This is a genomic window from Streptomyces sp. NBC_01116 (assembly GCF_041435495.1).
Classification (GTDB): domain Bacteria; phylum Actinomycetota; class Actinomycetes; order Streptomycetales; family Streptomycetaceae; genus Streptomyces.
The window spans coordinates 3036908-3145000 of the sequence record NZ_CP108644.1 but is presented as its reverse complement, the minus strand read 5'-3'; the positions used below and the strand labels follow the sequence as shown (position 1 = coordinate 3145000).

Annotated in this window: 76 protein-coding genes, 1 tRNA gene, 2 rRNA genes, 1 other RNA gene and 2 pseudogenes (2 of these 82 only partly in view); 56 read left to right on the top strand and 26 right to left on the bottom strand. The window is 71.8% G+C overall.

From position 1 onward, the window contains the following. Together OG245_RS13645 and rrf are read left to right on the top strand one after the other, a co-directional pair. Positions 1 to 2256 (top strand): 23S ribosomal RNA (locus OG245_RS13645) (it extends 869 nt beyond the left edge of the window). A 77-nt stretch (positions 2257 to 2333) separates the two neighbouring features. Next, positions 2334 to 2450, top strand: a 5S ribosomal RNA gene (rrf, locus tag OG245_RS13640). 175 nt (positions 2451 to 2625) lie between these two features. Here rrf and OG245_RS13635 read toward each other — a convergent pair. The 5 genes from OG245_RS13635 to OG245_RS13615 are packed head-to-tail and all read right to left on the bottom strand — an operon-like array spanning position 2626 to position 8127. After that, positions 2626 to 3939 (bottom strand): DUF58 domain-containing protein, encoded by a 1314-nt coding sequence (locus OG245_RS13635; protein WP_371623785.1) that lies wholly within the window; start codon positions 3937 to 3939, stop codon positions 2626 to 2628. A gap of 10 nt (positions 3940 to 3949) precedes the next feature. Further along, positions 3950 to 4978: an AAA family ATPase gene (locus OG245_RS13630; protein ID WP_371623784.1), complete on the bottom strand. Its 1029-nt coding sequence runs from the start codon at positions 4976 to 4978 to the stop codon at positions 3950 to 3952. After that, complete coding sequence (locus tag OG245_RS13625; RefSeq protein WP_371623783.1) at positions 4975 to 6225, bottom strand: DUF4350 domain-containing protein; 1251 nt, start codon at positions 6223 to 6225, stop codon at positions 4975 to 4977. The genes OG245_RS13630 and OG245_RS13625 overlap by 4 nt, the downstream gene beginning before the upstream one ends. Then, entirely contained in the window at positions 6222 to 6911 is a 690-nt protein-coding gene (locus OG245_RS13620) for a DUF4129 domain-containing protein (RefSeq protein WP_371623782.1), read from the bottom strand. Before OG245_RS13620 ends, OG245_RS13625 begins: the two co-directional genes overlap by 4 nt. A gap of 4 nt (positions 6912 to 6915) precedes the next feature. Beyond that, the gene (locus OG245_RS13615) at positions 6916 to 8127 is read right to left on the bottom strand and encodes a glycerophosphoryl diester phosphodiesterase membrane domain-containing protein (RefSeq protein WP_371623781.1); all 1212 of its coding nucleotides are present in this window, start codon (positions 8125 to 8127) and stop codon (positions 6916 to 6918) included. A gap of 140 nt (positions 8128 to 8267) precedes the next feature. Between OG245_RS13615 and mtnA the strand changes: the two genes are divergently transcribed. The 7 genes from mtnA to OG245_RS13580 all read left to right on the top strand — a co-directional run bounded on the left by mtnA (position 8268) and on the right by OG245_RS13580 (position 16806). Then, a complete protein-coding gene (gene mtnA, locus OG245_RS13610) occupies positions 8268 to 9410 on the top strand; it encodes an S-methyl-5-thioribose-1-phosphate isomerase (protein WP_371623780.1) in 1143 nt (380 codons plus the stop codon). Positions 9411 to 9414: 4 nt separating this feature from the next. Beyond that, a complete protein-coding gene (mtrA, locus tag OG245_RS13605; protein ID WP_007448372.1) occupies positions 9415 to 10104 on the top strand; it encodes a two-component system response regulator MtrA in 690 nt (229 codons plus the stop codon). Position 10105: 1 nt separating this feature from the next. Continuing rightward, positions 10106 to 12145, top strand: a complete 2040-nt coding sequence (mtrB, locus tag OG245_RS13600; protein ID WP_371623779.1) for an MtrAB system histidine kinase MtrB — start codon at positions 10106 to 10108, stop codon at positions 12143 to 12145. 28 nt (positions 12146 to 12173) lie between these two features. Beyond that, complete coding sequence (locus tag OG245_RS13595) at positions 12174 to 14009, top strand: LpqB family beta-propeller domain-containing protein (RefSeq protein ID WP_371627878.1); 1836 nt, start codon at positions 12174 to 12176, stop codon at positions 14007 to 14009. A gap of 83 nt (positions 14010 to 14092) precedes the next feature. Then, a complete protein-coding gene (locus OG245_RS13590) occupies positions 14093 to 14851 on the top strand; it encodes a ComF family protein (protein ID WP_371623778.1) in 759 nt (252 codons plus the stop codon). A 326-nt stretch (positions 14852 to 15177) separates the two neighbouring features. Beyond that, positions 15178 to 15867 (top strand): ribosome hibernation-promoting factor, HPF/YfiA family, encoded by a 690-nt coding sequence (gene hpf / locus OG245_RS13585; RefSeq protein WP_371623777.1) that lies wholly within the window; start codon positions 15178 to 15180, stop codon positions 15865 to 15867. Positions 15868 to 16050: 183 nt separating this feature from the next. Beyond that, the gene (locus tag OG245_RS13580; protein WP_371623776.1) at positions 16051 to 16806 is read left to right on the top strand and encodes a response regulator; all 756 of its coding nucleotides are present in this window, start codon (positions 16051 to 16053) and stop codon (positions 16804 to 16806) included. Between the two features lie 47 nt (positions 16807 to 16853). Here OG245_RS13580 and OG245_RS13575 read toward each other — a convergent pair whose 3' ends face one another. Together OG245_RS13575 and OG245_RS13570 are read right to left on the bottom strand one after the other, a co-directional pair. After that, entirely contained in the window at positions 16854 to 18041 is a 1188-nt protein-coding gene (locus tag OG245_RS13575) for a winged helix-turn-helix domain-containing protein (RefSeq protein ID WP_371623775.1), read from the bottom strand. 51 nt (positions 18042 to 18092) lie between these two features. Continuing rightward, positions 18093 to 18704, bottom strand: a complete 612-nt coding sequence (locus tag OG245_RS13570; RefSeq protein WP_371623774.1) for a GNAT family N-acetyltransferase — start codon at positions 18702 to 18704, stop codon at positions 18093 to 18095. Positions 18705 to 18944: 240 nt separating this feature from the next. Between OG245_RS13570 and secA the strand changes: the two genes are divergently transcribed. Beyond that, on the top strand, positions 18945 to 21764 hold the full coding sequence (secA, locus tag OG245_RS13565) for a preprotein translocase subunit SecA (RefSeq protein ID WP_371623773.1): 2820 nt from the start codon (positions 18945 to 18947) through the stop codon (positions 21762 to 21764). 68 nt (positions 21765 to 21832) lie between these two features. On the opposite strand, the gene OG245_RS13560 is transcribed toward secA, so the two are convergent. Then, positions 21833 to 22279: an Rv3235 family protein gene (locus OG245_RS13560; RefSeq protein WP_371623772.1), complete on the bottom strand. Its 447-nt coding sequence runs from the start codon at positions 22277 to 22279 to the stop codon at positions 21833 to 21835. A gap of 274 nt (positions 22280 to 22553) precedes the next feature. On the opposite strand from OG245_RS13560, the gene OG245_RS13555 reads away from it, so the two are divergent. Both OG245_RS13555 and OG245_RS13550 read left to right on the top strand, forming a co-directional pair. Beyond that, positions 22554 to 23060, top strand: coding sequence for a hypothetical protein (locus OG245_RS13555; protein WP_371623771.1), 507 nt, complete (start codon positions 22554 to 22556; stop codon positions 23058 to 23060). A 38-nt stretch (positions 23061 to 23098) separates the two neighbouring features. After that, positions 23099 to 23776 carry an HAD family hydrolase gene (locus tag OG245_RS13550; protein WP_371623770.1) on the top strand — a complete coding sequence of 226 codons (678 nt, stop codon included), beginning with the start codon at positions 23099 to 23101 and terminating at the stop codon, positions 23774 to 23776. A 369-nt stretch (positions 23777 to 24145) separates the two neighbouring features. On the opposite strand, the gene OG245_RS13545 is transcribed toward OG245_RS13550, so the two are convergent. Further along, entirely contained in the window at positions 24146 to 24724 is a 579-nt protein-coding gene (locus OG245_RS13545; RefSeq protein ID WP_371623769.1) for a DJ-1/PfpI family protein, read from the bottom strand. Positions 24725 to 25156: 432 nt separating this feature from the next. Here OG245_RS13545 and OG245_RS13540 point away from each other — a divergent pair, with 432 nt between their 5' ends. Further along, positions 25157 to 30163, top strand: coding sequence for an NAD-glutamate dehydrogenase (locus tag OG245_RS13540; protein ID WP_371623768.1), 5007 nt, complete (start codon positions 25157 to 25159; stop codon positions 30161 to 30163). Positions 30164 to 30355: 192 nt separating this feature from the next. On the opposite strand, the gene OG245_RS13535 is transcribed toward OG245_RS13540, so the two are convergent. Together OG245_RS13535 and OG245_RS13530 are read right to left on the bottom strand one after the other, a co-directional pair. Continuing rightward, complete coding sequence (locus tag OG245_RS13535; RefSeq protein ID WP_371623767.1) at positions 30356 to 31147, bottom strand: ABC transporter ATP-binding protein; 792 nt, start codon at positions 31145 to 31147, stop codon at positions 30356 to 30358. Next, entirely contained in the window at positions 31140 to 32045 is a 906-nt protein-coding gene (locus OG245_RS13530) for an ABC transporter permease (RefSeq protein WP_371623766.1), read from the bottom strand. The genes OG245_RS13535 and OG245_RS13530 overlap by 8 nt, the downstream gene beginning before the upstream one ends. Before the next feature lie 246 nt (positions 32046 to 32291). Between OG245_RS13530 and OG245_RS13525 the strand changes: the two genes are divergently transcribed. Further along, entirely contained in the window at positions 32292 to 32900 is a 609-nt protein-coding gene (locus tag OG245_RS13525; RefSeq protein ID WP_371623765.1) for a TetR/AcrR family transcriptional regulator, read from the top strand. A 6-nt stretch (positions 32901 to 32906) separates the two neighbouring features. On the opposite strand, the gene OG245_RS13520 is transcribed toward OG245_RS13525, so the two are convergent. Next, positions 32907 to 34142 (bottom strand): hypothetical protein, encoded by a 1236-nt coding sequence (locus OG245_RS13520; RefSeq protein ID WP_371623764.1) that lies wholly within the window; start codon positions 34140 to 34142, stop codon positions 32907 to 32909. Between the two features lie 82 nt (positions 34143 to 34224). Beyond that, complete coding sequence (locus OG245_RS13515) at positions 34225 to 37860, bottom strand: CDP-glycerol glycerophosphotransferase family protein (RefSeq protein WP_371623763.1); 3636 nt, start codon at positions 37858 to 37860, stop codon at positions 34225 to 34227. A gap of 101 nt (positions 37861 to 37961) precedes the next feature. Here OG245_RS13515 and OG245_RS13510 point away from each other — a divergent pair, with 101 nt between their 5' ends. The 6 genes from OG245_RS13510 to OG245_RS13485 all read left to right on the top strand — a co-directional run bounded on the left by OG245_RS13510 (position 37962) and on the right by OG245_RS13485 (position 48672). Further along, the gene (locus OG245_RS13510) at positions 37962 to 39134 is read left to right on the top strand and encodes a CDP-glycerol glycerophosphotransferase family protein (protein WP_371623762.1); all 1173 of its coding nucleotides are present in this window, start codon (positions 37962 to 37964) and stop codon (positions 39132 to 39134) included. A gap of 135 nt (positions 39135 to 39269) precedes the next feature. Then, positions 39270 to 40082, top strand: a complete 813-nt coding sequence (locus OG245_RS13505; RefSeq protein WP_371623761.1) for a methyltransferase domain-containing protein — start codon at positions 39270 to 39272, stop codon at positions 40080 to 40082. 11 nt (positions 40083 to 40093) lie between these two features. Further along, positions 40094 to 40960 carry a TylF/MycF/NovP-related O-methyltransferase gene (locus tag OG245_RS13500; RefSeq protein WP_371623760.1) on the top strand — a complete coding sequence of 289 codons (867 nt, stop codon included), beginning with the start codon at positions 40094 to 40096 and terminating at the stop codon, positions 40958 to 40960. A gap of 250 nt (positions 40961 to 41210) precedes the next feature. Further along, the gene (locus OG245_RS13495; RefSeq protein WP_371623759.1) at positions 41211 to 44654 is read left to right on the top strand and encodes a CDP-glycerol glycerophosphotransferase family protein; all 3444 of its coding nucleotides are present in this window, start codon (positions 41211 to 41213) and stop codon (positions 44652 to 44654) included. Further along, a complete protein-coding gene (locus tag OG245_RS13490; RefSeq protein ID WP_371623758.1) occupies positions 44651 to 47533 on the top strand; it encodes a CDP-glycerol glycerophosphotransferase family protein in 2883 nt (960 codons plus the stop codon). The genes OG245_RS13495 and OG245_RS13490 overlap by 4 nt, the downstream gene beginning before the upstream one ends. Continuing rightward, positions 47530 to 48672: a glycosyltransferase gene (locus OG245_RS13485; protein ID WP_371623757.1), complete on the top strand. Its 1143-nt coding sequence runs from the start codon at positions 47530 to 47532 to the stop codon at positions 48670 to 48672. The genes OG245_RS13490 and OG245_RS13485 overlap by 4 nt, the downstream gene beginning before the upstream one ends. 58 nt (positions 48673 to 48730) lie before the next feature. Here the strand turns inward: OG245_RS13485 and OG245_RS13480 are convergent, their stop codons facing one another. The 5 genes from OG245_RS13480 to OG245_RS13460 all read right to left on the bottom strand — a co-directional run bounded on the left by OG245_RS13480 (position 48731) and on the right by OG245_RS13460 (position 58834). Then, positions 48731 to 50959 carry a CDP-glycerol glycerophosphotransferase family protein gene (locus OG245_RS13480; RefSeq protein WP_371623756.1) on the bottom strand — a complete coding sequence of 743 codons (2229 nt, stop codon included), beginning with the start codon at positions 50957 to 50959 and terminating at the stop codon, positions 48731 to 48733. Between the two features lie 205 nt (positions 50960 to 51164). Then, positions 51165 to 52046 carry a carbohydrate ABC transporter permease gene (locus tag OG245_RS13475; RefSeq protein ID WP_371623755.1) on the bottom strand — a complete coding sequence of 294 codons (882 nt, stop codon included), beginning with the start codon at positions 52044 to 52046 and terminating at the stop codon, positions 51165 to 51167. A gap of 100 nt (positions 52047 to 52146) precedes the next feature. Continuing rightward, positions 52147 to 53433, bottom strand: coding sequence for a carbohydrate ABC transporter permease (locus OG245_RS13470; protein ID WP_371623754.1), 1287 nt, complete (start codon positions 53431 to 53433; stop codon positions 52147 to 52149). Positions 53434 to 53539: 106 nt separating this feature from the next. Then, the gene (locus OG245_RS13465) at positions 53540 to 54913 is read right to left on the bottom strand and encodes an ABC transporter substrate-binding protein (RefSeq protein ID WP_371623753.1); all 1374 of its coding nucleotides are present in this window, start codon (positions 54911 to 54913) and stop codon (positions 53540 to 53542) included. A 312-nt stretch (positions 54914 to 55225) separates the two neighbouring features. Beyond that, positions 55226 to 58834 (bottom strand): FHA domain-containing protein, encoded by a 3609-nt coding sequence (locus OG245_RS13460; RefSeq protein ID WP_371623752.1) that lies wholly within the window; start codon positions 58832 to 58834, stop codon positions 55226 to 55228. A gap of 492 nt (positions 58835 to 59326) precedes the next feature. On the opposite strand from OG245_RS13460, the gene OG245_RS13455 reads away from it, so the two are divergent. From OG245_RS13455 to prfB, 3 genes are all read left to right on the top strand, one after another. Beyond that, the gene (locus tag OG245_RS13455; protein ID WP_371623751.1) at positions 59327 to 61012 is read left to right on the top strand and encodes a serine/threonine-protein kinase; all 1686 of its coding nucleotides are present in this window, start codon (positions 59327 to 59329) and stop codon (positions 61010 to 61012) included. A 266-nt stretch (positions 61013 to 61278) separates the two neighbouring features. Next, positions 61279 to 62526 carry a serine/threonine-protein kinase gene (locus tag OG245_RS13450; protein WP_371623750.1) on the top strand — a complete coding sequence of 416 codons (1248 nt, stop codon included), beginning with the start codon at positions 61279 to 61281 and terminating at the stop codon, positions 62524 to 62526. Positions 62527 to 62640: 114 nt separating this feature from the next. Continuing rightward, entirely contained in the window at positions 62641 to 63747 is a 1107-nt protein-coding gene (gene prfB / locus OG245_RS13445; protein WP_217228945.1) for a peptide chain release factor 2, read from the top strand. Between the two features lie 126 nt (positions 63748 to 63873). Here prfB and OG245_RS13440 read toward each other — a convergent pair whose 3' ends face one another. After that, entirely contained in the window at positions 63874 to 64827 is a 954-nt protein-coding gene (locus OG245_RS13440; RefSeq protein ID WP_371623749.1) for an IS481 family transposase, read from the bottom strand. Positions 64828 to 65155: 328 nt separating this feature from the next. Here OG245_RS13440 and OG245_RS13435 point away from each other — a divergent pair, with 328 nt between their 5' ends. Beyond that, a complete protein-coding gene (locus tag OG245_RS13435) occupies positions 65156 to 66169 on the top strand; it encodes an LPXTG cell wall anchor domain-containing protein (RefSeq protein WP_371623748.1) in 1014 nt (337 codons plus the stop codon). A 219-nt stretch (positions 66170 to 66388) separates the two neighbouring features. On the opposite strand, the gene OG245_RS13430 is transcribed toward OG245_RS13435, so the two are convergent. Continuing rightward, positions 66389 to 66589, bottom strand: coding sequence for a hypothetical protein (locus OG245_RS13430; RefSeq protein ID WP_003968786.1), 201 nt, complete (start codon positions 66587 to 66589; stop codon positions 66389 to 66391). 259 nt (positions 66590 to 66848) lie between these two features. Here OG245_RS13430 and ftsE point away from each other — a divergent pair, with 259 nt between their 5' ends. From ftsE to ssrA, 5 genes are all read left to right on the top strand, one after another. Continuing rightward, the gene (gene ftsE / locus OG245_RS13425; protein WP_003968787.1) at positions 66849 to 67538 is read left to right on the top strand and encodes a cell division ATP-binding protein FtsE; all 690 of its coding nucleotides are present in this window, start codon (positions 66849 to 66851) and stop codon (positions 67536 to 67538) included. Positions 67539 to 67592: 54 nt separating this feature from the next. After that, positions 67593 to 68513 (top strand): permease-like cell division protein FtsX, encoded by a 921-nt coding sequence (gene ftsX, locus OG245_RS13420; protein ID WP_371623747.1) that lies wholly within the window; start codon positions 67593 to 67595, stop codon positions 68511 to 68513. 68 nt (positions 68514 to 68581) lie between these two features. After that, a complete protein-coding gene (locus tag OG245_RS13415) occupies positions 68582 to 69769 on the top strand; it encodes a S41 family peptidase (RefSeq protein ID WP_371623746.1) in 1188 nt (395 codons plus the stop codon). An 18-nt stretch (positions 69770 to 69787) separates the two neighbouring features. Then, positions 69788 to 70276, top strand: a complete 489-nt coding sequence (smpB, locus tag OG245_RS13410; RefSeq protein ID WP_030802453.1) for an SsrA-binding protein SmpB — start codon at positions 69788 to 69790, stop codon at positions 70274 to 70276. A gap of 119 nt (positions 70277 to 70395) precedes the next feature. Then, positions 70396 to 70783: a transfer-messenger RNA gene (gene ssrA, locus OG245_RS13405) on the top strand. 69 nt (positions 70784 to 70852) lie between these two features. On the opposite strand, the pseudogene OG245_RS13400 reads toward ssrA, so the two are convergent. Continuing rightward, positions 70853 to 71008 (bottom strand): annotated as a pseudogene (locus OG245_RS13400) (hypothetical protein); the annotation flags it as partial. Positions 71009 to 71013: 5 nt separating this feature from the next. Between OG245_RS13400 and OG245_RS13395 the strand changes: the two are divergent. Next, a pseudogene (locus OG245_RS13395) lies at positions 71014 to 71784 on the top strand (ABC transporter ATP-binding protein); the annotation flags it as partial. Here the strand turns inward: OG245_RS13395 and OG245_RS13390 are convergent. Then, the gene (locus tag OG245_RS13390; RefSeq protein ID WP_371623745.1) at positions 71735 to 73198 is read right to left on the bottom strand and encodes an MFS transporter; all 1464 of its coding nucleotides are present in this window, start codon (positions 73196 to 73198) and stop codon (positions 71735 to 71737) included. The pseudogene OG245_RS13395 and the gene OG245_RS13390 overlap by 50 nt on opposite strands. Positions 73199 to 73300: 102 nt before the next feature. On the opposite strand from OG245_RS13390, the gene OG245_RS13385 reads away from it, so the two are divergent. The 7 genes from OG245_RS13385 to OG245_RS13355 all read left to right on the top strand — a co-directional run bounded on the left by OG245_RS13385 (position 73301) and on the right by OG245_RS13355 (position 81981). Beyond that, positions 73301 to 74272, top strand: coding sequence for a LysR family transcriptional regulator (locus OG245_RS13385; RefSeq protein ID WP_371623744.1), 972 nt, complete (start codon positions 73301 to 73303; stop codon positions 74270 to 74272). Positions 74273 to 74432: 160 nt separating this feature from the next. After that, positions 74433 to 75122: a hypothetical protein gene (locus OG245_RS13380; RefSeq protein ID WP_371623743.1), complete on the top strand. Its 690-nt coding sequence runs from the start codon at positions 74433 to 74435 to the stop codon at positions 75120 to 75122. Positions 75123 to 75124: 2 nt separating this feature from the next. Beyond that, positions 75125 to 77353: a glycosyltransferase gene (locus OG245_RS13375; protein WP_371623742.1), complete on the top strand. Its 2229-nt coding sequence runs from the start codon at positions 75125 to 75127 to the stop codon at positions 77351 to 77353. Beyond that, positions 77350 to 78519 (top strand): acyltransferase family protein, encoded by a 1170-nt coding sequence (locus tag OG245_RS13370; protein ID WP_371623741.1) that lies wholly within the window; start codon positions 77350 to 77352, stop codon positions 78517 to 78519. Before OG245_RS13375 ends, OG245_RS13370 begins: the two co-directional genes overlap by 4 nt. A gap of 156 nt (positions 78520 to 78675) precedes the next feature. Continuing rightward, positions 78676 to 80007: a nitrate/nitrite transporter gene (locus tag OG245_RS13365; protein ID WP_371623740.1), complete on the top strand. Its 1332-nt coding sequence runs from the start codon at positions 78676 to 78678 to the stop codon at positions 80005 to 80007. 173 nt (positions 80008 to 80180) lie between these two features. Next, positions 80181 to 81323: a uroporphyrinogen-III synthase gene (locus OG245_RS13360; protein WP_371623739.1), complete on the top strand. Its 1143-nt coding sequence runs from the start codon at positions 80181 to 80183 to the stop codon at positions 81321 to 81323. A 94-nt stretch (positions 81324 to 81417) separates the two neighbouring features. After that, positions 81418 to 81981 (top strand): GNAT family N-acetyltransferase, encoded by a 564-nt coding sequence (locus OG245_RS13355; RefSeq protein ID WP_371623738.1) that lies wholly within the window; start codon positions 81418 to 81420, stop codon positions 81979 to 81981. Here OG245_RS13355 and OG245_RS13350 read toward each other — a convergent pair. Further along, positions 81914 to 82558 (bottom strand): GNAT family N-acetyltransferase, encoded by a 645-nt coding sequence (locus OG245_RS13350; protein WP_371627877.1) that lies wholly within the window; start codon positions 82556 to 82558, stop codon positions 81914 to 81916. The two genes, OG245_RS13355 and OG245_RS13350, sit on opposite strands and share 68 nt — an antisense overlap. Before the next feature lie 145 nt (positions 82559 to 82703). On the opposite strand from OG245_RS13350, the gene OG245_RS13345 reads away from it, so the two are divergent. The 4 genes from OG245_RS13345 to OG245_RS13330 all read left to right on the top strand — a co-directional run bounded on the left by OG245_RS13345 (position 82704) and on the right by OG245_RS13330 (position 88371). Further along, on the top strand, positions 82704 to 83354 hold the full coding sequence (locus OG245_RS13345) for an ABATE domain-containing protein (RefSeq protein ID WP_371623737.1): 651 nt from the start codon (positions 82704 to 82706) through the stop codon (positions 83352 to 83354). A gap of 111 nt (positions 83355 to 83465) precedes the next feature. Continuing rightward, positions 83466 to 85847, top strand: coding sequence for a UvrD-helicase domain-containing protein (locus OG245_RS13340; RefSeq protein WP_371623736.1), 2382 nt, complete (start codon positions 83466 to 83468; stop codon positions 85845 to 85847). Positions 85848 to 86282: 435 nt separating this feature from the next. Beyond that, positions 86283 to 87713, top strand: a complete 1431-nt coding sequence (locus tag OG245_RS13335; protein ID WP_371623735.1) for an NAD-dependent malic enzyme — start codon at positions 86283 to 86285, stop codon at positions 87711 to 87713. Positions 87714 to 88089: 376 nt separating this feature from the next. Further along, positions 88090 to 88371, top strand: coding sequence for an HU family DNA-binding protein (locus tag OG245_RS13330; RefSeq protein ID WP_003968811.1), 282 nt, complete (start codon positions 88090 to 88092; stop codon positions 88369 to 88371). Between the two features lie 216 nt (positions 88372 to 88587). On the opposite strand, the gene OG245_RS13325 is transcribed toward OG245_RS13330, so the two are convergent. Next, positions 88588 to 89106, bottom strand: coding sequence for a DUF2000 family protein (locus tag OG245_RS13325; protein WP_371623734.1), 519 nt, complete (start codon positions 89104 to 89106; stop codon positions 88588 to 88590). 49 nt (positions 89107 to 89155) lie between these two features. Here OG245_RS13325 and OG245_RS13320 point away from each other — a divergent pair, with 49 nt between their 5' ends. Next, positions 89156 to 89989: an AraC family transcriptional regulator gene (locus tag OG245_RS13320; RefSeq protein WP_371623733.1), complete on the top strand. Its 834-nt coding sequence runs from the start codon at positions 89156 to 89158 to the stop codon at positions 89987 to 89989. A 127-nt stretch (positions 89990 to 90116) separates the two neighbouring features. Here OG245_RS13320 and murA read toward each other — a convergent pair whose 3' ends face one another. Beyond that, positions 90117 to 91457, bottom strand: a complete 1341-nt coding sequence (gene murA, locus OG245_RS13315) for a UDP-N-acetylglucosamine 1-carboxyvinyltransferase (RefSeq protein WP_030589197.1) — start codon at positions 91455 to 91457, stop codon at positions 90117 to 90119. Positions 91458 to 91744: 287 nt separating this feature from the next. On the opposite strand from murA, the gene OG245_RS13310 reads away from it, so the two are divergent. The 14 genes from OG245_RS13310 (at position 91745) to OG245_RS13245 (ending at position 107987) form a co-directional block, all read left to right on the top strand. Beyond that, complete coding sequence (locus OG245_RS13310; RefSeq protein WP_371623732.1) at positions 91745 to 92305, top strand: YqgE/AlgH family protein; 561 nt, start codon at positions 91745 to 91747, stop codon at positions 92303 to 92305. A gap of 121 nt (positions 92306 to 92426) precedes the next feature. Then, entirely contained in the window at positions 92427 to 92723 is a 297-nt protein-coding gene (locus OG245_RS13305; RefSeq protein WP_006124925.1) for a DUF3039 domain-containing protein, read from the top strand. Positions 92724 to 92963: 240 nt separating this feature from the next. Beyond that, the gene (locus tag OG245_RS13300) at positions 92964 to 94268 is read left to right on the top strand and encodes an extracellular solute-binding protein (RefSeq protein ID WP_371623731.1); all 1305 of its coding nucleotides are present in this window, start codon (positions 92964 to 92966) and stop codon (positions 94266 to 94268) included. 2 nt (positions 94269 to 94270) lie between these two features. Then, positions 94271 to 95251, top strand: a complete 981-nt coding sequence (locus OG245_RS13295; protein ID WP_371623730.1) for a carbohydrate ABC transporter permease — start codon at positions 94271 to 94273, stop codon at positions 95249 to 95251. Next, the gene (locus OG245_RS13290; protein WP_371623729.1) at positions 95248 to 96168 is read left to right on the top strand and encodes a carbohydrate ABC transporter permease; all 921 of its coding nucleotides are present in this window, start codon (positions 95248 to 95250) and stop codon (positions 96166 to 96168) included. The genes OG245_RS13295 and OG245_RS13290 overlap by 4 nt, the downstream gene beginning before the upstream one ends. Before the next feature lie 4 nt (positions 96169 to 96172). Continuing rightward, positions 96173 to 97849: a beta-N-acetylhexosaminidase gene (locus tag OG245_RS13285; RefSeq protein ID WP_371623728.1), complete on the top strand. Its 1677-nt coding sequence runs from the start codon at positions 96173 to 96175 to the stop codon at positions 97847 to 97849. Positions 97850 to 98201: 352 nt separating this feature from the next. Next, positions 98202 to 99098, top strand: coding sequence for a xanthine dehydrogenase family protein subunit M (locus tag OG245_RS13280; RefSeq protein WP_371623727.1), 897 nt, complete (start codon positions 98202 to 98204; stop codon positions 99096 to 99098). After that, positions 99095 to 100741, top strand: coding sequence for a 2Fe-2S iron-sulfur cluster-binding protein (locus tag OG245_RS13275; protein WP_371623726.1), 1647 nt, complete (start codon positions 99095 to 99097; stop codon positions 100739 to 100741). Before OG245_RS13280 ends, OG245_RS13275 begins: the two co-directional genes overlap by 4 nt. A gap of 73 nt (positions 100742 to 100814) precedes the next feature. After that, the gene (locus OG245_RS13270) at positions 100815 to 103157 is read left to right on the top strand and encodes a xanthine dehydrogenase family protein molybdopterin-binding subunit (protein WP_371623725.1); all 2343 of its coding nucleotides are present in this window, start codon (positions 100815 to 100817) and stop codon (positions 103155 to 103157) included. Between the two features lie 112 nt (positions 103158 to 103269). After that, entirely contained in the window at positions 103270 to 103692 is a 423-nt protein-coding gene (locus OG245_RS13265; RefSeq protein WP_371623724.1) for a hypothetical protein, read from the top strand. A 20-nt stretch (positions 103693 to 103712) separates the two neighbouring features. Further along, entirely contained in the window at positions 103713 to 106055 is a 2343-nt protein-coding gene (locus OG245_RS13260; protein WP_371623723.1) for a hypothetical protein, read from the top strand. Beyond that, positions 106033 to 106764 carry a hypothetical protein gene (locus OG245_RS13255; RefSeq protein WP_371623722.1) on the top strand — a complete coding sequence of 244 codons (732 nt, stop codon included), beginning with the start codon at positions 106033 to 106035 and terminating at the stop codon, positions 106762 to 106764. Before OG245_RS13260 ends, OG245_RS13255 begins: the two co-directional genes overlap by 23 nt. A gap of 129 nt (positions 106765 to 106893) precedes the next feature. Further along, positions 106894 to 107052 (top strand): hypothetical protein, encoded by a 159-nt coding sequence (locus tag OG245_RS13250; RefSeq protein ID WP_371628103.1) that lies wholly within the window; start codon positions 106894 to 106896, stop codon positions 107050 to 107052. Positions 107053 to 107213: 161 nt separating this feature from the next. Then, a complete protein-coding gene (locus OG245_RS13245) occupies positions 107214 to 107987 on the top strand; it encodes a hypothetical protein (protein WP_371623721.1) in 774 nt (257 codons plus the stop codon). A gap of 81 nt (positions 107988 to 108068) precedes the next feature. Here the strand turns inward: OG245_RS13245 and OG245_RS13240 are convergent. Then, positions 108069 to 108093: transfer RNA gene (locus tag OG245_RS13240), tRNA-Cys, on the bottom strand; it runs 50 nt beyond the window's last position.

The window sequence follows — 108093 nt, the reverse complement described above, 5'->3', positions numbered from 1 at the left end:
CCTGTGGTTAGGGGTGAAAGGCCAATCAAACTCCGTGATAGCTGGTTCTCCCCGAAATGCATTTAGGTGCAGCGTCGTGTGTTTCTTGCCGGAGGTAGAGCACTGGATAGGCGATGGGCCCTACCGGGTTACTGACCTTAGCCAAACTCCGAATGCCGGTAAGTGAGAGCGCGGCAGTGAGACTGTGGGGGATAAGCTCCATGGTCGAGAGGGAAACAGCCCAGAGCATCGACTAAGGCCCCTAAGCGTACGCTAAGTGGGAAAGGATGTGGAGTCGCAGAGACAACCAGGAGGTTGGCTTAGAAGCAGCCACCCTTGAAAGAGTGCGTAATAGCTCACTGGTCAAGTGATTCCGCGCCGACAATGTAGCGGGGCTCAAGCGTACCGCCGAAGTCGTGTCATTCGTACATATATCCCCAACGGGAGTACGGATGGGTAGGGGAGCGTCGTGTGCCGGGTGAAGCAGCCGCGGAAGCGAGTTGTGGACGGTTCACGAGTGAGAATGCAGGCATGAGTAGCGATACACACGTGAGAAACGTGTGCGCCGATTGACTAAGGGTTCCTGGGTCAAGCTGATCTGCCCAGGGTAAGTCGGGACCTAAGGCGAGGCCGACAGGCGTAGTCGATGGACAACCGGTTGATATTCCGGTACCCGCTTTGAAACGCCCAGTACTGAATCAGGCGATGCTAAGTCCGTGAAGCCGGCCCGATCTCTTCGGAGTTGAGGGTAGTGGTGGAGCCGATGAACCAGACTTGTAGTAGGTAAGCGATGGGGTGACGCAGGAAGGTAGTCCAGCCCGGGCGGTGGTTGTCCCGGGGTAAGGGTGTAGCCCGTGTGGTAGGCAAATCCGTCACACGTTAAGGGTGAGACCTGATGCCGAGCCGATTGTGGTGAAGTGGATGATCCTATGCTGTCGAGAAAAGCCTCTAGCGAGTTTCATGGCGGCCCGTACCCTAAACCGACTCAGGTGGTCAGGTAGAGAATACCGAGGCGTTCGGGTGAACTATGGTTAAGGAACTCGGCAAAATGCCCCCGTAACTTCGGGAGAAGGGGGGCCATCACTGGTGATAGCACTTGCTGCTTGAGCTGGGGGTGGCCGCAGAGACCAGCGAGAAGCGACTGTTTACTAAAAACACAGGTCCGTGCGAAGCCGTAAGGCGATGTATACGGACTGACGCCTGCCCGGTGCTGGAACGTTAAGGGGACCGGTTAGCTGCCTTTCGGGGTGGCGAAGCTGAGAACTTAAGCGCCAGTAAACGGCGGTGGTAACTATAACCATCCTAAGGTAGCGAAATTCCTTGTCGGGTAAGTTCCGACCTGCACGAATGGCGTAACGACTTCTCGACTGTCTCAACCATAGGCCCGGTGAAATTGCACTACGAGTAAAGATGCTCGTTTCGCGCAGCAGGACGGAAAGACCCCGGGACCTTTACTATAGTTTGATATTGGTGTTCGGTTCGGCTTGTGTAGGATAGGTGGGAGACTTTGAAGCGGCCACGCCAGTGGTTGTGGAGTCGTCGTTGAAATACCACTCTGGTCGTGCTGGATGTCTAACCTGGGTCCGTGATCCGGATCAGGGACAGTGTCTGATGGGTAGTTTAACTGGGGCGGTTGCCTCCTAAAGAGTAACGGAGGCGCCCAAAGGTTCCCTCAGCCTGGTTGGCAATCAGGTGTTGAGTGTAAGTGCACAAGGGAGCTTGACTGTGAGACCGACGGGTCGAGCAGGGACGAAAGTCGGGACTAGTGATCCGGCAGTGGCTTGTGGAAGCGCTGTCGCTCAACGGATAAAAGGTACCCCGGGGATAACAGGCTGATCTTCCCCAAGAGTCCATATCGACGGGATGGTTTGGCACCTCGATGTCGGCTCGTCGCATCCTGGGGCTGGAGTCGGTCCCAAGGGTTGGGCTGTTCGCCCATTAAAGCGGTACGCGAGCTGGGTTTAGAACGTCGTGAGACAGTTCGGTCCCTATCCGCTGTGCGCGTAGGAATATTGAGAAGGGCTGTCCCTAGTACGAGAGGACCGGGACGGACGAACCTCTGGTGTGCCAGTTGTCCTGCCAAGGGCATGGCTGGTTGGCTACGTTCGGAAAGGATAACCGCTGAAAGCATCTAAGCGGGAAGCCTGCTTCGAGATGAGTATTCCCACCCTCTTGAAGGGTTAAGGCTCCCAGTAGACGACTGGGTTGATAGGCCAGATGTGGAAGCCCTGTAAGGGGTGGAGCTGACTGGTACTAATAGGCCGAGGGCTTGTCCTCAGTTGCTCGCGTCCACTGTGTTAGTTCTGAAATAACGAACGGCCGTGTTTTTCCGGTGTTGGTTAATTTCATAGTGTTTCGGTGGTCATTGCGTTAGGGAAACGCCCGGTTACATTCCGAACCCGGAAGCTAAGCCTTTCAGCGCCGATGGTACTGCAGGGGGGACCCTGTGGGAGAGTAGGACGCCGCCGAACAATTTTTCCGGGAAAGCCCCGCACCAAAAGGTGCGGGGCTTTTCTGCGTTCACGACTCGACCGGCACCGACGCTGGGGAGAATCAGGAGAAGAACGCGAGCTGGAGCAGTCAGTTCTCCGGATACTCCTCGGCCTCGGAGCCGGCAGAGCAGGGCGCAAGGCGCTGGGCTCTGAATCAGAGACGGCCTGCGGCCTTCAGAGCCAAGTACGTATCGGCAAGCGCGGGAGCCAAAATCTCCGGAGTGGCGTCCACGACGACAACGCCGTGGCGGCGGAGCTTGTCGGCCGTGCGGCGACGGTCGGCCTGGGCCTGACCGGCAGCTGCCGCGTCGTACACCGAGTCGACGGTTCCCCGGGCCTTGGCCATCTCCTCGATCCGAGAGTCGGAGACCGCGGCCAGCAGAACGGTGTGGCGCTGGGTGAGCTGAGGCAGCACCGGGAGGAGACCCTCCTCGATGGGAGCGGCCTCCAACGTCGTGAGGAGGACGATCAGCGAGCCTCGGGGGGCGTCGGAGAGGGCGGCGTTGCTCAGACCGCGGGCATCCGTCTCGATCAGCTCCGGTTCCAGCGGGGCCAGGGCGTTGACGACGGAGGCCAGCACATCGCCCGTGGCCGTCCTGCCGTGGACCCGGGCTCGGACCTGGCGGTCGTAGGCGAGGAGGCTTACGCGGTCGCCCGCCCGCGCGGCGAGCGCGGTGAGAAGGAGGGTGGCGTCCATCGAGGCGTCCAGGCGGGGGACATCACCCACCCGGCCCGCCGACGTGCGGCCGGTATCGAGGACGATCAGGATGTGCCGGTCACGCTCGGGGCGCCACGTTCGGACCGCTACGGCGGACTGTCGTGCGGTGGCCCGCCAGTCGATGGAGCGGGTGTCGTCCCCGGGCACGTAGGCCCGCAGACTGTCGAACTCCGTGCCTTCACCGCGTGTCAGGACGCTGGTGCGGCCGTCGAGTTCTCGGAGCCGGGCGAGCCGGGAAGGCAGGTGCTTGCGGCTGGTGAACGGTGGCAGGACCCGTACGGTCCACGGTGCCCGGTGCTGTCCCTGGCGAGCGGCGAGGCCCAGCGGTCCGTACGAGCGGATGGTGATCCGTTCGGCCTGCCGCTCGCCGCGACGGGTCGGGCGCAGAACGGTGACCAGACGTCGCCGTTCCCCGGCGGGAATCGCGAGCGTGTGGCGGGAAGCGCGGCGTTCGGAGCCCGAGGCCCAGCTGCTGGGGGGCCAGGCATCGCGCAGTTGGGCGCGCAGGCGCCGACGCGAGGTGTTGGTCACGGTGAGTTGCACTTCGGCGGTGTCGCCGAGTCGAACGGATGTGTCACCGGATCGAGTGAATCGAAGCGTGCGCACTGGCGCGGCCAGGGCATAGTCACACAGAATTGCCAGGGAAAGCGGTGCGTTGACCGCAAGCATCCCGGTCCAGCTGGGAGCGAGGATGCCTACGGGGAGTGACCCCAGGGCGGCCAATAGCGCGGTACGTCCGGTGAGGGCCATGGTCACCGCCTCATCGGGGTACGGGCACGTGGGCGAGCACTGAGGCGATGACGGAGTCCGGGGTGACTCCTTCCATTTCCGCCTCGGGCCGCAGGTGGATGCGATGACGGAGCGTGGGGAGCGCCAGGGCCTTCACATCGTCCGGGATGACGTAGTCCCGGCCGGTCAGCCAGGCCCAGGCGCGGGCGGTCGACAGCAGCGCGGTGGCGCCTCGGGGGGAGACGCCGAGGGCGAGCGAGGGGGATTCGCGCGTGGCACGGCAGATATCCACTACATAGCCGGCGATCTCGGGAGAGACGGTGGTCTTCGCGACGGCTTCGCGTGCTGCTTCCAGATCGGCGGGTCCCGCGACGGGACGTATCCCCGCGGCCGTCAGGTCGCGCGGGTTGAAACCGTCGGCGTGACGGGTGAGGACGTCGATCTCGTCCTGCCGCGAAGGAAGAGGAACCGTCAGTTTGAGCAGGAAGCGGTCCAGTTGGGCTTCGGGGAGGGGATAAGTGCCTTCGTACTCGACGGGGTTCTGGGTCGCGGCGACGAGGAAGGGGTCGGGCAGCGGGCGCGCCGTCCCGTCGACGGTGACCTGCCTTTCCTCCATCGCTTCGAGGAGGGAGGACTGGGTCTTGGGAGGGGTGCGGTTGATCTCGTCGGCGATCAGCAGGTTGGTGAAGACAGGGCCGGGCTGGAAGGAGAACTCTGCGGTACGTGCGTCGTAGACCAGTGAACCCGTGACGTCGCTGGGCATCAGATCGGGGGTGAACTGGACGCGCTTCGTGTCGAGTTTGAGCGATGCGGCAAGCGCGCGCACCAACAGGGTCTTGGCCACACCCGGTACGCCTTCGAGGAGTACGTGTCCCCGGCAGAGCAGCGCGACGACGAGCCCGGTGACGGCGGGGTCCTGGCCGACGACGGCCTTGGCGATCTCGGAGCGCAGAGCCTCCAAGGAGGCGCGGGCGCTGTCGGACGGCTCCGGTTCCGCGGGCCTCACGGGAGCCGCTGCGGGCATCGTGGGCTCGGCCGGCTCAGGGGTCGGGGCGCTCATGAAGTGCGTACCTCTCTTTCGAGGGCGTCGAGTTGATCGGCGAGGAGGACCAGGGCGGCGTCGGTGGAGGGAGCCGTACCGAAGAGCAGGGTGCCGAGGTCGTGGTCCGGGGCGGTGACGCGTGCGGACACGGCGGCGAGGAGGACGTCGGGGGTGTGCGCGTCACGGGCGGGCACGCCGGTGAGGGGGGCGATGCGTGTGCGGGTGGCGGCTCGGAGGGCATCGGCGGCCCGGTCGCGGGCGTTGGCCTTGCGGTAGAGGAGGGAACGGCCTTCGGCCGATTCGGACGCGCGGATGGCCACCGGCAGCCGTTCTGTCACCAGGGGGCCGAGTCGACGGGCCCGCCAGACGGCGGCGAGGACTGCGGCGAGGGCGAGCTGAAGCGTCCCCCACAGCCAGCCGGAGGGGACAAGATCGAGGAAGCTGCTCTCGTCGGCCGCCTCGTCCCCCGCCCCGTTCTCCGGCTCTTCTTCGGTCTCGTCGCCGGGGGAGTTGTCATCGGTGGTTGCGGATGGATCTGTGAGCGAGGGGAGGTACCAGACGAGATGAGGACGGGAGCCGAGGAGCTGCAGGGCGAGCGAGGCGTTGCCCTGCTTGTCGAGACGCTCGTTGTGGAGGAAGTCGGGGGAGCCGAGGACGACGGTGTCGCCGCCCGCGCCGGCCGGGAGGACGACCAGGCTGGGGATGCCCGCGGTCGGGTAGCAGGTGATGGCGGTGGTGTCCTGCGGCGTGTAGCGGATGCCGCCCATGTCCGCCGTGCCTGCCCGACGGGCGGCGGGGAGGTCGCACGACGGGGCCAGAGCGCTGACGGCCTGCTGCGGCTCGGCGCGGACACCAGGCGCGAGTCGGGTCGTTGCCCCCGGTCCCGGGGCGATCAGGAGGGTGCGTCCTGCGGACGCAGAGGCCGCCGCGTCCAGCCGCAGCTGCTGCGACCGCGTCAGGAGATTGGGCCCGGCGACGAGGAGTGTGGTGTCGGGTCCGGTCGCGGCGGTGGCTTCGTCGAGAGTGGTGGCGACGGTGACGGATATGCCGCGGGCCTTGAGGAGTTCGGCCACGGCGCGGCTGCCTCTGGGGTCCGTGGAGCGCGGGTCGAGCTGTCCGTGGTTCGTTCCGGAACGTACGGCGGCGAACGTGATGCCGGCGACGACGAGGATGAGGACCACGGCCAGGAAGCCTCGCGCGCGGGTCCAGACCTGGCCGGGGGTGGGTGCGGTCGAGGTGGGGGAAGCTGTGGTCGACGCGGTCATCCGGTGGCTCCTCGGGAGGTTCCGGGCAGCAGCGGCTTTGCCTCGTCGAGTTCGAGGTCGAGGGTGCGCAGGGACAGGTATGCCGACTGGTGCGCGGTGCGGCCCCCGTACGTCACGTCGTCGAAGCTCCGGGCGGCGGTGCGCAGCCGGGTGGCGTGCTCGGGGAGGGTGCGGCCCGCTTCGGCTGCGGCCTCGTCCGCTGTGCGGCCGGGGCGGGGATCGAGCAGGGCTCTTTCCTCCAGGGACCGGACGATGGCACGCATGCGTTCCTGGACGGCCTCGGTCCAGCGCAGGGCCGAGGCGTGCGCCTCGGCGGCGGTACGGTGCTGGGCCGCGCTGCGGGGACCGTCACTGTCGAAGAGAGCGTCCGCGCTCCGGGAGGAGCGTTTCGGGGTGCCGAGCCGCCACCAGAGGGCGGCGGCAAGGCCGATGACGACGACGACCAGGACGGCGAGTCCGGCCGGGCCGCCGGGGGCGGCGCCCGCGGCGGCGTCGAATACTCCGGCGACCCAGTCCCAGAACTGGTTCAGGGCGCGCTGGAGGAAGTTCGGGTCGTTCTCGTGGTACATCGGCCTGGACAGCTCGCTCTCGGCCGCCTCCCGTGCGGGGAGACGCGGAGTGTCCACGGGTATGTCGCCCGCCGCCGTGTCCGACCGTGCTGTGGCTGTGCCCCCCGCCCCCGACACCGCATCAGCTCCTGGGGGTGTCGGCGTCGTAGCCGGGCAGACCCGCGGCCCGTGCGAGGTCGAGGTCCAGCGCTTCGCGGCGGATGCGCCGGTCCACGTAGAGGAGGGCCATCACGCCGGCGACGAAGGGGTAGATCAGCGTCGAGACGATCACTTCGCCGATGCCGGTGATGATCAGGAACGGCCAGCCGAAGGAAGGGGCGGTGCCGTTGAGGAATTCGCCGGCGTCGGTTCCGTCCGCGATCACCGCGATGATGCCGAACGGGATGGAGACGAGGAACGTCAGCAGGAAGGTCAGCAGCCAGGTCAGGGCGAGGATCCCGAAGGTGCGCCACCAGGCGCCGCGGACCAGCTTCGCCGACCTGCGCAGCGCGGCCACGATGCTCTGTCGCTCCAGCATCAGCGCGGGGGCGGCGAGTGCGAAGCTGACGTTCAGCCAGAGCACCGCGACGCAGGCGGCGAGGAAGCCGAGGAGGGCGAGTGCCGCTCCCGCCTCGGAGCCCAGCAGCAGGCCGGGGCCGACGCCCACGGTCATGATCGCGGCCATGATCAGGGTCACCAGCACGGTCAGCCCGAGCAGCGGGAGGACCCGGGGGCGGGCCTCTGCCCAGGCGTCGGAGAGCGTGGTGGGACGGCCCAGCACCGAGCGGCTGATGACCACGGTGATGATCGACGCGGTGAAGAGCGTGGCGATCATCATGACGAGGGAGGCCGGGGCCAGGGAGATCAGCGTCGTCCGGGCGGAGTCGGTGGCCTGGCGGAGGGCCTCGGCGCCGGTGGCGTTCGGGTCGACGGAGGTCGGCTCCGGCAGCAGATAGCGCTGCATGAGGGTGACCGCGATCTGGGTGACCACCGAGACCGCGAGGCTGAAGCCGAGTGCGGTACGCCAGTGGGCGCGCAGCGCGGATACGGAGCCGTCGAGAATCTCGCCGAGGCTCAGGGGGCGCAGCGGGATGACACCGGGCTTCGCGGCCGGCGGCGGCCCTGCCCAGCCCTGTCGCTGCGGGCCACCGCCCCAGCCGGGTGCGGGCGGCCGTGTTCCGGGGCCGCTGCCGGGGTTGCTCGGTGGGGACCACTGCCCGGGAGGCGGCTGCTCGGGGGACCACTGTCCCGTCGGGCCGCTTCCGTCCTGGGGTTCGGAGGGGCGGGGAATCGCCGTCTCCTTGCCGTCGGAGGGGGCAGATCCGGGCGACGCCCAGCCCGGAGAGTCGTTCATTCTCGCTCCTTCACCGTCCTGACCGCTCATCGGGGCGGCAGGTTGGCAGCCATCGTGCCACGCGTGGGTCCGGGGCGGACCAGCCGCTCTGCCTCCCCGGTGTCTTCATGTGCGGGCGGCTCACCGGGCAGACTGGACGGATGGCTGATCAGGACGCGCAATCGACGACGGGCTTCGAGCCTCCGGCGCTCTCCGTACTTCGCTGGGACGAGCCTCCGGAAGGTCCCGTGCTGGTGCTTCTCGACCAGACGCGGCTGCCCGCCGACGAGGTCGAGCTGGTGTGCACCGACGTGCCCGCGCTCGTGCGGGCGATCCGGACGCTGGCGGTGCGAGGGGCGCCGCTGCTCGGGATCGCCGGGGGCTACGGGGTGGCGCTCGCCGCTGCGCGGGGCTTCGACGTCGCGGAGGCGGCCGGTCTCCTGGAAGGGGCGCGGCCCACCGCGGTGAACCTCGGTTACGGGGTGCGACGGGTGGCGGCGGCCTACTGGGAGGCCTCCGGCAAGGGGCAGGGGGACGAGGCGGCCGCGGCGGCGGCGCTGGCCGAGGCGCGGGCGCTGCACCGCGAGGACGCCCTGGCCAGCAGGCGTATGGCGGAGCACGGCGAGGCGTTGCTCGAGGAGCTGCTGCCGGGCCGCGCCTACCGGCTGCTGACCCACTGCAACACCGGGGCGCTGGTCTCCGGGGGCGAGGGGACGGCGTTCGCCGTGGCGTTGCGGGTGCACCGGCAGGGGCGGCTGCGCCGGCTGTGGGTGGACGAGACGAGGCCGCTGCTCCAGGGGGCCCGGCTGACCGCGTACGAGGCGGCGCGCAACGGTCTGGCGTACAACCTGCTCACGGACAACGCGGCGGGGTCCCTGTTCGCGGCCGGGGAGGTCGACGCGGTGCTGATAGGGGCGGACCGCATCGCCGCGGACGGCTCGGTGGCCAACAAGGTGGGGAGCTATCCGCTGGCCGTGCTCGCGAAGTATCACCACGTGCCCTTCATCGTGGTGGCGCCGACGACGACCCTGGATCTGGAGACCGCGGACGGCACATCGATCATCGTCGAGCAGCGTTCCGGCAGAGAAGTGACGGAGCTCACATCGCCGCAGGGTGCATCGGACGGGAGCGGAGGCGGGATGGTCGTCGCACCCCTCGGCGCCCCGGCGTACAACCCGGCCTTCGACGTCACACCGCCGGAATTGATCACGGCGATCGTCACCGAGGAGGGCGCTGTTTCCCCGGTTACGGGGGTCGGACTGGCAGAGCTGTGTGCCAGGTCATCGCAGGTAACGATTAGCTAATGGGATGATGTCGATTATGAAGGGACGCGTCCTTGTCGTCGACGACGACACCGCACTGGCCGAGATGCTCGGGATTGTGCTGCGTGGAGAAGGTTTCGAGCCGTCGTTCGTAGCGGACGGCGACAAGGCACTGGCCGCATTTCGTGAGGCCAAGCCGGACCTGGTGCTGCTCGACCTCATGCTGCCCGGAAGGGACGGCATCGAGGTGTGCAGGCTGATCAGGGCCGAGTCCGGTGTGCCGATCGTCATGCTCACTGCCAAGAGCGACACCGTCGATGTCGTGGTCGGCCTGGAGTCAGGGGCCGACGACTACATCGTCAAGCCGTTCAAACCTAAGGAGTTGGTTGCCCGGATCAGGGCACGTCTGCGGCGGTCCGAAGAGCCCGCGCCGGAACAGCTGACCATCGGTGACCTGGTCATCGACGTGGCCGGCCACTCCGTGAAGCGTGAGGGGCAGTCCATCGCCCTGACTCCGCTGGAGTTCGACCTGCTGGTCGCGCTCGCCCGTAAGCCGTGGCAGGTCTTCACCCGTGAGGTCCTGCTGGAACAGGTGTGGGGTTACCGCCACGCGGCCGACACCCGCCTGGTGAACGTGCATGTCCAGCGTCTGCGTTCCAAGGTCGAGAAGGACCCGGAACGGCCGGAGATCGTCGTGACGGTCCGAGGTGTCGGCTACAAGGCCGGACCGAGCTGAGATGCCCCGAGGCAGCGCTGCTCCGGGGCCCGGCGAGCCGGGAGTCCGTACGGAGCGGGCTGCCGGCCCGGGACGGAAGGCGTCACGTATGAGCCGTTTCCTGCAGGGCGGCCGGCTGTTCGAGGACCGGACGCCCGGCGGGCCCGTGCCGCGGTTGCTGATGCGGTGGGTGCGCCGTCCGTTGCTGCCCGCCGTCCGGTTGTGGCGGCGCAATCTGCAGCTCCGCGTCGTCGCCGGCACTCTGCTGATGTCGATCGTCGTCGTGCTGCTGCTCGGCTTCGTCGTCATCGGCCAGGTGCGCAACGGCTTGCTCGAAGCGAAGGGCACGGCTGCCCAGACCCAGGCCGCGGGCGGGTTCGCCGCGGCCCAGGAGAAGGCCAACGCCCCCCTCGCCCCCGACGGGCGGGGGAGCGAGCGCACGGGCGACATGACCGGCAGCACCTCTTGGCGCACCGAGCTCGTCGACCAGCTCGCCAGCGGCGGGAAGAACGCCTTCAACGTGGTGGCGCTCAGCGTCGACTCGGTGACCGAGGGCGCGGGCAGCCGTGCCGCACGTGGTTCGGGCAGTGTCGAGGCGGCCAGTGTGCCCGAGCGCCTGCGGCAGAACGTGAGCGAGGGGCAGGGCGCGTTCCAGACGTACTCCGAGATCCGGTATTCCTACGGCAACGAGGCGCAACCGGGGCTCGTCGTCGGCAAGCGGCTCTACGACATCGATCAGCAGCCCTACGAGCTCTACTACCTCTTCCCGCTCACGCAGGAGGAGAAGTCTCTGACCCTGGTCAAGACGACCCTGGCGACCGCCGGACTGTTCGTCGTCGTGCTGCTCGGGGCCATCGCCTGGTTCGTGGTGCGGCAGGTCGTCACACCGGTGCGGATGGCCGCCGGCATCGCCGAGCGGCTCTCCGCCGGCAAGCTCCAGGAACGGATGAAGGTCACCGGTGAGGACGACATCGCCCGGCTCGGCGAGGCCTTCAACAAGATGGCCCAGAACCTCCAGCTGAAGATCCAGCAGCTGGAGGAGCTCTCCCGGATGCAGCGGCGCTTCGTCTCCGACGTCTCGCACGAGCTGCGGACCCCCCTCACGACCGTCAGGATGGCCGCCGACGTCATCCACGAGGCGCGTGCCGACTTCGACCCCGTCACCGCTCGCTCCGCCGAGCTGCTGGGCGACCAGCTCGACCGGTTCGAGTCGCTGCTCGCCGATCTGCTGGAGATCAGCCGGTTCGACGCGGGCGCCGCCGCCCTGGAGGCCGAGCCGATAGACCTGCGGACCGTGGTGCACCGGGTGATCGGCGGCGCCGAGCCGCTCGCCGAGCGCAAGGGCAGCCGGATCCTGGTCGTCGGCGACGACCAGCCGGTGATAGCCGAGGCCGACGCCCGCCGCGTCGAACGCGTCCTGCGCAACCTCGTGGTCAACGCCGTCGAGCACGGTGAGGGCCGGGACGTCGTGGTGCGGATGGACGTGGCGCAGGGCGCGGTCGCCGTGGCCGTCCGGGACTACGGCGTCGGGCTCAAGCCCGGCGAGGCGACCCGGGTCTTCAACCGGTTCTGGCGCGCCGACCCGGCGCGGGCCCGGACGACCGGTGGGACCGGTCTCGGCCTGTCGATCGCCGTGGAGGACGCGCGGCTGCACGGCGGCTGGCTCCAGGCCTGGGGCGAGCCGGGCGGCGGCTCACAGTTCAGGCTGACCCTGCCGCGTACGGCGGACGAGCCCCTGCGCGGTTCGCCGATACCGCTGGAGCCCGAGGACTCGCGGCGCAACCGGGGCAACCGGGAACGCGGGGAGGCCGGGGCCGGTGCTTCGGACGACCACCGGCTGATGTCCGTGCCGGCCCAGCCCGGGGCCGGTGGGCGTTCGCCGCTGCCCGGGCCCGGTCGCGGCCCCGCCGTCCGCAACGGAGCCGCCTCGTCGGTGCACCCCGCAGCGCTGCCCGGCAACGGGGCACGAGTCGTGGCGCGCCCGGCCCAGGAGCGCCCCGGTGGGCGTCCGGGCAATGGCCTGCCGCATTCCGACCAGGAGGACACCACCCGTGGGTACTGACCGCCGTCCGGGCGGCCGAGGACGGGCGGTGCGGACGTCCGCGCTGCTGGGCTGCATCGTCGTGCTGGCCGGGTGCGGCTCGATGCCGGTGACCGGGGACGTCAAGGCGGTCGACGCCTCGCAGCCCGGGGACTCCCAGGTGCAGGTGTACGCGGTGGCGCCCCGGGAAGGCGCGCCGCCCAGCGAGATCGTCGACGGCTTCCTGGAGTCGATGACCAGTGATGACCCCGCGTTCGCGACCACCCGGAAGTACCTGAGCGCCGATGCCCGGCGTACCTGGCAGCCCGGCGGGGGGACCACGGTGCTCGCCCAGGCCCCCAACCGCAGTGGCCCCCTCCTCCACGACGAGGCCAACCGGGCGAGCCGGGACAAGGAGACGACCTACACGCTGACCGGCGAGAAGGTGGCGGAGGTCGACGCCCAGAGCTCCTACCGTCCGCTCGCGCCCACCGACTACGCCCAGGCCCTGCACCTGGTGCTGGAGAAGGGGGTGGACGGGAAGCAGGAGTGGCGCATCGACGTCGTTCCGGACGGCCTGGTCCTCGGGCAGTCCGACTTCAAGCGGCTCTACCGCTCCGTGAACAAGTACTACTTCGCCACCGGTCGTCCGAACGGCCGGTCGACGCTCGTCGCGGACCCCGTCTACGTACGCAACCGTACGGATCCGGTCACGCGCATGGACACCGTCACGCAGACCGTCAGGACGCTGCTCGCCGGGCCGACGAACTGGCTGCGGCCCGTGGCCGACTCCCGCTTCCCGCAGGGCACGGCCCTGCGCAGGGGCACCATCGCGCTGCCCCAGGACGACCAGAACGTCCTGAGGGTGCCGCTCAACGACAAGGCCGACGAGGCGAGCCCCCGTGCCTGCCGGATGATGGCCGCACAGGTGCTGTTCACACTCCGGGACCTGACCTCGGCGCGGGTCGAGCGGGTGGAGCTGGAGGGCGGCGGGGGCGGAGAGCTCTGCGCGTTGGACGCCGACGACGCGCCGGAATTCTCCGGCGACCGCGGCTCCGACGGGGACGACAGCCAGTACTTCATCAACGACAAGGGCCAGGTGGAGCGGCTCTCCGGTGCCATCGACGGCACCGGCACGCCCGAGCCCGTGACCGGCCCGCTCGGCACGGGCGCCGTCCCGATGGGCGCCGTCGGGGTGGCCCGGGACGAGGAACGGGCCGCCGCGATCTCCTCCGACGGGCAGCACCTCTACGTGTCCTCCCTGGAGACGGACGGCGAACTGGCCGACCCTCTCGTCACCAGCAAGGCGAAGAAGACCGCCGACCGGCTGTCCTCTCCGAGCTGGGACGGCCTCGGCGACCTGTGGGTGGCCGACCGTGATCCGGCCGGTCCCAGGCTCCTGCGGCTGACCGAGGGCACGGGGGAGCCGCAGGAGGTCCGGGTGCCGGGTCTCGACGGCGCCCGGATCGAGGAGCTGCGGATGTCCGCGGACGGGGTGCGGATCGCTCTGCTGCTGAGGAAGGACGGCCGGACGACGCTGAACATCGGCCGGGTCGAGCGCCGGGGCTCCTCCGTGGCGCCCGAGATCTCGGTCGAGGACCTGCGCCAGGCCGCGCCGCAGCTCACGGACGTGACGGCCATCTCCTGGTCCGGACGCAGCCGGCTGGTGGTGGTCGGCAAGGAGGAGGGCGGTGTCCAGCAGGTGCGTTACGTGCAGGCGGACGGCTCCACATCGGCCTCGGGGTCGTTGCCCGGGGTGAACCAGGTCCAGTCGGTCGCCGCGGCGGACGACGAACTGCTACCGCTGATGGCGGAGACCGTCGGCGACGGCATAGTGAAGCTCTCGCCGGGGGACAACTGGCAGACGGTTCTCAAGCAGGGCGCGTCCTTGGTCTACCCCGGCTGATCCGGCAGCGGGCCGGGATCCGCCGGGTACCCGGGTTTTCCACAGGGGTGGTCCGCCCGGGGCGGCCCCGGCACAGTGAGGCCATGCGGAACGCGTGGCAGGAGCTGGCCGGTCTGCTTCTGCCGGTCGCCTGCGCCGGCTGCGGCAGGGCGCGCACCGAGCTGTGCACGGCCTGCGGGGCCGCGCTGCACGGTGCGCCCGTCCGCCCGGTCCGGCCCTCGCCCCGGCCTCCGGGGCTCCCGTCGGTGTACGCGGCCGCGCCGTACGAGAACGCCGTACGCGCGGTTCTGCTGGCCCACAAGGAGCGAGGGGCACTGGGGCTGGCCGGGGCGCTCGGACGGGCCCTGGCGGGTTGTGTACGGGCCTGGGCGGGGCGGCCGGGCGGAGCGGGTTCCCTGCTGCTCGTCCCCGTGCCCTCCGCGCGATCCTCGACGGCGGCGCGTGGTCACGACCCGGTGCGCAGGATCGCCGCCGCGGCCGCGCGGGAGCTGCGGCGCGAGGGGCTGCCGACCGAGGTGCTTCCGCTGCTGCGGCAGCGGCGCGCGGTCGCCGACCAGTCGGGTCTCGGGGCGCGGGCGCGGCGGGCGAATCTGGCCGGCGCGCTGGAGCTCACGGCGGAGGGAGGGCGACTCCTCCGGGACGGGCTCCTCGGGCGCGGACCTCTCCGGTTCGGCAGGGTGATCCTGGTCGACGATCTGTTGACGACGGGATCGACGCTGGCGGAGGCTGCACGGGCCGTCGGCGAGGCGAGCGGTGCCGGTCGGGAGCCCTCCGTGCGCGGAGTGTGCCGGGCGGCGGTCGTCGCCGCGTCCCCCTCCGCCTTCGAAATAAACCGGAACTGACCGGGAACCCGCATCGTTGCAGGTAATGAGAGGGCAATACCCCCTGAACGGAGGTACGTGCCAGTAGCGGGTGCCGAGACCCTGCTGTGCAGGCTATGTTCGGTTGTGAGGAACGGTGAATGCCGAACCTCGATGAATGCACCATCAGGTTTCGGGCAGGTAACTCACCGGTAGAGGAAGCACGCACGTCGGTGGGGTTGCGACCTCTCCGACGGGGGAGGAGGAGGCGAAAGCCACCGAGTCCGAGGCCCTGGTGATCTCCGGGGCCTGGTGCAAAAGGGAGATGCTCCGCCGCTGAGCGGGGCGATCCGGGAACGGAGTTCTGCGTGGACATCGTCGTCAAGGGCCGCAAGACCGAGGTGCCCGAGCGGTTCCGCAAGCACGTGGCCGAGAAGCTGAAGCTGGACAAGATCCAGAAGTTCGACGGCAAGGTGATCAGCCTCGACGTCGAGGTGTCCAAGGAGCCGAATCCCCGTCAGGCCGACCGTTCCGACCGGGTGGAGATCACGCTCCGCTCCCGGGGACCGGTCATCCGGGCGGAAGCGGCGGCGGGCGACCCCTACGCAGCGCTCGACCTGGCCACCGGAAAGCTGGAGGCCCGGCTGCGCAAGCAGCACGACAAGCGCTACAGCCGCCGCGGCAACGGCCGTCTGTCGGCTGCCGAGGTCGGGGACGTGGTCCCCGGCGTCGCTTCGTTCGACGAGGACGGTGAACTGGTCGGCGAGCAGCCGTCCGAGCCCGTCCCCACCACGAAGATCGGTTCGCTCGAAGTGCAGGGCGAAGGGCCGCTCGTGATGCGCGAGAAGACCCACACCGCCGCACCGATGTCGCTCGACCAGGCGCTCTACGAGATGGAACTGGTCGGCCACGACTTCTACTTGTTCGTCGACTCCGAGACGAAGGAGCCCAGCGTCGTCTACCGGCGACACGCTTACGACTACGGCGTCATCCACCTGAGGACCGACCCGCTCGCCGCGGACGAAGCGGGCGGCGCGGGCGGTGCGCTCGGCGGCTGAGGCCACCGCGTCGAGGTGCCCCCGGGGTGTTTTCGCGCCACCGGGGGCACCCGCGCACGGGCACAGGGCGACCGTGCCGGGGGTCGGGCATGGAATCATGGCGACCCGAGCCAATCGGTGTTCTGTGAAGTGCCGTTGGCGAACGACCGACACTTCAGGCCGTGGCCTTCAGGGGGAGGAACGATGGCGGACACCTTCGGGCCCGTGCGCGATGCGAATGACTCCGACGACGACACCGGTGCTTACGCCGGCACCGACGCGGACGGCGCTTCACGCAAGGAGCCCATCAGGGTCCTCGTGGTCGATGACCACGCGCTCTTCCGCAGGGGCCTGGAGATCGTCCTCGCGCAGGAGGAGGACATCCAGGTCATCGGCGAGGCCGGGGACGGCTCCGAGGCCGTGGACAAGGCAGCCGACCTGCTGCCCGACATCGTTCTGATGGATGTCCGGATGCCCAAGCGCGGTGGCATCGAGGCCTGTACCGCCATCAAGGAGGTGGCCCCCAGCGCGAAGATCATCATGTTGACGATCAGCGATGAGGAAGCCGATCTCTACGAGGCGATCAAGGCGGGCGCGACCGGATATCTCCTCAAGGAGATCTCCACCGACGAGGTCGCCACGGCCATTCGCGCGGTCGCCGACGGGCAGTCCCAGATCAGCCCCTCCATGGCCTCCAAGCTGCTCACCGAGTTCAAATCGATGATCCAGCGCACCGACGAGCGACGGCTCGTTCCGGCGCCCCGCCTCACCGAACGCGAGCTGGAAGTGCTGAAACTCGTGGCGACCGGCATGAACAACCGGGATATCGCCAAGGAGTTGTTCATTTCCGAGAACACGGTGAAGAACCACGTCCGCAATATCCTGGAGAAACTCCAGCTGCACTCCCGGATGGAAGCCGTGGTCTACGCCATGCGCGAGAAGATCCTGGAGATCAGGTAGCGGACGGCCCCGGCCCGGCCCCGCTCGGGCCCGGGCGACGGGGCCGGTCAGCGGTGGGCGCGCCGGAGCGCGTGGCCGATCTCTGCCCTGAGCGGCTCGTGCAGCTCCGGCGAGTCCACCCGGTCCACCCGGATGTCCGTGCAGCCCACCCAGGCCGCCGCCTCCACCAAGGCCTCGGCCATCGGAGCCACGGCCTTCGGGCCGGCCAGTGACGCCTGTCGGGCGACCAGCGTGGTGCCCTCGCGCGCCGGGTCGACCCGGCCCTGGAGCTTCCCGCCCGCCAGCAACGGCATCGCGAAGTACCCGTGGATCCGCTTCTGCTTGGGCACGTAGGCCTCCAGCCGATGCGTGAAGTCGAAGATCCGCTCCGTGCGGGCCCGCTCCCAGATCAGGGAGTCGAACGGCGACAGCAGCGTCGTGCGGTGGCGTCCGCGAACCTCCTTGGCCAGGGCCTCCGGGTCCGCCCAGGCCGGCTTCGCCCAGCCCTCCACCACGACCGGGACCAGCCCCGAGTCCGCCACCACGGCGTCGAACTCCTCGCCCTTCAGCCGGTGGTAGTCCGCGATGTCGCCGCGGGTGCCGACGCCCAGGGACTTGCCCGCCAGGGCCACCAGCCGCCGCCGGCACTCGGCGTCGCTCAGGTCGTCGTGGAGCAGCGCATCCGGAATGGCTCGCTCGGCCAGGTCGTAGACCCGCTTCCAGCCGCGCCGCTCGGTGCACACCACCTCGCCGTACATCAGGGCCCGCTCGACGGCGACCTTGGACGCCGACCAGTCCCACCACTCGCCGCCGTTCTTCGCGCCGCCCAGCTCGGTCGCCGTCAGCGGGCCCTCGTCGCGAAGCTGCTTGATCACGGTGTCGTAGGAGCCGTCGGGCAGATCGTGGCCCCAGTGCGGGCGGGAGCGGTAGGCGCGGCGGCGGAACGCGAAGTGCGGCCACTCCTCGACCGGCAGGATGCACGCCGCGTGCGACCAGTACTCGAAGGTCCGGCCGCCCGCCCAGTAGGCGTCCTCCACCGTCCGGCGGCTCACCGGGCCCAGCCGGGCGTAGGGGATCAGCTCGTGCGAGCGGGCCAGCACCGAGATCGTGTCCAGCTGCACCGCGCCGAGGTGCCGCAGCACTCCCGGCACCCCTGCCCGGCGGTCCGGAGCCCCCAGGAAGCCCTGGGCGCGCAGCGCTATGCGGCGGGCCTGGTCGGCGGAGAGTTCGACTGCGGGAGGAGGCACAGGCGTCATACGGGGAACCCTAGTCGGCGCCACTGACAGTCCAGGCCCGGATCCCGTAGGTCACCGCCCGGGATCCGGGGCCCCGCCCGGCCGCGGTGCACGGCGCTCGGGAAGGTACGGGTGGGCGCCCGCGAGTCCCAGGTCGGACGGGAGCAGGGCCGCCGTCCAGGTGTCGCGGCGCACCCCCTTGTTGAGCAGCCCGGACCGCTGGTCGCCCTCCAGCCGGAACCCCGCCCGCAGGACGACGGCCCGCGAGGCCAGGTTGCCGATCTCGGCCCGCCACTCCAGCCGGTCCGCCCCGAGGGAGGAGAAGGCCCAGCGGGCGGAGCCGAGCACCGCCTCGGTGACGTATCCGTGGCCGCGGTGCTCCTTGGCGGACCAGTAGCCGACCTCGTACGTCCCCGGCAGGCTGCGGCGGTCGATGCCGAGCGCGCCGACGAGCGCCCCGGTCTCCCGCAGGACGAGGGCGAAGCCGTAGGCGGAGTCGTCCTGCCAGCCCGCCGGGCAGAGCTTCGTGGTGAACAGCTCCGCGTCGGTGAGGCGGTACGGAGAGGGGATCACCGTCCAGCGCTGGATGTCCGGGTCCTGGCAGGCGGTGTGCACGGGGTGGGTGTCCTGCGGACCGAAGGGCCGCAGGAGCAGACGTTCCGTGGTGAGAGTGATCGGCTCCATGGACCGATTCTCGTGAGCCCGCTTCCTCGATGCGAGCACTTTTGGGGCTTCCCGGCACCTTCCGCGCGTTTGGAGCGTTGTCCTGTGAGGGTGCGGTGAGGTCCACGCGACGGCAGCCCTCCCGACGCGGTGGTGTCCTCGCTTACGATGGCCGTTGCGGTGGGGCCCACCTGCCGTGCCCGCGCCAGAGTCCATTACACGACCCAGTGCCAGGCCCGACCGGCAAGGAGACCAGCCTCAGTGTCCGTCTTCAACAAGCTCATGCGTGCAGGCGAAGGCAAGATCCTGCGCAAACTGCACCGCATCGCGGACCAGGTCAGCTCCATCGAAGAGGACTTCGTCAACCTCTCCGACGCCGAGCTGCGGGCGCTCACCGACGAGTACAAGGAACGGTACGCGGACGGCGAGAGCCTGGACGACCTGCTTCCCGAGGCGTTCGCCACGGTGCGCGAGGCCGCGAAGCGCGTCCTCGGACAGCGCCACTACGACGTACAGATGATGGGCGGAGCCGCCCTGCACCTCGGTTATGTGGCCGAGATGAAGACCGGTGAGGGCAAGACCCTCGTCGGCACCCTGCCCGCGTATCTGAACGCGCTCTCCGGCAAGGGCGTGCACCTGATCACGGTCAACGACTATCTCGCCGAGCGTGACTCCGAGATGATGGGCCGGGTCCACAAGTTCCTCGGCCTGGACGTCGGCTGCATCGTCTCCAACATGACGCCGGCCCAGCGCCGCGAGCAGTACGCCTGTGACATCACGTACGGCACGAACAACGAGTTCGGGTTCGACTACCTCCGCGACAACATGGCGTGGTCCAAGGACGAGCTCGTCCAGCGCGGCCACAACTTCGCGGTGGTCGACGAGGTCGACTCGATTCTCGTCGACGAGGCCCGTACGCCGCTGATCATCTCCGGCCCGGCCGACCAGGCCACCAAGTGGTACGGCGACTTCGCCAAGCTGGTCAGGCGCCTCACCAAGGGTGAGGCGGGCAACCAGCTCAAGGGCATCGAGGAGACCGGCGACTACGAGGTCGACGAGAAGAAGCGGACCGTGGCCATCCACGAGGCCGGTGTCGCCAAGGTCGAGGACTGGCTCGGCATCGACAACCTCTACGAGTCGGTGAACACCCCGCTCGTCGGTTATCTCAACAACGCCATCAAGGCCAAGGAACTGTTCAAGAAGGACAAGGACTACGTCGTCATCGACGGCGAGGTCATGATCGTCGACGAGCACACCGGCCGTATCCTCGCCGGCCGCCGCTACAACGAGGGCATGCACCAGGCGATCGAGGCGAAGGAAGGGGTGGACATCAAGGACGAGAACCAGACGCTCGCCACGATCACCCTGCAGAACTTCTTCCGCCTCTACGGCAAGCTCTCCGGCATGACCGGTACGGCGATGACCGAGGCCGCCGAGTTCCACCAGATCTACAAGCTCGGCGTGGTGCCGATCCCGACGAACCGGCCGATGGTCCGTGCCGACCAGTCGGACCTGATCTACCGCACCGAGGTCGCCAAGTTCGCCGCGGTCGTCGACGACATCGCCGAGAAGCACGAGAAGGGCCAGCCGATCCTGGTCGGCACCACCTCGGTCGAGAAGTCGGAGTACCTCTCGCAGCAGCTCTCCAAGCGCGGCGTCCAGCACGAGGTCCTCAACGCCAAGCAGCACGACCGGGAGGCGACGATCGTCGCCCAGGCGGGCCGCAAGGGCGCCGTCACCGTCGCGACGAACATGGCCGGCCGAGGCACCGACATCAAGCTCGGCGGCAACCCGGACGACCTCGCCGAGGCGGAGCTGCGCCAGCGCGGCCTCGACCCGGTGGAGAACGTCGAGGAGTGGGCGGCCGCGCTGCCCGCCGCGCTGGAGCAGGCCGAGCAGGCCGTGAAGGCGGAGTTCGAAGAGGTCAAGGACCTCGGCGGGCTCTACGTGCTCGGCACCGAGCGCCATGAGTCGCGCCGTATCGACAACCAGCTGCGCGGTCGTTCCGGCCGTCAGGGCGACCCGGGCGAGTCCCGTTTCTACCTGTCGCTGGGCGACGACCTGATGCGCCTGTTCAAGGCCCAGATGGTCGAGCGCGTCATGTCGATGGCGAACGTTCCGGACGACGTCCCGATCGAGAACAAGATGGTCACCCGCGCCATCGCCTCCGCCCAGTCGCAGGTCGAGCAGCAGAACTTCGAGACGCGTAAGAACGTTCTGAAGTACGACGAGGTGCTCAACCGGCAGCGCGAGGTCATCTACGGCGAGCGCCGCCGCGTTCTGGAGGGCGAGAACCTCCAGGACCAGATCCGGCACTTCATGGACGACACGATCGACGACTACATCCGGCAGGAGACCGCCGAGGGCTTCGCCGAGGAGTGGGACCTGGACCGGCTGTGGGGCGCCTTCAAGCAGCTCTACCCGGTGAAGGTCACCGTCGAGGAGCTGGAGGAGGCGGCCGGTGACCTGGCGGGCGTCACCGCCGAGTTCATCGCCGAGTCGGTCAAGAACGACATCCACGAGCAGTACGAGGAGCGCGAGGGCACCCTCGGTTCCGACATCATGCGTGAGCTGGAGCGGCGCGTCGTCCTCTCGGTGCTCGACCGCAAGTGGCGCGAGCACCTCTACGAGATGGACTACCTCCAGGAGGGCATCGGCCTGCGGGCCATGGCGCAGAAGGACCCGCTGGTCGAGTACCAGCGCGAGGGCTTCGACATGTTCAACGCCATGATGGAGGGCATCAAGGAGGAGTCCGTCGGCTACCTGTTCAACCTGGAGGTCCAGGTCGAGCAGCAGGTCGAGGAGGTTCCGGTGCGGGACGGCGCCGAGCGTCCCTCGCTGGAGAAGGAGGCCGCGGCCCCGCAGATCCGGGCCAAGGGCCTGGAGGCCCCGCAGCGGCCGGACCGGCTCCACTTCTCCGCTCCCACGGTGGACGGGGAGGGCGGCGTCGTCGAGGGTGACTTCGCCAACGACGACGCCACCGGCGACACGCGGTCCGGTTCTGCCGACGGCATGACGCGTGCGGAGCGCCGCAAGGCGCAGAAGAGCGGTGGCGGCGGCGGTCGCCGTCGCAAGAAGTAGCACCGGCGGCAGTGCCGCGGCAGGGGCCGGACACCACGAGGTGCCCGGCCCCTGCCATGTTCGCCGGGTCACCGGGGGCCCGGAGCGCCGACGTTCAGGCGTTCGCCGCCCAGCTCCACCGCCGCGCAGCGCCAGCGCTGGTCGGGGCCCTGTTCCAGCCGGAAGGCCATCGCCCGGACCCGGTCGCCCGCGGCGATGCTGGCGAACGCCTCGACCACGCCGGTGGCGGGCTGGGCCCCGCGGCAGTGGCGAAGGACGGGGCGGCTGCCCCGGGTGGCCCCCAGCGGGGTGCTCGGGGCCAGTTCGGCGAGCTGGTCGTAGGCCTCGCCGATGGTGTGGCCGAGCATCCAGTGCACCGGCCGCTGGCCGCTGAGGACCGCGAGCAGGCGCTCGGCGAACCACTGGTGCGGACGCTGCGGCCGATGGGGCTGCTGCCTGCGTGACCGCTGCGGAGGTACCGACCGGGGACCACTCTGGTCGCGTCGGCCGGCGGGCCTCGTCCTGTCCGTGCTCATGATCATCGCCCCCGTTGACCGGGCCCGGTTTCTACCGGACGGTAACTTCTGTTGGGGATCTTCTACGGGGGCCGCCGTCAGCGACGCAAGGGGCCTTCGGGCGCCGATCGGGCGCGGGTGGAATCACCTATCCGTGGCTCAGCCCATGCGGGACAAGGGCGACAGCGGGGGTGACGGGGCGTCGGCCGTGGACGGACGACCCCGGTTGCCGAAACCCGAAAGGGGACGTTCCCACGTATCCTGAGGACGTTTCCCTCTACGAAAGCGACCTGCCATGCGCGTGTACGTCCCCCTGACCCTCTCCGGTCTCGCAGCGGCGCACGGTGCGGGCGAGGTCGGTCCCGGGCCGCTGACCGCCTACGCGGTGACCCCGGGGCTGCGCGAGTGGTACGTCTCCGACGACATCGAGGAGCTGGAGTACGCGGCGCTCAACCGGGCCGCCGCCGCCTCGCTCCGGATGATCGCGGGCAAGCCGGACGAGGTGCGCCGCCGGGTCGTCGTGGCCGTCGACGTACCGGACGGGTCCGCCGTCGCCGACCCCGATCACGGGCTGAGCGCGGCTTCGCTCGGCGAGGTGCGGATCGCTGCCGCGCTGCCGCTGGCCAAGGCGGCGGCGGTGCACGTGGACGCCGACGACGCGGAGAAGGACGTGGCCGCCGCGGCGGCGGCGCTGGGAGCCGCGGACCTCGGCGACGACGACGCGCAGTTCACGGTGGACGGGGCCGAGGACCACGAGCTGCTCTGGTTCGGCGTCCAGGAGATTCCGCAGCTCATCGGCTGAGGGGCGGCGTTGTCGGACCCGGCGGGTATTTTCTCTGTATGACTTCGGGGACGACACGCACGCATCTGGTCTGGGACTGGAACGGCACGCTGCTGGATGACACCCATGCCGTCATCCAGGCGACCAACGCCGCGTTCGCGGAGGTCGAGCTGGCGCCGATCACGCTGGAGCAGTACCGGGAGATGTACACCATCCCCATACCTCGGTTCTACGAGCGGTTCCTGGGCCGGCTGCCCACCGAGGCCGAGTGGGAGCGGATGGACGTCATCTTCCACCGCTACTACGCGGAGCAGCGGGTGGCCTGTGGGCTCACCGCCGGGGTGGAGGAGCTGCTGCACCAGTGGCAGCGGGCCGGGCGCAGTCAGTCGCTGCTGAGCATGTACGGGCACGAGCAGCTGGTGCCGGTGGTGCGGGGGTACGGGATCGAGCCGCGGTTCGTCCGCGTCGAGGGGCGTACGGGGCCGTCCGGCGGGAGCAAGGCGCTCCACATGGAGCGGCACTTCGAGGCGCTGGCCGGGGTGGGCGGGATCGCGCCGGAGAATTCGGTGGTCATCGGGGACGCGGTGGACGACGCGGTGGCGGCGGCGCATGTGGGGGCTCGGGCCGTGCTGTACACCGGGGGGTCGCACAGCCGGAGCAGTCTGGAGGGGGCGGGGGTGCCGGTGGTGGACAGCCTGGGGGAGGCGGTGGCGTTGGCGGAGACGTTTGCCGCGTAGGGGGGTGCCTGTGGGGTGTGCGGGTGCTCCGCGGGGTGCGGGGTGCCCGGGTGCGGGTTTTCGGGGCGCTGCCCCGGGCCCCGGTCCTCAAGCGCCGGACGGGCTGGAAGGACGTCCTCAAGCGCCGGACGGGCTGGAAGGACGTCCTCAAGCGCCGGACGGGCTGGAAGGCGCGGCCGGGCGGGCTGGAAGGACGTCCTCAAACGCCGGACGGGCTGGAAGGCGCGGCGGGACGAGCTGAAAAGGCGTCCTCAAGCGCCGGACGGGCTGGAAGGTGCGACCGGGTGGGCTGGAAGGTGCGGCGGGGCGGGAGTAGGGGTGTGGTCGGGGGGCTCGGGTCAGGTGCCGGACGGGACTAGCGGGCTCGGGTCAGGTGGCGGGCAGGTCTGACGGGTGGGTCGACTTGAGTACCTTCAGGAACTCCCGCATCCAGGCCGGGTGGTCCGGCCAGGCTCGGGAGGAGACCACGGTGCCGTCCACGACCGCCTCCGTGTCCTGGAAGGTCGCGCCCGCGCTCTGCATGTCCGGTTCCAGCGCCGGGTAGGCCGTGACGTTGCGGCCGCTGAGGCTGCCGGTGGCGGCGGTGATCAGGGGGCCGTGGCAGATCTGCGCGACCGGGCGGTCCGCGGAGAAGAAGGCGCCGACGATCTTCCGCAGCTCGGCGTTGTTGCGGAGGTACTCGGGGGCGCGACCGCCCGGGATCACCAGCGCGATGTAGGCCCCGGGATCGACCTCGGAGAAGGACAGGTCGGCGGGCCAGGTGTAGCCGGGCTTCTCCGTGTACGTGTCGAAGCCGGGTTCGAAGTCGTGGACCACGAACCGCAGCGTCTTGCGCTCGGGGGCCGCGATGTCGACCTCGTACCCCTCCTCCAGCAGCCGTTGGTACGGGTAGAGGACTTCGAGCGACTCGGCGGCGTCGCCGGTGACGATGAGGATCTTCTGCGGCATGGCGGGGCTCCTCGGGGCCGGTGGCCCCGATGGTGTGCCAGGGCCGGGATCCGTGCGGTACGGACAGACTGCCCCGGTTTCGGGAGTTCGCCAAGACGGCACGGCGCACTGTCCAGAGTGTCAAAGTTCGGGGGGATCTTTTGTACACAAGCAGCTCATGACGCAACAGGGTGCGAGGGAGATAGCCTGGTGCCGTGATCAGCGCGATACGCCTCGGGGGCAGCGAAGCCCCCGGCCGCCGCCCGGAGTGCTACAGCACCCGGGCGATCCGCGATCTTCCGACTCCGGACCGGCTGCCGAAAATGGCCAATATGGTCCCGGGTATCTCTCCGAGCGGCATAGCGTCGACCCAGACCGGAAACCCCGCGTCGTGGCGGTACGCCGCTTTTCTCACCTACGTCACGCAACGGCGCGCGACAGGAGCCAGAGGACATGCAGACCAAGCTGGACGAAGCCAAGGCCGAGCTGCTCGCAGGGGCCGCCAAGGTAGCTGACAACGGTCCGGGCGGTGGTGTCGGTGGCCCGGGAGGTGCCCCCCGGGCGCGGGTTTCCGCTGCCGGGGCCGACGAGGGCGCCCGTCCCGGTCAGGACACGGTGCTCGCCTACCTCCAGCGCTACTACCTGCATACGGCTCCGGAGGACCTCAGCGGCCGTGACCCGGTCGACGTCTTCGGCGCCGCCGCCTCGCACTACCGGCTCGCCGAGAACCGTCCGCAGGGCACCGCGAACGTCCGGGTGCACACCCCGACCGTCGAGGAGAACGGCTGGACCTGCAGCCACTCCGTCGTCGAGGTCGTCACCGACGACATGCCCTTCCTGGTGGACTCCGTCACCAACGAGCTGTCCCGGCAGGGGCGTGGCATCCACGTCGTGATCCACCCGCAGGTCACCGTCCGCCGCGACGTCACCGGCAAGCTCATCGAGGTCCTCTCCGGCGGCCCCGGCCTCCCGAAGGCCACCCAGGGCCGGAAGAAGTCCAAGGACGCCACGGCCGAGCTGCCCCACGACGCGCTCGTCGAGTCCTGGATCCACGTCGAGATCGACCGCGAGACCGACCGCGCCGACCTCCAGCAGATCACCGCCGACCTGCTGCGCGTCCTGTCCGACGTGCGGGAGACCGTCGAGGACTGGGGGAAGATGCGCGAAGCCGCCCTCCGGATCGCCGACGACCTGCCCGGCGAACCGCTCGACGACCTCGCCGACGAGGAGGTCGACGAGGCCCGCGAGCTGCTGCGCTGGCTGGCCGCCGACCACTTCACCTTCCTCGGCTACCGCGAGTACGAGCTGAAGGACAGCGACGCGCTGGCCGCCGTGCCCGGCACCGGGCTCGGCATCCTGCGCTCCGACCCGCACCACAACGAGGACGAGGCCCACCCGGTCAGCCCGTCCTTCGACCGGCTGCCCGCCGACGCCCGCGCCAAGGCCCGCGAGCACAAGCTCCTCGTCCTGACGAAGGCCAACAGCCGGGCCACCGTGCACCGCCCCAGCTACCTCGACTACGTCGGCGTGAAGAAGTTCGACGCCAAGGGCAACGTCGTCGGCGAGCGGCGCTTCCTCGGGCTCTTCTCCTCCGCCGCCTACACCGAGTCGGTGCGCCGGGTGCCCGTCATCCGCCGCAAGGTCGCCGAGGTCGTCGAGGGCGCGGGCTTCTCGTACAACAGCCACGACGGCCGCGACCTGCTCCAGATCCTGGAGACCTACCCCCGCGACGAGCTGTTCCAGACACCCGTCGACCAGCTCCGCTCCATCGTGACCTCCGTCCTCTACCTCCAGGAGCGCCGCCGGCTGCGGCTCTACCTGCGCCAGGACGAGTACGGGCGCTACTACTCCGCGATCGTCTACCTGCCGCGCGACCGGTACACCACCGGCGTACGCCTGCGGCTGATCGACATCCTCAAGGAGGAGCTCGGCGGCAACAGCGTCGACTTCACCGCCTGGAACACCGAATCGATCCTCTCCCGGCTGCACTTCGTCATCCGCGTCCCGGCCGGCACCGAGCTGCCGCACCTGACGGACGCCGACGCCGACCGCATCGAGGCCCGCCTCGTCGAGGCCGCCCGCTCCTGGGCCGACGGCTTCCAGGAGGCGCTCACCGCCGAGCTGGGCGAGGAGCGCGGCGCGGAACTCCAGCGCCAGTACGGCCACTCGTTCCCCGAGGGCTACAAGGCCGACCACTCGCCGCGCGCCGCCGTCGCCGACCTGGTCCATCTGGAGACCCTCAAGCAGGGCGAGAAGGACTTCGCCCTCAGCCTGTACGAGCCGGTCGGCGCGGGCCCCGACGAGCGCCGCTTCAAGATCTACCGGACCGGCGAGCAGGTCTCCCTCTCCGCCGTCCTCCCGGCGCTCCAGCAGCTCGGCGTCGAGGTCGTCGACGAGCGGCCGTACGAGCTGCGCTGCGCGGACCGCACCCACGCCTGGATCTACGACTTCGGGCTGCGGATGCCGCTGGCCAACGGCAACGGCGGCTATCTCGCCGACGACGCCCGCGCCCGCTTCCAGGAGGCGTTCGCCGCGGTCTGGAAGGGCGAGGCGGAGAACGACGGCTTCAACGCCCTGATCCTCGGCGCCGGACTCAACTGGCGGCAGGCCATGGTGCTGCGCGCCTACGCGAAGTACCTGCGGCAGGCGGGTTCGACCTTCAGCCAGGACTACATGGAGTCCACGCTCCGCAACAACGTCCACACCACCCGACTGCTCGTCTCGCTCTTCGAGGCCCGCATGTCGCCCGGCCGCCAGAGCGCCGGCACCGAGCTGACCGACGGGCTCCTGGAGGAGCTGGACGGGGCCCTGGACCAGGTCGCCTCGCTCGACGAGGACCGGATCCTGCGGTCCTTCCTCACCGTCATCAAGGCCACCCTGCGGACCAACTTCTTCCAGCACACGGAGGACGGCACCCCGCATTCGTACGTCTCGATGAAGTTCGACCCGCAGGCCATCCCGGACCTGCCCGCACCTCGGCCGGCGTACGAGATCTGGGTCTACTCGCCGCGCGTGGAGGGCGTCCACCTGCGCTTCGGCAAGGTCGCCCGGGGCGGGCTGCGCTGGTCGGACCGGCGTGAGGACTTCCGTACGGAGATCCTCGGCCTGGTCAAGGCGCAGATGGTGAAGAACACCGTCATCGTGCCCGTCGGCGCCAAGGGCGGCTTCGTCGCCAAGCAGCTCCCGGACCCGTCCGTGGACCGCGACGCCTGGTTCGCGGAGGGCATCGCCGCGTACCGCACGTTCATCTCCGCGCTGCTCGACATCACCGACAACATGGTGGCCGGCGAGGTCGTGCCGCCCGCCGACGTCGTCCGGCACGACGAGGACGACACCTACCTCGTCGTCGCCGCGGACAAGGGCACGGCGAGCTTCTCCGACATCGCCAACGAGGTCGCCGTCGCGTACGGCTTCTGGCTCGGCGACGCGTTCGCCTCCGGCGGCTCGGCCGGCTATGACCACAAGGGCATGGGCATCACCGCCCGGGGCGCCTGGGAGTCCGTCAAGCGGCACTTCCGGGAGCTGGGCCACGACACCCAGACCGAGGACTTCACCGTCGTCGGCGTCGGTGACATGTCCGGCGACGTGTTCGGCAACGGGATGCTGCTCTCCGAGCACATCCGCCTCGTCGCCGCCTTCGACCACCGGCACATCTTCATCGACCCGAACCCGGACGCCGCCACCTCGTACGCCGAGCGGCGCCGGCTCTTCGATCTGCCCCGCAGCTCCTGGGCCGACTACGAAACGGCCCTGCTCTCGGCGGGCGGCGGGATCCACCCGCGCAGCGCCAAGTCGATCCCGCTCAACTCGCACGTCCGCGAGGCGCTCGGCATCGACCCCTCGGTGAGCAAGATGACGCCCGCCGACCTGATGCAGACCATCCTCAAGGCCCCCGTCGACCTGGTGTGGAACGGCGGGATCGGCACGTACATCAAGGCCGTCCCCGAGTCGAACGCGGACGTCGGCGACAAGGCCAACGACGCGATCCGCGTCAACGGCGAGGACCTGCGGGCCAAGGTCGTCGGCGAGGGCGGCAACCTCGGGGCCACCCAGCTCGGCCGCATCGAGTTCGCCCGCAGCGGCGGCCGGATCAACACCGACGCGATCGACAACAGCGCCGGTGTGGACACCTCCGACCACGAGGTGAACATCAAGATCCTGCTCAACGGTCTGGTGCGGGACGGCGACATGACCGTCAAGCAGCGCAACAAGCTGCTCGCCGACATGACCGACGAGGTCGGCAAGCTCGTCCTGCGCAACAACTACGCGCAGAACGTCGCGCTCTCCAACGCCTCCGCCCAGGCCCCGTCCCTGCTCCACGCCCAGCAGCGCTTCATGCGCCGCCTGGAGCGCGACGGCGCCCTCGACCGGGCGCTGGAGTTCCTGCCCGCCGACCGGCACATCCGGGAGCTGCTCAGCAACGAGAAGGGGCTGAGCCAGCCCGAGCTGGCCGTGCTGATCGCCTACACCAAGATCACGACGGCGGACGAGCTGATCTCCACGGCCCTGCCGGACGACCCGCACCTGCAGAAGCTCGTGCACGCCTACTTCCCGAGCGAGCTGCGCGAGCGGTTCCCCGAGGCGGTCGACGGGCACGCGCTGCGGCGCGAGATCATCACGACGGTCCTGGTCAACGACACGGTGAACACCGCTGGTTCGACCTTCCTGCACCGGCTGCGCGAGGAGACCGGGGCGTCGATCGAGGAGATCGTCCGGGCCCAGTTCACGGCCCGTGAGATCTTCGGCCTGTCGGAGGTGTGGGACGCGGTCGAGGCGCTCGACAACAAGGTCGCCGCCGAGGTCCAGACCCGGATCCGGCTGCACTCGCGGCGGCTGGTCGAGCGCGGTTCGCGCTGGCTGCTGGGCAACCGGCCGCAGCCCGTTGCCATCGCGGAGACGATCCGGAGCTTCCGGGACGGCGTCGCCCGGGTCTGGGACGAGCTGCCCAAGCTGGTCAAGGGCGCGGACCTGGACTGGTACCACTCGATCCTGGACGAGCTGACGGCCGCCGGTGTGCCGGACGGGCTGGCGGTCCGGGTGGCCGGGTTCTCCTCCGCCTTCCCGGCGCTGGACATCGTGGCCATCGCCGACCGTACGGGCCAGGATCCGCTGGAGGTCGCCGAGGTCTACTACGACCTCGCGGACCGGCTGCGGATCACCCAGCTGATGGACCGGATCATCGAGCTGCCGCGGGCCGACCGCTGGCAGTCCATGGCCCGCGCCTCCATCCGCGAGGACCTGTACGCGGCGCACGCGGCGCTCACGTCGGACGTGCTGAGCGTGGGGAACGGGTCGTCCACGCCGGAGGAGCGGTTCACGGCGTGGGAGTCGAAGAACGCGGCGATTCTTGCCCGGTCGCGGTCGACGCTGGAGGAGATCCAGGGGTCGGACGCGTTCGACCTGGCGAATCTGTCCGTGGCCATGCGGACGATGCGGACGTTGTTGCGTACGCACGTGTAGGCGTTGCCGTACGGGGGTGAGGGGGCCGGTGCCTGTGAGGGGCGCCGGCCCCCTCGGCGTCGGGCGGGCTGGAAAAGATGTCCTCAAGCGCCGGGCGGGCTGGGCGTGACCGGGCCGGCTGGAGGTGGCGCGTGGGCTGGAGGTGGCCGTGGGGGTTGAGGGGGGTCGGGCTGGTGGGCTGGGCGTGGTCGGTTACTTGCGCTTGGTGAAGGTCTCGTACGCTGCCACTACTTCCTTCGCCGGGCCGTCCATCCTCAGCGTGCCCGCCTCCAGCCACAGGGCCCTGTCGCAGGTCTCGGTGATCGATTTGTTGCTGTGGCTGACCAGGAAGACCGTGCCCGCCTCGGCGCGCAGTTCCTTGATGCGGTCCTTGCTGCGGCGCTGGAACTTCGCGTCGCCCGTGGACAGCGCCTCGTCGATCAGGAGCACGTCGTGGCTCTTGGCCGCCGCGATGGAGAAGCGGAGCCGGGCGCCCATGCCCGAGGAGTACGTGCGCATCGGCAGCGTGATGAAGTCGCCCTTCTCGTTGATGCCGGAGAAGTCGACGATCCCGTCGTAGCGTTCCCGGATCTGCTCGCGGGTCATGCCCATCGCGAGTCCGCCCAGCACCACGTTGCGCTCGCCGGTCAGGTCGCCCATCAGCGCCGCGTTCACCCCGAGCAGCGACGGCTGGCCCTGGGTGTGGACCCTGCCCCGGGTCGGCGGGAGCAGGCCCGCGACCGCCTTGAGCAGCGTCGACTTGCCCGAACCGTTGGAGCCGATCAGGCCGATCGCCTCGCCCTTGTACGCGGCGAAGCTGACGCCCTTCACGGCGTGCACCTGGCGTGCGCCGGGGGTGCGGCGGCGGGTGGTGAGCCGGCTGAGCGCCGAGGTCGCGCTGCCCCTGCCCGTACGGGCGCCGTTGACCGTGTACGTGATGTGGACGTCGTCGACGACGACCGTCGGGACACGGTCGTCCCCGGGGGAGTTCTTGAGGTCAGCCACGTCCGTACGTCTCCTCGGCCTTCCAGAAGTACACGAATCCGGCCACACCGCACAGCAGCGCCCAGCCCGCCGCGACCGCCCACGCGAACGGCGGCAACTGCGCCCAGGTGTAGCTGTCGATGAGGGCGTACCGCATGAGGTTGATGAAGAGCGCCGCCGGGTTGTACTCCAGCGCCACCATCACCGCGTGCGGCACCCGGTCGCCCTTGAGCAGGTGGTCCAGGCTCCACATCACGCCGGAGGAGTACATCCAGGTCCGCAGCACGAACGGTGTCAGCTGCGCGATGTCCGGGGTCTTCGCCGTCAGCCGGGCCACGGCCATCGACACCCCGGTGTTGAACAGCGCCTGGAGCGCGAGCGCGGGGACGGCCAGCAGCCAGGACGGGCGCGGGTACTGGCCGAACACCAGCAGGATCACGGTCAGCGCGCCGAGGGAGAACAGCAGCTGCTGCAGCTGCTGGAGGGCGAGGGCCACCGGCAGCGAGGCGCGCGGGAAGTGCAGGGCCCGCACCAGGCCGATGTTGCCGCTGATCGCCCGCGTGCCCGCGGTGATCGAGCTGGCGGTGAAGGTCCAGATGAAGACCCCGGTGACCAGGAACGGGACGAAGTCCTCCACCCCGTGCTTGGTGTTCATCAGGACGCCGAAGATGAAGTAGTAGACCGTCGCGTTCAGCAGCGGCGTCATGATCTGCCAGATCTGGCCGAGCTTCGCCTGGCTGTACTGGGCGGTCAGCTTGGCCGTCGCGAACGCGGCGATGAAGTGCCGCCGCCCCCACAGCTGCCGGATGTAGGCGGGCAGCGAGGGCCGGGCGCCGCTGACCGTCAGGCCGTGCCGGGCGGCCAGGGCGGCCAGCTCACCGGGTGCGTAGGCGGGGACGTTCTGGGCGGGGGTGCTCACCGGGGACGGCGGAGCTGCTGTCTGGCTCACCACGAACGGTCGCTTTCGATGGAAGCGGGAGGGGGGACGACGCCCGAACGCCCGGAACGGTCGGGCGGTGGCGCGGTGGGGCGGTACGGCGACGGAACGATACGGTCCCGTGGGGACGCCCTCGTTGGGACGGGACCGTATCGTCGTAACGCTGAGAGTAGGGCGCTTCTACGTCGCAACGCAACCGTTTCGTCGCGGCCGACTATCATGCGGGCCATGACCACCGAACGGGGAACCCGCCGCCGCGCCCCAGCGGGCGCCGCCGTCCTGCGTGAGGACGTGACGGACGCCATCCGCGCCGCCGTCTTCGAGGAACTCGCCGCGGTGGGGTTCGCCCGGATGTCCATCGAGGGCATCGCCCGGCGCGCGGGCGTCGGCAAGACCGCCGTCTACCGTCGCTGGAAGTCCAAGCTGGCGCTCGTCCTCGACCTGGTCGCGGCCGTCGCCGCCCAGGGGATGCCCGCCCCGGCCACCGGTTCGCTGTACGGGGACGTGCGCGCCGTCCTGGAACTGGCCGCGTACGCCCTGCGCCACCCGGTCGCCTCCCAGGTCATCCCGGACCTGCTGGTCGAGGCGGCCCGGAATCCGGACATCTCCGAGGCGATCAAGGCCGCGCTCCTGGACCAGCAGCAGGGCGTCGCCGCCGTGGTGGTGAGGGAGGCGGTGGCCCGGGGGGAGCTGCCCGAGGGCAGCGATCCGGACCGGGCGCTCGACCTGATCGTCGGGCCGTTGTACTGGCGGCTCGTCGTGGTCCGCGGCGAACTGCCGAAGGGCTACCTGGACGATCTGGCCGCCTCGGCGGTCGCGGCCCTCCAGCACGTCTGAAGACGCTCAGCCCGCCGGTACCCGCGCCAGCACCTCGCCCGTCGCCGGGCTGAACGCCAGCATCGTCGCGTTCTCGGGCAGGCGCTGGAAACGGGTCAGCAGCAGCCACCGCACCCCGTACCGGGCGGTGATCCCGTCCCGCCGGGCCTGCGGGGTCGACACGTCGAGGTAGGCGGCCACCGCCCGGCTCCGCTCCCGCCGCTCCGTGCGCGCGAGCCCCGCGTCGGGCAGCGCGTCGGCCAGTACGTACGCCCCGTGCCCGGCCAGCGCGTACATCGCCGGGCGGCTGTCCGTCAGGACCACCTCGCCCGGCGGCACGTGCGCGGTCGCCCAGGCGTACGGCTCCCCGGCCGCCCGCACCCCCTTGGTCGCCGGCGGGCCCGTGGTCCGGCCGTCGGCGGGGGTGCGCGGGGCGGTGAGCCCGTTGTAGTAGGGCCACAGCGACGCCACGGCCACCGCGCACACGACGGCGAACGTCCACCGCCACAGGGTCGGCCGGATCCGGGTCCGCGTCCGGACGGCGATCAGGGCGACGCACCCGATCGCCGCGCCGATCGCCGTCGGCGGGTGGACCAGCAGGACGAGCCCGAGGAGCACGCCGATGCCGGCCGCCTCCGCCCACCGGGGCGTCCGGCCGGGCTTCGGGTCACCGGGGCGGGCGGTCCGGGCGGTCGCCCGGCCGGTCCACGCCCACAGGTGCAGGGTGACCGCGACCGCGAAGGTGCTCGGCGCGCTCCAACGGGCCGGGTCCGCCCAGTGGATCAGGGCCAGCGGCACCAGCACGAGGACCGGAACCCAGCGGTTCGGGGTCAGCAGCCGGGTGAGCCGGCCGATCCCGGTGAGCAGGAGCAGCAGGTTCACCGACGCGGCCACCGCCACGACGGACGGGCCCGAGAGCCGGCTCGCCCGGGCGGCCAGCCCCTGGAGCAGCGCGTACGGGGAGTAGTGCGCGCTCGCCACGGCGGGCAGGTCGGTCATCGGGAACGCCGGGTGCAGCAGATTCACCCGCAGCCGTTCGACGACCGCCGCCTGGAGTCCGGCCTCGCAGCACAGCGGGGCCTGCCAGGCCGCGGCCGACAGCACCGCCCACAGCAGGCCGCCCAGCACGAGGTACGGCGACGGCAGCCACAGGGGAGGCCGGACCGCCCCGTCGGCCCCGTCGCCTCCGGTCGAGGCGGGCGGGCGGCCGGAGGGCGGGGCACCGGAGGACGGGGCGGAGGAGGCAGCGGAGAAGAGGGGCACGCCTCATGGGTTCCGTGCGGCGGGCCCGCTCTCCCCGCCGCCACCCGTCCGAGGGATTCCGGGCCCCGGATTCCCGGATTCCTCAGGGCGTCTCCGCCAGCAGCCGGTCCGCGACCCGGGCCGCCGCGCCGCCGTCGTCCAGATCGCAGTAGTCGCGGCGGAAGCTCTCGTACGCGTCGGCGTGCCGGGCCGTCAGCGACCCGGTGTCGCGCAGCGCCTGCGCCACCTCGTCCGTCGTGACCAGCAGCGGCCCCGGCGCCCGGGTCTCGAAGTCCAGGCAGAAGCCGCGCACGGTGTCGCGGTAGTGCTCCAGGTCGTACGTGTGGAAGAGCATCGGGCGGCCCGTCAGCGCGAAGTCGAACATCAGCCCCGCGTAGTCCGTCACCAGGACGTCGGCGATCAGGAGCAGCCCCGCGGCCCCCGGGTGGTGCGAGACGTCGAGCACGCCGGGCCCGGCCGGGACGCTGCCCGTGACCCGGGGGTGGCGGCGCACCAGCACCGTGTGGCCGGGGCCGAGGGCCCGGGCCAGGGCTCCCGGGTCGAGTGCCGGGTCCCAGCGGTACGGGCCGGGGGCCGTGCGGTCGGCGGACGCCGCCGGGGGATGGGCCAGGTGGTCGCGGTAGGTCGGGGCGTACAGCACGACGCGGTGGTCCTCCGGGACGCCCAGCGCGCGCCGGACCTCCTCGGCGGCCTTGTCCCGGTCGGGCGGGAACAGCACGTCGTTGGCGGGCGACCCGGCCTCCAGCACCTCGCCCTCGTACCCCAGCGACCGGCGCAGCCACGGGGTGGCGAAGCGGCTCGGGGAGACCAGCACCGACCACTGGGCCGACCGCCGCGGCAGGGTGGCGAGGTACTGGTGGTCGGCGTAGAGGGTGTCCGTCAGGCTGCCGCCGAACCGGCCGAGCGGGGTCCCGTGCCAGGTCTGGACGACCGTCTGGCCCGGCCGCCGCTCGAACCACCCGGGCAGCTGCTCGTCCGTGACGATCCGGCGGGACCGGGCCAGCGCCTCGTACCAGGCGGCGCTGTGCACGGGGACGGCCCGCGCGGCGGGCGGGACGTGGGTGGTGCGGCCGGGGGCGGTACCGGTGACCCACAGGTGCTCGGTCTCCGTGCCCCGGCGCACGAGCTCGGCGTGTACGGCGCGCGGGGAGTCGCCGCCCGCGTAGAGCACGGTGTCGCGGAGCGGGAGGCGCGTGCGCCCGTCGCGGTAGTGCGCGGCGCGCAGGAGTCGCCTGCCGTACGCGCTCCGCCCGGCGGCCTCCGCCTGCGACTCCGGCCCCGCGACGACGGACAGCCGGTCGCCGTGCCGCCGCTCCGGACGCAGGGCGCTGTCGGCTCCGCCGCCGCGGGGGAGCCGCGCGGCGGCGGAGCCGAGGACGCGTACGGGGCGGCCGTCCAGGCGGATCTCCCAGCGGCCTTCCGGGAGCGGCGGGGCGATCAGCGCGGAGAAGCGGTGCGGCGGCGCGGGGGCGGGGGGCCGGTGTGCGCTCCCGCCCGAGCCCACGCCCGTGCTCGAAGCCCCGTTCACGGCGGCCTTCGCGGTGGTCCCCGTACCGCCTTCCGCGATGTTCCCGGTACCGGCTTCCACGAAGTCGACCGCGACCGGAACCGTCTCGTGCAGCGTCTCGTGGCGCAGGACGAGTCGGTCCCCGGACGCGGCCGTCGCCCCCGGAGCGGGCGGACCGTACGTCCCCGAGACGCGCAGGGCTCCCTCCGGCGTGTGCTCCACCCGGTCCGCGTACGGCGGCCCCGACAGGTCCAGCACCAGGTTGCCCGCCGGGTCCGCGCACGCGGGCGGCGGCAGGTCCGGGGCGGCGGGCAGCGGGACGCGGGCGCCGTCGGCGAGCAGCAGCCGGACCCGCCAGCGCGCCCCGCCCGCCGCCTCGACCTCGCGGGGGGCCCGGTGCGGGGAGGGCGGGGCGGCGGCGAGACCGGCGAGCGGCACCCGCACCGTGAACCCGACCCCGTCCGGCCCGCGCCCCCCGTCGCCGGCGGTCTCCGCGTACTCCACCGGACAGGAGCGCTCCTCGCTCCCCGCGCGCTCCTCGCTCCCCTCTTCGCTCTCGCGTGTCAGCACCAGCGCCGTCGGTCTGCTCCCGCTCCCGCCGAGGAGCCGGCCCGTGAGTTCCAGCGGGGCCCCCTGCGCCCCGGCGGTCCGGTGCCCCTCGGCCCGTGCCCGCAGGCGCGTCACGGTCAGCCGGAGCCGGCCGCCCCGGTAGTCGAGCACCGCCCGCCGCCCGTCGCCCAGGTCGTGGACGAGCGGCTGGTCCGCGCCCGCGTCCGGGGCGCGCACCGCCACCCGGCGTACCGTCCCGGGGACGGCGAGGACCAGGCCGACGAGCCAGCCGCGGCCGTCCGCCGTCGCGGGCAGCCGGTCCGGGTCCAGGACCATCTCGAAGCCCGCGTGGTCGTAGCCGTGCAGCTCCTGGCCGGAGTTCACCGTCGCCTCGGGCGCGGACACGGACCGCACCGGCACCGGTCGCACCTGATGTCCGCGCTCCGCCCGGACCATCCCCACCGTGAGCCGCTGCCGGGCGGAGGCGGCGGGCAGGTTGCGCAGATACGCGTACCCGCGCAGCCGCAGCCTCCCGTCCGCGCCCCAGCGCGCCTCCAGCAACCGCGCCACGGCGGGGATGTCCGTGCGCGCGAGCCGGGCGCTCGCGCCGCGCACGCCGGGGTAGACCGCCCGCCGCCGCCCCGGCAGTCCCTCGACCGCGAACGTGCCCGCCCCGTTGGCCCGTTCGAAGGCGAGGACTTCCAGCAGGTCGTCCAGACGCCGCTCCCGCACCAGCGACCACTTGACGCGCAGCTCCACCGGCAGTCCCTCCAGCGCCCCGGGCCCCGCCCGGTCGACGAAGGCCCCGGCGCCTTCCAGGAACGCCGTCCGGTAGGCCTCGCCGCCCAACGGCAGGCCGTCCAGGAAGTACCCGAAGTCGTCCCGCAGGCAGGACGCGTCGTACGCCCGCCGCTGTCCCGCGTCCCGGCCCCCCAGGAACGCGCTGACCTGCTCGCACGCGGCGATCCGGTCCCGTACGCCCGTGACGTCCGTACGCCGCCGGGTGATCGAGCCCTCCCGCACCCGCCAGTGGTAGACGTGCTCGTGCAGGACGTCGACGGACCCGGCGAGATGGTGCGCGGGGATCATCACCGGGGTGTCCTCGTACAGCTTGCCCACGGGGAAGGCGAAGCCGTGCGCGTCCCAGAAGGAGCGCCGGAACACCTTGTTCCACGCCACCCGGTCCGCCAGCAGGCGCGGGTCCCGGGTGATGTGGGTGCGGGTGCGGGTGGCCGTCAGCCAGCGGTACTGCCACGCCTGCTGCCGCCCCTGCGCGGTCAGCCGCCACACGTTTCCGGTCGCCAGATCGGAGCCGGTCGACTCCAGCGAGGCCGTCATCCGCTCGTACGCGTCGTGCACGACGATGTCGTCGCTGTCGGCGAACGCCAGGTAGGGGACGGTGGAGGTGGTGTGCCGGACGCCGGTGTTGCGGGCGGCGCTCAGGCCCGCGTTCCGCTGCCGCACCAGCCGGAAGCGGCTGTCCCGGGCGGCGAACTCCGCCGCGATCCGGGCGCTGCCGTCCGTCGAACCGTCGTCGACCATGACCACCTCGATCGCTTCGAGGGTCTGGTCCGCCACCGACCGCAGGCAGTCATCGAGGTAGGCCTCGACGTTGTGGACGGGGACGACGACGCTGAGGAGCGGTGGCAGCGGTGGCTTCATGTCCTGGTCAACAGGGGGCGGGTCCCGGGGTCACCGGCGCTGACCCGAACGGGTGAACGCGGCTCCTCGGCCGTCCCGGTCCGCGATTACGCTCGGCTGCCATGCCCACCCGAGCTTCCGTGAAGCGGTTCGTGCGTCGCCAGGCCATGCGGGCCGCCTACCGCACCGACCTGCACCGCCCGCTCGACCCGGACCTCGCCGTCTACGGGGCCTACTGGAACCGGGGCGTCGCCTGCAATCCCGCCGCGATCCACGCCAAGGCCCGTGAGCTGGCCCCGCGGGTCAAGGGCGTGTGGGTCGTCTCGTCCCGGCACCGCGACCGGATGGAGCCGGGCGTGCCGTACGTCATCGAGGGCTCGCGCCCCTACTGGCGGGCCATGGCCACCGCCACCTACCTGGTCAACAACTCCAGTTTTCCCGGCGGCTTCACCAAACGGCCCGGTCAGCGCTATCTCCAGACCCACCACGGGACTCCGCTCAAGACCATGGGGCTGGACCAGCGCGCGTACCCCGCCCTCGCCCGGAAGACCGACTTCGCCAAGATCCTCGCCCATGTCGGCCAGTGGGACTTCAGCCTCTCCGCCAACCCGCACAGCACCGAGGTCTGGGACCGCGTCTACCCGGGCGGGTACGAACGGCTGGAGACCGGCTACCCCCGCAACGACGCCTACTCCACCGCCACCGCCGAGGAGATCGCGAGCATCCGCGCCGGACTGGGCATCGCCCGGGGGCAGACCGTCCTGCTCCACGCACCGACCCACCGCGACTACCGCGACGGCTTCGTGCCCGATCTCGACCCCGAGCGGTTGGCCCGCGAACTGGGTCCGCAGTACGTCCTGTTGGTGCGGGCCCACTACTTCTACGGGCGGTCCGCCGGGCTCGGCCGGACAGGGGCGGCGCGGGTCGTCGACGTCACCGGGCATCCCCGGGTCGAGGAACTGTGCCTGGCCGCCGACGCGTTGATCGCCGACTACTCCTCCCTGGTCTTCGACTACGCCTGCCTGGACCGCCCGATCGTCGTCCACGCCCCCGACTGGGCCGCCTACCGGGCCGCACGCGGGACCTACTTCGACCTGCTCTCCGGGCGGCCCGGCGACACCCCCGGCATCGTCACCACCACCCCCGACCGGCTGGCCGACGTGTTCCGGACGGGGGAGTGGCGGTCACCGGAGGCGGCCGCGCTGCGCGCCGCGTTCCGGGAGCGGTTCTGCCCGTACGACGACGGGCGCGCGGCGGAACGCGTCGTCCGGCGGTTCTTCGCCCCGTCCCTGTGACGGGCCCCGCCCCTCCGGCCGGTCGCGCGTCCCGCCACCCGAATGGCTCACGGCGGACCCTCCGTGCCGATTCCTCCGCGCCGCGCGGTCGTTGAGCCCAACAGCCCGCTCACCCCGCCATGTTGGGAGACGTCCATGCACCGGTCCGCCTACGAGCAGATGGAACTCTGCATCAGGGAGTATCTGCCCGTCGAAGGGCCCGGCAAAGGGGCAGCCGAAGGGCCCGGCGGGAGGTCTCGCGGAAGGGCCGCGTCCGGCGCGGGCACCGGCGCCTACCGCGTCGTCGACCTCGGATCGCGTATCTCCGGCAAGCAGACCCGCACCCACCGGGCGCTGCTCGCCGACCACCCTGTCGACTACTTCGGGGTCGACGTGCAGGACGGCCCCAACGTCGACGCCGTGATGAAGAAGCCGTACCGCATCCCCGCCCGCTCCAACAGCGCCGATGTGGTGCTGTCCGGGCAGGCGTTCGAGCACATCCCGTTCTTCTGGGCGTCGATGCTGGAGATCGCCCGGATCCTGAAGCCGGGCGGACACGCGTTCATCACCGCACCCTCGCGCGGCCACGTCCACGACGCGCAGGACTGCTGGCGCTACTACCCCGACGGGTTCCGCGCGCTCGCCGCCCACTCGCGGCTCGAACTGCGCGAGGCCTACACCGACTTCCCGCCGCGCAAGGGCATCTGGCACGACTACCGCGCCATCGACGGGAAGGCCGCCTACTGGGGCGACTCCGTCGGCGTCTTCCGCAAGCCGGCCCGCTACCCGCGCCTCACCATGTTCGCCGTACGGGAGCTGGCGGTGTGGTGGGCGAACCGGGTCGGCGGCGTGGACGGCGTCCCGCTGCCCCGGCCGCTGGACGGCCGTGAGGCGTGCGGCCGCCCGGGGACCGTGCCCGCGCAGGAGCCCTCACTCGAACAGGACCCGCCCCGATCAATGGCAGGTTGACGAAAGATGACATGCGGCGCAAACCGCGCGTACTGTCCCGGGGCATGGCTTGGCGCAACGCCGTCAACGGCGTCCTTCAGCAGCTCACCGGATACCAGCTCAGGCGCGTCACGGTGCCCGCCGCCCGCACCGCCCCCGCACCGGATCCGGCCGCCGCACCCGCCCCCGTAGCGGCTCCGAAGCCCCGGGAGAAGCCCGCGCTCGCGTTCCCGGCGGACTACGACGACGAGGCGAAGGAGATCATCCGCGCGGTCAAGCCGTACTCCATGACCTCGCCGGAGCGGCTCAACGCCTTCATCCTCGCCACCCGCCACATCGCCCGCCACGAGATCCCCGGTGACATCGTCGAGTGCGGCGTCTGGCGCGGCGGTTCCATGCAGGCCTGCGCCCGGACCCTGCTCTCCGTCGGCGAGACCGAGCGCGACCTGTATCTCTTCGACACGTACGAGGGCATGACCCCGCCCACCGCCGAGGACCTGCGGCGCGACGGGCGGCCCGCCCAGGAGCTGCTGGACGCCCAGGGCAAGGACCGGCCGATCTGGGCGGTCGCCTCGCTGGAGGACGTGAAGGCGGGCTTCGACAGCGTCCCGTACCCGAAGGAGCGCGTCCACTACGTCCAGGGGCGGGTCGAGGACACCGTTCCCGCGCAGGCCCCCGAGCAGATCTCCATCCTGCGCCTGGACACCGACTGGTACGCCTCCACGAAGCACGAACTGGAGCACCTGTACTCCCGGTTGGTATCCGGCGGGGTGCTCCTCATCGACGACTACGGCTACTGGCAGGGATCGCGGCAGGCGGTCGACGAATTCCTCGACAAGACCGGTGAGCGGCTGCTGCTGCTGCGGATGGACGAGGGCCGGATCGCCGTGAAGCCCTGACGCGAGCCCCTGCGGCAGCGCCGAGCACCGAGCCCCGTGCCCTGACGGTACGGGGCTCGAACGTGCTCCCGGCACGCCCCCGGGGTGCGTGACTCCGCCCTCCGCGTCACTCGAACGGACCCCCTCGGGTGACCCGTCCTTCCGGCGCGGGTTGTACCCGATGGCCCCCGACGGGCCCCACGCCCCGAAGCTCAAGTCCCCGACGCTCATTGCCCCTGATGTCGTCCGCCCGGAAGGATCGTGCGCCGCGATGGCACCCCGTCTCACCGTCGTCGTCCCCCTCTACAACGTCGAGGAGTACCTCGGTGCCTGCCTGTCCTCGCTCGCCGAGCAGACCATGCCGGACCTGGAGGTCGTCCTCGTCGACGACGGCTCCACCGACAACGGCCCCGCCCTGGCACAGGAGTTCGCGGACCGCGATCCACGCTTCCGGCTGCTGCGGCAGGAGAACGCCGGGCTCGGCGCGGCCCGCAACGCCGGGGTGCGCGAGGCCCGTCCCGGGGCGGAGTTCCTGACGTTCGTCGACAGCGACGACGTCGTGCCGCCCGGCGCGTACGCCCGGATGCTCGCGGAACTCGACCGCTCCGGCTCCGACTTCGCCACCGGCAACGTGCTCCGGCTGCGGGCCGGCGGGGATCTCGAACAGTCCCCGATGTTCCGCAAGCCGATGGAGAAGGCCCGGCGGGCCACCCACGTCACCAGGGACTGGATCCTGCTCGGCGACCGCATCGCCTGCAACAAGGTCTTCCGCCGCGCCTTCTGGGACGAGCACGCCTTCGCCTTCCCCACCGGGGTGCTGTACGAGGACATCGCCGTCGTCCTGCCCGCCCACTTCCTGGCCCGCTCCGTCGACGTCGTCGAGGAGCCCGTCTACCACTGGCGCGACCGCGACGGCTCGATCACCACCCGGCGGGCCGTGCCCCGGGGCATCCGCGACCGGGTCACCGCCGTCACCACCGTCAGCCGCTTCCTCGCCGCCCGGCCCGGACTGGCCGAGGCCAGGCGCCGCTACGACGCCCACGCGCTCTCCGGCGACCTGTGGCTGTTCATCGAGGCGCTCGGGGGCGGCGACGCGGAGTTCCACGAGGCGTTCCTGAAGCACGCCGGCGCGTTCGCCGCCACCGTCGAGCCCGCCGTCCTCGCCGGACTGCCCCTGCACCTGCGGGTCAAGTGGCAGCTCATCCGCGAACGCCGGCTGCCCGAACTCCTCGCCCTCCTCGCCGACGAGAAGAAGGACCGGGACACCTTCCACGTCACCGGACTGCTCCGCCCCCGCGCCCACCACCCCGCCGTCCGCGACCCGCTGCCGCCCGCCACGACCGCGCTGACCTCCGCCGACCTGCCCGTCCACGCCCACCTCACCGAGGCCGTCTGGCGGGACGGGCTGCTCCACCTGACTGGCCACGCCTACGTACGGAACGCCCCGGGCGGCCCGGTCCGGCTCGGCTGGCTGCGCTCGGGGAAGCGGCTGATCCCCCTGCGGGTCCGTCCGGTCCCGGGCGACGAGGCCACCGCCCTCTCCGGCCGCTCCCTGCACCGCTACGACCGCGCCGGGTTCACCGCCGTCGTCGACCCGCGCAGACTCGCCGGGAAGGCGAGCGGCGTGCGGACGACCTGGAAGCTGGAGGCCGTCGTCGTCGGCGCGGGCCGGCCCCGCCGGGGCCCCATGCGGCTCGTCGGCACCCCGGCCCCGCCCGCCGTGACGTACACCGACGAGCGGACCCGTATCGTCCCCGTCCTCTCCGGCAACAAGCTGGAGCTGCGCACCGAGCGCGTCGCGGCCGTCCTGACCGGGCAGTCGGCGGTCGAGGACACCGTGCGGCTGGAGGTGAAGATCCTCGGCGACGCCGGGCCGGTCGCCCTCCGGCTCACCGAATGGCGCACCAAGGAGACGCGGGAGTTCGCCCTGCGCGGCTCGCTCGGCTCCCGGGCGGCGGACATCCCGCTCAGCGCCTTCCGGGGCCAGGACGACATCTGGGGCGTCCAACTCGTGGGCGAGGGTGCGCCGTTGACCGTGGCCGCCCGGGCCGCCGGCCCGGACGGACGCTACGCACTGCCCGACGGCCGTGAACTGCACACGGCCCCCAACCCCTCGGGCGACCTCGTGCTCACCGACCGGCCCGTCCAGCCCGTCGTCACCTCCGCCGCCTGGGAGGAGCCGGGCGCCCTGATCCTCGAAGGCGCCTTCCCCGAGCCCACGGGCGCCTTCCGGGAACTCGTCCTGCGGCACAGCGGCCACCGGGAGGAGGTGGTCGTCGGCCTGGAGCGGGGAGACGGTGACGGCTTCCGGGCCGTGATCGCGCCCGCCGCCGTCGAGGGACCCGGCGGGGCGCTGCCCCTCGCCGAGGGACGCTGGTACCTCTTCCTGCGCGAGCCGGGGGAGCGGGACCCGGAGGCCTACCGACCGCTCCGGGCGAGCACCCCGCTGCACCCCGCCCTGCCGACCCAACGGCAGGTCGACGGCCGGGACTTCCTCCTCCAGCGACGCCACCACGACCGGCTCGTCCTGGAGTCGGTCTCCGCCCTGCCCGTGGATGAGCGGGGCGCGTACGGACAGCGGATCCAGCGCGAGCGGTACGCCGGGCTGCGCGCCGCCACGGTCGACGAGCTGCGCCCGGCCGTCCTCTACTCCAGCTTCGACGGCCGTCAGTACTCCGATTCGCCCCGCGCCGTCCACCGCGAACTCGCTTCCCGGGGCCGGGACATCGAGCACCTGTGGGTGGTGCGCGACCAGCAGGCGGCGGTGCCCGAAGGCGTCCGCCCCGTCGCCCTGCACAGTGCCGACTGGTACGACGCGCTGGCCCGCAGCCGCTGGATCGTCACCAACACCCACCTGCCCGAGTGGTTCGAGCGTGCCGAGGGCCAGACCGTCGTCCAGACCTGGCACGGCACCCCGCTCAAACGCATCGGCCGCGACCTCGCGGGCGCCCCGCACGCCGACGCCGCCTACATGGCGTCCATGGAACACCGCTCCGCCCAGTGGAGCGTGCTCGTCTCCCCGAACAGCTTCTCCACCCCCGTGCTGCGCCGCGCCTTCGGCTACTCGGGCGAGGTCCTGGAGTGCGGCTACCCGCGCAACGACCTGCTCCACGCCCCCGACCGGGACGGGACCGCCGCCGCCGTACGCGAACGGCTCGCGCTCCCCGAGGGGCGGCGCGTAATCCTGTACGCCCCCACCTGGCGCGAGGACCGCCCGCGGCAGGGCGGGCGCCACGGGTTCGACCTCCGACTCGACCTGGAGCGGGCCCGGGAGAGCCTCGGTGAGGACCACGTCCTGCTGGTGCGCCGCCACTACCTCGTCGGCGGCAGCGTCCCCGACACCGCCTTCGTCCGGGACGTCTCCCGCCACCCGGACGTCGCCGACCTGCTGCTGATCAGCGACGTCCTGGTCACCGACTACTCCTCGATCATGTTCGACTTCGCGCAGACCGGCCGCCCGATGCTCTTCCACACCCACGACCTGGCCCACTACCGGGACACCCTGCGCGGATTCTGCTTCGACTTCGAGCAGCGCGCCCCCGGACCCCTCGTCCCCGACTCCGCCGGGATCGTGGCGGCACTGCGCGACCCGGAGACCGCCACCGCCGGGCACCGGGAGGCGTACGAGCGGTTCCGGGAGACGTTCTGCGACCTCGACGACGGGACCGCCGCCGCCGCGGTCGTCGACCGGATGCTCAAGGGGGAGCAGGCATGAGCGACTTCAGCTGTGTGATCACCGGCAGCGGGGACGGCGAGGGACCCGGAGGCGCCGACGCCCTGCGCGCCTCCGTGGAGTCCGTCCTCGGCCAGTCGCTGCGCGGGGCCGAGGCCGTCGTGGTCCTCGCCTCCACCGCCGCCCCGGCCGTCCGCACCGCCGCCCGGACCCTCGCCGACCGGGCCCCCGGGCGGGTCCGCCTCCTCCACGCCGACCCGGCCGTCCGCACCACCGGAGCCCTCCGCAACGCGGGCCTGGACGCGGCGGACGGCCGGTACGTCCTGGTCCTCGCCACCGGCGAACGCCTCCAGAAGCACGCCTGCCGCAACCTCTGGCAGGCGGGCGAGCGAAGCCGCGCCGACCTGATCGCCGGCCGCTGGAGCCGGACCGCGGACGAGGGCGGCAAGGAACGGGAGCCGTCCTGGCAGGGCGGGCTGTACGCCCGCTCCCGCACCCTCGCCCGCTTCACCGACGCCCCCGAACTCGTCGTCAGGGACGCCCTCGTGACCGGATTCTGCCTGCGCCGCGAGGCCGCCAGACGGCACGGGCTCCGGTACGAGGAGGACCTGACGCACGGCGAGATCCTCTTCGGCCCGCTCGCCGCCGCCGCGGTCGGCCGGATCGCCCTGGTCCGCCGGCTGATCGTGACCGGCCGGGCCGTTCCCGACCGGGCCCGCGACCTCGCCGCCCTCGTCGAGGCCCATCGCCGGGTCGCCAACACCCTCCTCGCGCAAGGGCTGTCCGAGCTGCGCGAGGAACGGGAGACGGCGTTCGCCCGCGACCACCTGGTGCCGCTCGCCCGGTCCTTCCCCCGCCTGCCCGCCGCCCGCCGCGCCCGGGTCGCCGCGGCCGCCGTCCGTGCGCTGACCGGCCCCTTCCGGGACGGCCTGCCGGGCCTGCCGCCGCTGGAGCGGGTCGCCGTGAGCCTGCTGGCCCGGGGCGACGCCGAAGGGCTCCTCGCGGCGGCGTACGCGCTGAGCCGGCCCGCCACCGTGTGCGCGCCGCTGACGACGGGCGCCGACGGCCGGGTGTTCTGGGGCGACGAGGCGCCGGAGGGGCCCGGTGCCGAGGTCACCGAACTCGGCCACCAGTACCGCACGTTCGGCGACGCGCGGCTGATGAACCGGCTCACCCGCGCCACCGCCGAGCGGGGCCGCCTGCTGCTGGAAGGCCGCCTCGTGCTGCCCGGCCACGGCGGCCCGGCCCCCGATGCCCCTCTCACCGCGACCCTGGAGTTCCGGGCCCGGGGCGGGGCGCGCGCCGTCGCGTTCCCGGTCGACGAGGTCCGGCACGACGGCAACGGGATCACGTGGCGCGCGCGGGCCGACGTCGCGCGCCGCCTGCGCCCCGTCGGCGCCCGGGACACGGCGTGGGACGCGCGGCTGACGGTGACCGCGGGGGGACCCGACGGGCCCCGGTCCGTCAGCGACCTGTTCGCCCCGCAGGACCAGGTGGACGAGGCCCTGCGGTTCGCCGCCCGGCCCCGGCTCGGGCGGCTCGCCGGGGACACCTGGGAGCCCTACATCACGCTCAAGGACCACTTCGCGCTCCGGCTGACCGCCCGCCGCCGCCCGGCCCGCACCGCCCACCGCCTGGTCCGCTACGCCACCCGCTTCCGGCCCGCCCGCAAGGCGAAGCTCCTCGCCCGGTCCCTGCGGGGGCGCCTGGACCGCTACCGCTCCCGGGGCTTCAAGGCCCCCGTCTACAACACCTGGCTCACCCGGCTCCCCGTGCGCCGGGGCTCCGTCGTCCTCGAAAGCCACATGGGCACCAACTACGGCGACAGCCCGCGCGCCCTGTACGAGGAGATCCGCCGCCAGGGCCTGAAACTCCACGCCACCTGGTCCTACGACCCCTCACCGGCCGGCTTCCCGGCCGACGCCCGCCTCGTACGCCGGTGGTCCTGGCGCTATCTGTGGGCGCTGGCCCGCGCCGAGTACTGGGTCGACAACCAGGGCTTCCCGCAGCAGCTGCACAAGCCCCGGCACACCACGTACCTCCAGACCTGGCACGGCTCCGCGTACAAACGGATGGGCTTCGACGAGACCCGCGTACGGCTCCAGAACGCCCCCCTGCGCGAACGTCTCCAGCGGGCCGTGGACCGCTTCGACCACTTCCTCGTCCGTTCCGAGCACGACGTGAACACCCTCGCCCGCGCCTACCGGCTGCCCGAGGAACGGCTCCTGCGCACCGGCTACCCGCGCAACGACGCCCTGATCGCCGAGCGCGACCGGGCCGAGACCGAGGGACGGCTGCCGCGCCCGCCGCTCGCCGGGGCGCTCGGCCTGGACGACCACAAGAAGACCGTGCTGTACGCCCCCACGTTCCGGGGCGGCCCCGGAAAGCAGCGCAGGACCCGACTCCTCCTGGACGTGCGGGAGTTCGCGGAGCGCTTCGGCGACACCCACACCCTGCTCGTACGCGCCCACTACCTGGAGTCCGCCCGGCTGCCGGTCTGTCCGCCCGGGACCGTCGTCGACGTCTCGCGCCACCACGACGTCAGCGAACTCCTCGCCCTCACCGATGTGCTGATCACCGACTACTCCTCCATCATGTTCGACTTCGCCCTCCTCGACCGGCCCGTCGTGCTGTTCGCTCCCGACCTGGAGGCGTACGCGGCCGAGCGCGGCAGCTACTTCGACCTGCGGGAGGAGGCCCCGGGGCCGGTGGCCGGAACGCAGGAGGAACTGTTCGCGGCCCTCGCGGAACTGAAGAGGTCCGACACCGGTTACGCCGACCGACGCCGGGCGTTCACCCGGCGGTTCGGGGCCTACGACCGGGGCGACGCCGCCCGCCGGACCGTCGCCGCCGTCTTCGCCCCCGGATCCTCCCGGGGCGCCCGCCACACCATCGACCACGACCGGGGGGCCGGCCGATGAGCCGCGACATCTTCATCGTCTCCAACAGCACCGACGAACTCGGCGGCGTCACCGCCTGGATGCACCAGACCGCCCGCCTCTTCGCCGCCCAGGGGCACCGGGTCCACACCATCGGCATCCACGCCTCCGACCTCACGATGGCGCTGCCCGCGGAGCCCGCCCACCCCGTCACCGCCCTCTATCCCGCCCACCCCCCGACCCCCTGGACGCCCCACGGCGTCCGTGACCGCTTCCGCCTCCCGACCCGGCGCAGGGAGGCGGCCCGGGTCGCCGCCAAGAAGCGGGCGGTCGCCCGGCTCTCGGAGACCTTCGCGACCGCCCGCCCCGGCGCGGTCGTCATCGTCACCCAGGTCTGGGCGATGGAATGGGTCGGGGAGGCCGACACCAGCGGGCTGCGGGTCATCGGCATGAGCCACGAGTCCTACGGCTACTCCCGCGCGAGCCACCGCTACCGCTGGATCAAGAACCACTACAAGGACCTCGACCACTGGCTCGTCCTCACTGAGGAGGACGCCGACCAGTGGGCCGGGGACGGCATGAACAACGTCGGCTTCCTGCCGAACGCCCTCTCCCGCCTCCCCGCCGTGCCCTCCCCGCGCACCGCGAGGACCGTCGCCAGCATCGGCCGGCTCAGCGACCAGAAGGGCATCGACCTGCTGCTGGACGCCTGGGCCCTGGTCGCCCCCGCCCGCCCCGACTGGCGGCTGCGCGTCTACGGGGCCGGCGAGGACGAGGCCGCGCTGAAGGCGCGGTGCACCGGCCTCGGCCTCGACGGATCCGTGGAGTGGATGGGCCGCACCGACGACGTCGAGCGGGCCCTCGCCGGGGCCTCCGTCTTCGTCCAGTCCTCCCGGGGCGAGGGCTTCCCGCTGGCCCTGCTGGAGGCGATGGCGAGCGGTGTGCCCTGCGCCGCCTTCGACTGCGCGCCCGGGGTGCGGGAGATCGTCCGCGACGGCGAGGACGGGCTCCTGGCCCCCGCCGGGGACGTCGCCGCCCTCGCCGACCGGCTGCTGCGGCTCACCGGCAACCCCCGGCTGCGCGACGCGATGGGCGCGCGGGCCCGGTCCGGCGTCCAGCGGTTCTCCGAGCCGGAGACGCTGCGCCGCTGGGAGGAGCTGTTCGCGTTCCTGGAGCGCTGAGCAGGCCCGGAGCAGGCCCGGAGCGCACCCGGAGGACGCGTCGGGCGACGGGCCGGGGTCAGCCCTTGACGCCCGCTCCGGCCCCGTCCTGCGCCGGAAGGGCCGCGGGCGTCCGGCGCGCGGCGGACGGCACCGGCAGCGGCAGCCCGTCCGTCTCCCCGAGGAAGACCCGCCGCACCACCCGCTCGGCGGCGTACCCGTCGTCGTACGGACAGAACCGGGCCCGGAACGCGGCCCGCAACTGCGCCGAGCGGGAGCCCCGCCAGTGGTCCGTTGCGAAGATGTCGAACAGCTCGTCCTGGCCCCGGGCCACGATGCCGGGCGGGAACGCCGTGATGTCGAAGTAGGTGCCCCGGGCCGCCTCGTACGCCTCGATGTCGGCGAGGTGCAGCACCACCGGGCGGTCCAGGTTGACGTAGTCGAACATCAGCGAGGCGTAGTCCGTGATCAGCGCGTCCGAGGCGAGCGCCAGCGTCTCCACGGACCGGTGCCCGTGGACGTCGATGATCCGCGGATGCCGCGCCCGCCGACCGCCGGGGCCCGCGGGGTGCGGCGCCCGGGACAGGACCACGAACTGCGGGCCCAGCACCCGGACCAGCCGCTCCAGGTCCAGGGCGGGCCGCTGGACCCGCCGGTAGTCGCGGTGCGTCGGGGCGTACAGCAGGGCCGTGCTGCCCGCCGGGATCCCCAGCGTCTCGCGCAGCCGCGCCACGTCGGCCGGAGCGGTGCGGTGGTACACGTCGTTGCGCGGCGATCCGTACTCCAGCGTCGTGTACGCGGACGGATAGGCCCTCTCCCGTACGAGGGTGGAGTGCGGGTTCGCCGAGAGGGAGAAGTCCCAGGTGTCCACCGAGCGCAGCAGCTGCTCGAAGTCGGTGCCCCGGGCGGCGGCGGGCCGGTCCAGCAGATCGGTGCCCACGGTCCGCAGCGGTGTGCCCTCGTGCGTCTGGAGCAGGATCTGGCCCCGGCGCTTGACCAGCCCCCGGTCGAAGGCGGAGTCGTTCACCAGGTACGCCGAGCGGGCCAGTGCCGTCCAGTGGGCGAAGGTGCCGGGCGCGAGGTGCCGGGTGCCGGTCGGCACGGTGTGGGCGTCGACGGGCCGGCAGATCCAGGCCGTCCGCACCTGCGGGACCAGCTCGCGGACCTTCGCCTCGATCGCCGCCGGGCTGCCCGTGTACCCGCCCCCGCCCCGGGCGGCGAACACCGCGTCCCGGGAGCGCAGCGGCAGCCGCGACTGGATCCGGTAGTGCGCCCGCAGCGCCGCGCCCCGCACCGCCCGGCGCACGGCCGCCGACCCCCGGCGCAGCCGGCCGCCGAGGCGCTGGGCCCCCGACAGCGCCTGGTAGGTGCGCCGCGCGCCGAGCCGCAACAGGCCGTGCCGCAGCAGCGCCCGCCGGGGGACCGGGGCGCCGGGGGTGCGGTAGCGGCGGCAGGACGCGGCCGCCCGGCGGAAGAACGCGGCGCGGCTGTGGTGCGGCAGCCGGTCCTTGGAGGCGAACAGCGCCGAGAAGTGGTCCAGCATCCGGCGGAACATCACCGGCCGCCACAGGGCGAGTTCGGGGCGCGCGTCGATGAACGCGAACACCCGGTCGTACTGGTCGAAGACGTCGAAGTGCCTCTCGCTGGTGGTGGAGAGGATGTTGCCGCGCCGCCGCTGCCGGTAGGAGACGCAGACCGCGTCCAGCACCGCGATCGACCCGGCCGACATCAGCACCGGGTAGGTCCAGGGGGTGTCCTCGTAGTAGCCGGGCGGGAAGGTGAACTCCTCGGCCTCGATGAAGGCGCGGCGGTACGCCTTGTTCCAGACGACCATGAGGAGCTGCAGCAGCTCGGGGCGGTCGGTCAGCCGGAAGCGGTCGGGCCCGCCCTCGTCGAGGTGGGCGGCCAGGACGTTGCGCACGCTGCGGCCCGTCCAGTACGTGCGGGCGTAGTCGTACATCAGGACGTCGGGCCCGCCGGTCGCGTCGATCCGGTCGGCGATGGTCTGGAGTGCGTCCGGCAGCAGCGTGTCGTCGCCGTCGAGGAAGATCAGGTAGTCGCCGGACGCCCGGCCCATCCCGGCGTTGCGGGCCGGTCCCAGGCCGGTGTTGCGGGGGAGGTGGAGTGCGGTGACACGAGGGTCCCGGCGGGCGTACTCGTCGGCGATCGGCCCACAGGCGTCGGGGGAGCAGTCGTCGACCACGACGATCTCGTAGTCCTTGAAGGACTGGGCCAGCACGGAATCCAGACACGCGTGCAGATACGCCTGGACCCGGAATGCGGGCACGATGACGGAGAACCGGGGCACTACACATCCATGGGTCGATCGTTCGCGGGAACCAGGCAGAGCGCAAACGTCGGATGGAATGACAGGGTTACGCCGGACGCGGCAATCGGGGGACGGAGACGGCGAAGCGGCCCGGTTCCGGGGAACCGGGCCGCTTCGGGTTGACGTACAGCCGTACGTCTTCGACGACCTACGCCTTCGAGGGCGTACGGCCGTGTGGCGAGGGCTACTTGACGGCGCCCGCCATCACGCCGGACACGAACTGCCGCTGGAAGGCGAAGAACACCGCCAGCGGGATCACCATCGACACGAACGCGCCGGGCGCCAGTACGTCGATGTTGTTGCCGAACTGGCGGACCTGCTGCTGGAGCGCCACGGTGATCGGCGGCGACTCGGAGTCCGCGAAGATCAGCGCGACCAGCATGTCGTTCCACACCCACAGGAACTGGAAGATCCCGAGCGAGGCGATCGCCGGACCGCCCAGCGGCATGACGACGCGGGTGAACAGCCGGATCTCGCCCGCCCCGTCGAGCCGAGCGGCCTCCAGCAGCTCACGGGGGATCTCCGCGAAGAAGTTCCGCAGCAGGAAGATCGCGAACGGCAGGCCGAACGCCGTGTGGAACAGCACGACCCCGAGCGTCGTCTCGAAGATCCCGATGGTGCCGAACAGCTCGGAGACCGGGATCAGCGCGACCTGCACCGGCACCACCAGCAACCCGACGACCAGCAGGAACCACCAGTCGCGGCCGGGGAACTCCATCCACGCGAAGGCGTATCCGGCCAGTGAGCCGATGACCACCACCAGCACCGTGGAGGGCACCGTGATCATGATCGTGCTGACGAGCGAGCCGGTGATCGTCGAATTGTCCAGCAGCCGCTGGTAGTTGTCGAAGGTCATCTCCGACGGGGCGGTGAAGACCTTCCACCAGCCGGTGGCCGCGATGTCCTGCGGCCCGCGCAGCGAGGACAGCAGCAGGCCGATCGTGGGCATCAGCCAGAACAGGGCGACCAGGATCAGGAAGACCCGCATCACCCCGCCCCCGGCACGGGCGGCGATCCGGGCGCCGAGGGACCGCTTGGCCTTGATCGATGCGTCGGGTGCGCTCATCGGCGTCCCTCCTTCCGGATCCGTCGGATGTTGCTGCGTTCTCCCGGGGGGCGACCCCCGGGCCCCCGGCCGGGAGGCGGCACGGGGCGGGCGTGGCCCGTCATCGGCGTCCCTCCTTCCGGATCCGGCGGATGTTGAACAGCATCACCGGGATCACCAGCAGCAGCAGGAGCACCGCGATCGCGCTCCCGATCCCCAGGTCCGCGTCCGTGCCGAACGAGGACCTGTACAGCTGGAGCGCCAGCACGTTCGCGTCGTCCTGCGAGGAGCCCGGCGCGATGATGAACACCAGGTCGAAGACCTTCAGCACGTTGATCATCAGCGTCACCAGGACCACCGCGAGCACCGGCGCCAGCATCGGCACCGTGATGCGGCGGAACACCTGCCACTCGTTGGCGCCGTCCACCCGCGCGGCCTCCAGGAGCTCACGCGGCAGACCGGCCAGCCCCGCCGCGATCAGCACCATCGCGAAGCCGGCCCACATCCAGACGTAACTGCCGATGATCCCGGGCGTCACGAGGGACGGTCCGAGCCAGTCGACGCCGTTGTACGGTTCGCGGAAGTTGTCCGCCGGCAGGCGTAGTTGGGCCCCGTCCGCCGAAGCGGGCAGCGTGAACACCCCGTCCGCTCCGGCCGTGGCCGTGGCGACGACCTTCCCGTCCTTCACGGCCTCGACCTTCAGGCCCTTCAGGCCCAGCTCCTCCGGGTCGACGACATTCGGCTTCCCGCCGCCGCCCCGCGTGAAGTCCAGCCAGGCCGTGCCCGCGATTTCGTCCCCGGACGCCGCCGGGGCCGCCTTCGCCGGCCGCGCGTCGCCCGGCATCTTCGCCGGGGCCACGCCGACCAGCGGCACCCGCAGCGGCTGGCCCGCCCGGACCGGCTCCTTGGACAGATACGCCCCGCCGTCACCCTTCTCCAGCGGGTGCACGGGCAGCGGGCGCGCCTTCGGGAAGCCGGAGGACTGGTTGAACGTGTCGTGCACGCCCACCGCCACCGCGTTGGCCACACCCCGCTCGGGAGCCTGGTCGTACACCAGCCGGAAGATGATGCCCGCCGCCAGCATCGAGATCGCCATCGGCATGAAGACGATCAGCTTGAACGCGGTGCCCCAGCGGATCCGCTCGGTCAGCACCGCGAAGATCAGCCCGAGCGCGGTGGCGACCGTCGGGGCGAAGACCACCCAGATCGCGTTGTTCTTCACCGCCGTGACGATGGTGGCGTCGGTGAACAGCGCCGTGTAGTTGTCGAACCCGGCGAAGCCCGTGCCGGCCTGGTCGAAGAACGACCGGTAGACCGAGTACCCGATCGGATAGAGCACCAGCGCGCCGAGCAGCACCAGCGCGGGCAGCAGGAACGCCGCCGCGATGACCCTGCGGGTGCCGGTCACGCTCCGGCGGGACCTCTTCGGGTCCGGGGACGGGGACGGACGGGGATGCGTGTCGTCGGCGGGGGGCACCGAACCGGCGCCCCCCGCGGTCGCTGTCGTCACGGCGTCAGCTCTTGTACGCCTTGACCGCTTCGGACTCCAGCTGTTTCTGGGTCCCCACGATGTCCTTCGGGTTCTTCAGGAAGTCCTGGAGGATCTTCCACTCGCCCTTCCCCGGCGTTCCGCCGAACGACTGCGGGGCCTGGTCGGACATGTCGAAGCGGACGTCGTCACCGGCGTCGATCAGCGCCTGGGCCATCGTGCGCTGCACGTCGTTCGGGTACGCCTTCAGGTCCAGGCCCTTGTTCGGGGAGATGAACCCGCCCGCCTCGGCCCAGATCTTCGCCGCGTCGGAGGAGGCCAGCCAGGTCAGCAGCGCCTGCGCGCCCTTGGTGTCCTTCAGCGCCACCGCCGCGTCGCCGCCGGTCACCACGGGGGAGTCCGCGCCGACCGCCGGGAACGGGAAGACCTTGGCGTCCGTGCCGATCTTCGCCTCGGTCTGCGCGATGTTGATGGAGACGAAGTCGCCCTCGAAGACCATCGCGCCCTTGGGCTGGTCGCCCCCGGTGAACGTCTGGGTCACCGAGGCCGGGAACTCCGTCTGGAGCGCCCCGTCCGCGCCGCCCGCGATCAGCTCCGGCTTCCCCCACAGCCCGGCCAGCGTGGTCAGCGCGTCCTTGACGGACGGGTCGGTCCACGGGATCTCGTGCTTCGCCAGCTGGTCGTACTTCTCCGGCCCCGCCTGGGAGAGGTAGACGTTCTCGAACCAGTCGGTCAGGGTCCAGCCGTCCGCGCCGCCCACCGAGACCGGCGTGACGCCGGAGGCGGAGACGGTCTCCGCGGTCGTCAGGAAGTCCTTCCAGGTCTTCGGCTCGCTCGCCCCCGCGTTGTCGAACGCGGCGGCGTTGTACCAGATCAGGGACTTGTTGGCCGCCTTGAAGTACACGCCGTACTGGGTGCCGTCCACCGCGCCGAGGTCCTGCCAGACCTTCGCGTAGTTCTTGTCGAGCTGCGCCTTCGCCTCGGCGCCGACCGGCTTGGCCCACTTCTTCGCCGCCGCCTGCTGGATGGCGCCGACCTGCGGGATCATCGCCACGTCCGGCGGCTGCTTGCCCGCGATCTTGGTGCCCAGGAAGTTGATGATCGGGTCCTGCGCCGGGACGAAGGTGACGCTCGCGCCCGTACGTTTCTCGAACTCGTCCAGCACCTTGGTGAAGTTCTCCTGCTCGGGTCCGGTCCAGACCGCGGCGACGGAGATGTCCTCACCGTCCAGCTTCGGCAGGGTCACCGTGGACGCGCTGTCCGTGCCCTTGTCCGAGCCGTCGTCCGTCGTCTTCTTGCCGTCTCCGCCGTCTCCGCCGCCTCCGCAGCCGGTGAGCGCCAGAGCGCCGACCGCCGCGAACACGACTGCGGCCCTGCGTATCGAGAAGGTTGTGCGCATTCCTGCCCCGTCTCTTCTGTACGCGTCCGGCCACGTCCGCATGCCCGGACCACGTCGTCCGTGCGCACAGTCCTACGCCCGGTGCACGGGCCCCGCAATACCGCCATGGGGCCCAACGGGCTTATCGTGATCGCCTCGTGACGTCATGTCAGGGCATGTCGGAAGCCTTCCCGGGGCAGGGGTAGGAGCGCGTCGAGACGGTGGCCGGGCCAGGGGCGGGCGCGGGTCGCGCCGATGGGGCTCCAGGCCGCGACACGCACCGGTGCCGGTGGCCACGTCAGGCTGGGAAACGCACCGATGCCGAAAGCCGGGTCAGGCCGGGAACGGCACCAGCGCCGGCAGCCGCTCGGCGTTCACCGAACGGGCCGCGCGCTCCAGCGCACTGGCGAGCAGCGCCAGGTCGGTCGGCCCGTTTCCCAGCTCCCGGACCGGGCGCCGGGTCGGCGGATCGCCCATCCGCTCCCACTCCAGCGGGACGACGGTGGGCCGCAGCGTCGCCGTACGCGGGATGCGGCCGGTGACCCGGCCGCCCTGGAACGGCGTCACCCGGCCGTCCGGATGCCCCAGCCTGCCCCGGCCGGGGGCCGGCTCGTCCGGGGACGGCGGCTGCACCGGGGCGTCCAGCACGATGCGCAGCCGGGCGCCACGGGCCAGCTCGGTGTCCTCGGTGCGGTCCGGGCGCGCGGAGGTGGCGACCAGGTGCACCCCGAGCCGCCCGCCGTCCCGGGCCACGGCCTCCAGCGCCCGCACCACCGAACCGGCGGCGGGCCGGCCGGGACTGCCGAGCGCCGGGGCGACCAGCGCGTCGAAGTCGTCGGCGAGGACGACGAGGCGGGGCAGCGGGGAGGGGCCGGGGTCCCCGGACCGGGCGGCGGGGCGCAGCCGCAGGGTGCCGCTGGCCGGGGAGTCCAGATCGCCGCGCCGCTCGGCCCCGCTCGGCGGCCGCTGGCCCACGATGCGGGGCGGTGCCTGCCGCTGGGCGTGCCGCTCGTGCCAGGCGGCGAAGTCCAGGTCGCCGAGCAGCTCGGCGCGCCGCTTCAGCTCGCCGCCCAGGGCCTGCGCGAACTCCCGCATCCGGACCGGGTCGCACGCCACGAGGTGGGTGAAGACATGCGGCAGCTCCGTACAGGGGAGCAGACCTTCGCCGCGCTCCCCGTGCTCGCCGCCGGATCCGTCGACGAGCAGGATGCCGAGCCGGTCGGGCCGGGCCGCGGAGGCGAGCGAGGCGGCGACGGCCCGGAGCAGCTCGGTGCGGCCGCTGCCCGGCGGCCCCTCGATCAGCAGATGCGGCCCCTCGTCGGCGAGATCGACGCTCAGGGGGCCCCGGGGGCCCGCCCCGAGCACGAGGACCGGGCGGCCGGTGCGGGTGGCCCCGGCCGGGGGCGCGGCGGCGTCGGCCCGCTCCCCGGACCCGGCCCCGGACGCCTGCCCCGGTCCGGAACGCTGGGAGCCCGGATACGGCGTGCGCCCGGAGTCGCGGGCGTCCAGCGGCGGGTACGGCGTGCGCTCCGGGTCGGGGGCGCCCGCCGCCGGGTACGGCGTGCGGCCGGAGTCCCGGTCGGAGGAGGCGGCGGCGGTGCGCTGCGGGCCGACGCGCGGGCCCGCGCTGAGGGTGCGCCCGGAATTGGGGCTGTCCGGCTCCGAGCGGGCCGGGGCGGCGGGCCGGGGTGCCGAGGCGCCGGGCTGGGCCTCCGCCGTGGACGCCCAGCGGGCCATCAGCGAGGCCGGCGTGGCCCGGGCCAGGCCCAGCTCGTCCAGCAGGCGGGCGGACGGCGGCAGCGCCGCGGTCGTCGGGCGGCCCGCCAGCGCGGCCGAGCCCTCCTCGCGCAGGGGTGCCAGGGCCCGCCCGAACCGCTCGGCCCAGGCCGCCGACACCGCGTCCACCGCGGCCACCGTCCCGTGCCCCGCGGCCTGCCCGCCCGCCGTGCGCAACAGGCGCAGCGCCGTGGCGACGTCCCCGCTCAGCATCGCGACGGCCCCGCACTCCCGGAAGGCGATGGAGGCCCGGCAGGCCGCCTCGTACGTCGCGGCCACCGGGGAGGTGGGGGAGGAGGACGGGGTCTCGGCCAGGCAGATCAGATGGATCCCGGCCGCCGCGCCCGCCCCGGCCAGCCGCGCCGTGGTCTCGCGCAGCATCGCCGTACCGGGGTCGCCGTCCAGGACGACCACCGTGTGCGGGCCCGTGTGGGCGCGGGCCGCCTCGGCCACGGAGGCCCGGTCCAGGTGCGGCCAGCCGGGTCCGAGGGGGCCCTCGTCCAGGCGGCGCACCAGCTCGGCCGTACGGGCCTCCGCCTGCTCACGCTCGTAGGCGAGGAGCAGCCGGCAGTCCTGTCCGTGCGTCGGGCGCAGATGCGGCAGCCACCCCAGCCAGGACCACTCCCGCCGCCGCTCCTCCAGCGGCCGGGAGCGGTCGGTGCTGATGAGGACGATCTCCAGGTCGAACGGAGAGTGCAGCGCGGCGAGCTGCGCCACCGTCGCGCGGGCCAGACCCGCCAGCCGGGCGCGCGGACCGGCGAGCCCCAGCGAACCGGCCTCCCGCAGCCCCACGGTCACCGGCACGGCGGGCACCTCGGCCCGGTCGGTCGTGCCGAGCCGCACCACCAGCGCCTCCGGGTGCTCCGGGTGGCGCTCCCAGAGCCGGGGACCCGGGCCCAGCGCGGTCAGCAGCACGGCCGCCGGATCCGGCCAGGTGCCCTCGGGGGCGGTGGGCAGCGCGGAGAAGGGCGAGCCGGGGGATGCCGGGGAGGCGAGGTGCCCGGCGCCCGACGGGCCGCCGGACGGATCGGGGGAGCCGCCCGTGAAGTCGTGGGACGCCGAGCCGGAGCCGTACGTGCCCGAGCCGTGCGCGCCTGATCCGGACGTCGCTGATCCGTGGGCTGTCGGGCCGCCCGGACCGTCCGGGGCGGGGGAGGCGCCGTACGCCTCGCCACGCCGCCCGGCGCCGGTCTCCGGGCCCGGAGCCTGTTCGGCCTTCGCGCCGCCCTTGAGCCGCCTCGCCCATGCTCCTATGCCGCGTCGGGGCGTCGGGGCGTCGGCGAACTCCTCGCCGCGGGCGTGGGGGCCGTGTTTCTGATACGCGCCGGGTCCGGCCCCGGCGTGCTCCGGCCAGGAGGCCGCGTCGGGGGAGGAACCCGGGGCTCCGGAGCCGCCGTGGGGCCCGGAGGGCGCCGTGGAGGCGGAGGCGGGGGACGGGGAGGCCGGCGCGCCGTAGCCGTGGGCGTGCGCGGGAAGAGGCCCGCCGGAGCCGTGGCCCGCGGCGGGAGAGCCCGTCTCGGCGCGGGCCACCCGCAGGTGTCCCTCGCCGTCCGGGGCGGTCGGCAGCTTCGTCGGACGGGAGCCCGCCGTGAGGCGGAGGGCGGACTCGCCGAGCCGCAGCAGCGCGCCGGGGGCGAGGCGGACCGGCCGCTCGCGCACCTCGACGCCGTCCAGCGAGGTGCCGTTCGTCGAACCGAGGTCGGCGACCGAGACCCGGCCGTCGTCGGCGACCGTCACCGCGCAGTGCAGCCGGGAGACGTCCGGGTCGTCGAGCGGGACGTCCGCGTCGGCGGAGCGGCCGATCCGGATCTGCCCGCCGTGCAGCAGGTGGACGCCGCCCGCGTCGGGGCCCGCCACCACGTGGAGCTGGGCCGGAACGGGGTCGTCCGTCGCCTCGTCGTCGCCGGGGACCTGGAGCGAGAGCACCGCGCCGTCCACCAGGGGCGGTTCGCCCAGCGCGACGCGGTGACCGTCCAGCCGCTCCCGTCCGGCGAAGAGCACGACGGCCCCGCCGCCCTGGGAGCTCTCGGGCCCCGACACGGCGGCGGCCAGCTGGGAGGCGACGGCGGCCAGCGCTGTCCCGGCGGGCGCGGTGACGAGCACGTCGCAGGTGCGCGCCGAGGTCTGGCCGCTGCGCGGCGCGAGGACGGTCAGCCGGATCTGCATCGCCGTCGGCGGTCCCTTCTGCGCGGGGGTGCCCGGCAGGGGAAACGCCCTGTGATTCCCCCCACCCGGCACGGACACGTCGTCCGTACAGGTCGTCACGCACCGCGAGACTCCGACCTCGCAGATCCGTGCTGGAGGCATCCTCGCACCTGCCGCTGACAACACGCCCGGCGGTCACCTTTAAATGATCTTGAATGGTCGGCTGTGGGCGCAAAAGTGCCTGCTTGCGTCCGGATCCCGCCGCTCGGAGGGGTTTCCCGGCAGCTGCCCGCCGGATGCCGGACGGAAATCCACCCCCGTGACCGAACGTCCGACCGGTCTGTGGCCAGCCGTGCGGCAACCTTCCACGCGGCCCGCGCGTCTTCCCTCGAAACGCGGGCACCCGGTGCCCCGTTCGGCGGCACTACAGTGGGCCGGAACATTCGGGCGGGCCCGGGCGGCAAGACACCCCTGGGGGACCGCAAGCACCACGATCAGCAGGGAGCGCATGACGTGCGGCCGGTAGGCAGCAAGTACCTGCTCGAGGAGCCGCTCGGACGCGGCGCCACGGGCACCGTCTGGCGAGCCCGCCAGCGGGAGACCGCGGGCGCCGAGGCAGCCGTCGCGGGTCAGCCCGGCGAGACCGTGGCCATCAAGGTCCTCAAGGAGGAGCTGGCCAACGACGCCGATGTCGTGATGCGGTTCCTGCGGGAGCGCTCCGTCCTGCTGCGGCTCACGCACCCCAACATCGTGCGCACCCGGGACCTCGTCGTCGAGGGCGATCTCCTCGCCCTGGTGATGGATCTGATCGACGGCCCCGACCTGCACCGCTACCTCCGCGAGAACGGCCCGCTCACCCCGGTCGCCGCTTCCCTGCTCACCGCGCAGATCGCGGACGCGCTCGCCGCCAGCCACGCCGACGGCGTCGTCCACCGCGACCTCAAGCCGGCCAACGTGCTCGTCGACGAGCGCGACGGCCAGATGCACCCGATGCTCACCGACTTCGGCATCGCGCGCCTGGCCGACTCCCCGGGCCTGACCCGGACCCACGAGTTCGTCGGCACGCCCGCCTACGTGGCGCCGGAGTCCGCCGAGGGCCGCCCGCAGACCTCTGCCGTCGACATCTACGGCGCGGGCATCCTGCTGTACGAGCTGGTCACCGGCCGCCCGCCGTTCGCCGGGGGCACCGCCCTCGAAGTCCTGCACCGGCACCTCAGCGAGGAGCCCCGCCGTCCCTCCAACGTCCCGGCCCCGCTGTGGACGGTCATAGAGCGCTGCCTGAGCAAGGACCCGGACCGGCGGCCCAGCGCCGAGAACCTGGCCCGCGGTCTGCGTACGGTCGCCTCGGGCATCGGCGTCCACGCGAACTCCGCCCAGATCGCCGCCGCCGACGGGGTGGGCGCCCTGCTCGCCCCCGACCCGGCGCCCACCGCGGTCCCGGAGACCCCGGGCGCCGCCGACCCCACACAGGTGCTGCCGAGCAACGCGGGCTCCTTCGACCCCGCCGCCACCAGCGTGCTCCCGCAGTCCGGACCCGGGGGCCAGGGCGGTCCCGGCGGCCATGCCGATCCGACGTCCGTCATGCCGCCCGTGCCGCAGCGCCCCGACGGGCCGCCGCAGCCGGACGGCCCGCACCCCTGGCAGTCGCAGCTCCAGGCGGCCCGCGACCGCAACGAACAGACCCAGGTCCAGTACCTCGACCCGAGCCAGGACCCCCTGCGGCGCCGCCCGCAGCGCCAGCAGCAGCCGCCGCAGCATCAGCAGCACCAGCAGCAGTCGCCCCAGCGCCGCCAGCCGCCTCCGCAGCACCAGCAGTACCCGCCGCAGCAACAGCAACACCAGCAGCAGCATCAGCCTCAGCGCTACCAGCCGCCGCAGCAGCCCCAGCGGCAGCAGTACGCGCCTCCGCAGCCGCAACAGCCCCAGCAGCCGGCCGCGCGCCCACCGCGCGAGCCGCGTCCGCCGAGGCAGCGCGGCGCCAACCCGATGCGCATCCCCGGACTCGGCTGCCTCAAGGGCTGCCTGTTCACCGTGGTGCTCCTGATCGTCGCCGGCTGGCTCATCTGGGAGCTGACCCCGCTCCAGGAATGGGTCGCCCAGGGCAAGGGCTACTGGGAGGCGATCGGCGACGCGATCGGCACGGTCACCGGCTGGATCTCCGAGCTCGGCGAGAGCACGGGCAGCTCGGGCGGGGCCTGACCCGAAACGACCGGACGCCGCCCGACCCGCGACGGTCGGGCGGTGCTCGCCGGGCACGGTCGGGCGGACCCGACCCGCACCGGCCGGGCCGGCCCGACCTCTGCCGGCCGGGCGGGTCCGACCCGTAACTCTGTCCCTTTGTCGACTTCCCAGGGCCTATTTGGCCCCGAGAAGTGAAGGTCGGCGCCATCCAGGGCGCGTGACACCCCGGACGCCGCGTAGCTTTGTCGATCGGGGGTCCACCGCCAGCCGCTGAGGGAGCAGTCTTGGCACGGAATATCGGCAGCCGGTACACGGCCCACCAGATCCTGGGGCGCGGCAGCGCCGGCACGGTATGGCTCGGCGAAGGGCCCGAGGGCCCGGTCGCCATCAAGCTGCTCCGTGAGGACCTCGCGTCCGACCAGGAGCTCGTGGGCCGCTTCGTGCAGGAGCGCACCGCCCTGCTCGGGCTCGACCACCCGCACGTGGTCGCCGTCCGGGACCTCGTCGTGGACGGCAACGACCTGGCCCTGGTCATGACACTCGTGCGCGGCACCGACCTGCGCACCCGCCTGGACCGCGAACGCCGTCTCGCCCCCGAGGCCGCCGTCGCGATCATCGCGGACGTCGCCGACGGGCTCGCCGCCGCGCACAAGGCCCAGATCGTCCACCGGGACGTCAAGCCGGAGAACATCCTGCTCGACATGGAGGGCCCGCTCGGCCCCGGCGGCGCGCACCCGGCCCTGCTCACCGACTTCGGCGTCGCCAAGCTGATCGACACCCCGCGCCGCACCAAGGCCACGAAGATCATCGGTACGCCGGACTACCTGGCCCCCGAGATCGTCGAAGGCCTCCCGCCGCGCGCCGCCGTCGACATCTACGCCCTGGCGACCGTGCTCTACGAGCTGCTCGCCGGATTCACGCCCTTCGGCGGCGGCCACCCCGGCGCGGTCCTGCGCCGCCACGTCACCGAGACCGTCGTCCCGCTCCCCGGCATCCCCGAGGAGCTCTGGCAGCTCCTGGTCCAGTGCCTGGCCAAGGCGCCCGCCTCCCGGCTGCGCGCCTCGGAGCTCGCCGTACGGCTGCGCGACCTGCTGCCCCTGCTGGCGGGGATACCGCCGCTGGAAGTGGACGAGCCGGGCCCGGAGGAGAACGACCAGCAGCCCGCCGCCTACGACGAGCAGCAGTACACCCCGGCCGCCGAGGAGCCCCGCCGTCGCGGCGCGGTCCCGCTGGTGCCAGGCTCCGCTCCCGACTCCAACCGGGACACCCACACGAGCATGCGCGTCCCCGCGCCGGACGAGCTGGCGGGCGGCCCCCTCGGGACGGCCCGCGCGCCCCGCGCCCCGGGCAGGCCCCGGCCCGGCTCGGCCCGCAACAAGGCGGCGGCCGTCCGCAAGCGCCGCATCACCCTCGGTGTCGCCGCCCTCGCCCTCTGCGCGGCCGTCGTGGTCGGCGGCCTGCTGGCCGGCGGCGACGGCGACGGGGGCCCGGCGCCCCAGGACAGCGAGAACTCGGCCCCGGCGACCCCGTAAGGACACGTCGGACGCCCCCTGGCAGAGCCTCCGGGAGCCCTCGCCCCGGTCGGGACCCGCAACCGGTTTCCGGGCGAGGGCAAGCTTCATCCGCCCAGCCGTTACGCTGGACCCGTGGCAGTCGTCGATATTTCCGAAGAGCTGAAGTCCCTCTCCTCGACCATGGGGTCGATCGAGGCCGTCCTGGACCTGGATGCGCTGAGGGCGGACATCGCCGCGCTCGAGGAGCAGGCTGCGGCGCCGTCCCTGTGGGACGACCCGGAGGCGGCCCAGAAGATCACCAGCAAGCTTTCCCACCTCCAGGCCGAGGTCCGCAAGGCGGAGACCCTGCGCGGCCGCATCGACGACCTCGAAGTCCTCTTCGAGCTCGCCGCGGACGAGGGCGACGCCGACGCCCAGGCGGAGGCCGAGGCCGAGCTGGAGTCGGTGCGGAAGGCGCTGGACGAGATGGAGGTCCGCACGCTCCTCTCCGGCGAATACGACGCGCGCGAGGCCCTGGTGACCATCCGGGCCGAGGCGGGCGGCGTGGACGCCGCCGACTTCGCCGAGAAGCTCCAGCGCATGTACATCCGCTGGGCGGAGCGGCACAACTACAAGACCGAGGTCTACGAGACCGCGTACGCGGAAGAGGCCGGCATCAAGTCGACCACCTTCGCCGTCCAGGTCCCGTACGCCTACGGCACGCTCTCCGTCGAGCAGGGCACCCACCGCCTGGTCCGCATCTCGCCCTTCGACAACCAGGGCCGCCGTCAGACGTCCTTCGCGGGCGTCGAGGTGCTCCCGGTCGTCGAGCAGACCGACCACATCGAGATCGACGAGTCCGAGCTGCGCGTGGACGTGTACCGCTCCTCGGGCCCCGGCGGACAGGGCGTCAACACCACGGACTCCGCGGTCCGGCTGACCCACCTGCCCACCGGCATCGTCGTCTCCTGCCAGAACGAGCGCTCGCAGATCCAGAACAAGGCGTCCGCGATGAACGTCCTCCAGGCGAAGCTCCTTGAGCGCCGCCGCCAGGAGGAGCAGGCGAAGATGAACGCGCTCAAGGGCGACGGCGGCAACTCCTGGGGCAACCAGATGCGTTCGTACGTCCTGCACCCGTACCAGATGGTCAAGGACCTGCGTACGGAGTTCGAGATGGGCAACCCCGAAGCGGTCTTCAACGGCGAGATCGACGGTTTCGTCGAAGCGGGCATCCGCTGGCGCAAGCAGAGCGAGAAGTAGCCTCGGCGGTACGGAGGTCGGGCCCGGACAGGCGACTGTCCGGGCCTTCACGCGTTGCGGAGGACCTGTGCCCGATGCGTCACAGTCCGGCTTCCGAATAGCCGTCATGAACCCCCATACCGGTGCCTAGTTGTATTGCCCAGTGAGGTTGGGGACGCGGCTGGCGGGTGGTTTGCCTGCGAGTGCGGTGTGTCCGCGGTGGTGATTGTAGGTGTGCAGCCAGGCAGGGTAGGCGTCGCGTCGTTCCTGTTCTGACCGGTAGGCGCGGGCGTAGGCCCACTCGTCCAGGAGCGTGCGGTTGAGGCGTTCGACCTTGCCGTTGGTCTGGGGCCGGTAGGGCCGGGTTCGCTTGTGGGTGATCCCGGCCGCCGCCAGCACATCGCGCCAGGCGTGGGACTTGTAGCAGGCGCCGTTATCGGTCAGGACCCGCTCGACGGTGATCCCGACGCTGGTGAAGTAGGCGTGTGCACGTGTCCAGAAGGCGGTGGCGGTCTCCTTCTTCTCGTCGGCGTGGATCTCGCTGTAGGCGAGGCGGGAGTGGTCGTCGACGGCGGTGTGGATGTAGCTGTAGCCGGCGTTCTTGCGATTCTTGCGGCCGGCCTGGCGGCCGAGGGTCTTGTGGCCGCCGCCGTCGGGGATGTTTCCCAGCTTCTTGATGTCGACGTGGACGAGTTCGCCGGGCCGGTCGCGTTCGTAGCGGCGTATGACGGTCCCGGTGACCCGGTCGAGGTGTGCGAGGCGGGCCAGGCCGAAGCGGGTCAGCACGCGATGGACGGTGGAGGCGGGCAGGTTCAGCAGGCCCGCGATGCGAGCCGGCCCCCAGCGGCGGGTAATGCGGACCTTGATGATCCGGCGTTCGGTGCGGGTCGGGGTGCGGCGGGGGCTGCGGTGCGGACGGCAGGAACGGTCGCTCATGCCGGCCTGGCCCATGGCCCGGTAGCGGGCGGCCCACCGCTGGGCAGTGGTGGGCGAGACCTGGAAGCGTTCGGCGGCCCGGCGCAGAGGCCAGCCGTCCTCGACCACGCAGCGGGCCAGACGCAGGCGTCCGGTCTCGGTCAAGGGTGCATTACGGTGGGGCATGAGGGCCTTCTGATCGTTTGGTGGAGATGTCGCAATCCACACCGAACCCGGAAGGTCCTCACCCGTTCAAGACCCCTCAGCCGAGACCTGCCTCACCCGTCCACAACCTCCCTGGACAGAACACCTAGTGCACGGAACGGCCTTGACGTAGTCCTTAACTCTGGCCAGGGTGCTAGAGCAGCATGCGTATATCTGGGACGGCTGTGAACCGGGGGGCTGGCGGGGTGACCACGACACGACGTGGCCTTGCCGAGAGCGATTCCCCGCAGGGCCGCGACCCGCATATGGCTGCTCCACTGACGAGATCGGCTACTGGGGGTAGCAACACATGACGAAGAAGACGCGTATGCGCGTCGCGCGGATCGCCGCTGGTGCGGTCATCGCCGCGGGTGCCTCGCTGACCGCGGCCGGTGCCGCGCAGGCGATCGGCATCGGCGTCGACACCGGCGTCGCCGACGTCGAGGTCCAGACGGGCGTGCTGGAGGGCGCCACCGAGGGTGGTGACCCGGGCGGCGTCGACGCGGGCGCCGACGGCGGTGCTGCCGAGGGCGCTGTCGAGGGTGGCAACCAGGGCGGCGTCGAGGGCGCTGTCGAGGGTGGCAACCAGGGCGGCGTCGAGGGCGCTGTCGAGGGTGGCAACCAGGGCGGCGTCGAGGGCGCTGTCGAGGGTGGCAACCAGGGCGGCGTCGAGGGCGCTGTCGAGGGTGGCAACCAGGGCGGCGTCGAGGGCGCCGTTGAGGGTGGCAACCAGGGCGGCGTCGAGGGCGCCGTTGAGGGTGGCAACCAGGGCGGCGTCGAGGGCGCTGTCGAGGGTGGCAACCAGGGCGGCGTCGAGGGCGCCGTTGAGGGTGGCAACCAGGGCGGCACCAGCAACAACGGTGGCACCAGCAACAACGGTGGCACCAGCAACAACGGTGGCACCAGCAACAACGGTGGCACCAGCAACAACGGTGGCACCAGCAACAACGGTGGCACCAGCAACAACGGTGGCACCAGCACCTCCGGTGGCACCAGCACCTCCGGTGGCACCAGCACCTCCGGCGGCTCCACCGATGGTGGCTCGACGACCGGCGGCGGTTCTGCGACCGGCGGCGATTCCACCACCGGTGGCGACGACGCCGGCTGCACCGTGGACCTCGACGGCGCCGAGTGCACCGACAATACGGACACCGACAGCGTCGGCAACAAGCCGGTCGAGCAGAGCAAGGGCAAGGAAGAGCTCGCCGAGACCGGTGCGGCCGAGACGACCTTCCTGGTCATCGGCGCCGCGACGATGATCGCGGGCGGCATCGGCTTCCGCATCCTGCCGCGCCTCGTCGGCGGCGGTCGCACGGTCGCCTAGGGCGTGTTTCGCCCCAGGTCCGCGGCGGACCCTGCCGGCGCGTAGAGGGCGCGGGTCGGGCCCGTACACGGCACGGCACGGCATGAGGAAGGGCCCGGGAGGCTTACGACGCCTCCTGGGCCCTTCTGCGCGTCCGAACCGCTCAGGCGGCCGTACGCATACGTCTGTCGGCCCCGAAGGGGCGATGAGCGGCGGCACCGGAGGCCGCTGCGGGCCTGATCAGGCCGCTTGGTGCGCCAGCAGCGCGAGCGCGGTGAGCAGCACCACCATCAGGGCGATCAGCATGGCCGGGCTCATTCCGGCGAGCGGGCCCTGGCCCTGCTCCTCCAGCATCTGCTGCCGCACGGCACGGCAGACACGGCAGCGGCCCTCGCTGACGGGGGACGCGCAGTTCGCGCACACCAGTCGGTCATAGGTCATGCGCATTCCTCCTCCCGCGCGGCGGAGCCGCTTGCTGCTTCCACTCCGCACAACGCTCACGGCAACGCAACCGTTCCCCCTACCACTGTGCCAGCTCGCGGCGATTTCGGCGCGGCCCGCCGGACAAGGTCCGGCACGACCCGTTTCGTTCCAGGTGCGGATCCGCCATAAAACGCCCATTGCCGGACGCCGCCTGCACGCGTGAGCCCGGTTCGCGTATGGTCACGCTCACCTACTCCCGGCCGACCGTGGTGCATCCGTGATCCGATTCGACAACGTCTCCAAGACCTACCCGAAGCAGACCCGACCGGCTCTGCGCGATGTCTCGTTGGACATCGAGAAGGGTGAGTTCGTCTTCCTGGTGGGGTCCTCCGGCTCCGGCAAGTCGACCTTCATGCGACTGATCCTGCGCGAGGAGCGCGCCAGCACGGGCATGGTCCACGTGCTCGGCAAGGATCTCGCGCGGCTGTCCAACTGGAAGGTGCCGCAGATGCGCCGCCAGCTGGGGACGGTCTTCCAGGACTTCCGCCTGCTGCCCAACAAGACGGTCGCGGAGAACGTGGCCTTCGCCCAGGAGGTCATCGGCAAGCCCCGCGGCGAGATCCGCAAGGCCGTGCCCCAGGTCCTCGACCTCGTCGGCCTCGGCGGCAAGGAGGAGCGGATGCCCGGTGAGCTCTCCGGTGGTGAGCAGCAGCGCGTGGCCATCGCCCGTGCCTTCGTGAACCGCCCCATGCTGCTGATCGCGGACGAGCCGACCGGCAACCTCGACCCGCAGACCTCGGTGGGCATCATGAAGCTGCTGGACCGGATCAACCGGACCGGCACCACCGTGATCATGGCGACCCACGACCAGAACATCGTCGACCAGATGCGCAAGCGCGTCATCGAGCTCGAGCAGGGCCGTCTCGTACGCGACCAGGCACGCGGCGTCTACGGCTACCAGCACTGACCGAAGGGCTCCGGCCCTTCGTGCATTTCGAGCATCGAGTACTGAAAGGACGCCATGCGCGCCCAGTTCGTCCTGTCGGAGATCGGCGTCGGTCTTCGCCGCAACCTCACGATGACCTTCGCGGTCGTGGTCTCCGTCGCCCTCTCGCTCGCCCTGTTCGGCGGTGCGCTGCTGATGCGCGAGCAGGTCAGCACGATGAAGGACTACTGGTACGACAAGGTCAACGTCTCGATCTTCCTCTGCAACAAGAACGACGCCAAGGACATGCCCAAGTGTGCCAAGGGGGCTGTCACCAAGGAGCAGAAGGACCAGATCAAGTCCGACCTGGAGAAGATGGACGCCGTCGAGAAGCCGGTCCACTTCGAGACGGTCGACGAGGCGTACAAGCACTACCAGGAGCAGTTCGGCGACTCCCCGATGGCGGGCAACATCACGCCCGACCAGATGCAGGAGTCCTTCCGGGTCAAACTCAAGGACCCGCAGAAGTACAAGGTCGTCGCGACGGCCTTCGCCGGGCGGGACGGGGTGCAGTCCGTCCAGGACCAACGGTCCATCCTGGACAACCTCTTCGAGCTGATGAACGGCATGAACGTCGTCGCGATCTACGTGATGATCCTGATGCTGGTCATCGCGCTGATCCTGATCGTCAACACCGTGCGCGTCTCCGCGTTCAGCCGGAGACGTGAGACGGGCATCATGCGCCTGGTCGGGGCCTCCGGCTTCTACATCCAGGCCCCCTTCATCATGGAGGCGGCCGTCGCCGGCCTGATCGGCGGCGTGCTGGCCTGCGCCATGCTGCTCGGCGGACGGTACTTCCTGATCGACGGCGGCCTCGCGCTCCAGGAGAAGCTGAACCTGATCAACTTCATCGGCTGGGACGCGGTCCTCACCAAGCTCCCGCTGGTGCTCGCGATCGGCCTGCTGATGCCCGCCGTCGCCGCTCTGTTCGCGCTGCGCAAGTACCTGAAGGTGTGACATGTGCCCCCTGGGGCGCACGGGTGATCGCCCGTGCGCCCCAGGGGGCCTGTCCTAGACTCGGCGTCATGTCGGGTTGTTCGCACCGCTTCCGGCCCCGCGGCCTCTGCCGCGGGGCGGCCCTGACCTTGGTCTTCGGGTGTGCTCTCGCCACCGCCGCCGCGACCGGTTCGCTGCCGCGGGAACCCGGCCCCGGGGCCGGGCCGCAGACCCGTGCCGTCTCCTCCACCGTCGCCCCGGTCGACCGCGACGAGATCGAGGACGCCGCCGCCGAGGCCGAGGCGGACGGGAAGTCCGCGAAGGACGCCGCGGAGGAAGTGGTCAGCCGGAGCGGGGACCGCTGGGGCGCGGTCTACGACCAGCGGGAGTACGAGGAGTTCGAGCAGGCGCTGGACGGCTCCTACACCGGCGTCGGGCTCTCCGCCCGGCGCACGGCCCACGGCGACGTCACCGTGTCCCGCGTGCAGGCCGGGGGCCCCGCCGACCGGGCCGGCATCCGCGCCGGCGACGTGCTGCGCACCCTGGACGGCCGCGCGGTCGGCAAGCGTCCCGTCGCTGAGGTCGTCGCGTTGCTGCGCGGCGACGGTACGGGCGCGGCCGCGGGCAGCCCGGTGGAGCTGGGCCTGGTCCGGGAGGGCCGGAGCTGGACGGAGACCCTTCGGCGGGCCCGGCTGACCGCCGAGGCGGTCACCGTGCGGCGGCTGGGGGCGGAGCCGTCGTCGGCGGTCCTGGTCAAGGTCGCGGCCTTCACCAAGGGCGCCGGGGCCGAAGTCCGGGAAGCGGTCCGCGGGGCTCCCGACGGCGCGGGGATACTGCTCGACCTGCGCGCCAACTCCGGCGGGCTCGTCACCGAGGCCGTCGTCGCCGCCTCCGCCTTCCTGGACGGCGGCCTGGTCGCCACCTACGACGTGCGCGGGGAGCAGCAGGCCCTGTACGCCGAGCCGGGCGGTGACACGGACCGGCCGGTCGTCGTCCTGGTCGACGGCGGCACGATGAGCGCCGCCGAGCTGCTGACCGGTGCGCTCCAGGACCGGGGCCGCGCGGTCACCGTCGGCTCGCCCACCTTCGGCAAGGGCTCCGTGCAGATGCCCAGCGAGCTGCCGGGAGGTTCGGTGGCCGAGCTGACCGTCGGCCACTACCGCACGCCGGGCGGCCGGAACGTCGACGGCCGGGGCATCACACCCGACCTCGTGGTGGGGGAGAGGGCCCAGCAGCGGGCCGAGACGGTATTGAGTGGCCTCGGGGGTGGGTCGTAGTGCGAAAATGACCGCACTATGGCGAAGGAAAAAGACACCGGGCGCAAGATGATCGCGCAGAACAAGAAGGCGCGGCACGACTACACGATCCTCGACACCTACGAGTGCGGCCTCGTCCTCATGGGTACGGAGGTCAAGTCCCTGCGCATGGGACGGGCCTCCCTGGTCGACGGCTTCGTCCAGATCGACGACCACGAGGCCTGGCTCCACAACATCCACGTACCCGAGTACGTCCAGGGCACCTGGACCAACCACGCGGCCAAGCGGAAGCGCAAGCTGCTGCTGCACCGGGCCGAGATCGACAAGCTGGAGTCGAAGTCGCAGGAGACGGGCCACACGATCGTGCCGCTCGCGCTGTACTTCAAGGACGGCCGGGTCAAGGTCGAGATCGCGCTCGCGAAGGGCAAGAAGGAGTACGACAAGCGGCAGACGCTCCGCGAGAAGCAGGACACGCGGGAGACGAACCGCGCCATCTCGGCGGCCCGCCGGCGGCAGCGCAGCGCCTGAGCGGGGCCTGTCCGGGCGGGGCCGGCGGCCGGGCAGGAATACGGTGGCATCGTCCGGCGTTGGTCACGTACGATGGGCCGTGCACCTCAGCGAAGGTGCGCGTTTTGAAAAATCAACATGGGGATGATCGGTTTCGACAGCGGATGTCGAAGCAGGGGAAGCGAGTCGAGGAAGCGGCAATGATCTCGTAAACCATATGTCGCAAACAATAATCGCCAATTCCAAGCGCGATTCCTCCGCCTTCGCCCTCGCTGCCTAATTAGCAGCTAAGCGAAGACTCTGCGGAGTGTCAGCCCGGGGGTGATCCCGACCCGGATCCTGGCATCAACTAGGGATCTAAACTTCTCGGCCCGGCCACGGGGCCGAGAAGGAAATCAAACAGTGGCTGGGCCTGTCGGAGGCTTGTTCGCGTGACCTCCGGGGCCGAGAAAAGCGCAGCGAACTGCACTCGGAGAAGCCCTGGTTCCGCACCGTTGGACGCGGGTTCGATTCCCGCCATCTCCACCACCCCATGTAAGCCTCCGCCCCGCGAGTCCACTCGCGGGGCGGAGGCTTTTTCCGTGTCCGACGGCCCTGTCACCGCGCGTGGTTCCACGCCTCCCAGAGCCGGGCGTACGGGCCTTCGGCCGCCGCGAGTTCCGTGTGCGTACCGGATGCGACGATCCGTCCGGCGTCCATGACCACGATCCGGTCGGCGCGGGCGGCCTGGCTCAGGCGGTGGGCGATGACCACGCCCGTACGGCCCGCGAGGGCGGCCGCCGAACCTCTCCGTGGAGATCCCGGACGGTTCCTTCACCGTGATCGTCGGCCCGAACGCCTGCGGCAAGTCGACGCTCCTGCGCGGCCTGTCGAAGCTGCTGCGCCCCAGCACCGGTCAGGTGATCCTGGACGGCCGGGCGATCACCTCGTACAAGTCCAGGGAAGTGGCCCGCAGGCTGGGGCTCCTGCCGCAGACCTCGCTCGCCCCCGACGGCATCACCGTCGCCGACCTGATCGCGCGCGGCCGTCATCCGCACCAGAAGCTGATCAAGCAGTGGTCGAGGGAGGACGAGGAGGCGGTCGTCCGGGCGATGGAGGAGACCAGCGTCGCCGAACTCTCCGGGTGGCCGGTCGACGAGCTGTCCGGCGGGCAGCGCCAGCGGGTCTGGGTGGCGATGGTGCTGGCCCAGGAGACCCCGCTGCTGCTGCTCGACGAACCGACGACCTTCCTCGACATCGCCCACCAGATCGAGCTGCTGGAGCTGTTCCAGCGGCTCAACCGGGAGGGCCGCACGCTCGTCGCCGTCCTGCACGACCTGAACCAGGCCGCCCGCTACGGCACCCACGTCATCGCGATGAAGGACGGGGCCGTCGTCGCGGAGGGGCCGCCCGCCGACCTGATCACCGAGGAGCTGGTCGAGGACGTCTTCGCGCTGCCCTGCCGGGTCATCGAGGACCCGGTCTCGCACAGCCCCCTCGTCATCCCGCTCGGCTCGCTCGCCGCACCGCCGTCCCCGCGCCCGCGATGACCAGGGCGAGCGCCGCCGCGGACATCGGGGCCGCGTAGCCGGTGACCGTGCCCGCGTGCTCCACCAGCCAGCCGCCGGCCGCCGCCCCGGCCGCGATCCCGCCGAGCAGCGCGGTCACCGCGAGCGTCATGCCCTCGTTCAACTGCTCCGGGCGCGTGGACCGCTGGACCAGCGTCATGCCCGTGACCATGGTCGGCGCCGTGGCCGCCCCCGCCACCAGCAGGCAGAGCGCCAGGACCGGCAGCGGGGCGGAGCCGGTGGCGGCCAGCAGCGGCAGGGACATCAGCGCCGTCATCCCGGCCAGGCACAGCAGCAGCCTGAGGCGGACGTTCCGGGCGGGCCGCAGCGAACCGTAGACCAGGCCCGCCACGCACGACCCGGCCGCCTGGAGCGCCAGGATCGCGCCCCCGGCATGCGCGATGGAGACCACCTCCATCGCCCCGAACACCGCCCCCGTCGCGAGGAAGACCGCCAGCAGCGCGGGCATCCCCGGCGTCCGCAGGGGCGACGCCACGGTCCTCGTACGGGGGGTGACGGGCGGTTCCGTGGCGCGCTGGGCGGCGAAGACCAGGACGCCGCTCATCAGGAGCACCGCCCCCACCAGCGTGCCCGCCTCCGGGAACAGCGCCCCGCAGAGCGTCGCGGCCAGCACCGGGCCCAGCATGAAGCACAGCTCGTCGGCGGCCTGTTCGAAGGAGTTCGCGGTGTGCAGGGCCGCCGGGTCGCCCCGGTGCAGATGCGCCCAGCGGGCCCGCGACATCCCGCCGGTGTTCGGGGTCGTCGCGGTCGCGGCGTACGCGGCGAACAGCGTCCAGGCCGGGGCCCCGTAGCGCACGCAGAGAACCAGGGCCAGCGAGCCCAGCACGGCGAGCGCGGTGGCGGGCACCGCGATCCGCGCCTGCCCGTAGCGGTCCACGAGCCGGGCGGTGAAGGGCGCGACGACCGCGGTGGCGGCCAGCCCGGTCGCGGTGACGGCCCCGGCCAGGGCGTACGACCCCCGGGATCCGGCGATCATGATGACCGCGCTGACGCTGAACATCCCCATCGGCAGCCGGGCGATCAGGTTGCCCGCGGTGAACGCCCGGGCCCCGGGGGTCGCCAGCAGCCGGAGGTACGGGTTCGCCGACCGCCGTCGCCCGGCGCCCCCGGCGCTCCACGGACGGCCCGGACCGGAGCCCCCGGGCGCGGGGCGCGGGGCCGCGACCAACTGGCCGCCGGAGACGGCGAGCAGGGGAGTGCGCGGCGGCGCGGCGGCCCGCTCCGGGCGGGCGGCCGGGGCGGGCCGGGCGGGCCGGGGCGCGACGGTCCGGCGGGACGGGGCCGCCCGGGGAGCGGACTCCGGCCGCGGGCCGGTCTCCGGCCGGGAAGCGGAATCAGGGCAGACGGCGGCGGCGGGGGATATCGGTGTCGGCATCCGACCAGGCTGGCCGTGCCCCGCCGCCCCGGTCCAACACCTTCTTCGCCCCGATTGACGCGTCCGTGTTGTGAATGACGCCCCGCGCGGTAGATTCGCGAGGTGCCCCCAGCCGACACCGACCCCCGTCTCCTGCGTGCCTTCCTCGCCGTCGCCGACGAACTGCACTTCACCCGGGCCGCCGCCCGCCTCTTCGTCGCGCAGCAGGCGCTGAGCCGGGACATCCGGCGGCTGGAGCGGGAGCTGGGGGCCGAGCTGTTCGCCCGTACGACCCGGCAGGTCGCCCTCACCGCGGACGGCGAACGCCTGCTCCCGTACGCCCGCCGGGTGCTCGACGCGCACGCCGAACTGGCCGGGGCCTTCAGCGGTGCGCCCGCCCGGCCGCTGCTCGTCGACCTGAACAGCGACGGCGCGACCGCCGCCCGGGTGCTGGCGCGCGCCCGCGAACTGGTGCCGGAGTGCGAGCTGATGGCCCGCTTCGAATCCGGTCTCACCTGGGCCGCCGGCGAGATCCTGGCCGGCCGGCTCGACGCCTCCTTCGGCCGGGCCGCCGGACTGGCCCCCGCGGTGCGCGCGGGACTCTCCGTGCACCCCGTGCGGTACGAGCCGATGGCCCTGATGCTGCCCGCCGCTCATCCCCTCGCCGCGCGGGAGGTCGTCGCCCTGGCCGAGCTGGCCGGGGAGACCGTCTACGCGGGGGCCGGCAACGAGCGGACACGGGAGTGGACGGACCTCGCCGCGCTGCTGTTCGCCGAGTGGGACATCACGATGGCCCCGCCCGTCCCGCTCGCCGTGGGCATGGCCGAATTTCAGCGCATCATGTCGAAGGGCGGACACCCCGTGCTCGCCGTCGACGGCTTCCCGGCGCCGCCCGGAACGGTGCTGCGCCCGCTCGTCGACCCGATTCCGCTTTCGCCGCTGGCGCTGGTCTGGCGCAAGGGTCTGAACCATCCCGGCACGGACGCGTTGCGTAGCGCTACTGACCAGTTGGCCCTTGCCGAAGGGTGGATGGTCCCGCCACCCGGCTCGTGGCTTCCCGAGGGGGATCGGTCACTGATGCGCAACCGTTCCTGATCAACTCCGTTCAGGCGCACTTGGGCGTCAACGTCGTGCGCTACATTCATCGTCCGGGTGCAAGAAGGCCGGGTTCGTGGATGGGTGGGGGCTCAGTCCGACAGTAAAGAACCAGTCAATTTCGTGTGCCTGATTCCGAGTGGGGGATGGGGCTGCACTGGTGGACAATTGGCGCGAAGGTCAGCGGACCTGGCACACGCATGAGCCCAACGACGCGACGATCCAGCTCGACGGGCTGGGCCGTCAACTCGCCGAACTGCCCCGCGAACCCGCCCCGCCGGACGGCTCCGACGGCCCCGTCTTCGTCGACGAGAGCGGCCGCCGCAGCAAGACCTTCCGACGCCTCGGCTGGGTCCTGGCCTCGGTCTGCGTCGCGTACGCCGTGACGCTGGTCCTCGCCGTCCTCGGCGGGAACTCCAGCGCCCCCTTGCTGCCCCTGACCGGGACCGGGGAGAAGGCGAAGGCGGAGCAGGCCGAGGAGGCCCCCGCGCCCGCCGACACCGTGGGCGGCCTGTCCGGCGGTGACGCCCCGGAACCGGGGCCCGGCGCCACGGACACCGCGGCGGCCGAGGAGTCCGGCACACCCGGCGACGCGACCCCGTCGGCCACGTCCGCACAGCTGCCCGCCGGATCGGCCGGCACCTCCTCCGCACCGGTCTCCGCCGACCCGTCCCGTTCCACCGGAACGGGCGGAACGGGCGGTGCCGCGAAACCGGATCCCACGACCTCGACCGCCGAGCCACCGGTCGACCCCACACCGCCGCCCCCCGAGCCCGGGCCGTCCGGCCCGACGACGACCGCTCCCGCCGAGAATCCCGACCAGCCGGTGCAAGAAGAGAGCGCCCCGTAAAGATGAACTCCCCCGCCACGCGGGGCAGGCACGGCAGATCGAGGAAAGCGCCACGCGGCCGGAGCCGGTTCAGGCTCCCCATGCGCTATCTCCTGCCGACGACGTTCCTCGTCGCCCTGCTCGCGATGCTGATGCTGCGCGGATACGTGCACAACGAGATCCTCGCCGACCACCGGGTCCGCGGCGCCGACCGCACCACCCGGGTGCCCGACGACGTCCGCGACGGCGGGCCCGTCATCGACGTCCGTTCCGGCGACGCCGAGACCCTGCGCGTACCCGACCGCCGGATCGTCCTGACCTTCGACGACGGGCCGGACCCGGTGTGGACGCCGAAGGTGCTCGACAAGCTGAAGGAGTACGACGCCCACGGCGTCTTCTTCGTCACCGGCAACATGGCCGCCCGCTACCCCGGCCTGGTCGAGCGGATGGTCGCCGAGGGGCACGAGATCGGGCTGCACACCTTCAACCACCCCGACCTCTCCTACCAGTCCACCGCGCGCATCGACTGGGAGCTGTCGCAGAACCAGCTGGCGCTCGCGGGCGCGGCGGGCATCCGCACCTCGCTCTTCCGGCCGCCCTACTCCTCCTTCTCGTACGCCATGGACAACACGTCCTGGCCGGTCACCGAGTACATCGGCAGCCGCGGCTATCTCACCGTGGTCAACGACACCGACAGCGAGGACTGGAAGCGCCCCGGCGTCCGCGCCATCGTCGAGCGGGCCACGCCGAAGGACGGCAAGGGCGCGATCATCCTCATGCACGACTCCGGCGGCGACCGCTCGCAGACCGTGGCCGCGCTCGACACCCTGCTGCCGGACCTCAAGGAGCGGGGCTACACCTTCACCCGCCTCACCACCGCCCTCGACGCCCCCAGCGCGCACACCCCGGTCACCGGATTCGCGCTGTGGAAGGGCAAGGCGTTCGTCGGCGCCGTCGCCGTGTCCGGGCGGGTCACCGGTGTCCTGGTCGTCGGGCTCGCCGTCATCGGCGTCCTGGTCCTCGCCCGCTTCGGGCTGATGCTGCTGCTCTCGTTCCTGCACGCCCGCAAGGTCCGCCGCAGGGACTTCAGCTGGGGCCCGCCCGTCGCCCGCCCGGTCTCCGTCCTCGTCCCCGCGTACAACGAACGCGCGTGCATCGAGGCGACCGTGCGCTCCCTGGCCGCCAGTGAGCACCCCATCGAGATCATCGTCATCGACGACGGCTCCACGGACGGCACCGCCGACCTCGTCGAGGCCATGCGGCTGCCCCGCGTACGGGTCGTGCGCCAGCGGAACGCGGGCAAACCCGCCGCCCTCAACAACGGCATCCGGCACGCCCGTTACGACATCGTCGTGATGATGGACGGCGACACCGTCTTCGAACCGGCCACGGTCCGCGAGCTGGTCCAGCCCTTCGGCGACCCCCGGGTCGGAGCCGTCGCGGGCAACGCCAAGGTCGGCAACCGCGACTCCCTCATCGGCGCCTGGCAGCACATCGAGTACGTGATGGGCTTCAACCTGGACCGCCGGATGTACGACGTGCTCGGCTGCATGCCCACCATCCCCGGGGCCGTCGGCGCGTTCCGCCGCGAGGCCCTGGACCGGGTCGGCGGGATGAGCGAGGACACCCTCGCCGAGGACACCGACGTCACCATGGCCCTGCACCGGGACGGCTGGCGCGTCGTCTACACGGAGAACGCCCGCGCCTGGACCGAGGCCCCGGAGTCGGTGCAGCAGCTGTGGTCGCAGCGCTACCGGTGGAGCTACGGCACCATGCAGGCCATCTGGAAGCACCGCCGCGCGGTCGTCGAACGCGGGCCCTCGGGCCGCTTCGGCCGGGTCGGTCTGCCGTTCGTCTCCCTCTTCATGGTCCTCGCCCCGCTGCTGGCCCCCCTGATCGACGTGTTCCTGCTGTACGGGCTGGTCTTCGGCCCCACCGGCAAGACCGTCGCCGCGTGGTTCGGCGTCCTGGTCGTCCAGGCGGTGTGCGCCGCGTACGCGTTCCGGCTGGACAAGGAGCGCATGACACACCTGATCTCGCTGCCGCTCCAGCAGATCCTCTACCGCCAGCTCATGTACGTCGTGCTGCTCCAGTCCTGGATCACCGCGCTCACCGGCGGCCGGCTGCGCTGGCAGAAGCTGCGCCGCACGGGCGCGGTGGAGGCCCCCGGCGGCTCGTCCGGCCCGCGCCCGCGGCCCGTCGACGCGGGGTCGGTCAGCGACCGCAGCCCGGACCGGAGGCCCTACGTATGACCGCCCCGCCCCTGCCGAGGACCGTCCCGGACCTCACGGCCCCGCCGCAGCCCGCCCCCGTGAAGCCCGCCCGCGACCGGTACTTCGACCTGCTGCGGGCCCTCGCCCTCTTCCGCGTCGTCCTCTACCACCTGACCGGCTGGGCCTGGCTGCCCATCGTCTTCCCGTCGATCGGCGTCATGTTCGCCCTGGCCGGCACGCTGATGGCACGCTCGCTGGAACGGCCCGCCCTCCAGGTGATCCGGGGCCGGGTCCGCCGGCTCCTGCCGCCGCTGTGGCTGCTCGGCGCGATCGGCGTGACCGGCATGGTCGCCCAGGGCTGGGGCCCGGACGCCGAGGGCCATCCGGGCTGGTGGTGGCAGCACCTCCTGTACTGGGTGCTGCCGCTCAGCGATCCGCCGTACGCGTACGACGTGGCGGGCGTCGACGGCTTCATCGGCGCGAGCTGGCCCGAGGAGCTGGCCGGGCCGCTCTGGTACATCCGCGCCTACCTGTGGTTCGTCCTGCTCTCCCCGCCGATCCTGCGGGGCCTGCGCAGGCTGCCGTGGCCGACGCTGCTCGCGCCGCTCGTGCTGGCCGTCGTCATGCGCCTGGAGCTGTTCTCCACCACCGACCGCCTCGACTCCGCGATCACCGACTTCTCCACCTTCGGCGCCTGCTGGGTCCTCGGCATGGCCCACCAGGAAGGCGTCCTGAAACGGCTGCCCGCCTACGTCGTGCCGTCGATCGCCCCGCTCTTCGCGGGCGCGGGACTGTGGTGGGCGAGCCACGAGGGCTTCCGCAGCGGTTTCGACCTGGACTCCATCCCGCTCGCCCAGGCCCTGTGGTCCTTCGGCTGCGTCCTGCTCCTGCTGCACCTCAGCCCCGCCTGGACCGTGTGGCCGAAGCGGCTGCGCCCCTTCGCCCGGCCCATCACCCTGCTCAACTCGCGGGCGGTGACCGTCTACCTCTGGCACAACGTCTGCATCCTCACCGCCGCCACGCTCTACGACCGGCTCTGGTCCGTCGACGCCCTCAGCGAGCACGTGCCCTGGCTGCTGGAGAGCTGGGTGCCCGTGCTGCTGATCACCTGGGCCCTCATCGCGCTCTGCGTCCTCGCCTTCGGCTGGGCCGAGGACGCCGCCGCCAGGCGCCGGCCGCAGCTCTGGCCGGACGGCAGGCGGTAGCGGACACCGCATCTCACCGGATCGGGAACGTCCCGGTGAGAGCAAGGTTGCGCACCGGTCACCTCACGGCACCACGCCGAAACGCGCGCTCCCTAGCGTCGGGACGACACCCCGATGCGACGGGGACACCACCCCGACCCCCTGTGGAGGCGCGTGATGGCAGGCCGTTGGATCGAGACCTGGGAGCCGGAGGACGAGACGTTCTGGCAGGAGGAGGGCGAACGCGTCGCCCGCCGCAACCTGTGGTTCTCCGTGCTCTCCGAGCACATCGGATTCTCCGTCTGGACCCTCTGGTCGGTGATGGTCCTGTTCATGGGACCGGAGTACGGCATCGACCCGGCCGGGAAGTTCTTCCTCATCTCGACCGCGACCCTGGTCGGCGCGCTGGTGCGGGTGCCGTACACCTTCGCCGTCGCCCGCTTCGGCGGCCGCAACTGGACGGTCTTCAGCGCGGTGGGCCTGCTCGTCCCGACCCTGGCCGCGTTCTGGGTGATGGAGCCCGGGACCTCCTACGCCACCTTCGTCGCGGTCGCGGCGCTCACCGGGATCGGCGGCGGCAACTTCGCCTCGTCGATGACCAACATCAACGCCTTCTTCCCGCTGCGCGAGAAGGGCTGGGCGCTCGGCCTGAACGCGGGCGGCGGCAACATCGGCGTCCCCGTCGTCCAGCTCGTCGGCCTGCTCGTCATCGGCACGCTCGGGGCCTCGCACCCCCGGATCGTCCTCGGGGTGTACCTCCCGCTGATCGTCCTCGCCGCCGTCTGCGCCGTCCTGTACATGGACAACCTCCGGCCCGTGAAGAACGACACCGGGGCCGCGCTGGAAGCCGTCCGCGACCCGCACACCTGGATCATGGCGGTCCTCTACATCGGCACCTTCGGCTCGTTCATCGGCTACAGCTTCGCCTTCGGCCTGGTGCTCCAGACCCAGTTCGGCCGGACCCCGCTCCAGGCCGCCTCGCTCACCTTCGTCGGCCCGCTGCTGGGCTCCCTGATCCGGCCCGTCGGAGGCCGGCTCGCCGACCGCTACGGCGGCGCGCGCATCACCCTGGCCACCTTCGCCGCGATGGCCGCCGCCACCGGCGTCGTCATCCAGGCCTCGGGGAACGCCTCGCTGCCCGTCTTCCTCACCGGCTTCACCGCCCTGTTCGTCCTGACGGGCCTCGGCAACGGATCGACGTACAAGATGATCCCCGGCATCTTCCACGCCAAGGCCCTCGCCCGGGGGCTCGACGCGGAGGCCGCGGCCGCCCGCGGACGGCGGCTCTCCGGCGCCGCCATGGGCCTCATCGGGGCCGTCGGCGCGCTCGGCGGCCTGGCCATCAACCTCGCCTTCCGCCAGTCCTTCCAAGCCTCCGGCACCGGAACCGCGGCGTTCTGGTCCTTCCTCGCCTTCTACGGGGTGTGCTCCACCCTCACCTGGGCGGTATACCTTCGCCGCCCGGCGCCCGCGCCCACCCGGGGCCGGCTCGGCTACGCGGAGGTGTAGGACCTGTCGGGCCCGTCGCCCGGAGCGCGCACGGGACGACGGGACGACATCCTGACGTCGTACGACGTAACGGCCGGGAAATACGGGGGAACCGAGCCTGTCACGCATCGTTGACAGTCTCGGGCCTCCGTACATCGCGTACCAGCGGGAACCACAGGAGCCGGGAACACGCCATGCAGGACGACGACACAACGCCCGGCCCCCTCGCGGGCTTCACCGTCGGGGTGACCGCGGCCCGCCGCGCCGAGGAGCTCGCCACCCTCCTCAAACGCCGCGGAGCCGCCGTCCTGCACGCCCCCGCCCTGCGGATCGTGCAGCTCGCCGACGACAGCGAACTCCTCGCCGCCACCCAGCAGCTGATCGGCCACGCCCCCGACGTGGCGGTCGCCACCACCGCGATCGGTTTCCGCGGCTGGATCGAGGCGGCCGACGGCTGGGGCGTCGGCGACGCCCTGCTGAAGACGCTGAGGGGGGTCGAACTCCTCGCCCGGGGCCCCAAGGTCAAGGGCGCCGTCCGGGCCGCCGGGCTGACCGAGGCCTGGTCGCCCGGGTCCGAATCGATGGCCGAGGTCCTCGACCGGCTCCTCGCCGAAGGCGTCGCCGGACGCCGGATCGCCCTCCAGCTGCACGGCGAACCGCTGCCCGGCTTCGTCGAGTCCCTGACCGCCGCGGGCGCCGACGTCGTCGTCGTCCCCGTCTACCGCTGGATGCCCCCGCAGGACCTCGCCCCGCTCGACCGGATGCTCGACGTCACGGCCGCCCGGGGCCTGGACGCGATCACCTTCACCAGCGCCCCCGCCGCCGCCTCGTTCCTGGGCCGCGCCGAGACGCGCGGACTGCTCCCGGAGATCCTCGGCGCCCTGCGCGACGACGTGCTGGTCGCCTGCGTCGGACCGGTCACCGCCCTCCCGCTCCAGGCCCGGGGCATCGACACCCTCCAGCCGGAACGCTTCCGGCTCGGCCCCCTCGTCCAGCTGATGTGCGCCCGGCTCCCCCTCACCGCCCGCGTCCTGCCCGTCGCCGGCCACCGGGTCGAGATCCGGGGCCACGCCGTCCTCGTCGACGGCGAGCTGCGCGCGGTGCCGCCCGCGGGCATGGCCCTCCTGCACGCGCTGGCCCGCCGCCCCGGCTGGGTGGTGGCCCGCGCCGACCTGCTGCGGGTCCTGCCCGGCAGCGGCACCGACGAGCACGCGGTGGAGACCGCGATGGCCCGGCTGCGCACGGCGCTGGGCGCGCCCCGGCTGATCCAGACGGTCGTCAAACGCGGCTACCGGCTGGCGCTGGACCCGTCGGCGGACACGAAGTACGACCGCTGAGGGACGGCCGCCGAGGAGATCCGGAACGCCGCCCGTACGCCCGCCGAGGTGCCCGGAGCGTCATCGGCGGCGGGGCAGCGCTTAGCGTGACCGGATGACCGATCACCTCCACCGGATCGCCCCGGACGTCACCTTCCGCCCCGTCGCGATCACCGACGCGCCCGTCTTCGCCGCGGCCCTCACCCGCAACCGCGCGTACATGCGCCGCTGGGAACCCGTACGCCCCGACGCCTTCTACACCGTCGAGGGCCAGGCCGCCCGGCTCACCGCCCTGCTGGCCGACCGGGACGCGGGGCGGGCCATGCCCTGGGTGCTCGCGGACGACGACGGCCGGGTGGTCGGCGCCTTCACGCTCTCCGGCATCGAGCGGGGCCCCTACCGCAACGCCCGCCTCGGCTACTGGGTCGACGCGGACCGCGCCGGACGCGGTCTCGCCACCGCCGCCGTCGGCGCGGTCTGCGCCGCCGCCCGCGACCGGCTGGGCCTGCACCGCGTCGAGGCGGCGACCGTCACCGACAACGGCTCCTCCCAACGGGTGCTCGCCAAGGCCGGGTTCGAGCGGATCGGCACCGCGCCCGGCTATCTGCACATCAACGGCCGCTGGCGCGACCACCACCTGTTCCAGCGGCTTCTGCACGACGACCCGCCGGCCGGCTGAGCGCCGCCGGGGGATCCTCGCGCACATGCACGTGCCCGTCCAGCGGATAGGCGGGCGGCAGTGCCGGGATCACCCGCGCCAGCGCGTAACCGCACTTCTCCGCCACCCGGCACGAGGCCTCGTTGTCCACCTGGTGAAGCAACTCCAGCCTGGTCAGGCCCTGTTCGGTGAACTCCGTGAACGCCCACTCGGTCAGCGCCGTCAGGGCCCGTGACGCCACGCCCCGGCCGCGCGCCGCCGACGTTGTCCAATAGCCCACCTCCGCGCGGCCGTCGCCCGGTTCGGGCCGCTTCAGCACGACGTTGCCGAGCGGTTCGCCGTCCCGCCCGCCGTCCTGCCGGGCGCCGGGCACGGCCTCCGTCACGGCGAAGGCGAAGCGGGTGCCCGTCGCCCACCCCCTGCGCTGCGCCTCCAGCCAGGCGACCGCCCCGTCCGCTCCGGAGACCTGGGTGGCGAGCCACCGTCGCATCGCGGGATCCTCGTACGCCTCCAGCAGCGCGGACAGGTCCTCCTCGTGCCACCGGCGCAGCCGCAGCCCGCCGGGGCCGTGCACGACGCTCCCGTCGCGGTGGTCCATGGGCGTCTCCCCCTCGTGATCCATGGCCGCCACGGTACGGGGGCGGGTCCCGCACGGGGGCGGCGGCAGGGGTTCCGGCCGGGCTCCGGCAGGAGCACTCTGGGGGGTGGCCGTTCGACCGGTGACCCAAGGTGGTGACAGGAGCATGGCAGCGGGCAGGGGTGCGCGGACATGGCGGTTCGACACGGGCCGGATCTGCCTCGATCTGGTGGCCACGGAGCCCGCGGGCGGGGCGCCGGGGACCTGCGAACAGCTCGACGGACCCGTGCGCCTGGCCCGGTGGCTCGCCGACGCCCGGCTCGTCCCGCCGGGCACCGCGCTGACGGGGCTGGACGACACCTGGGTGACCGGCTTCCGCGAACTGCGCTCCGCCGTGAGCTGCCTGATGGCGACCCAGCTCGGCGGACCCGAGGCCGACGGGGCGCTGGAGCGGGTCAACGCCCTCGCGTCCGGGGCGCCCCCGGGGCCCCGCGCGGTGCGCGGCGCGGACGGCGGCCTGGTGCGGACCCTGAGCGCCGTGCCCGACTGCGCGGCGCTCCTCGCCGTCGTCGCCCGGGACGCCGTGGACCTGCTCACCGACCCGGCCGCGCGGGCGGCCCTGCGCCGCTGCCAGGGCGAGGACTGCCACCGGCTCTACCTGGACACCTCGCGCGGCGGGCGGCGCCGCTGGTGCTCCGGCGAGGTCTGCGGCAACCGCGAACGGGTCGCCCGGCACCGGCGCAGGACCCTGCGGGCGGCCGACGGGCGCGGTCCGGGCAGGGAAAGGGGGGAGGCGGCCCCGGCCGGCGGCGGGTGAACCGGGCCCCGCCGGGCGCGACGCGCGATCGCTCCCGGTCGACAGGTGCGCTCGGGCCCTCCTTCGCTATAGGGTTGACGGCTGCCCAGTGCTGTTAAGAAGGGGGCCTCGGTGGCCGCGCAGGATGCCGCTGTCGAATCGCTGCGGGACCGGGAAATCGGTGTCGAGCAGGAGCATCTCGACCGTGTTTATCACCGCCTCGAAGAGAAGATCCACGAGGCGGAATTTCTCATGAACGACGCCGTCAAGCGCGGCCAGGTCGGTACCCCCGGCGCGCTCGCGGAGCGGGACGCCCAGGTGTTCCGGGCGGGGATCCACCTCAACCGGCTGAACAGCGAGTTCGAGGACTTCCTCTTCGGGAGGATCGACCTGCTGCTCGGCAAGGACGGGGAGCGCGGCCCGGACGGCGCGTACACCTCCGTCGAGCCGGCCGACGACACCGTACGGGAGGACGCCACCGCCGATATCGCGGAGACGCTCCACATCGGCCGGATCGGGGTCCTGGACTCCGACTACGCGCCGCTGGTGATCGACTGGCGGGCCCCGGCGGCCGCCCCGTTCTACCGCTCCACCCCGAAGGAGCCGGGCCGCGTCGTACGCCGCCGGGTCATCCGCTCCAAGGGCCGCAAGGTCCTCGGGGTCGAGGACGACCTGATGCGCCCGGAGCTGACGGCGTTCCTGGACGGCGAGAAGCTGCCGGTGATCGGGGACGGCGCGCTGATGGCGGCGCTCGGCCAGGCCCGCAGCCACACCATGCGGGACATCGTCTCCTCCATCCAGGCCGAACAGGACCTGGTCATCCGGGCCCCCGCCGCCTCCGTCACCGAGGTCACCGGCGGCCCCGGCACCGGCAAGACCGCGGTCGCCCTGCACCGGGCGGCGTACCTGCTCTACCAGGACCGGCGGCGGTACGCGGGCGGCATCCTGGTCGTCTCGCCCACCCCGCTCCTGGTCGCGTACACCGAAGGGGTGCTGCCCTCGCTCGGCGAGGAGGGCCAGGTCGCGATCCGCGCGGTCGGCTCGCTGTCGGACGACGCGGCGGGCCTCCAGGGCGCCACGACGTACGACGAACCGGCGGTGGCCCGGATCAAGGGCTCCTCCCGGATGCTCCACGTGCTGCGCAAGGCCGCCCGGGGCGCGCTGGAACGGGGCCGGTCCGCGGCGCCGCGCGAGGAGGCGGGCCAGCTCGCCTTCGGCGAGGAGCCCGAGCAGGGCGCCGCGGCCACGACCCCCGACCGGCTGCGCGTCGTCGCCTTCGGGGCCCGGGTCGAGCTGGAGGCCGACGAGCTCCAGCGCGTCCGGCACAACGCGCTGAGCGGCACCGCCCCGGTCAACCTGCTGCGGCCCCGCGCCCGCAAGCTGCTGCTGGACGCCCTGTGGAGCAAGTCCTCCGGACGGGGCAGGTACACCGACCCCCAGCTGGTGGCGGAGCTGCGCTCGTCGTTCGACGAGGACGTCTCCACCGAGACCCCGTTCCTGGAGTTCCTCGACGCCTGGTGGCCCGAGCTGACGCCGCGCCGGGTGCTGGCCGCGATGGCCGACGAGCGGCGGCTCGGCCGCTGGTCCCGGCGCATCCTCAACCAGGGCGAGGCGCGCCGGCTGGCCCGGTCGCTGAAGCGCCTCGACGCCGACGGCGAAGGGCCTCTCTCCGTCCACGACGTGGCGCTCCTGGACGAGCTCCAGGCGCTGCTGGGCACCCCGAACCGGCCCAGGCGCAAGCGGGAGGCCGATCCGCTGGACCAGCTCACCGGTCTGGAGGAGCTGATGCCGCAGCGCGAGGAGACCCAGTGGGAGCGGGCCGAGCGGCTCGCGGCGGAGCGCACCGAGTACGCGCACGTCATCGTCGACGAGGCCCAGGACCTCACGCCGATGCAGTGGCGCATGGTCGGCCGCCGGGGCCGGCACGCCACCTGGACGATCGTCGGCGACCCGGCCCAGTCCTCCTGGTCCGACCCGGACGAGGCGGGCGCCGCCCGGGACGAGGCGCTCGGCTCCCGGCCGCGCCGCCGCTTCACCCTCACCGTGAACTACCGCAACCCGGCGGAGATCGCGGAGCTGGCCGCTAAGGTGCTGGCGCTGGCGATGCCCGGGATGGAGTCCCCGGCCGCGGTCCGCTCGACCGGGGTGGTGCCCCGCTTCGAGCCGGTACGCGAGGGGGACCTGGCCGCCACGGTCCGCGAGGAGGCCGCGCGGCTGCTCGCGGAGGTGGACGGCACGGTCGGCGTGGTCGTCGCGATGAACCGGCGCGCCCAGGCCCGCGAGTGGCTCGCGGAGCTGGGGGAGCGGGTGGTGGCGCTGGGCAGCCTGGAGGCCAAGGGGCTGGAGTACGACGCCACGGTGGTCGTCTCGCCCGCGGAGATCGCGGACGAGTCCCCGGCCGGTCTGCGGGTGCTGTACGTGGCGCTGACCCGGGCGACGCAGCAGCTCACGGTGGTCTCGGGGGAGCGGGACATGCCGGACGAGGGCGGGGTGCCGGACCTGCTGAGGGACTGACGCCGAAGAGGCCCGGAGAGTCAACCCGGCGCACGGGAATCACTTCTCGGGGGTCTTTGTTACCTTGGTACTGGCACCGGCTCGATCCAAGCCCCCGGGCCCAACCTTCGTCGCTTCGAGCGACCACTTGCCGCGAGGCGAGCATGGCGGGTCGGTGCCACCCAACCGAAGAAGACAGACCCGCGTCACCTGCTGGTGGCGCGGGTCTGTTCTTGTTTTCCCGGCTCCGTTCCCCGTGTCCGGGGTCGCCCGGCCGGTTCGGGTCCCGTTGGGGGTTCCGCCGAACGGGTTGTTTCTCGTATGGTGGAAACTACTTTCCGAAAGACGGCAGTCATTACCGGCTACCAGCCAGTAGGTGCGACGATCGGGAAGCCTGTCCGGAACGAAGGTTCCGGATGTGCGGCAATGAAGCTCAGGAAAGCGAAGGACTCGGCCATGGCAACGGCGCCCAGCGTCTCGTACTCGATGACGGTCAGGCTGGAGGTGCCCGCGAGCGGCACCGCGGTCTCTCAGCTCACCACGGCCGTGGAGTCCTCCGGGGGCTCGGTCACCGGCCTCGACGTGACCGCCTCAGGCCACGAGAAGCTGCGGATCGACGTCACCATCGCCGCCACCTCCACCTCGCACGCCGACGAGATCGTCGAAGGTCTGCGCGGCATCGAGGGCGTCACGCTGGGCAAGGTCTCCGACCGTACCTTCCTCATGCACCTCGGCGGCAAGATCGAGATGGCGTCCAAGCACCCCATCCGCAACCGTGACGACCTGTCGATGATCTACACCCCCGGCGTCGCCCGGGTCTGCATGGCCATCGCCGAGAACCCCGAGGACGCGCGCCGCCTCACCATCAAGCGCAACTCCGTCGCAGTTGTGACGGACGGTTCCGCGGTGCTCGGCCTCGGCAACATCGGCCCGATGGCCTCGCTGCCCGTCATGGAGGGCAAGGCGGCCCTCTTCAAGCGCTTCGCCGGCATCGACGCCTGGCCGATCTGCCTGGACACGCAGGACACCGACGAGATCGTCGCGATCGTCAAGGCCATCGCCCCCGGCTTCGCGGGCATCAACCTGGAGGACATCTCCGCGCCGCGCTGCTTCGAGATCGAGGCCCGGCTCCGCGAGGCCCTCGACATCCCCGTCTTCCACGACGACCAGCACGGCACCGCGATCGTCGTGCTGGCCGCCCTCACCAACGCCCTGCGCGTGGTGGGCAAGAACATCGGGGACGTACGGGTCGTCATGTCCGGCGCGGGAGCGGCCGGTACGGCCATCCTGAAGCTGCTCATCGCCGCCGGCGTCAAGCACGCCGTCGTCGCCGACATCCACGGTGTGGTGCACGCCGGGCGCGAGGACCTGGTCGCGGCCGACCCCGACTCCCCGCTGCGCTGGATCGCCGACAACACCAACCCGGAGGGCGTCACCGGCACCCTCAAGGAGGCCGTCGTCGGCGCCGACGTCTTCATCGGCGTCTCCGCCCCGAACGTGCTGAACGGCGACGACGTCGCCGCGATGGCGGACGGCGCGATCGTGTTCGCGCTCGCGAACCCGGACCCCGAGGTCGACCCCGCGGTCGCCCGTCAGACGGCGGCGGTCGTCGCCACCGGCCGCTCGGACTTCCCCAACCAGATCAACAACGTGCTGGTCTTCCCGGGTGTCTTCCGCGGCCTGCTGGACGCTCAGTCCCGGACCGTCAACACGGAGATGATGCTCGCCGCGGCCGGCGCCCTGGCCGACGTGGTCGCCGAGGACGAGGTCAACGCGAACTACATCATTCCCTCGGTCTTCAACGACAAGGTGGCGGGCGCGGTCGCCGGAGCCGTCCGGGCCGCCGCGAAGGCCGCCACCGGCACCGAACCCTCCGTATCTGCCTGACCTCACCGTTTCGGCAGCCCCTCACGGGGCACCCGCAAGACACCCCGGGCCGCACCCGCCCGTGCCGTACGGCGCGTCGCGGGTCGCGGCGCCCCAAACGCCCCTTTAGGGTGGGCGGGCAGTGGGCCCTGCGGGGCCCGGCATCCGCTGCGGACCGCTCGGCCAAGTCGACGGAGCGTCACCACGAGCAAACCGTGGCGCTTTTCATTGACCCCGAAGGGTTCCGGATTGGCTTTCCCGCCGCTGGTGGGGGCAGGATGCGTAATCGGGCGAGAGGGTCTGACATCAGACCCGGGTCCGGGGACTGTCAGAGGGCCCTGGCAGCATCGGCTTCGATCTCACGCCTCACAGGCAAGAAGAACACGGGAGTAACAACATGAACCGCAGTGAGCTGGTGGCCGCCCTGGCCGACCGCGCCGAGGTGACTCGCAAGGACGCCGACGCCGTGCTGGCCGCGCTCGCCGAGACCGTCGGTGAGATTGTCGCCAAGGGCGACGAGAAGGTCACCATCCCCGGCTTCCTGACCTTCGAGCGCACCCACCGTGCCGCTCGCACCGCTCGCAACCCGCAGACCGGCGACCCGATCAACATCCCCGCCGGCTACAGCGTGAAGGTCTCCGCGGGCTCGAAGCTCAAGGAAGCCGCCAAGGGCAAGTAACCCCTCGACGGCGCAACAGAGGGCGGCCACTCCCGACCGGGAGTGGCCGCCCTCGCGCATGCCGGTGGCACATGCGCCCCGCAGGAGCCACCGCACCGTGCCCGGGGCAACTGCGGCCTCCGGGCCGGCGCCGCTCACTGCCCTGGGCGTCATCTCCCCCGGCAGCTTCTCCGGCCCGTACCGAGCCCGGGGCGCTCCGCTCCGGTCCCCGGGGGCTCAGGGATGCATCCGCGCTCCCTTGAGGACCTTGTCCACGGCGTTGCGCGGCCCGTACACGGCGAGGCCCACCAGATCCAGCGCGTCCCGCCCCACCGCCCGTACGGCGGCCCGGTTGTCCCGGTCGTTCCCCGTGCCGAAGAGGTCCGCGGTGAACACGGCCGTCGCCAGCGACCGGGACAGCGCCCTGGCGTGCGCGGCGGTCACCGTCTCCTCCGCCCCCTCGAAGACCAGCACGGGCTGCCGGAGCATCGGCAGATACGCGGTGGAGTCGGCGTCCTCGTAGGGCTCGCCGATCACCTCGGGCACCGCCGTCCCCAGGCCGCTGACCAGAAAGGCGGTCACGTTCAGGCGCTGCCACGACTCCAGGTCGTCACGGAGCAGCACCGCGACCTTCGTGTCGAAGCGGACGGGCCCGCTCCCGGCCACCGCGGTCCCGCCCCCGGTCTCGCTCGCGGTCTCGCTCGCGGCCCCGGTCCCGCTCTCGGTCCCGTTCTCGGTCTCGTGCGTGTTTCTCATGGTTCGAGACTGGCCGGTGGACCCGGACGCGGTCTTGTACGTTCTTGGCGTGGCGCCACGGCAGGAGATCAGGGACGTCGCGGCCTGGCGTCCGGCCGTCGCCGGCGTCGTGGAGGTCTTCCACGCCCGCTTCACCGAGCACGCCTACCCCATGCACGTCCACGACGCCTGGACGCTCCTGATCGTCGACGACGGCGCCGTCCGCTACGACCTGGACCGCCACGAGCGCGGCACCCCGGACGGCACGGTGAGCCTGCTGCCGCCCGGCGTCCCGCACAACGGCTCTCCCGCGACCTCCGACGGCTTCCGCAAACGGGTGATCTACCTGGACATGACGCACCTCGACGCGAGCCTCGTCGGACCCGCCGTGGACACCCCCGACCTCGCCGACCCGCTGCTGCGCACCCGCGTCGGCCGGCTGCACACCGCACTCGCCGACCCGGGCGACGCGTTCGAGGCGGAGAGCCGGCTGGCGTTCGTCGGCGAGCGGCTCCGGGGGCACCTGCGCCCCGGCGGCCTCCCGGCGGGCCCGGCGGGAGGCCGCCGGGGCGTCGCGATGGACCTGCGCGAGCTCCTCGACGAGCGGCTGCGCGAGGGCGTCACCCTGGCCGAGGCCGCCCGGCTGGTCCACGCGCACCCCACCCATCTCGTACGGGCCTTCAGCGCGGCGTACGCCATCGCGCCGCACCAGTACGTGACGTCCCGCCGGGTCGACCGGGCCCGCCGCCTGCTGCTCGACGGGATGCCGCCGGGCGAGGCGGCCGCCGCCGTCGGCTTCCACGACCAGTCCCACCTCACCCGGCACTTCAAGCGCATCGCGGGTACCACCCCGGGCCGCTATGCCCGCCATGCCCGCTCTCGCGGCCTTCAGGGGCCCTTCTGACGCCCGACGGCCCGCCGCCCCGGCTCCGAGTCCGGAGCCGGGGCGGCGGGCCGCTCACGCGGGAACTGCGCGGTGCGCAGTGCTGTGTGCGGCAGCACTGTGCGGCCTTCACGGCGCACGGGGACGGTCAGACGAGCGAACCGCCCGGCAGCTCGACCTTCGCGCCGAGCTTCTCCAGCTTCTCCATGAAGTTCTCGTAACCGCGGTTGATCAGGTCGATGCCGTGCACCCGGGAGGTGCCCTGCGCCGCCAGCGCCGCGATCAGGTACGAGAAACCGCCCCGGAGGTCCGGGATGACCAGGTCGGCGCCCTGGAGCTTGGTCGGTCCGGAGACGACCGCCGAGTGCAGGAAGTTGCGCTGCCCGAAGCGGCAGTCCGAGCCGCCGAGGCACTCGCGGTACAGCTGGATGTGCGCGCCCATCTGGTTGAGCGCGGAGGTGAAGCCGAGCCGCGACTCGTACACCGTCTCGTGGACGATCGACAGGCCCGCGGCCTGCGTCAGCGCGACCACCAGGGGCTGCTGCCAGTCCGTCTGGAAGCCGGGGTGCACGTCCGTCTCCAGCGCGATGGCGTTCAGCGCGCCGCCCGGGTGCCAGAAGCGGATGCCCTCGTCGTCGATCTCGAAGGCCCCGCCGACCCGGCGGAAGGTGTTCAGGAAGGTCATCATCGAGCGCTGCTGGGCACCGCGCACATAGATGTTGCCCTCGGTCGCCAGCGCCGCCGACGCCCAGGAAGCCGCCTCCAGGCGGTCCGGGATCGCCCGGTGGGTGTATCCGTCGAGCCTGTCGACACCGGTGATCCGGATGGTCCGGTCGGTGTCCATGGAGATGATCGCGCCCATCTTCTGCAGTACGCAGATGAGGTCCTCGATCTCCGGCTCGACGGCCGCGTTGGACAGCTCGGTGACGCCCTCGGCGAGGACGGCGGTGAGCAGCACCTGCTCGGTGGAGCCCACCGACGGGTACGGCAGCCGGATCTTGGTGCCGCGCAGCCGCTGCGGGGCCTCCAGGTACTGGCCGTCCGCCCGCTTCTCGATGGTCGCGCCGAACTGGCGCAGCACCTCGAAGTGGAAGTCGATCGGCCGGCCGCCGATGTCGCAGCCGCCCAGGCCCGGGATGAAGGCGTGGCCGAGGCGGTGCAGCAGCGGGCCGCAGAACAGGATCGGGATGCGCGACGAGCCCGCGTGGGCATCGATGTCGGCGACGTTCGCCGACTCGACGTGCGAGGGGTCGAGGATCAGTTCGCCCGGCTCGTCGCCGGGGCGGACGGTGACGCCGTGGAGCTGGAGGAGCCCCCGGACCACCCGTACGTCACGGATGTCGGGAACATTGCGGAGGCGGCTGGGCCCGCTGCCGAGCAGCGCGGCGACCATGGCCTTCGGCACCAGGTTCTTGGCGCCTCGGACGCGGATCTCGCCCTCCAGCGGGGTTCCGCCGTGGACAAGCAGGACATCGTCTGTGCCGGTCATGTATCTCGCGTTCCGGAGTGGTCGGGCAGGGGGCCAACGAAAAGGGTAATGGCCTCCTACCCCCCTTCCGTAAGACGATGGGGGGTGTACGAACGTCATGAATCCGCCACAACACCCTCCGCGCATCCGATCTTGCGGAGGGTTACCGTCCGGATGGCCCACCGTGCCCCCGCGCGAGGGTGCGCTCCCCGTGCCTCCGTGCGCCCTGAGCTGCGCTCGCTCTCCTGAGGGCGGCATCGCGGTCACTCACCCCCCGTCGGGGGTGAAGATGCGGGATCATTCCTGCCATGACGGAGGTGTCCTCGCTCACAGGGCGGCTGCTCGTGGCCGCACCCGCCCTCACGGACCCGAATTTCGACCGGGCGGTGGTGCTGCTCCTCGACCACGACGAGGAGGGCTCCCTCGGCGTGGTCCTCAACCGCCCGACCCCGGTGGGCGTCGGCGACATCCTCGCGTCCTGGGCCGCCCTGACCGGCGAGCCGGACGTCGTCTTCCAGGGCGGCCCGGTCTCGCTCGACTCCGCGCTCGGTGTGGCGGTGATCCCCGGCGACGAGGGCCCGCTCGGCTGGCGGCGGGTGCACGGGGCGATCGGCCTGGTCGACCTGGAGACCCCGCCCGAGCTGCTCGGCCCCGCCCTCGGTTCGCTGCGGATCTTCGCCGGATACGCGGGCTGGGGCCCAGGTCAGCTGGAGGGCGAGCTGAACGAGGGCGCGTGGTACGTGGTCGAGTCGGAGCCCGGTGACGTCTCCTCCCCGCGCCCCGAACGGCTCTGGCGCGCGGTGCTCCGCCGCCAGCGCAGCGAACTGGCGATGATCGCCACGTATCCGGACGACCCTTCGCTCAACTGAGCGACGAACCGCCGCTCGGCCCGGGGGCGCCCGGTCGTTCACCTGGGGGACGAACCTCCGCTCGGACGGGCGTGACCCTTCCCTCAACCGGAGGCCGTCTCTTTCAGTACCCTTGGCGGTTATGAGCACTCTTGAGCCCGATCGCGGGGCAGGTACGGGGACCCTCGTCGAGCCCACGCCGCAGGTGTCGAGGGGCGACGGCGACCACGAGCGCTACGCCCACTACGTCCAGAAGGACAAGATCATGGCGAGTGCCCTGGAGGGCACTCCCGTGGTCGCGCTGTGCGGGAAGGTCTGGGTGCCGGGGCGCGACCCCAAGAAGTACCCGGTCTGTCCCATGTGCAAGGAGATCTACGAGTCCATGGGCGCCGGCGGCGACAAGGACAAGGGCAAGGGCGGCGGCAAGGACAAGAAGTAGGTCCGGACCCCACCTGCTGTCAGGCCCCCGGAGCGTGCGACACCGCACGCTCCGGGGGCCTTCCGCTTGCCCCGGTCACTCCCGGTGACGGTTTGGTCGCGTTGCACGGGCTGCATCCGCTGGTCACAGAGTGGTCGAGACCACTTGTCGTCGCCGGAACGCGGATCTACTCTCCTGCCAGTTGTGCAGAACGAAACGCACGTTGCACATGATGCAACGCATGACCGGTAGGGGTTCCGGATGAAGCTTTCTGCCCGAATTGCCGCCCCGGCTGCGGCGCTTGTGCTGGCCGGCCTCACCGCCACCGCCTGCGCGCCGCAGACCTCCGACACCAGTGCGAAGGGTGACGACAAGAGCGGCACGCTCCGTGTCTGGCTCTTCCAGGAGGTCGGCAACAAGCCCAAGGAGAAGGTCGTCGACACGGCCGTCGCCGCGTTCGAGAAGGCCCACAAGGGCGCGAAGGTCGAGGTCGAGTACATACCGGTCGACACCCGCGCACAGCGGATCAAGGCCGCGTTCAACGACCCCAAGAGCGCCCCGGACCTCATCGAGTACGGCAACTCCGACACCGCCGGATACGTCAAGGACGGCGGACTCGCGGACATCACCGAGGAGTTCGGCGCCTGGGACGAGGCCAAGGACACCGACCCGATCGCCAAGCAGTCCGTCACCGTCGGCGACAAGGTCTACGGCGCGCCCTTCTTCGTCGGCGTCCGGGCCCTCTACTACCGCACCGACGTCTTCGAGGACCTCGGCATCGAGGCCCCCAAGTCCCAGGCCGAGCTGATCTCCACCGCCAAGAAGATCCGCAAGGCCAAGCCCGACCTCTACGGCCTCGCGGTCGGCGGCGCGTACACCTACGGCGCGATGCCCTTCATCTGGGCCAACGGCGGCGAACTCGCCGGCGAGACCGACGGGACGTACAAGTCCGGCATCAACAGCGAGAAGGCCCGCAAGGGCATCGAGGCCTACACCTCCCTCTTCGGCGACGACAACTGCCCGGCCGCCAAGTGCGCCTCCATGGGCGGCAACGCCACCGTGACCGCCTTCGCCTCCGGAAAGGCCGCCATGGCCATCGGCGGCGACTTCAGCCACGCGGCCGTCGAGGCGGGCGCGGTCAAGGGCAAGTACGCCGTCGTCCCGCTGCCCGGCATCGCCAAGAACTCCATCGCCCCCGCCTTCGCGGGCGGCAACAACCTCGGCGTCCTCAAGAGCAGTGCGCACCGCACCCTCGCCGTCGACCTGATGAAGTCGCTCAGCGGCAAGAAGACCCAGGCCGAGATGTTCGACGCGATGGGCTTCCTGCCCACCTACACCGACGTCCTGGACAACGCCGCGAAGAAGGAGCCCTTCGTCGCCCCGTTCGTCCAGACCCTGGGCGCGGGCGCCAAGTTCGTCCCCGCGTCGCCCGCCTGGGGCCAGATCGACGCCTCGCTGATCCTGCCGACGATGTTCCAGGAGATCGTCTCCGGCCGTAAGGACGTGGCCCGGGCCTCGGACGACGCGGCGAAGAAGATGGACACGGCCTTCACCGACGCGGGCTGACGATGACCACGCACACCACCTCGCTCAAGGTGCCGCCCGCGGCCGGGAAGGGCGGCGGGACCCCGCCCGCCCGCCCGCCCCGGCGCGGCCGGTCCGTCTCGCCCGCGAACCGCTCCGGCTGGACCCCGTGGCTCTACCTCCTGCCGGCGCTCGTCCTGCTCGCCGGACTGCTGGTCTACCCGATCTACCAGCTCGGCCTGATCTCGTTCCTGGAGTACACCCAGGCCCAGGTCAGCGGTGGCGAACCCACCACCTTCCAGGGCTTCGGCAACTACGCCACCCTCTTCAACGACAGCCAGTTCTGGCAGGTCCTCCTCGCCACCGTGGTCTTCGCCGCGGCCTGCGTGGTCTCCACCCTGTTCGTCGGCTGCGCGCTGGCCGTCCTGCTCACCCGCATCCGCGCCCTGCCCCGGCTCGCGCTGATGATGGCCGCGCTCGGCGCCTGGGCCACCCCCGCGATCACCGGCTCCACCGTCTGGGTCTTCCTCTTCGACCCCGACTTCGGACCGGTGAACAAGGTGCTGGGACTCGGCGACTTCTCCTGGACGTACGGGCGCTACAGCGCCTTCGCCCTGGTGCTCCTCGAAGTCCTGTGGTGCTCTTTCCCGTTCGTGATGGTCACCGTGTACGCGGGCATCCGGGCCATCCCGACCGAAGTGCTGGAGGCCGCCTCGCTGGACGGCGCGTCCCAGTGGCGGATCTGGCGCACCATCATGGCGCCGATGCTCAAGCCCATCCTGATCGTCGTCACCATCCAGTCGATCATCTGGGACTTCAAGGTCTTCACCCAGATCTACGTCATGACCAACGGCGGCGGCATCGCCGGCCAGAACCTGGTGCTCAACGTGTACGCGTACCAGAAGGCGTTCGCGTCCTCGCAGTACAGCCTCGGATCCGCGATCGGCGTCGTGATGCTGGTGATCCTGCTGGCCGTCACGCTGGTCTATCTGCGCCTGGTGAGGCGCCAGGGGGAGGAACTGTGAGCGCGACGACCGACAGTCCCGTACGCGAGGGCCCCGTACGCGGTCCCGCGAGCGGCGCCACGCGCGGCGGCGGCATCGCCAGGCTGCTGCGCGTCAAGCGGCCCGGCAGGCTGGCCGCCGAGGCCACCGCCCTGCTGCTCGCCGTCGCGGTCGCCTTCCCCCTGTACTGGATGGTGCTCTCCGCCTTCAAACCGGCCGGGGAGATCCAGTCCACCGACGCCCGCCCCTGGACGCTCGCCCCCTCGCTCGACTCGTTCCGCCGGGTCTTCGAACAGCAGGACTTCGGGCGCTACTTCCTCAACAGCCTGCTGGTGGCGGGCACGGTGGTCATCCTCTCCGCGCTGATCGCCTTCCTCGCCGCCACCGCCGTGACGCGCTTCCGCTTCAAGTTCCGCACCACGCTGCTGATCATGTTCCTGGTCGCGCAGATGGTGCCGGTGGAGGCGCTGACCATCCCGCTGTTCTTCCTGATGCGGGACTTCGGCCAGCTGAACACGCTCGGCTCGCTGATCCTGCCGCACCTCGCCTTCTCGCTGCCGTTCGCCATCTGGATGCTGCGCGGCTTCGTCAAGGCGGTCCCCGAGGCCCTGGAGGAGGCCGCCTACATCGACGGGGCCAGCCGCACCCGCTTCCTGTGGCAGATCCTCTTCCCGCTGGTCTTCCCGGGCCTCGTGGCGACCAGCGTCTTCTCCTTCATCACCACCTGGAACGACTTCCTGTTCGCGAAGTCGTTCATCATCAGCGACACCTCCCAGTCGACGCTGCCCATGGCGCTGCTGGTCTTCTTCAAACCGGACGAGAACGACTGGGGAGGGATCATGGCAGCCTCGACGGTGATGACCATCCCCGTACTGGTCTTCTTCGTACTCGTACAGCGACGCCTCGTCTCCGGACTGGGCGGAGCGGTAAAGGACTGATGGCATGGCACCCCGGAACACCGGGCACACCGACGACACGGGGCCCGTGGACACCGCGGCTCTCGGTCTGATCCCCGCCCCGCGCACCGTGACCCCGGCCCCCTCCGGGCCGTACCCGCTGGGCCACGCGACCCCGCTGAGCGCCGCACCGGGCACGGAGGGCGTCGCCCGCTGGCTGCGCACCACCCTCGGCGCGGCCACCGGACTGCCGCTGGCCGAGGGCACGGGCGAGGGCGGCATCGTGCTCGCCCTCGACGGGGAACTGGCCCCCGAGGCCTACCGCCTCGCCGTCGGAGCCGATGCCGTACGCCTCACGGGCGGCAGCGCCGCGGGCGTCTTCCGGGGTGCGCAGACCCTCCGTCAGCTCCTCGGCCCGGACGCCTTCCGGCGTGCGCCGCTCGCCGCGGGCCGCGCCTGGGAGGTCCCGGCGGTCGTCGTCGAGGACGAGCCCCGCTTCGGCTGGCGCGGCATGATGCTCGACGTCTCGCGGCACTTCCTGCCCAAGGAAGACGTCCTGCGCTACCTGGACCTGCTGGCCGCCCACAAGCTGAACGTCTTCCACTTCCACCTCACCGACGACCAGGGCTGGCGCATCGAGATCAAGCGCTACCCGCGCCTGACCGAGGTCGGCTCCTGGCGCTCGCGCACCAAATACGGCCACCGGGCCTCCGAGCTGTGGGACGAGACCCCCTACGGCGGCTTCTACACCCAGGACGACATCCGCGAGATCGTCGCCTACGCCGCCGAGCGGCACATCCGGGTGGTCCCCGAGATCGACATCCCGGGCCACTCGCAGGCGGCCATCAGCGCCTACCCCGAGCTGGGCAACGCCGACGTCGTCGACACCACCGCCCTGACCGTCTGGGACACCTGGGGCGTCACCCCGAACGTCCTCGCCCCCACCGACGCCACCCTGCGCTTCTACGAAGGCGTCCTGGAGGAGGTGCTCGAACTCTTCCCCGCCGAGACCTCCCCGTTCGTCCACATGGGCGGCGACGAGTGCCCCAAGGACCAGTGGAAGGAGTCCCCGCTCGCCCAGGCCCGGATCGCCGAACTCGGCGTGAAGGACGAGGACGGGCTCCAGTCCTGGTTCATCCGCCACTTCGACGCCTGGCTCACCGAACGGGGCCGCCGCCTCATCGGCTGGGACGAGATCCTCGAAGGGGGCCTCGCCGAAGGGGCCGCCGTCTCCTCCTGGCGCGGCTACGGCGGCGGCATCGCGGCCGCGGAGGCCGGGCACGACGTCGTCATGTGCCCCGAGCAGCAGGTGTATCTGGACCACCGTCAGGACGGCGGCCCCGACGAGCCGATGCCCATCGGATACGTCCGCAGCCTGGAGGACGTCTACCGCTTCGAGCCCGTCCCGCCGGGCCTCGGCGAGGAGGCGGCCCGTCACATCCTGGGCACCCAGGCCAACGTCTGGACCGAGGTCATGCAGAACCGGGCCCGCGTCGACTACCAGGTCTTCCCGCGCCTCGCCGCCTTCGCCGAGGTCGCCTGGTCCGCCCTGCCGGCCCCGGCCGACCGGGACTTCGCCGCGTTCGACGCCCGGATGAGCGCCCACTACGCCCGGCTCGACGCCCTCGGCGTGGACTACCGCCCGCCGGCCGGCCCGTACCCCCGGCAGCAGCGCCCCGGCATCCTCGGCTTCCCGCGCGAGGGAGCGCCGCCGCTGGTGTGACCCCGCACCGCCCCGCCGGCCGCGGCCGTCCTCCGGGACCGCCGCGGCCGGCGCGCGTCCGGGGCCCAACGACCCTGCCCGCACGCGCCGGAGGCTCCGCCGCTCACACGCCGGAGCGAGGACGCGAACCATGATAAGTCGCATAAGCCTCGCTGAAGAGTGGCAATTCACCCTCCTCGCCGAAGAAGTGCGAAACCCGGCCATCTCGCAGGTCAGGGACGGATCCACCCTTCGCGGACCCTCGCGACGGTCCGATCGGAAGATGTGCCAGAGTTGCCACGTCCGGGCTGTGAACACGTACCGTACGGCGGAACAGGCGGGACAGCCGGGAGACCGGGAAGGGGCAGCTGGGTTGACCACGCACGCACCGCAGGCGATGCAGTCGGTGACGCTGCCGGCCTCGTTGGACGAGGCCGTGGCGGCACTCGGCGCCATGCCCGCAGCCGTTCCGGTTGCCGGGGGCACGGACCTGATGGCAGCCGTCAACAAGGGGCTCCTGCGCCCCTCGGGGCTGGTCGGCCTCGGCCGGATCAGCGAGCTGCGCGGCTGGCACTACCAGGACGGCCACGCCCTCCTCGGCGCCGGCCTCACCCATGCCCGCATGGGGCGCCCCGACTTCGCCGCCCTGATCCCCGCCCTCGCCGCCTCCGCCCGCGCCGCGGGACCGCCGCAGATCCGCAACGCCGGCACGCTCGGCGGCAACATCGTCACCTCCGCGCCCACCGGCGACGCCCTGCCCGTGCTGGCCGCGCTGGAGGCCGAGCTGGTCATCGCGGGCCCCGACGGTGCCCGCCGCGAGATCCCCGTCTCCCACCTGCTGGCGGGCCGCGAACTGCTGGAGCCCGCGGAGCTGATCGGCTTCGTCCGCGTACCGCTGCTGCACGCCCCGCAGGTGTTCCTGAAGGCCACCGGCCGCACCGGCCCGGGCCGCGCCACCGCCTCGGTCGCCATCGTCCTGGACCCGGCCCGGCGGGGCGTGCGCTGCGCGGTCGGCGCCATCGCCCCGATGCCGCTGCGCCCGCTGGAGGCGGAGCGCTGGATCGCCTCGCTGATCGACTGGGACGGCGAGCGGGGCCTGGCCCCCGACGCACTGGCCGCCTTCGGCGAGTACGTCGCCGCGGCCTGCATCCCGGACCACGCACCACCCGCCGACGGAACAGAGGCCCCGCCGCTGTCCCCGGCCGTACTGCACCTGCGGCGCACCGTCGCCGCGCTCGCCCGACGCGCGCTGGGGAGGGCACTGTCGTGAGCAATGAGGAAACCTCCAACCAGCACGACCAGCAGGGAGGGCAGGGCCACTCCGAGGGCCCGGACCCCCGTTACGGCGGCTGGGAGCCGACGCCGCAGGGCGACGGGTTCGACGCGGACGCCACCGCGTTCGTCCACCTCCCGCCGGAGGACCTGGCGAACATCCCCCTGGCCGCGCCCGGCCACGGGTACGTCCCCCCGATGATCCTGCCGCTGACCCCGGCCGCGGGTCTGGACCCGGCGGCGACGGGCAGCTGGGTGCTCCAGACGCAGACCCAGCAGGCGCAGGCCGAGCAGCGCGCCCAGGAGACCGCCGCCGCCCAGGAGCCAGGCGCGGTCCACTGGCCGGACCCGAACCAGCAGGGCGGCTATCAGGGCCCGTACCAGGACACGTCGCACGCCACGGCCCAGTGGAACTTCACCGAGGCGTTCGGCGAGGCGGCGGCGGCCCCGGAACCGACCGCGGCTCCGGAGGCCCGGGGCCCGGAGGCCGGGCACCTCGGCCACACGAACCACGCGGACGCCCCCGGCCACGCGGACGCCCCCGGCCACGCAGACGCTCCCGGCCACGCCGGTCATGCGGACCACACGGGCCACACCGGCCAGTGGACGATTCCGGTGGCGGACGGGGATCTCCCGGACGAATCGGGCGAGTTCCTGGCCTCGGCGCACACACCGCGGTGGTACGCGGACAGCGCCCGCCCGGCAACGCTGCCCGGCGGCGCCCCCGCCCCCTGGGCCACACCGGAGCCGGAGCCGGTGGCCGACCCCGTACCCGTGGCGGAGCAGACCCCGGCGGCGGAACCGGCGACGGACGAACCGGCGGAGCCGACAGCCCTTGAGGCGGACGCGGAGCCCGCCGCCACCGCCGACATCGAGGACCCGGCCGCCGAGAACGCCGAGGCGGCACCCGCTCCCGAGGCCGAAGCGGACGCGGCACCGGACACAGCCCTGGACGGAGCCCCGGAAGCGGCCCCCGCCGCGCCCCCGGAAGCCGGCCCGGAAGCCGACCGCACCCCTGTCCCCGCCCCCGCCCTCCTCGACGCACCGAGCGAGCACCCGGCCGCGTCCTACCTGCTCCATGTGAACGGCGTGGACCGACCCGTCAGCGACTCCTGGATCGGCGAGTCCCTGCTCTACGTGCTCCGCGAGCGCCTCGGTCTGGCCGGGGCCAAGGACGGCTGCTCGCAGGGCGAGTGCGGTGCCTGCAACGTCCAGGTCGACGGCCGGCTGGTCGCCTCCTGCCTGGTCCCCGCGGCCACGGCGGCGGGCAGCGAGGTGCGTACGGTCGAGGGCCTCGCCGTCGACGGCGAACCGTCCGACGTCCAGCGCGCCCTGTCCGCCTGCGGCGCCGTCCAGTGCGGCTTCTGCATCCCCGGCATGGCGATGACCGTCCACGACCTGCTGGAGGGCAACCACGCCCCCAGCGAGCTGGAGACCCGCCAGGCGCTCTGCGGCAACCTCTGCCGCTGTTCCGGCTACCGGGGCGTGCTCGACGCGGTCGCGGACGTCGTCGCGGCCCGCGAGGCGAGCGCCGAGGCGGCCACGGCGGGCCAGGACGAGGCCCGCATCCCGCACCAGGCCGAGCCGGGCGCGGGCGGCGTGCACCCGGGAGCACACCCGCACGAGGGAGAGGCGCTGTGAGCCACGCCCGCGGCCCCGCCGCACAGCAGTGGCACCCGCGACACCAGCACCACGTGATCGACAAGGAGGCGGCGTGAGCAGCGACGCGGCCAACGCGACCAGCACCAGCCTGCCCAGGATCGACGCGCTGAGCGGCGGATCCGGAGGCGGAGCGGACCAGGAGCTTCCCCGGATGGGCCTGGGGGCGTCGCTCCCCGCGGCCGACTCCCGTGCGAAGACCGAGGGCACCTTCCCGTACGCCGCGGACCTCTGGGCCGAGGGCCTGCTGTGGGCGGCCGTGCTGCGCTCCCCGCACCCGCACGCGCGGATCCTGTCCATCGACACCTCGGGTGCCGAGGAGATGCCCGGGGTGCGCGCGGTCGTCACGCACGAGGACGTGCCGGGGGACAGCAACTACGGCCGCCACGTCGTGGATCGTCCGGTGTTCGCCTCCGACCTGGTCCGCCACCACGGCGAGCCGATCGCCGCCGTCGCCGCCGACCACCCGGACACCGCACGGCTGGCCGCCGCCGCCATCGCCGTACGGTACGAGGTGCTGGAGCCGGTCACGGACCCGGAGAAGGCGTTCACGGCGGAGCCCCTGCACCCCGACGGCAACCTGATCCGCCACATCCCGCTGCGCTACGGCGACGCGGAGGCGACGGGCGAGGTCGTGGTGGAGGGCCTGTACCGCATCGGCCGCCAGGACCCGGCCCCGATCGGCGCGGAGGCCGGCCTCGCCGTGCCGAGGCCCGACGGCGGCGTCGAGATCTACACGGCCTCCACCGACCCGCACACCGACCGCGACCTGATCGCGGCCTGCTTCGGCCTGGAGCCGGACCGGGTCAAGGTCGTCGTGACCGGGGTGCCGGGCGCGACCGGCGACCGCGAGGACCCGGGCTTCCAGATCCCGCTGGGGCTCCTCGCGCTGCGCACCGGCTGCCCGGTGAAGCTGGCCGCGAGCCGCGAGGAGTCCTTCCTCGGCCACACGCACCGCCACCCCACGCTCCTGCGCTACCGCCACCACGCGGACGCGGAGGGCCGGCTGGTCAAGGTGGAGGCGCAGATCCTCCTGGACGCGGGCGCGTACGCCGACGCCTCCTCCGAATCCCTGGCCGCGGCCGTGGCGTTCGCCTGCGGTCCGTACGTCGTGCCGCACGCCTTCATCGAGGGCTGGGCGGTCCGCACGAACAACCCGCCGTCGGGCCATGTGCGCGGCGAGGGCGCGATGCAGGTCTGCGCGGCCTACGAGGGCCAGATGGACAAGCTGGCCGCGAAGCTGGGCATCGACCCGGCCGAACTGCGCCTGCGCAACGCGCTCTCCACGGGAGACATCCTCCCCACGGGCCAGACGGTGACCTGCCCGGCCCCGGTCACCGAACTCCTCCGGGCCGTACGCGACTTCCCCCTCCCCGCCCTCCCCAAGGACGCCCCGGAGGACGACTGGCTGCTGCCGGGCGGTCCCGAGGGCGCGGGGGAGCCCGGGGCGGTGCGCCGGGGCGTGGGCTACGGCCTGGGCATGGTGCACATGCTCGGGGCCGAGGGCACGGACGAGGTCTCCACGGCCACGGTCCGGGTCCACGACGGCGTGGCCACGGTGATCTGCGCGGCCGTGGAGACGGGCCAGGGCTTCACCACGCTGGCCCGCCAGATCGTCCAGGAGACCCTGGGCATCGAGGAGGTCCACGTGGCCGCCGTCGACACCGACCAGCCCCCGGCGGGCCCGGCGACGCACGGCCGCCACACCTGGGTGTCGGGCGGAGCGGTGGAGCGCGCGGCGAAGATGGTCCGCACCCAGCTCCTCCAGCCGCTGGCCCACAAGTTCGGCATGTCCACGGAGCTGCTCCAGATCGCCGACGGCAAGATCACCTCGTACGACGGGGTGCTGTCCACGACGGTCACCGAGGAGCTGGACGGCAAGGAGCTCTGGGCCACCGCCCAGTGCCGCCCCCACCCCACGGAACCGCTGGACGAGTCCGGCCAGGGCGACGCGTTCGTCGGCCTCGCGTTCTGCGCGGTACGGGCGGTGGTCGACGTCGACATCGAACTCGGCTCCGTCCGCGTGGTCGAGATGGCGGTCGCCCAGGACGTCGGCCGCGTCCTGAACCCGGCCCAGCTGGCGATCCGCATCGAGGCGGGCATCACCCAGGGCATCGGCGCGGCCCTCACGGAGAACCTCCGCACCGCGAGAGGCGTCATCCGCCACCCGGACCTCACCGGCTACGCGCTCCCGACCTCGCTGGACGCCCCGGACATCCGCATCGTGAAACTGATCGAGGAACGCGACGTGGTGGCCCCCTTCGGCGCGAAGCCGGCCTCGGCCGTCCCGGTCGTCACGGCCCCCGCGGCGGTCGCTTCGGCGGTCCGCTCGGCGACGGGCCGCCCGGTGAACCGGCTGCCGATCAGGCCGCAGGCGGCGGTGGCGACGCCCCGGTGAAACGGTCTTCACCCTTTGCTCACCTCGGGTGGAAAGGAACCCGATACGGTAAGCGGGCCGGTGGCCGCATTCTTCCGACGAAGCGGTCTGAGCAAGCGGACTTGGGGAATTCGTGACGTTCGAGAAGGAATGGGCCGAACTGCGCGCGGCAGCGGCAGAACGAAGCGCCATGCAGCTCAACAGCGCTCCGGGCACGGGGGGCGGCGGTGGGTCCGATCTGGTGGTGAACCGGGACGATCTCGGCGCTATCGGAAATGACGCCTACGACCTCAGGACGAAGCTCTCGAAGGACGGTGACCACGCCCGTCCCGCCACCTTCGAGGCGGCGATCGCGCTCACCAACGGGAACTTCGCGAGCGGTTCGGCGGTGCTGAAGGTGCACGACTTCTGGCAGACCCATCTCAGGACGCTGCTGGATTCCTGTGCGCACATCTCGAACCACCTGGACTACACCAAGGCCCAGCACGCCAAGGACGACGTGAAGATCGGCGGGGATCTGACATCGGTCTCCGTGCTTTCGGAATACATGAAGTAGGGCTCGGGGGAGCACGCGCAATGCTGAATTACGAAGACATCGTCGAAGCCCCGTTGGGAAAGCTGAAGGCCGCGGCCGACGACTGGTCGGAAATGGCGACCAACCTGGACAAGCTCGCCACTCAGGCTTCCGACGGGATGAAGGCGAAGGCGGGCAAGGCGAACTGGGAGGGCCTCAACGCCGGGGTCACCAGGGAGTTCATAGGCAAGACCGCCAAGGAGTTCACGGACGCCGCCGCCGAGGCCAAGGGCGTCAAGACGCTGCTGGAAGAGGGCTACACGGCCTTCAAGAAGGCCAAGGACGACCTGGTCGGCATCCGGGACCACGAAGGGCCTGCGGCCGGCATCCGGGTGGACGGCAGGGGCAAGGTGACGGCGCGTTCCCCGATCTCCGAGGACAACACGGCGCGTCACGACCCCGACTTCAGCAAGTACCTCCAGCAGGAGAGGGAGAACATCGAGTCGTGGCAGAAGAGGATCGACCTCATCGTCGACAACTGCAACGACACCGATGTGACCTTCAAGAACTCCCTTGAGGCCAACGTCACCGACCGCAAGGACTTCAGCGCCCCGAAGTACACGAAGTTCGACCAGGAGGAGGCCGACCGGGCCGCCGCGCTGGCCGCCAAGGGCCGCGACCTCACCCACACCGAACTTCAGTCGCTGAACGAACTGCTGCGCGACAACGGAAAGTCGCCGGAGTTCGCGAAGGCCTTCTACGAGAAGCTCGGACCGGAGAAGTCCCTCGCCTTCTTCGGCCAGCTCGCCACGGACACGCACGACTACGCCAAGGTCGACAAGACCCGCCTGGCGGACGTGCAGGAACTCCAGCGCAACCTCGGCCTGAACCTGGCCACCGCCTCCCACGACAAGGCGTTCTCGGCCGAGTGGGGGCCGGAGCTCCGCAAGCTGGGGACCCAGCAGATCCCGCTGTCCAAGTACGACAACAGCGGCGGCGCGTACGGCTACCAGCTGCTCGGCGGCATCATGCGGTACGGGAACTACGACGCGAAGTTCCTCAACCCGATCGCCGAGCACGTGGCGCAGCTGCACCAGCAGGACCCCTACCGGTTCGCCGGCAACAAGCAGGTGAACGGCTTCCTGGAGAACCCGTACAACCCCTCGGGAAAGAACGGCGCCGGCTACGACCCGACCACGGCCATGCTGGAGGCGCTGGGGAACAGCCCGGAGGCGGCGAAGAAGTTCTTCACCGACGAACCGACGGCCTACAACGAGGACGGCACGGTCGACCACGGCGCCACGGCCGACCTCGGGAAGAAGGACGACAAGGCGATCGCCAACTACCTCGACTTCTTCGGCAACGAGAAGTGGGAGTCGTTCCCGGACTCCAACTCCACCGACCCGGACAAGCTGGCGCCCACCCTCCAGCACATGCCGGACGCGCTGGGCCACGCCCTGGAAGCGGCGACCCTCGGCTACCCGGCGGGCGACCCGGACGCGAGCGTGAAACGGGACGCCGACAACGCCGCGGTCATGCAGCAGGTCATGGAGAAGTACGGGTCGGACGCGGGCCTGCTCAAGCACCAGGAGGGCTTGGCCGACAGTATGGGCGTCATGGGTGCTGGGTACATCGACGACATCAACTGGGCACTGGACAAGGGCGACGCGAACAGCGTCTTCGCCCCCACCAAGAATATCGAAGGGCACATTCCCTTCGGCGATGACGGGGACGAGGCCCGATCGTACGCTCGCCAATTCCTCAGTGCTCTCGGCCAGCACCCGGACGCCTACGCCACCCTCTCCACGGCGGAGCAGGCGTACACCAGGAGCGCTCTGGAAACGCACGTGGGCCCCGACGGAACCATTGACGAGGGCGCCGCACGCACGACCGTCCGGGTCGGTGCGGAGGTGCAGGGCATGCTCGACCAGTCCAGGGCCGACCAGGTCCAGGCGGATCACATGAAGAAGCATGAGGATTACGAGAAGGCGGTGGCCAAGCGTGCGGGCTGGGTGGAGTTCGGCGCGGGGGTGGGAATCGCCGCCGGCGTCGCGTTCCTGCCGGCGACGGCTGCGGTCGGTGCCGCCGCTGTGCTGATCCCCCTGGCGACCGACACGGCCGGTGGCGCCGCGGAGCAGGTCATCGGCCAGGTCGTCGGGGATGTCTCGGACAATTCGGTCGACAAGAGCAAGGAGAAGGCGGAGGAACTCACCAGAGAGGAATGGAACAGCATCTATCGCTCCGGTGAGTCGATGGCCGAGGCTCCGATGGAGGATTTCCTCGCTCGTCATACGACCAAGGAAGATTCGCAGTTCCGGGAGGACCTGAAGGAATCGATGCTCTTGGGCTACGGGGTCGGTAACCAAAGAGAGAATCAGCAGGGTGCGGATCCGGAGACGGGCTGAGGCTGCCCTCCGGGCCGCGATGAAAGGCATGGGTGTGAACCGGAACGGAAAAAACCTGATCGCTGGCCTGCTCGTGGCCGTCTGCGCTACCGCATGCTCATCGGGCCCGGAGCCTCAGTCGCCGTACGTCAATGCAGCGGAGGTGTGCGATGAGGTGTTTGCAGGGGGCCTGGAGAAGACGGTGGAGAGCGTGACGGGCGCGACGTCCTTCGAGCGGCGAGCGGGTGGTGGCGTGGAGCAGCTGATCGAAAAGATCAAGAAGGGGTACGCCTCCGATCGAAGCTGGTCGCCGAGGGAAGAGCTCTGCGAGATGGCTGCGAAGGGGGGTCGCAGTACCGAAGACACGACCTTGAGTTTCCACATATATGCTCCACAGGACGTCAATTACCCAGGGAATCCTGAAGGGGCGAAGCGGTTCTCCCTGGGGAAGGAGGCGGTGGCCAACGTCCGCTCGGCGGGGATCTACTTCGAATGCGTCAGCCCGCGGCTGGATGGCTCGAAGAACCGCCCGGCGCGGATCTACGGAGGACTGAGCAAAGCCCACGACCGGGGCGACGCTCCGGAGAACTTGATGGACAACCTTCGCGTTGTCCATGTCGCATCCTTGGCCGTTGCCGAGAAGCTGGAGTGCGAGGACAACGCCGGCCTCCCGGCGGAACTGGACCAGGACCTGCGGCAACTCCCGCCGGTCGGACGTGAGTCGGAGTGAGTCTCCTGTGGTCGGGTACGCGCAGCCGGGACCGGGGCCCGGCTGCGTGCGGTGGGTGAGAAACGCCCCGTACCCGGCGCCGCCGTCCGCGTGAGGGGGCGGTCCGGCGGTCGCGCCGGTTCCGTCGGCGTGGAGCGCTGGGCATCCGGGGAACCCGAGGGCGACCCGCAGAAGTTGAAGGACGCCTACGCGACCGTGGCCCACTCCGTCTCGCTGGCCATGGCGAAGGAACTGGACTGCGAGAACGACGGAGGGCTGGAGGCCCGGCCGTCACTGGACCCCGCGTGACCCGGTGACGCGCGGCTCTGCTCGCTCCTCGGCAACGGTCAGCGACGGGGGAGGAACACGCCCCGAGGCTTTCCGGCGGGCCGGGAGAGCTGGAGAATGCGGCGGAGGGCCGAACCCGTCCGAAGGTTCGCACCGTTGTCCGACCAGGGGAGAGCCCGTACGTGATCACTGAACCGGAACTGGTGGGCGAACCCGGGCCGGACGGGCCCACGGACGTGGTGAGCGGGTTCGATCCGGGGCAGGGGCCCGCGGGCGGCGGCCGACGCCGGGTGCCGGGGCTGCTGTGGGCCGCCGCGGGGGCGCTGACGGCGTCGGCCGTGTGGGCGACGGCGGTCTTCGGCTACGGGATCGGCGGCGACCGGAAGCCCGACCCGCGCGGCTACCGCGTGGAGTCCGACACCTGCGCGGCGGTGGAGCTGAAGGCGCTCGGCAAGGCGGTGGGGGAGCCGGCGGCCGAGCCGTCGACCGAACTGGACGGCATCGAGCACCCCGCCCTCCGCCGCATCCGCTGCACCGTCGACTTCACGGTGGCGGTGGTGCGGCCGCCCGACGGCGAGGAGGCCTCGGGCTGGTCCAGCGGCTATCAGGCCTCCCTCACGGCCGAGTTGCACAAGGAGACCGACCCGCGCCCCGAGTTCGAGGCGAGCAGCACGCTGACGGAGATCGACGGCACGGGCGTGGACCGGGTGGAGCGCGTACCGGACCTCGGCGACCTGGCCTATCTGCTGATCATGGAGGACGAGTCCATGCGCGTGCAGGTGGTGGACGGCGGTGCCGTCGTGACGCTCACCCTGTCCTCCTGGATGTCTCCTCCGGACATCGACGACGGAAGGGGCGGCCTGCCCGACGTGGTGGACCAGCCTGAGATGCTCGCCTACCAGGGCGATCTGATCAGCGACACCCGCGAGGTGATGAAGGCCCTGAGGACCGGGTGAGAGACCGTGCGGAAACGGAAGCCACGGCCCGTGCGGAAACGGAAGCGGCCGCCCCCGATGGCGGGGACGGCGGCTTCGCGATGGAGACCGTGACCGGATTCGAACC

Coding starts and splice junctions, on each gene's coding strand:
- OG245_RS13635 (WP_371623785.1), bottom strand. CDS start 3,939: ATGGCCCTCACCGGACGTACCGCGCTATTGGCCGCCCTGGGGTCACTC.
- OG245_RS13630 (WP_371623784.1), bottom strand. CDS start 4,978: ATGAGCGCCCCGACCCCTGAGCCGGCCGAGCCCACGATGCCCGCAGCG.
- OG245_RS13625 (WP_371623783.1), bottom strand. CDS start 6,225: ATGACCGCGTCGACCACAGCTTCCCCCACCTCGACCGCACCCACCCCC.
- OG245_RS13615 (WP_371623781.1), bottom strand. CDS start 8,127: ATGAACGACTCTCCGGGCTGGGCGTCGCCCGGATCTGCCCCCTCCGAC.
- mtnA (WP_371623780.1), top strand. CDS start 8,268: ATGGCTGATCAGGACGCGCAATCGACGACGGGCTTCGAGCCTCCGGCG.
- mtrA (WP_007448372.1), top strand. CDS start 9,415: ATGATGTCGATTATGAAGGGACGCGTCCTTGTCGTCGACGACGACACC.
- mtrB (WP_371623779.1), top strand. CDS start 10,106: ATGCCCCGAGGCAGCGCTGCTCCGGGGCCCGGCGAGCCGGGAGTCCGT.
- OG245_RS13590 (WP_371623778.1), top strand. CDS start 14,093: ATGCGGAACGCGTGGCAGGAGCTGGCCGGTCTGCTTCTGCCGGTCGCC.
- OG245_RS13580 (WP_371623776.1), top strand. CDS start 16,051: ATGGCGGACACCTTCGGGCCCGTGCGCGATGCGAATGACTCCGACGAC.
- OG245_RS13575 (WP_371623775.1), bottom strand. CDS start 18,041: ATGACGCCTGTGCCTCCTCCCGCAGTCGAACTCTCCGCCGACCAGGCC.
- OG245_RS13570 (WP_371623774.1), bottom strand. CDS start 18,704: ATGGAGCCGATCACTCTCACCACGGAACGTCTGCTCCTGCGGCCCTTC.
- OG245_RS13560 (WP_371623772.1), bottom strand. CDS start 22,279: ATGAGCACGGACAGGACGAGGCCCGCCGGCCGACGCGACCAGAGTGGT.
- OG245_RS13555 (WP_371623771.1), top strand. CDS start 22,554: ATGCGCGTGTACGTCCCCCTGACCCTCTCCGGTCTCGCAGCGGCGCAC.
- OG245_RS13550 (WP_371623770.1), top strand. CDS start 23,099: ATGACTTCGGGGACGACACGCACGCATCTGGTCTGGGACTGGAACGGC.
- OG245_RS13545 (WP_371623769.1), bottom strand. CDS start 24,724: ATGCCGCAGAAGATCCTCATCGTCACCGGCGACGCCGCCGAGTCGCTC.
- OG245_RS13540 (WP_371623768.1), top strand. CDS start 25,157: ATGCAGACCAAGCTGGACGAAGCCAAGGCCGAGCTGCTCGCAGGGGCC.
- OG245_RS13525 (WP_371623765.1), top strand. CDS start 32,292: ATGACCACCGAACGGGGAACCCGCCGCCGCGCCCCAGCGGGCGCCGCC.
- OG245_RS13515 (WP_371623763.1), bottom strand. CDS start 37,860: ATGAAGCCACCGCTGCCACCGCTCCTCAGCGTCGTCGTCCCCGTCCAC.
- OG245_RS13510 (WP_371623762.1), top strand. CDS start 37,962: ATGCCCACCCGAGCTTCCGTGAAGCGGTTCGTGCGTCGCCAGGCCATG.
- OG245_RS13505 (WP_371623761.1), top strand. CDS start 39,270: ATGCACCGGTCCGCCTACGAGCAGATGGAACTCTGCATCAGGGAGTAT.
- OG245_RS13500 (WP_371623760.1), top strand. CDS start 40,094: ATGCGGCGCAAACCGCGCGTACTGTCCCGGGGCATGGCTTGGCGCAAC.
- OG245_RS13495 (WP_371623759.1), top strand. CDS start 41,211: ATGGCACCCCGTCTCACCGTCGTCGTCCCCCTCTACAACGTCGAGGAG.
- OG245_RS13490 (WP_371623758.1), top strand. CDS start 44,651: ATGAGCGACTTCAGCTGTGTGATCACCGGCAGCGGGGACGGCGAGGGA.
- OG245_RS13485 (WP_371623757.1), top strand. CDS start 47,530: ATGAGCCGCGACATCTTCATCGTCTCCAACAGCACCGACGAACTCGGC.
- OG245_RS13475 (WP_371623755.1), bottom strand. CDS start 52,046: ATGAGCGCACCCGACGCATCGATCAAGGCCAAGCGGTCCCTCGGCGCC.
- OG245_RS13465 (WP_371623753.1), bottom strand. CDS start 54,913: ATGCGCACAACCTTCTCGATACGCAGGGCCGCAGTCGTGTTCGCGGCG.
- OG245_RS13460 (WP_371623752.1), bottom strand. CDS start 58,834: ATGCAGATCCGGCTGACCGTCCTCGCGCCGCGCAGCGGCCAGACCTCG.
- OG245_RS13440 (WP_371623749.1), bottom strand. CDS start 64,827: ATGCCCCACCGTAATGCACCCTTGACCGAGACCGGACGCCTGCGTCTG.
- OG245_RS13435 (WP_371623748.1), top strand. CDS start 65,156: ATGACGAAGAAGACGCGTATGCGCGTCGCGCGGATCGCCGCTGGTGCG.
- OG245_RS13430 (WP_003968786.1), bottom strand. CDS start 66,589: ATGACCTATGACCGACTGGTGTGCGCGAACTGCGCGTCCCCCGTCAGC.
- ftsX (WP_371623747.1), top strand. CDS start 67,593: ATGCGCGCCCAGTTCGTCCTGTCGGAGATCGGCGTCGGTCTTCGCCGC.
- OG245_RS13415 (WP_371623746.1), top strand. CDS start 68,582: ATGTCGGGTTGTTCGCACCGCTTCCGGCCCCGCGGCCTCTGCCGCGGG.
- smpB (WP_030802453.1), top strand. CDS start 69,788: ATGGCGAAGGAAAAAGACACCGGGCGCAAGATGATCGCGCAGAACAAG.
- OG245_RS13390 (WP_371623745.1), bottom strand. CDS start 73,198: ATGCCGACACCGATATCCCCCGCCGCCGCCGTCTGCCCTGATTCCGCT.
- OG245_RS13375 (WP_371623742.1), top strand. CDS start 75,125: ATGAACTCCCCCGCCACGCGGGGCAGGCACGGCAGATCGAGGAAAGCG.
- OG245_RS13370 (WP_371623741.1), top strand. CDS start 77,350: ATGACCGCCCCGCCCCTGCCGAGGACCGTCCCGGACCTCACGGCCCCG.
- OG245_RS13365 (WP_371623740.1), top strand. CDS start 78,676: ATGGCAGGCCGTTGGATCGAGACCTGGGAGCCGGAGGACGAGACGTTC.
- OG245_RS13360 (WP_371623739.1), top strand. CDS start 80,181: ATGCAGGACGACGACACAACGCCCGGCCCCCTCGCGGGCTTCACCGTC.
- OG245_RS13355 (WP_371623738.1), top strand. CDS start 81,418: ATGACCGATCACCTCCACCGGATCGCCCCGGACGTCACCTTCCGCCCC.
- OG245_RS13350 (WP_371627877.1), bottom strand. CDS start 82,558: ATGGACCACCGCGACGGGAGCGTCGTGCACGGCCCCGGCGGGCTGCGG.
- OG245_RS13345 (WP_371623737.1), top strand. CDS start 82,704: ATGGCAGCGGGCAGGGGTGCGCGGACATGGCGGTTCGACACGGGCCGG.
- OG245_RS13335 (WP_371623735.1), top strand. CDS start 86,283: ATGGCAACGGCGCCCAGCGTCTCGTACTCGATGACGGTCAGGCTGGAG.
- OG245_RS13330 (WP_003968811.1), top strand. CDS start 88,090: ATGAACCGCAGTGAGCTGGTGGCCGCCCTGGCCGACCGCGCCGAGGTG.
- OG245_RS13325 (WP_371623734.1), bottom strand. CDS start 89,106: ATGAGAAACACGCACGAGACCGAGAACGGGACCGAGAGCGGGACCGGG.
- murA (WP_030589197.1), bottom strand. CDS start 91,457: ATGACCGGCACAGACGATGTCCTGCTTGTCCACGGCGGAACCCCGCTG.
- OG245_RS13310 (WP_371623732.1), top strand. CDS start 91,745: ATGACGGAGGTGTCCTCGCTCACAGGGCGGCTGCTCGTGGCCGCACCC.
- OG245_RS13305 (WP_006124925.1), top strand. CDS start 92,427: ATGAGCACTCTTGAGCCCGATCGCGGGGCAGGTACGGGGACCCTCGTC.
- OG245_RS13300 (WP_371623731.1), top strand. CDS start 92,964: ATGAAGCTTTCTGCCCGAATTGCCGCCCCGGCTGCGGCGCTTGTGCTG.
- OG245_RS13295 (WP_371623730.1), top strand. CDS start 94,271: ATGACCACGCACACCACCTCGCTCAAGGTGCCGCCCGCGGCCGGGAAG.
- OG245_RS13285 (WP_371623728.1), top strand. CDS start 96,173: ATGGCACCCCGGAACACCGGGCACACCGACGACACGGGGCCCGTGGAC.
- OG245_RS13260 (WP_371623723.1), top strand. CDS start 103,713: ATGCTGAATTACGAAGACATCGTCGAAGCCCCGTTGGGAAAGCTGAAG.